This is a genomic window from Ruminococcus sp. RTP21198st1_G1_RTP21198_201120 (assembly GCF_040924265.1).
GTDB classification, from domain to species: domain Bacteria; phylum Bacillota; class Clostridia; order Oscillospirales; family Ruminococcaceae; genus Hominimerdicola; species Hominimerdicola aceti.
In genome coordinates, this window is sequence record NZ_JBCOMH010000010.1 from 1 (window position 1) to 115,343 (window position 115,343).

Sequence of the window (115,343 nt, forward strand, 5' to 3'; positions counted from 1 at the left end):
ATGACAGCTGCCACACTCGCTGTCATAGCTAAAGCCAGTACTCCGGATAGCGTTCGCTTGAGCCGTGACTTTGTTTTTGTTTTAAACATTTCTTTTACGTCCGTTATTTTATTAATGAAACTTGTTAAGTTAAAACAAACCTCTTGTTAATAATTGTATAATATTAACAACCAAAAATCAACAATATTTATAAAAAATATATTTAAATTCTAAATTTCAGAACTTACACTAATTTTAAGTTAATTAAATTAAGAATATTGTAATTTTTAAACAAATGTTCTACATTATTCGATTATTTACGACAATAAGCGACACATTTAATTTAATGTTTTGCATAATCAGTTTTATATATTTTCTAATTATTACAGAGAATTATTGTTTTATTTTCAAAAAAAGACTTCGGAATCAAAATCCCGAAGTCCAAAAGCTGATAGTCGGACTCAAACCGTAAGCGTAAAATAACCCGCGTTTATTTACAGCAGAAAAAGACCTCGCCGAAAAACACAGCGAGGTTAAGAGCGTATTAGTTTTTCCATGGCAAAAAATTGTGTCATTCGGTTTTGAGAACAACCTGGTCAAGTGTTTTTCAGTGGGCAGGTTACTCATCCATTCATCATGTGTACGCTTTGCCTTGCGCTGATGCTACACATTTCTCACGGAGCTTCCGACATGTTCTTTTCCTCCTGTGTCTAATTTGATCCTACACACTCTATAGAGTTGCTTGGACTTTATTATACGCCAAAATTCAATTGTTTGGAAGTCGTGGATTTATTTTACGCTTACTTTGCTTTTAGCCTGGGCCTTTGAGAAACTAAAAAAGTTTATGCATAATATGACAAAACCCTCCTAATGTCTAGAAGGGTTCTATGGAGCTGGAAACGTGACTTGAACACGCGACCTGCTCATTACGAATGAGCTGCTCTACCAACTGAGCTATTCCAGCATATATTAAATTTTTCTGTTAGCTTATTTGATCCGCCGCCGTGTCGCTTTATCAACAACCCACGACCTGCTCATATACGGTCAGAAATATAGTCGCCTTGCTCGGCTGTCGCTGTCGCAATTCTCCTTATTTCTTCCCTTCGCAAGCTCCCTTCATCTGCCTCTGGCAGCGGTCGCTTGCTCAGCAAATGAGCTGCTCTACCAACTGAGCCATATCAGCACATCAGACCTAAGTATTATACACCAAAACCACACATTTGTCAACATCAATTCAAGATTTTTTTCAAAGCTTTGCAAAATCCCTATCAAATAGTCATATCATATGTAGCTTGTGAGTATAATGTATGAAATAAATACGTTTTCTTTCTACATCGTTATTTTGCACAATAAAAAAACGCTGAAATATGCTTAAACGTTTCAAAATATCTTCGCAAACACCGAATATTCCAACTTTTCCGATCAAATGACTATCATATTTTCATATCAAGACAATATTTTAACTATATCATATGTCACAACACACTTTTCAACAATTATTATTCGAAAACGTTTAATGAATAAAGTTCTTTAATGGTTTTTGTAATTTCACATAACATAATTGTACACAAAAGAAATGTTTATATACATTTTTCACATACCACACAGCCTGGTTTCATATACCCCTCAGAAAACGCAGTGCATTTTCGCAGCTTTTTGATTAGCCTGTCAGTTTCTTTGTAACAAATCGATTACAATTATCCAAATGGCATTGTTAAAATGCACAAAAGTAAAGTTGAAAAATTGGCTAAACCTCCATAATTTATTACAGAGGGCATAAAAATGTGAAAAAAGACTTGAAATTATGCCGAGAATATTGTATATTTTTATTAACGGAAACGTTTGAAATAAGTTTTCACGGAAAACATCAAGCGTAAACGTTTAAAATCTACGGAAAGGCGGAAATATCATTGGTTTCCTTAAAAGACATTTCCGTTCGTTGCGGAGTATCCGTCGCAACCGTAAGCAAAGCCCTCAACGGCCATAAGGACGTAAGCGAGGCAACAAGAGAAAGACTTATGAAAGCCGCCAAAGAAATGGGCTACTTCCCAAATTCTCAGGCAAGAGCTTTAAAGACCAACAGGACCTATAATCTCGGGGTCATGTATCTCGACGAAGCAGGAAGCGGTCTTACCCATGAGTTTTTCGCAAAGGTGCTTGACAGCTTTAAGACTACGGCTGAAGCAGCAGGATATGATATAACCTTTATAAATAGAGATGTGGGCAAGCAGAAAATGTCTACATACGAACATTGCAAATACCGCAATGTTGACGGTGTTATCATTGCCTGTACGGATTTTACGTCGCAGGACGTGTACGAGGTGATAAACGGAGATATACCAGTGGTCACGATCGACCACATCTTCGATTGCAGAACAGCGATCATGTCCAATAATGAAAAAGGTATGGAAGAGCTTATCAACTATGTGACGAAGATGGGGCATAGGAAGATCGCTTTTATCCAGGGCAACAGATCGGCAGTAGCCGAAAGACGTCTGGCAGGCTTCTATAAAGCTTGTATGACAAGAGGAATTTCAGTTGATCCCGATTGGATACTTAACGGTGATTATCACAACCCTGATCTGACTTATAAGCTGACAAAAGAACTTCTTAGCAGAGAGAACAAACCGACCTGCGTTTTCATGCCCGATGATTATTCAGCAATGGGAGCTTTCAATGCAGTCAAGGAAATGGGTCTTTCAGTACCGGAGGATATCTCGATAGTGGGCTACGACGGAATAGCTTATTCACAGCTTCTCTCTCCAAAGCTTACGACTTATCTTCAGGACACAGACCTTATCGGTGTAACAGCCGCAAAACAGCTGGTATCACTGATAGAAAACCCACAGACCACCTTTAAAGAGGTGATAACAGTCGACGGAAAGCTGCTGGAAGGCGGTTCGGTAAGCGACATCAATTAATTCAAGGCATTAATTTTCCGCAGAAATGCTGCGGAGCAAATCAAATAAACTAATGCGATTTTAAGGAGGAAAATTATTATGGCAAATCTTAAGAAAGTACTTGCAGGTTCATTGAGCCTCTGTCTGGCAGCTTCAATGTTCACAGCTTGCGGCAGCACAGATTCATCTTCAACATCTGACAAGAATGGCGGCAGCACATCAAAGGCTGGCGACGGCACAGGTATCAACAAGGACGCAGACAGAGTAAACACAGCTGAACTCCACGGTGTAGACTCATCAGAGGATTCAAAGAAGACTCTTACAATTTACTGCTGGAACACAGAGTTCAAGTCAAGACTTGATAAGTACTATCCACAGGGCACATCAAACGAGCTTACATACAACGAGCTTGCTGATGGTTCTAAGGAGATCGCAACAATCAACGGCGTTAAGCTGAACTGGGTACAGGTTGAAAACGAAGGTAACGCTTACCAGACAAAGCTGGACGAGGCTCTTAAGGGTCAGCAGGACAGCACAGAGAAGGTAGATATGTTCCTTATGGAAGCTGACTACGCTCTGAAGTATGCTAACGGCGACGTTGCACTTTCTATTCAGGACCTCGGCATCACAGACGACGATATGTCACAGATGTATCAGTACACAAAGGACGTTGCAACAGATACAAAGACAGGCGAGCTGAAGGGTGTATCATGGCAGGCAACTCCAGGTCTGTTCCTCTACAACACAAAGATCGCTGAGGACGTTCTCGGCACAAGCGATCCAGAGAAGGTTCAGGAAGCTGTTAAGGATTGGGATACATTCACAGCAACAGCTCAGAAGATGGCTGACAAGGGCTACAAGATGGTATCTGGTTTCGATGATACATACAGATGCTTCTCAAACAATATGTCTAGCCCATGGGTAACAGACAACAAGATCACAATTGACCCACAGATCAAGGCTTGGGCTGACCAGACTAAGGAATACACAGACAAGGGCTACAACAACAAGACTTCCCTTTGGGACGATGCTTGGGCTGCTGGCCAGAAGATCGACGGTGGCGTATTCGGCTACTTCTTCTCAACATGGGGCATTCCTTTCACACTTCTTCCAAACACAGTTGACGAAGAGATCAAGGCTGATGGTTCAAACGCTAAGGAAGGCAACGGCGGTTATGGTCTCTGGAAGGCTTGCTCAGGCCCACAGGCTTACTACTGGGGCGGTACATGGATCTGCGGCGCTATCGACTCCGATAACCAGGATATCGTTGCTGATATCATGAAGGTTATGACTTGCAACAAGGACGTAGCTAAGGCTATCACTGAGGGCGAGCAGGACTACACAAACAACAAGGCTGCTATCAAGGAGCTTATCGACGGCGGTTATACAAACGCATTCCTCGGCGGACAGGATCACCTTGCACTTCTTACAGAAGCTGCTGATAAGATCTCCCTCGAGAACAAGCTTTCTGCTTATGACCAGGGCTGCAACGAGAAATTCCAGGGTGCTATGAAGGACTACTTCCTTGGCACAGTTGATTCATATGAGGCTGCTCTTGAGAACTTCAAGAAGAACATCACAGACCTCTATGGTAACCTTACTTGCGATTTCTAATCGTATAAAAAAACAGTATCTAATTAAATATAGGGGGTGGAGGATATCCCCCCCTATTATTTATTAATCTCACGAAAGGAATAGGTATACTTATATGAAGAGAAAAAGCATAAGCTATGCCAAGTGGGGATATATTTTCCTTATCCCATTCTTTGTAGTTTACATCATCTTCTCACTATATCCTCTGTTCCAGACTTTCTATTACAGCTTTACGGACTATGTTAAGGATCAGGGCTCTATCGGCGGTGGTTGGACAAGACAGGCTGTCGAAGTAACACCAACATTCTGCGGTTTCGATAACTATTCAACTATATTCACATCAGGAAGTGACCTTCTCCAGTCTTTCTGGAACACTATCATCATGTGGATCGTAGGATTTATCCCACAGATCGTTATCTCTCTTATCCTTGCAGTATGGTTCACTGACCTTCGTCTTAAGATAAAGGCTCAGGGATTCTTCAAGGCTGTTATCTATCTTCCAAACGTAATCATGGCATCTGCTTTTGCATTTCTGTTCTACAGCTTGTTCAGCAGAGGCGGCGCTATCTATGATCTTATCAAGGTACCGCTCCTTGAAAGCGTTTGGGGATCAAGAGGTGTAGTTGGACTCATCAACTTCATACTTTGGTATGGTAATACAACAATTCTTCTTATGGCTGCTATCATGGGTGTTGATACATCACTCTATGAGTCAGCACAGATCGACGGTGCAACTTCCAGCCAGACATTCTGGAAGATCACAATTCCGCTCATCAAGCCTATCATGTCATATGTTCTTGTAACATCACTCATCGGTGGACTTCAGATGTACGACGTACCTGCCCTCCTCACAAAGGATATGGGTAGCCCTAACGGAAAACTTAAGACCGTCGTAATGATAATCCAGGCAAATAAGCAGGGCGACATCGGTAAGGCGTCTGCACTCTGCGTAATAATCTTTATCGTTTCCGCTATTATCGGACTTGCGCTTATGTTTGCGTCTGCTGACCATGACGGAAAGAAGAAAAAGAAGAAAAGGGGGTAAGCTGAAATGCCAAGAAGTACTGAAATAGTTGGTGAAAAGACAAATAGTACTGGTCTTATCATACATAGGATAATAGCTTATGTTGTCCTTGTTCTTTTGGTCGTTGTTTCACTTTTCCCATTCTATCTTTTGATAATCAACGCAACACGAGGCAGATCACAGGCAGGTATCAGATGGTATCCTGACCACTTCCTCGCAACAAACTTCAAGAACCTTTTCAGCGGTTCAACAGCCGTAGCATACGGAAGCGTATGGCGTTCACTGGCTAACTCACTGTTCATATCAGCTTGTGCTTCATTGCTCAGCGTATACTTCTCAGCACTGACAGCATATGCAACACACGTTTACCAGTTCAAGCTGAGAAAGTTCGCAGATATGTTCATTCTCATCGTAATGATGGTTCCAACACAGGCTTCAGCTATCGGTTTCTACCAGTTCATGAACAAACTTGGCTGGACAGATACTTATATTCCGCTGATCATTCCTGCTGTCGCAGCACCAGCTACATACTACTTCATGAAGCAGTATATGGCGTCTGCACTTCCGCTTGAGATCGTAGAAGCCGCCCGTATCGACGGCTGCGGAGAGTTCAAGACCTTCAACAAGATCGTTACTCCAATCCTCAAGCCTGCATTCGCAGTTCAGATCATCTTTACATTCGTAACAAACTGGAACAACTACTTTATGCCAAGACTTATTCTTACATCAAAGAGTAAGTACACAATCCCTCTGGTACTCAACGCAATGCGTTATGCAGGACCACAGGAGAAGGACGTGGGAATGTTCAGCTTGTACATCGTACTTGCTATCCTCCCTGTAGTAATTGTTTACCTTTGTCTTTCAAAGTTCATCATTCGTGGTGTTGCTCTGGGAAGCGTAAAGGGTTAATACGAAGCTTCAAACAGCGTACAGTTTTTCTGTACGCTGTTTTTTTTTTCTATTCATTCCTTACTTCTCTTGCCTATTCACATAAAAGCTTCGTTTGCATACCTTTGCTATTGACCGTTATCTCCATTCTGCTCACTCTTTTTCCATTTACGCCATATCCATTACAAATTATTTTATCCGTGATATCCTCGCCGCAATACCCCTCATATGTGATATGCTCCACCAAATACTCCCTCTCTGCAAACTCTATCCTATCTTTAAGCCCGACAACTACATTATTGAGCCACTGCTTATCAAGACCATAATACTTCTCCCTCGTGATACCATGTGGTATAGTTTTACCGCTTGAAAAGCTATATCCATACTCCCCGTCCACGTTTTTCATATATATCTTCGACAGCAACGATCTCGTATCAAGCTGTTTGCCGTATTCAATAATACGCTGGGTACCGATATTCACCGAAAGGATACTCAGCGACACATTGACCTGCCTGTCCCCTCTGATATATGCACGCCTGCCGTAAGCCTTGACCGCGTATACGCCGATAGCCTCCCACAGTGTAGACTTCTCTTTGATGTTCACATAGTTCACAGTGTCAGTTCCACTCTCGTATGTTATCTCACTTGAGGGGCTGTAGCTCTTCATAATATCCGTCAAACTCACCTTAGACCATACCCCAGGTTCAGGCTCGTTCTGCCCCAGCATAAGTGTTATCCCACGGCTTATAAGTTCAAGAACAGTTTTTCCGCCTCTCACCCTTGTTCTGATGTAATCCGCAGGACCGTAGTGCATACGCCTGCTGCCTATATAAAGTGCCACACGCCTGATATTGTTAAGATTTATGCTGTTATTCAGAACGACAGACGCTCTAAGTTCACTGTATGGCGTATAGCGGTCTTTCACAAGCCTTGCTGAAACAATGTTTCTATAGTCCAAATTACCGCTGCCAATAATTTCGAACCTAATGTATATCTTCGCCATTATTCCGCCCCCCTAAGCTTTATCATAAGGCTTCCGATCATCCTGTCAGGCTGAAAATCCATTTCTATCTCTGAAAGTATGTATCCGCTGTATAAGACCCCGTCTGCCGTGAAATTGATCGCCTTTCCTCCGTTCTCGCTTAGTGCCGCCCAAGCGTAAGCCTTGTCCGACGGAGCGATCCTGCCGCTGAACTGAAATATCTCCGCCGCCTTGCCTGAGATATTTCGCAAAATACCATTCACAGCCTTTGTTTCCTCCTGAATGTAACCTCCGCTTCGCTTAACTCCGTCCATGTAAAATGACCGTGTGCCTATGTCAAGCTTTATCTTTCCCTTTTTACTCACTTATATCCTCCTCACTGCAAATGCCGATACTAAGCTCTGCCTGCCTTTCGAGCCTGTGAAGGGGCAAAGTTTGAACTGCGCCTCCAAGCTTTGCGCTCTTTACATTCAGAACCTCGCTTTTTGCAAGCTCCGCCATAACGCTTTCACACTTTCCCTGAAGCTCCTCCATGTCATCGTATTTTCCTGCCTTGCCCATGAGCCGCAGGTCGATATGACATATATACTCAGTGTAAAGCTTTTTGCCGCCCTGCCCAATGACTTCATCGACCACATCATAGCCTTTAAGTCCATAGAAGCCAATTGCTTCTCCACTGTGCAATAGACTGTCAGCTGAAGTGTATTCACCCATTGCAGTAAAGCCTGCTCCGTCAAGTATCTTTTTTATCTCTGCCGCCATTTCTGTCCAGACTGTCATGGCTCGTCCTCCTTCCTAATATGGGATAACGGCATTGAATACAAAGCCGTCCTTTGAGAAAAATCTTTCCGCCCTTGAAACTGCGCTGTCACGAAGCTCTCTTGCCGCCTTTATCCTGTTCTCCTCGTCAAAAGCCTCCACCGCCTTGCCCTGTGCCGTAAACATGACCTTGTATTCAGCGGCTTTCAGACAAATAAATCTGTAAAAGACCTCCGCTGCCGCCGCAAATTCGCATATAGCCGTCCCGCCCTCAGCGACCATTCGCTCCTGGTCAACAGCCTTTTCCATTTCGTCAGCACACACCGTTATAAGCCCTGCATACACCTCAGCCGACGTGCTGTCAAGTCCGCTTAGCTCCATGAAATTGCTCTTTACATTGTCTTTGCTTATTGCCATTTTCCTGCTCCTTTCAAAAAAACCCGCCCACCGTCCCTTTTTTTCATTATCCTCTCAGCTTACTTTGTAGTTTTCAGCGTCTTTACAGCACCACTCGTAAGTACAGAGAAACCTGCAAGCACTGAGCAAACGATCTCGTTGCACTGATTAGTAAGAAGCTTATCGTAGTCCACGATAACATCTCCTCCAAGCACCATTTCAACCGCACTGCTCTGGTCGATGCCCACCGCAATACCGCCTGTGAGCTGAGGGCATTTTACAAGCGTTACACCGTATGGCGTCTGAACTGTGCCGCCTGCCATATAGTCGCCAATGCAGTATTTCATCTCGTCCATAGCAAGGATCTTAGCCATAACATCAGGAGTACAGATCATGGTCGTCATGTTAAACTCGCCCATGGAAGCCCAAAAAGCCGCCAGATCAGCGTAAGTAAGCTCACTGCCAATAAGTGTCTGAGCTGTAATACCTCTTGTTATCTCAGTCATGGCAAGACTGTTCACATCTCTGCTTATGGTCGCTCCAAGGTTTCTCAGCACCACGCCGAAAGCCTCAAGCTTCTGCTTCCTTACAGACTCAAAAGAACAGTTAAGACGTCTTGCAAACTTTGTAAGAGTCTTACTGGAGGTGCTAAGTCTGACAGTTGTCATAGGCACATTTCCACCCTCTGCCACAACGTCAGTTGAACCTGACTTTGTAACGTTCAGACCTCTGAAATCCACTCCGTCAGTGTATGAAACAGCCGCCGCTACCTTGCCCATGATAGAAGCCTCGTCCATGCCCTGCTTGACAGTGCGTCTTATGTACTCAGGGAAAAGCACTGCCGACTCAGTGGAAATGAAAAATTTCTCCACCCTGTCAGAATTTGCACCCTTTACCTTGATGTCAAAACGCTTGAGCTGTCTTTCAAAAGCGTCAAGACCTTTAAGCTCGGTGTTCTCATAGTTTGCGTCAGGATCAAGCTCAGCCAGCGCCTGTGTGAATGTCTTGCCTGTGATAGAATAAAGTCCCTTTTCAAGTTTGATATTGTTGTACATATTATTTTCTCCTTTTCGATAATTAAAGTTGTCCGATTTTTTGTACTTGTTTTTTGTGTATCGCATTGTAAACTCAGCCTGCATAAAACCTTTTCAGATAACGGGCGAACACTGTTCGCCCCTACGAATGTTTACGCATTTTCGTCTGTTTGCAGGTGAGCAATATAGTCCCATTAGGCATTTAAGCCCAATATCTCCACATCGTCATCGCCCCCTTTCACATCTGTCCATTACATCTTGTAATCACCCGTGATAAAGCTCTCCCTTTCGGCTTTGTAGACCTCCTCATTCTCAGCCGCCTGCTTTTCAAGCCTGCCACGGAAGTCAATAAGCTCCGTAACTGTCATAAGCTCCGCAAGTTCTTTCACACGCTTTGCACTCATAAAAGGCTTGCAGAAATAGCTGAGCCTTAAAACGTCCTTTTCAAAAGCTTCCCTCGCAAGGGCAAGCTCATAGCTCTTGTCGGTGCTTTCCTGTTTCTCCCTTAAGGCAAAACGCTTCGTTACCCCTGCATTCACCTGTGCAGGCACTGCCACGAACGACCACTCGTAAGCGTCAAGCGGCTCGTCAAGAATGTGATAACACAGCTTACCGCCGTATTCACCGCCCTTTTCATGGTCACAGCCGCCCTTGTACATATCCGCTCCGCATACAGAGCAAAGCTTCTTTTTCATGGTGCAGCTAACGGATACCTCTTTCTTTATTCCGCCCTGGATCTCGCTTATAAGGTCGCCGTTAGAAGCAGTTCGCACCATGTAAGCCTTTGCCATAAGCCTGCGGTAGACCTCTCCGTCTGTCGTAGTTTTCTCAGGCAGAGTTTCCACCCAAGTGTCGAATATTCTGGCAGTCTGCTTTGAGCTTTTAGGGTCATGGTCGAAAATACCCGTTCTGCCCTTAAAAAGCTCCGCAAGCTTCTCCAAAGCGCCTGATGAAAACTTTTCACCATCTCTGTCAATGTCATTGTCACAAAGCGCCACCCTGAAAACAAAGACCTTGTCCTCCGTGAGCGGCTCTCTCGCATAGCCGTTTATCTTTTCAAGCTCCTCGCCTGATACTGTTTCGCTCATTGCATTTCCTCCTTTTTTCTCTCGTTCTCTACCCTTTCGTTTTCAAGCTCCGCCGCCTTAGCCTGCGCATTGTAAAGCCTTGACTTCGCCAACGCTTCCTCGTCCTGAAGATTTATGTTGTCCCACTCTATCTCCACCCCACAAGCATATCCGTTAAGCCTTAAAAACGCCTCGCATATCTCTCTGAGTATAGGTTCAAGCAGTCTGCGGTAATATTCAAGCTCGCTTGTGAGGATATCCGATTGCTGTGCAGACATTCGCTCAGTGGTTGACCAGTTCAGCCCAAGCAAAAACGGTGGTATTGAAAGCTTCGCTACAAGCTGTTCCATAAGCTGTCTGACAGGTATCTCCGTGTCTATCATCTGATTGTCAGCGCCTATGACCTTTATGTCCACATCGCCCACAGCTACAAAATCCTGCACCGAGCCGTTTCGTGAAGCCCTCATGCCTCTGCTCCATTCCTGAGCTATCTGCTCTGCACGCTCCTTGGCTCTCGCCCTGTCGCTCTCCCCCTCAGGGTGATAAGTCACCGCATATCGTACATTTCCTACCCTGTCGAAGTTCTGCCCCATGCACTCGTAAATTCGCATAAGTATCTCGCTCAGCGCAGGCAATCCACGGAGTATAGACACTCCGTCAGGGTGCTTAGGACTAGGATTGAGCGCCGTGTAAAGCAGTTTTTCAGGACTTCTTACCGGTATCTCCTCACCGCTTCCCATGTAAAAAATACGTTTTTCAAAAGCGTTCCTGCCCTCACGCACTCTGTACAAAGTCGGGTCGCCAACATATATCCCCTTGACCTTGCCTGTCCTGTGATCTGCATATATCCTGCCTATCGCCTTGCCATATGTAAGCAGTGAATCCAGATACATATCCGCAAAAGTGTAAATGGACTTTCCCGACACCCCCACGGAAACCTCTCTGCAAAACCTGTCAAGCTCCACCTGCGCCCTCTCGTCGCAAGCCGTAACCTTAAAGCCCCCTGTGAGCCTTATTATCTTGCCGAAACAAGCGTCGATAACAGGAACGTTCGCCCTGAGTGCGTCATAAAGCTCCTGCTGAAAAACCCCCTCAGGCGCAAGCCTGTAATGAAACCCCGACTCTCTGTCAGAGCCTGCCGTGTTCGGCACAAATTCACGGACCTTCTTTCTGAAAATACTCATTTTCTCTCCTTTCTTTATGTACGTTTTTTTGTACTAATGCTCAACTGTCAGTACAAAAAAGTCGTCCTTTTCACGTCCCAGACATTCTGCTGCAAAGTATCTCATATCGTCCATGGCGTGATCGTTCTCTTTCACAGGTGCGTCCTTTCCTGCCTTATCGTCCCAGCGGTAAAGATTTATCTCACGAAGCGTATCACGACACCTGCGGTTTATCCTTATCCTGCCGTCCTTTATGCAGTCCGACACAAGCCTGACACCCGAAACAACGTCGTTCTTTGCAGGCTGAACAGTGAATTTTCCATGCCTGCGTATGCACTGTATGAACGAAGCCGCCGAGGGGTCGCAAATGACCTTTTCGATGCAAAGCCCGTCGGCAAGCTCTTCAAGCCCCTTGTAATGCTCCTCGTCAGTTTTCTGCATACCTTCACGGCGAGAATCATAGTAATACTCCCTGAGTCTGTACCATACTCCGCCACTCTCGCCCCAAAGCCCGAAGCTTGAAGGATTTACAGTGCCGTAATCACAGCTTATTACATACCGCTCGCACTGTATATCCCCCTCAAAGACGTTTTTCTCCTCGTCGAACATAGGGTAAACAAGCCCCTCTGCCGCCGTCCATTTGCCAAGCACAAAACGCTCATAAAACGTCCCCGTATATATCCTGTGATAGCGTTCTATCACCGCCCGGTCAAGGGTCGGATTGTCCTCCAGCACAAAATGTCTGTAGATAAGTCGTTTTTCCTCCGCCTTGTCTATCCACTCTTTCTTGAACCAGTGGTAAGGATTGTCAGGATTGCAGTTGAACCACAGCTTGCTCCCCGCCACCGAACACCTTGCCACAGCCTGCTCTATAAAGCTTCTGGGCATAAGAGCCGCCTCGTCAAGAAGCACCCCCGCAAGGGTCACGCCCTGGATAAGAGAGGGCGAGCCTTCGTCCCTGCCGCCAAAGTAGTAAAACCTGTTTTTCCTGCCGCAGAAGCTCACGTCCATATAGTTCTTTGACGTGACCTCCACAGCCGTCATGCCCATGGCTTTCATATACTCCCTGAGCGCAGGCAGGATATTCCTTTTCAGCGACACGATAGTTTTTGAGCATAGCCCAAAAATGCACTCGTCAAAATTAGTCATCGCCCATGTCATAAAAGACGCCGACAAACAAAAGGTCTTGCCCGATCTGACCGCACCGTCACAGATTATCCCGTCGTAATCACTAAGCTCCCGTGCCGTCCACCATCTGAAAACAAACCTCTGATTTTCCGACAGCCTTGTTATTTTCACAAGCTATCACCGTCCCTGCCGTAAATGCTCTCGATAAGTCGCTTCGACTCACCGCCGCCGTCAAGCTGAGGCGCAAGCTCCCCAAGCTTTTCCAAGGCTTTCTGCCTGTCAAAAAACTTGATCTCCAAAACGTTCTTTCCGCTGATCTTTATCTCACTCACATTGAAAAGATCCATGCCCATGATGTCCCTTGCCGTCATGTTCTCAGCGTCAAAAACAAGCTTTACAGCGTCATTCACCGCCCCGAAAGCTATCCTGTTAAGCCCTCGCTTCACATAAGAAAGGGTGTCGCTGTCAGCCTCCTCCAGCTTTTTAAGCTCCGCCTCCGTTTCTGCCGAGTGCAGAAGCTCAAGCCCCCTGTCCTCAGCCTCCTCCGCCCTTGCACCGGTGTGCAAAGCCGCTTCACGAAGATTTCTCAGATAGAAGAAAAATCTCGCAAATCTTTTCTGTTCGCCTGCCATATCGTTCCTCCTTTTTTAATTTCTGCGAAAGATGTACCACCGTATCTTAACGGCTCTCAAAAAACATCTCTCACTTATCCCGAAAAACGCCCCTTTTGTTGCATAAAAAATGCAACAATTGCAGAAATGTTGTCAAATTAAATCATTTATCATTTGTTTGCATAAATCGTCCTGCCCAAAACTGTGCAAAAGCCACATACTTTCATGAACAGAAAAACTATTGGTAAAAAAGAAATACTTTTATTTTTTAGGACGTTTCGTACCCTTACTGCACCTTATTTCAGACAAATATGTAAGTCATGCGAAACTTTCAATATACCTTATGAAAAAAAGTATATATTACTTGACAAAAGCCGAAAAAATAGTACAATAGTAAGTGTATGACACAAATTTGAAGAACAACGCAGGAGGTAAAAATATGAAAATGAGAGGTATCTATTCCTCAGTAACAGATATCAGACGAAAAGTCTTTACAGAGGTGGCAAGACTTGCCTATGAAGAGGGCGATTATGCCGAAAAAATCGCAGAGCTTCCTTATAAGATAGTACCGGGAAGCAAGGCTGTTTACCGTGAGTCTATCTTCCTTGAAAGAGCTATCGTTGAAGAAAGGCTCCGTCTTGCTATCGGTCTGCCCCTAAGACCGATCGAGGAGCATAAGTCTGTGGCTGACGGCATTGAAGAAAGTGCGATCGCAGAAAAGTATTACGATCCACCGCTTGTAAACATAATCAAGTTTGCCTGCAACGGCTGTCCTGAAACTCATTATCATGTTACCGACTGCTGTCAGGGCTGTCTTGCGCACCCATGTCAGGAAGTCTGTCCAAAGGGTGCCATAACCATCAAGCATGGCAAGTCAGTAATAGATCAGTCTAAGTGTATAAAGTGCGGCAGATGTCAGAGCGTCTGTCCATACAATGCAATAAACAAAATGGAAAGACCATGCGCAAGAGCCTGCGGCATGGACGCTATCGGCTCAGACGAAGAGGGCAAGGCAAAAATAGATTATGACAAGTGCGTATCCTGCGGAATGTGTCTTGTAAACTGTCCATTCGGCGCTATCGTAGACAAGGGACAGATATTCCAGCTTATAACAGCAATGAAGAAAAAGAAGAAGGTCATCGCTATCGTAGCACCTGCATTTGTAGGTCAGTTCGGACCAAAAGCAAGCCCTGAGAAGCTCACAGCGGCAATGAATAAGCTTGGCTTTGCAGACGTGGTCGAGGTAGCAATAGGTGCAGACCTTTGTTCCATCGAGGAAGCAAAGGACTTCATGAGAGAAGTTCCTGAACATCAGCCATTCATGGCGACATCATGCTGTCCTGCATGGTCAGTAATGGCGAAGAAGCTTTTCCCTACCCTTGCCCCATACATTTCAATGGCTTTGACCCCAATGGTACTTACAGCAAGAATGCTCAAAAAGGACGATCCTGACGCTTGTATCGCATTTATCGGACCATGTGCGGCAAAGAAGCTTGAAGCTTCAAGACGTACTATCCGCAGCGACGTAGACTTTGTGCTTACCTTTGAGGAACTCATGGGAATGTTCAATGCCAAGGGTGTAACATTTGAAGACATTACAGATGAAGAAAAGGTAGATCTTTGCGAGGGTACAGGTGACGGACGTGGCTTTGCAGTAAGCGGCGGCGTAGCAAAGGCAGTAGCAGACGTTATCCACAAGCTTGACCCAGAGCGTGAGGTCAAGGTAGTATCAGCGCAGGGACTTAAAGACTGCCGCAAGCTTCTCACACTTGCGAAAGCGGGCAAATATGACGACTATCTTCTCGAGGGCATGGCTTGTCCGGGCGGCTGTGTAGCAGGTGCAGGAACGCTTCAGGCGGTAGAAAAGAGCACAGCGCTTGTAAACAAATATGTAAAGGACGCACCTTTACAGAACTCTCTCGACTCCAAATACGAGATCAATCTTGATCTTATCACCGAGTCGCATGATGACAAATAAGAGATAGAATTGAAACGGGCAGCGTTATGCTGTCCGTTTTTTTGTACTGTCACTCGCCGTGACGGGCATTTTACGCCATACATTGTGGTATAAAACACTTTTTCACCGCTTTTTGAATTCGTATAGAATACTACACATTGCAATTATCACACACCCCCTGATACCCCCACAAACGGCAGTAGGGGCGAACAGTGTTCGCCCGTCGAAGAAACAAGCCCACGATTATATCATTGTTGGATAGAACTGAAAACTATCCAATCACATCTTCAGGGTGGCGACGCAATATTCTCCACACGGCACGTCTACACAACATTGTGATAAATTCAAACCTTGCCGTTCCCCTAAACGGGACGTCGAGAGCGCCGTCCCCTACAATGCTGAATTTACAGCAATTTCTGAGCATGGGCGAACGCTGTTCGCCCCTACAAATATTCGGGCAGGTTTCTGTCACCGCAAAATCGTTTCGCTCGGTACTTTATTTTACTTCATGCTTGTAATTTTCTTTGGATTGCTATGCCAATTCCTCATTCCTCACTCCTCACTCCTCACTTAAACTCCCCTCCCCCCTTGATTTTTCCCGTAATATGTAGTATAATAAATGAAATAGTGCATAATAACAGAAAAATTCTTACAGAGAGGATCTTTATAAAATGGAAATAATCAATAAGTCCGATGAAAAACTCCTTGCAGAATATGAACAGTTCGCAAGCACCAGCAAATACGGCAATTTCATGCAATCCCTCAAATGGCCGAAGGTAAAGGACAACTGGGGCTGGGACGCTGTTATCTCCCGTGACGCTGACGGCAATATCCGTGGAACTTGCCTTATCATAATCAAAAAAGTGCCTATTTTCGGTGTTACTTTTATGTATGCCCCTCATGGCCCTGTTTGCGACTGGTCTGATAAAGAGATCATGACCGACCTTTTCGAGGGCGTAAAGGTGCTTGCAAAGAAATACAAATGCTACCAGTTTATGTGGGACCCTTGTTTCGAGGAGGGCGACGACAAGTGTACAAAGCTTATCGAGGACATGGGCTTCAAGCACATACACAAGGCGGCTGAGCTGACCACTATTCAGGCTCGTAATAACTATATGCTCAGAAATATCGAGGGCAAGACCCCTGACGAGGTCATGGCGACTTTCAAACCTGACTGGAGAAACCGTATCAGAAAAGCCCCTAGAAAGGGCGTTTACTGCAAGGCTTGCGGCACTGAGGCTCTTGACGATTTCTACCCTCTCATGCAGGCAACAGGTATCAGAGATGGCTTCTCTATCCGTTCAAAGGAGTATTTTGTAAAAATGCTCAATGGTCTTGGTCCTGAACACTGCCGACTTTTCATGTGCTATGTTGACGAGGACGGCAAGCAGATACCGTTGTCAGGTGCAGTAACAACACAGTATGCAGGCAAGACCTGCTATGTTTACGGTGCTTCCGCAAACCACCACAGAAACCTCTACCCTAACTATCTCATGCAGTGGACGATGATAAACTGGGCTTTGGAGGGCAAAAACTATATCTATGATTTTCAGGGCATACCATTCTACAACGATGAAACAAACCCTAACTACGGCGTATACAAGTTCAAAAAGGGCTTTAACGGCGAGGTCGTTACCTATGAGGGCGAATTTTTCTACATTTTCAAGCCTTTCATGAAGAAAGTCGTAGACTTCTGTGAAAAGATAGTTATGGATAGACACGAACGCAAAAGACAGAAGCTTCTCAAAAACAGAAATAAGGATATGCAGTAGACGGCAATAGATTAAATTTAAAAATTTTTGAACAGTTTATACATTTTTACCCATTCTTTACACAGACAACATTTGATTTTTACTTATATGTGATATGATTTACAAAGAGGTGAGCAAGGTGCATAAAGGCGTTATAAGGACCTTGTGGCTCATTGCCGCATTGAGCCTGGTGCTGAGTTATGCTGTGATGTGCATTGCATGGCTTTCAAAGGGCTGCCGCTATGGAGCGCAGTTTTGCATAAACGTTTTTATGAGAGCGCTTCCTCTTTGTCTTATATTCCTGTGCATCGTCGAGCTTGCAGGGCTTTTCATATGGGTCTTCAAAATAAAAAAGCTCGAAAGGCTCTACGCTAAAAAGGGCGGCTGTGACGAATATTTTGAGCTTCTTGAAAAATATCTTCTCAGACAGAACAAAGATAAGGGTCATGGACTTTTGAAGCTTGCCGCTGTTTACATTTCAGAAAAACGCTTTGAAAACTGTTTTCTCACACTTGACCGTATAGCTTTTGATAAGCTTACCCCCTCAGATCAGAACAAGTATTTTGAACTGCTTCTTTACGGCAGACTCATGTCAGGTGATATTTCTCAGGCAAACGAGATATTTGTTTCGGCAGAGCATTACTTCAAGCGAGGTCTTCTCGATAAACGCAATGGGCAAATGCTTTTCACCATTGGTCTGCTAGAATATTTCAACGAACGCTTTGAAGCAGCGGTGAAGTTTTTTGACAGCGCAGAGAAAAGCCGTGACGCTGACAAGACGCTTCGGTGCAACTGTGAGCTTTACAAGGGCGAGTGTTTTCTCGCTCAGGGTGATGTGAGATCGGCAAAGGCTTCGGCTGAAAAAAGTGCGGCGCTCGTTAGTGACGATAAGCAGGAAGCACAGCTTGGAAATCTGATGACACAGGTAGAAAAAGCTTACATCAGAACAAAAGAAAAGTCTGCTGATACAAAAGCAGACAACACCACGGAAGGAGGATATGCCTTTTAAGGCATAGAAACAAGTATGATAATAAACGCACTCAGAGGCTTTTGCATGGCTCTTGCGGACAGCGTTCCGGGAGTTTCAGGCGGAACTATAGCGTTCCTGCTGGGCTTTTATGACAGCTTCATAAATTCCCTTAACGACATAATGGGACGTGACAATGCAAAGCGTAAAAAAGCATTTTTCTTTCTTATAAAGCTTGGTGTGGGCTGGGTGATCGGTATGCTTCTTGCAGTAAGCGTTCTTGCCAACGTGTTTGAAAGCGGAATCTACAAGGTAAGCTCGCTGTTTCTGGGCTTTATCATTCTGGCGATACCGGTCATGATAATGGAAGAAAAAGAGAGCATTAAGGGCAAATATTACAACATCGTATGGGCTGTTATCGGCATTGCTATCGTTGTGGGCATTTCCCTTATAAATCCCTCCGGCAGCGGTGCTGACGTTTCTCACATGAATATAGGCACAGTGATATTCGTTGTTCTTGCAGGAATGTGCGCAATATCTGCAATGGTGCTTCCCGGCATTTCAGGCTCCACCATACTTCTCACATTCGGTCTTTATATGCCTGTTATCACAGGAATAAAAGAGTTTCTTCATCTGAATTTCGAGTATTTCGGACTTCTCTGCTCTTTGGGTATCGGCATTATCCTTGGGGTGTTCATTACCCTCAGGCTTATCAAAAAGGCTCTTGAAAAGTTCAGAAGCCAGACTATCTACTGCGTTATCGGCATGATGATAGGCTCACTGTACGCCATAGTTATAGGTCCTACAACGCTTAAAGAGCCTAAAGACCCTATGTCCTTCAGCACATTCAGCATCGTATTTTTTATCATCGGTGCGGCGATCGTGTTCGGTATTCAGGTAGCAAAGAGCGTGTATGACAAGAAACAGCTTGCAAAGGCAGAAGAAAAGATAGAAGAAGAATAGATATTATATCAAAACGAACGAATATAAAAAAGGCTCAATTTCTGAATCATAGAAATTGAGCCTTTTGCTGCAAATAACGTAAGTACACTTTTTCTGAACACATATCGTATGGCCTATATGCCCACCTAGCAAATTCATATTCTTGTGATTATATAAAAACTACCGCCCCTACTGTCCCCTTTTGCTGTTCATTCTTCCAAAATCAGCATTTTATACAATTGAACGCCTTGACAATTATGCAACTATACCATATAATAAAATTAGGCAAATGCAATATCCTGTATTATATTCCAAACATAATATGACAGCTATTGCAGAAATAGCATATCAGCGTCTATGATTTCTACAAATCATACGCCTGCCCTATGTAGAAAGTGTTTAAATTTCATGGGTGTTTGGCATTTTTTCTTGCAAAAATTGTCGGCTTGTGGTATAATTATCAGGAGCAGGGGCGTGCTATTCCCCAAAACGGGTGAAAACCATCCTTATTTCTCAAACGTTTTCGCCAATACAGTAATAAAGGTGCAGAGCGCAAAGCTCGACTTGAAAGTATATAGGAGGTAAAGATTTATGGCAAATAGTGCTGTAGAAAAAACAATTTCCACGCAGGAACTTAAAGAAAAGCTTCTTGACGTTCTTCACAACGATTTCCAGACAACACCTGAGGACGCTTCCGATCAGCAGGTATACGAGGCTCTTTCTAAGATCGTTGTAGGCATTCTTAAAGCTAAGAGAAGAAAGTTCACCGTTAAAACTCAGTCTGAGGGCAAGAAGAAGGTCTACTATCTTTCAATGGAATTTCTTATGGGAAGAAGCCTTAAGACTTCTCTTTATAACCTTGAAATGCAGAAGCAGGCTACAAAGGTCCTTAAGGACATGGGCATTTCTATAAACGGCATTTACGAGTGTGAGCCTGACGCAGGTCTTGGCAACGGTGGTCTTGGAAGACTTGCTGCCTGCTATCTTGACGCTCTTGCTGCCGACGGCTATCATGCTACAGGCTATTCTATCTGCTATGAATACGGTATCTTCAAGCAGAAGCTGGAGGACGGCTGGCAGACCGAGCTTCCTGACAACTGGCTCCCAGGCGGCTCTGTATGGCTCGTTCCTGTTCCGTCAAAGGCTGTCGAGGTTCGTTTTGACGGCGAGCTTAAGGAATACTGGGACAATCAGTATCACTGCGTAACTCACGAGAACTACACATCAGTTATGGCTGTTCCATACGATCTGTTCGTATCAGGCTACAACAGCGAGGCAGTTTCAAAGCTCAGACTTTGGAAAGCTGAAATGGCTGACTTTGATATGTCAATGTTCAATCAGGGCGACTATCAGAAGGCTCTTAGTAAGAACATCATTTCACAGGCTATCACAAAGGTGCTTTATCCTAACGACAACCACGCAGAGGGCAAGTCACTCAGACTTAGACAGCAGTATTTCCTTTGTGCTGCTTCTATCGGCGATATCGTAAACCAGCACATGAGCGTTTACGGCACACTTGACAACCTCCATGAAAAGGTAGCTATCCACATCAACGATACTCACCCGACACTTGCTATCCCAGAGCTTATGAGAGTTCTTCTTGATGATTGCGGATATTCATGGGACAAGGCTTGGCACATCGTTACGAACACATTTGCATACACAAACCACACTGTAATGCCTGAGGCTTTGGAGAAGTGGGACTGCAACCTCCTCAAGAGCGTTTGCCCTAGAATCTTCTCTATCATTATCGAGATAAACGAGCGTTACTGCAAGGATCTTTGGGAGAGATACAAGGATCAGGCTAAGGTTTCACATATGTCTATCGTTGAGGACAACAAGGTGAAAATGGCTACACTTTGCGTACACGCTTGCCACAGCGTAAACGGCGTTGCAAAGATACACTCTGAGATCATCAAGAAGGAAACATTCAAGGACGAGTATCTTGACACACCAACAAAGTTCAAGAACGTTACAAACGGTATCGCATACAGAAGATGGCTTTATCAGTCTAACGAGGGTCTGACAGATCTTCTTTGCGAGAAGATAGGCGACGGCTTCCTCAAGAATGCTGCTGAGCTTTCTAAGCTTGCTGTATTCAAGGACGACAAGGACGTTCTTGACAGACTTGCAAAGATCAAGCTTGACAACAAGAAGAGTTTTGCAAAGTATGTAAAGAATCAGTACGGCGTTGTTCTCAACACTGATTCTATCTTTGACGTTCAGGTAAAAAGACTTCACGAATACAAGAGACAGCAGCTCAACGCTTTGAACATCATAGCACAGTACAACTACCTCAAGGCTAATCCAAACGCTGATTTTGTACCAAAGACATATATCTTTGCTGCAAAGGCTGCTCCTGGCTACTACATGGCAAAGCAGATCATCAAGCTTATCTGGAACATTTCTCAGGAGCTGAAAAAGGACAAGAAGCTCAACGAGAAGCTCAACGTTATCTTCCTTGAGGACTACAACGTATCACTTTCTGAGATACTCATGCCAGCGGCAAACATCTCTGAGCAGATCTCACTTGCTGGTACAGAGGCTTCAGGTACAGGTAACATGAAGCTTATGATAAACGGTGCTATCACACTGGGTACTCTTGACGGAGCAAACGTTGAGATACACGAGCAGGTAGGCGACGACAACATCATCATCTTCGGTATGAACGTTGACGAGGTAAACGCTTGCAAGTCAGGCTACAAGCCTATGGACATCTACAACTCCAACGCAGTTGTTAAGCAGGCTATCGACACACTTCAGTACGGCATCAACGGACAGCAGTTCAACGAGATCGCTGACAGCCTGAAGAACTCTGACCCATACATGGCTCTCAAGGACTTCGATTCCTACCAGAAGGCACAGGCTTACGCTTCTGAGTGCTACAAGGATCAGACAAAGTGGCAGAAGATGAGCCTTGCAAATATTGCAGGTGCAGGCATTTTCTCCGCAGACCGTTCTGTTGAGGACTACGCTAGAGATATCTGGGGTCTTTCAAAGTAATTTATTAATACAAAAAAATTATCGGACAGTTGCTTGGTGCGACTGTCCGATTTTTTGTACATATATGCAATTCATGAAACGATAAATTTGTAAGACCACAAGATGAGCGAAAGGAACGGGACGCCGAGGGCGTCGTCCCCTACATGGTTCGAGCGATGTTTATACAATGTGAAAATCAACATAAATAGTGACGTGCGAGAAAAGCGGGCTGTCGAGGGCGCCAGCCCCTACATTTTTTTAACACACAAAAAAGGACGGCTTTTCTTCACCGTCCTTTTGATTTCTAATTTAGTCCTAGTCAGCAAGTGCAAAATCTATCTTGCCGGAATTTACATTTGCGTTTATCACCTTTACTCTGATAGGGTCGCCCACACGATATTCCATTCCGTTTGTGAGGTTTTTCAGGCTCACCATATCGTCGCAGACATATTCGCCGTCAGGCATATTGTCCGTGTGAAGAAGTCCCTCGCAGGTGTCAGGAAGTGCGATAAAAAGACCGAACTCAACAGCTGAAACCACTGTTCCCTGAAACTCCTCACCGATATGAGCGTTCATATACTCAGCCTTGTAGCAATCCTCACAGCTTCGCTCCACCTGCATTGCGGTAAGCTCCGTCTTTGTGGACTGGTCGGCGGAGGCATAAACGAACTTGTTGAACTTTGTGGCGCACTCCTCTGCACTGCTGCCACTGAGAAAAGCTGACATTATTCTATGGATAGTCAGGTCAGGGTAACGTCTGATAGGTGAAGTGAAGTGGGCGTAATCCTCCAGCGCAAGTCCGAAGTGACCCACAGGCTCGGTGGAATATCTTGCCTTTGACATACTCCTCAGAACGATATTGTTCATGATAAGGTCGATATCAGTACCCTTTGCGGCTTTGAGTATCTCAGACATATCCCCAGGGCAAGCCTTTTCGCCCAGCTTATACTGGACGTTGAGCTTGACAAGCGCTTCTCTCAGGGATTCAAGCTTCTCGTCTGACGGCTCTTCGTGGATACGATAAACGAACGGCAGGTTATTATCCATGCCAAATCTTGCGGCACACTCGTTTGCAACAAGCATAAAGTCCTCTATTATCTCCTCGCTTCTTCCACGGGTACGCCTCTCAACGCCCACGCAGATATCCTCGTCATTGATGATAAGCTTGCTCTCAGAGGTTTCAAGCTCAGGACAGCCACGGTTTTTCTTGTTTTTGTACAAAATATCCGCAAGCTCATTTATAATAGGAAGCTGACCTGAAACCTCGGCATATTTTTCTTTAAGTTCAGCATCGTCACTGCCTGCCAAAAGTGAATTTATCTCGGAATAAACGCCCTTTACACGGGAGCGGATAACAGTTTTTGCAAACTTATACTCGGTGATGTTGCCCTGCTTGTCGAGTTCACAAAGACATGAGAACGCAAGTCTGTCCTCCTGCGGATTGAGGGAGCAGATGCCGTTTGAAAGCTCCTTTGGGAGCATTGGGATAACTCGGTTTGCGTAATAAACGCTTGTGCCACGCTTGAAAGCTTCGTTATCCAGTTGTGACTTTGGCTGAACATAGTGGGAAACGTCAGCGATATGAACGCCAAGGAGATAACCTGTTTTGGTTCGTTCAACAGAAATTGCGTCGTCGATATCCTTTGTATCTGCGCCGTCAATGGTGAATATCGGCTTGTCACGGAGGTCAAGGCGGTTGGGTATCTCATCTTTTATCCTTGAATAATCAGACACTTCCCTAGCTTCATAGATGACCTCGCTTGGGAAAACAGGTGTCAGACCGTTGACCTCAAGGACGCTCATTGCGCAGGCAGAGGCTTTCATGGAGCTTCCATAGCTTGAAACTATCTCGCAGACGTGTTCAGAGTGCCTGTTTCCACGCTTTGTGACCTGCGCCACCACCTTGTCACCCTCATGTAGCTCAAGCCTCATAGGGTTTTCAAAGGTCATTGCATATTTTGACAGCATATCAGGAACGATTTTCAGCACGCCGAACTCGCTCACAAGCTCCCCTGTGAACTTAGCAAAATTCTCCTCTACGATGCTCATGACCTCGCCCTCAGTGCAAGCGCCCTCGCCCTTGAACGTTCTCACAAGGACGATATCATGTGGCATTGCGCCTTTGAGGTACTTGCCCACAACAAAAATTTCCTCGTCAGTGTCAAGATTTTTCACAAAGCCGTAGGTCTTATTGAGCCTTACCACCTCGCACTTGACGAATTTCTTAGGGTCAACGAGCCTTATGCCGAACTTATCTTCCATTATCTCGCCGTTTTTCTTCATTTTGTCAACGGTTTTTGTGAATTTTTCAAACTCAAAGCCCTTTCCTCTGCATGATCTCAGCAGTTCTTTGAAAGTCAGTGGCTTTTTGCCTGCTTTTTTTAACTTTGAGTATATTATTTTTCTGTAATCCAGTTTCATAAATTTCCTTTCTTTTACTTATATTCCAACGCTATGTATTCATCTCTGAACACAAAGCCCATTTTCTGTGCTATTGAAAGCGAGGTGAGATTTCGTGCGTCCCAGTGAGGTGTAAGCCCACGGCGTACACATTCCAGCAAAAACGCCGCCGCAGTTATCTGTGCAAGACCTTTCAGGCGGTATTCTTTACGGGTTGAAACTTCTATCTCAACGCCTTTATCGTAGTATGAAAACGCAGAAGTTCCGCTGACTATCCTGCCATTATCAGTGAGCACAAAGCCAAAGCCATGGGCTGAAAAGTCCGCAAAGTCTTTGAAATTGCACACAAAGGACTCCGACCACTGCTCTGTTAAAGCTTTCTTATAAAATTCCTCATCTATCATTGATAATCTAAACTGTCCCATATTTTGTGCTCTTGATACTGTTTCACGCAGTCTGTCAACATCAAAGCCGTTTTCAGGCGGACATGTGTGATATCTTTTCACCATTTCAAGCTGTCCGTCACAGGCACACAAAGCTTTTGCAAGCTCCTCGCTGTCAGGAACTATGACTGCGTTTTTGTTGTCGCTGCAAAATGTGAGCATATCAGCAGCACAGCTTTTATCCCCTGCGGCAAAATAAAAGTCGCCGCAGCATATGACCGCCGCCGTGGGTGCGGTTGTATCGTCGCAAAAGGCAGTGCCGAAAACGCCGTCAAAATAGGAGAACATCAGCGAGTCGTAAAACCCCGCAAAAAGCGGTCTTATCTTATTCTTTGCACCGTTTGCACATTTCATTACATTCTTTTCCCCGTTCTTACTTTCTGCAAAGAAAAAGCCCTGCACGGAGCAGGGCGGGCAATTATTTCTTGATCTGATAAATGATATTTACAGCAAGAGTTATCACGAATATCAGTATCGCACTTATCCTTGTCAGTCTGTTAAGCTTAGCGTCCTTGGTGTTTGAACCATTCTTTCCATAGAAAGAATCGTTATATCCACCGCCGATAGCAGATGTAAGACCCTGCTCTTTGGTGTCCTGCGCAAGAACTACAAGTATGATAACGAGGCTGGCTACGATCAGCAGTGCGCCTGCAACGATCTCAATTACGCTCATTTTTGTTCCTCCAAAACATAATTATACATTTTAATATATTATAGCACACATCTTCTCAGATTGCAAGGGGTTTTCAGAATTTTTTCAATTCTTTTTCTTTTTATCAGTGCTTTCAGCCTTTGAGGTGGTATCTTTCTGCTTCTCCACCTGCTGGATAACTGTGACATTTGACACGTCAAGACGTTTTTTCAGAAGCTCTGTGACAGTTTTGAGCTGTTCATCGGTAAGAGCCTTGTTCTCATATAGCACCACTGTTATGCCATTAACTGTTGTGGGTGAGCCTACTGAATGGCTGCTCATGTGACCGCCTGCCGCACCTGTTATGTTTGGATAAACGATAGCAAGTTCCTCGGCGATATCGCTCATGTCGATATCATAGCTCTGATAGCTGTCAAGCTGTGCCTTCAGATTTTCATTCTCGGCTTTAAGGTCGTCGTTTTCTTTCTGCGCAAGCACCTGTGCCACCTTGTTCTGTGTTTCCTCATCGTCGGCATTCTTTTCAAGCATCTTTTCGACCTCGTCAGCGGTAACACCGCTTTCCACCTCGGTCTGTGTTATCACAAGCTTATAATCTTCCAATCCGAAAGCTTTCAGCTCGCTTTGAAGCGCCTTTGTATCGGCAGTGCTTATCTTCTTGCCAAGAAGTGCCACTTCTATCATACGTTTATCGGTATCTATAGTTTTCTGCACTATCTGAGTGCCGTCAAAGTCAAAATTCTCGGTGATAAACTTCTCTGCACTGCTGTTATCCATTGTCTTTTTCACAATATCATAGCCAAGATAAATACTAGGCAGCATGGTAATAACTGTGATAAAAGCGATATTTCTGTGTATCTTTTTCAAAGCCTTCGGGGAAATATCGTTGCCGTGAGGCAGCCTTAAAAACTTCAGCACAACGATAGCCGCAAGGCAGATAAAAAAGCTGTTTATGAAAAAGAGATACAATGCTCCGCCGAAATAGTCAAGGCGGTGTCTTGCCAAGCCGTAGCCTGCGGTACAAAGAGGCGGCATGAGTGCTGTTGCGATAGCCACGCCGGGGATAACGTTGCTTTTCTCCTTACGGGTCTGACCTATTATGCCGGCAAGTCCGCCAAAAAGGGCAATAAGAACGTCCCACGCTGTAGGTGTGGTTCGGGCAAGAAGCTCGGAGGAGGCTGTGGTGATAGGTGAGATAGTAAAGTAAATAGTCGAGGTGATAAGGCAAATGACCACCTGTATGCCAAGTCTTATTGCCGCACCCTTTGAAAGAGTCAGGTCATTTGTGGCGATTCCATAGCCTATGGCTGTTATACCGCCCATAAGAGGCGAGATAAGCATAGCACCGATTATAACGGCGGTGGAGTTCATATTAAGACCTATGGAAGCTATAAGTATGGCAAGCATGAGGATACACATATTAGTACCCTGAAGCTTTGCGCCGGATATTATCGTATTATGTATCTCATCAGGGTCAGCCATATCCCAGCGCAGACTGAACATATTTCTAAGCCCTTGTATAAATCTGCCTTCCTGTAATTTCAAATCTCAGACCTCCCCTGCTTATTTTACTGCACCCCATGCGATGTTCTGCAAACGCCTTGCAGAATCGGTGGTGCCTGCGCCTGTCTGCTGAATAAAATAAAGTATGCAGAGCTGTTCTTTTGGGTCAAGGCTGAAATAACAGCCCATCCAGCCGTCCCAGCCGAAAGAGCCTTCTGACTGGATAAGTCCTGCAGCGGAAGGGTCGTCAAGGATACGCATGAAGTTACCGTAGCCGTGACCCTTTGTGCTGTCCCAGTTAAGGGTCTTGCGCTGTTCAGGTGTAAGACCGTTTCTTGTCATGAAATCGACCGTGTTTCTGCCGAGTATCCTCACGCCGTCAAGCTCGCCCTTGTTCATAAGCATTTTGGCAAACTTTGCATAGTCCTCTACAGTGGAAACAAGACCTGCTCCGCCCGACTCAAAGGCAGGAGGTACAGTGTAATCAGTAAGGCAAAGGTGGAAGTGAGTAAAAGGCTCGTTTCCGCCATTTTTGTATTCATAGCACTGGGCAAGTCGGCTGTACTTTTCCGCTAGGATATAGAAGCCTGTATCATTCATACCGAGGGGTTCAAAGATCTCTTTTCTAAGAAAATCTCCGAACTTCATGCCAGAAACCACTTCGATAACAGCACCCATGATGTCAGCAGACGCACCGTACATCCACTTTTCACCAGGGGAGAACATAAGAGGACGCTTGCCCATTTCCTTTGCGAAGCTCACAGTATCCAGAAGCTTTTCGCCCTTGAGATATTTTTCAGACTGCTCGCCCCAAAGCGCACCCATTTTCTGACCTGCGGGAGTGCCGTCAGGATAAGGGATACCGGAAGTCATGGTGAGCAGGTCGCCTATGGTTATATCTCTGTCAGCAGGACGTTCGCCGTTCTCGTCAAGAACCACAGGGTCGGAGAACTCAGGGATAAACCACTTGAGCGGGTGACGAGTGTCGAGCAGACCACGCTCGATAAGTATCATTGCGGCAGCGGCTGTGACAGGCTTTGACATAGAAAAGAGTCTGAAAATGCTGTCAGTTTTCATAGGGATATTTTTCTCCTTGTCAGCAAGACCAAAGCTTTTGAGATAGACAGTTTCGCCTTTATGGATAACGCTGAGAACTGAGCCTGAGAAAACACCGTTGGTTATCTCTTTTTGTGCAACAGCGTCGAGATATTTAAAATTTTCGTACATGATAGACCTCCGTGTTATGATGTTTGATATATAGGATTATAACACAGTTCGGGTGGAAATGCAAGATTTTGTGTGGCAACAAAAAAATCCGCTACCATAAATGATAGCGGATTTAGGTGCAGGGGCACGCCCCTGCTGGCGGAGATGGAGAGATTTGAACTCTCGCTACGGTTTTGCCGTACTACCGCATTTCGAGTGCGGACCCTTCAGCCACTTGGGTACATCTCCTTGTGTCAACTATACTATTATACAAGTAATCACAAAAAAAGTCAAGCCCTTTGTGCAAATTTAAGCACAAAGAGCTTGTCCATTATCTATTGCTGAGCACGCCTCTGCATATCCTTAACATATGCAAGCGTTTCAGGAGTGTAGCCTACCATTGCGTTGGGACAACATTGGGAAAGCAATTGCATAAGCCCCATGGCAGTGTCCTTGCCCTTGGCATATACGTTAAAACGCAGTACATTCTTCTTGTGCTTCGTGCAGACGATTATCTCGTTGGTGTAGCTGATGAAATTCATACTCGCTGTGTGCTGGTAAATGCCGTAGGCTTCCTCTCGCCAGCACATCTGAAATGGCACTTTCTTGTTGGCAAGCACCCTGTCGGATACGATAATATAATCGTCCTGATATTGTATGTTGGCGTAAAGCTCGTCAGCCTGCTGTAAAAGATCGGGATTGGCTTTGAATATGCCGCTCTTTTCAGGGTGCGTCCTCCGTGACGTACCAAATATAAGAAATATAACACCAGGCGTAAGCACAAAAAGTCCAAGTATCAATACGCTGTATTCACCGGCTACTACCGCCGCAAATGAGATAAATCCACCCATTAGCGTGAGTATCACACCGCCAACTATCATTGCTATCATTCTTTTTCGTATGTTGGCAAATACTACTTCTCGTCCCATTTTCGTTACCCCTCTTTACTTTTTTTATCCGTGATTCTGCTTTGCCACAAGGCTCTCGCCGCAGTATATCTTCCTGAGCTTCGGCTTCTCTATCTTGCCCGTCGGGTTTCTCGGTATGTCTGCAAAAATTATCTTGTGCGGACGCTTGTATCTCGGAAGCTTCTGGCAAAACGCCATTATCTCTTCCTCTGTGCATGGGTGGTCAGGCTTTAGCTCGATTATTGCCGCCGCTATCTCGCCCAAACGCTGGTCAGGCAGACCAATTACTGCCACGTCCCTGATAGCGTCGTGACTTCTCAAAAAGTCTTCTATCTGTACAGGGTAAAGATTTTCTCCACCACTTATAATAACGTCCTTTTTGCGGTCAACAAGGTAAATAAATCCGTCCTCGTCCTCCTGAGCCATGTCGCCAGTGAAAAGCCAGCCGTCTTTGAGAGTTTCAGCCGTCGCCTTTGGATCTCTGTAGTAGCAGGTCATAACGCCAGGACCTTTTACGCAAAGCTCGCCCACTTCGCCGCGCTTTACAGTGTTGCCCTTATCATCAACTATCTTGACCTTCCAGCCAAAGCCTGCCTTGCCTATTGCGCCTACCTTGTCAATGTTATCCATGCCAAGGTGTACACAGCCAGGACCTATAGATTCGCTAAGACCATAGTTAGTGTCATATTTGTGGTTAGGGAAAACCTTTTTCCAGCGTGCAATAAGTGACGGCGGAACAGGCTGTGCGCCTATGTGCATAAGCCTCCACTGTGAAAGCTCATACTTTGAAAGTGTCACCTCGCCGCTGTCGATAGCGTCAAGGATATCCTGTGCCCAAGGCACAAGAAGCCATACTATAGTACACTTTTCTCTTGAAACGGTATCAAGGATAAATTCAGGCTTCACGCCCTTGAGAAGCACCGCCTTGCTCCCTGAGATAAGGCTTCCGAACCAGTGCATCTTCGCACCTGTGTGATAAAGGGGAGGGATACAAAGGAAAACGTCCTCCTTTGTCTGACCGTGATGATTCTGCTCAACTCTTGCGGCGTGCATAAGGCTCTCGTGATTGTGCAGGATAGCCTTCGGGAAGCCAGTTGTGCCTGACGAGAAGTAGATAGCCGCATCATCCTCGTCAGTAAGCTCTATGTACGGAGTAGTGCTTGCGCAGTTTGCAGTGAGCCTGTCATAATGCTCTGCAAATGACGGACAGTTCTCGCCAACATAGAAAAGAAGTCTGTTCTTGCTTATCTCATCAGCTATCTCCTCAACTCTGCCGATAAATTCAGGACCAAATACAAGAATATCCACCTCGGCAAGGTCAAGACAGTATTTTATCTCCTCTGGAGTGTATCTGAAATTCAGCGGCACTGCAAGCGCACCCGTCTTGAGGATGCCAAAATAAATAGGCAGCCATTCAAGACAGTTCATAAGCAGGATACCCACCTTGTCACCCTTTTTTACCCCACGGGATAAAAGCAGATTGGCAAAGCGGTTAGCCTTTTCGTTGAAAACGCTCCAGGTTATCTCACGGCGATAATGACAGACTGGGTTAGGCTCGATAAGCTCATATTCCTTCCAAGTCACACGTCTGGTTTCTCTGATCTCAGGATTGACCTCTACCAGAGCAACATCATTTCCGAACTCTCGTGCGTTACGCTCCAGTATCTCGGTTATAGGCATACAAAAACTTCCTTTCATAATTAAAAGCTTGAAAGCTAGAAAACTTAAAAGCTTAAAAGTATTCACAAACATATATGTTATTATTTTATCATATGATGACAAAAAAGTAAAGAGATTTAAAACAGAATAAGTGACAAAGTGAAGAAGCAATAATTGTGGAGTTTTTACAGAAGAAAAGTGTTTGCCCCTACCTGAATTTGAGCGAATACCGTCAAAAAGATAACCAACAAAAAAAGACAGCCCCACATGGGAGCTGTCCCTTAACTAAAAAAGTGTACCGTTTCAGATCTTATTCTTCTGCCTTTTCTTCCTCTTTGCTCGCCTCAGCCCCCTGCTGTGCCTTGAGAAGATCCCTGATCTCTGTAAGAAGCACTATGTCCACCGGTGGCTCTGCAGGCTTTTCAGGCTCTTCATGCTTGCCAAGTGACGCAAGCTTGTTTATGACCTTCATTATTACAAAAATAACGAACGCCATGATTATGAAGTTTATCACTGCCGTCAGAAATGCGCCGTAGTTTATGTACTGATTTCCAAGCAAATGTATCTTGCCCTCTACGTCAGCACCGCCTATACAGCCTATTATCGGATTGATAAAATTCTCCGTAAATGACGTTACGATATCCTGAAACGCAGCACCTATGATAACGCCCACTGCCAAGTCCATGACGTTTCCTTTGAGAGCAAACGCCTTGAACTCATTTACAAACTTCTTGATAAATCCTTTTTTCTTCTCTTCCATAACGGTTACGACCTTTCGTTTTTTGTTCCGAGCCACGCTCTTATGGCCATTTTATCACATATTTTGACCATTTTCAATAGTTTTTCTACAAAATCGTACGGTTTTACGTCGTTTTGCACATATATGTTAATATGCTGTAAATGCTTTGTAAACAAGCATGAAAAGGTATTGCATTTCCCGAAATGGTGTGCTATAATGATTAAGCTGTTTGAGTGAGGGACATGACGATGGGATATAGCCAAGAGGTAAGGCAGCGGACTTTGACTCCGTCATTCCGATGGTTCGAATCCATCTATCCCAACCAAAAACAAGCTAAATCGAACAAACATTGGGGTGTCGCCAAGTGGTAAGGCAACGGACTCTGACTCCGTCATTCCGAAGGTTCGAATCCTTCCACCCCAGCCACAAAAGACCGTAGATTTTTTTCTGCGGTCTTTGTTTTTTTATACATTCTTTCAGCAGCCAAAAGAGAGGTTTTGCAACTGAGTATAAGTAAACATAAAAAACAAAATGTGAACAAAAATAATTCGGAATTGCGTGTTTACAAACTGGTAAAAATGTGTTATACTTAAAGTGCAAAAGAATTTCATCAAAGGAGGTCTGAAAAATGAAAAAGATAATAAACAGAAAAAATGCAGCGGCAGTGGCTTGTGCCGCTATGATGATATGTGCGGCAGGTGCTGTGCCTGACAGCATGCTAAGTGTGAGTATGCCTGTGCAGGCGGTTGAAGCTGCGGAGCAGACAAGTCTGCCTCAGGTCACAGGGCTGACATCTAAAACCCCTGATATAAGCTCCATAAGACTTAGCTGGAACGCTGTGAGCGGTGCGGACGGCTATTCTGTGGGAATGCGTTCAAAGGGTCAGTATCCTGAGATAGCAGACGTTACGGACACTACATATCTTGTTACAGGTCTGCCTGCGGCAACGAGGGAGAACTTCAAGGTAAGAGCCTATAAGATAGTGAACGGTCAAAAGGTCTATGGCGACTATTCAGTGAACTACAATTCCGCCACAAATCCACGCCCTATAAGCGGTCTTAAAGCTCAGACGGGCAATGCTTCCGTCAGCCTTTCATGGAAAAAGGTGGGCTGTTCAAACTATCGTGTCTTTATGCTGAAAAACGGCAAGTGGACGCAGATAGCGCAGACGGATACAAACAGCTACACTGTCATAGGACTTGACGCAGGAAGCTATAAATTTAAAGTAAGAGCCTGCAAGCGTGACGATAAGGGCGCAAATCACTACGGCAAATATTCTCAGGAGATAACGGCACAGGCTGTCACGGTGAACAAGGTCACTGGTCTGACATCTAAGACCCCTAACACAAGCTCTATAAAGCTTAGCTGGAACGCTGTGAGCGGTGCGGACGGCTATTCTGTGGGAATGCGTTCAAAGGGTAAATATCCTGAGATAGCTGACGTGAAAGGCACGACCTACACTGTCAAGGGTCTGCCTGCGGCAACAAGGGAGAATTTCAAGGTAAGAGCATATAAGATAGTAGACGGAGTTAAGATATACAGCGACTATTGTGAAAACTACAATTCCGCCACAAATCCAAGGAAGGTAACAGGAGTAAAAGCTTCTGACATCACCGCTTCGACCCTTGACCTTAACTGGAAGTCTGTAGGCTGCACAAGCTACAAGGTGTTTATATACACAAACGGCAAGTGGAAGAACATAGCTTCATCTACGGTAAATTCCTGCGCAATAAACGGACTTTACGCAAAGACTACATACAGATTCAAGGTAAGAGCCTGCAAGACGGACGATAAAGGTTCAAATCACTATGGAGCATATTCCGAGGAGATAACCGTCAAGACCCCAGACCACACTGTCGAGGTCATAAACGGCATGAGCTATGTTGACGGAGTTCTTTTGGCGAACAAAACATATTCCCTCCCTGCAAGCTACGACCCAAAGGGTCTGACCAAAGAAACATCAGCGGCATTCAAAAAGATGCAGACCGCTGCATATAAAGACGGCATAAGCCTGTGGGTATGCTCAGGCTACCGCTCTTATTACGATCAGAGGTACCTTTATAATATGTACTGCAACCGTGACGGCAAGGCTGCGGCAGACAAATACTCCGCAAGACCTGGCTACAGCGACCATCAGACGGGCATGGCAATAGACGTAAACAATGCCAGCGACTCATTTGACGGCACAAGAGAAGCAAAGTGGCTTGCCAACAACTGTGCGAAATATGGTTTTATAATTCGTTATCCAAAGGGCAAGGAGGCTTACACCGGTTATCAGTACGAGCCTTGGCATATAAGATATGTAGGCACGCCTTTAGCACAAAACATAACCAACAGCGGACTTTCTCTTGAAGAATACTTCGGGATAACTTCGCAATACAAGGATTGACATATGGTTCAGACCGCTGTTCACAGGTATCTGTGGGCAGCGGTTTTCTGTTATTTTCCTTGCTCACCTATCACTTGAAATCTTGCATTTCAACATGATTTGTGTTATACTATATTTAAGGCAATACCGCACAAAGATTGTGCGTCAGATGCGTAGTCAGATTTTTGTGTGATATGACGGAAAATCTGCAAGCAGATGGCGTGCAAAGCCGTCAGGCGGGCTTTGTGCGGTGTTGCCTTATATATTCACTAAGGAGGTCATCTCTATGCTTCTTTCAGGTAAGACGGTCGTTCTCGGCGTCAGCGGCAGTATTGCGGCTTACAAGATTCCAACTTTAGTAAGACTGCTCAAAAAGCAGGGCTGCAATGTTCAGGTACTCATGACACAGAACGCCACTCAATTTATAAACCCTATCACTTTTGAATCCCTCACAGGCAACAAGTGCCTTATAGATACTTTTGACAGAAATTTTCAATACAGCGTTGAGCACGTTGCTCTTGCAAAGCAGGCTGACATTGTTATGGTCGCTCCTGCTTCCGCTAATGTTATCGGAAAGATAGCATACGGCATTGCTGACGATATGCTCACCACCACTGTCATGGCTTGCCCTTGCAAGAAAATGATATCCCCTGCCATGAACCACAATATGTATCACAATCCTATTGTGCAGGACAATATCCGGAAGCTTGAACGTTTCGGCTACGAGATGATCGCTCCTGACAGAGGTATGCTTGCAAACGGTGATGACGGCGACGGCAGAATGCCTGAGCCTGAGGTGTTGTTTGAATACATTCTTCGGGAGCTTGCTTTTGAGAAGGATCTTGCAGGCAAAAATGTGCTTGTTACGGCTGGTGCGACCATGGAGGCTATCGACCCTGTGAGGTACATCACTAATCATTCAAGCGGAAAAATGGGCTGTGCGGTGGCTAAAGCGGCTATGCAAAGAGGTGCAAAGGTGACGCTGGTGGCAGGTCACATGGAGGTTTTGCCGCCTATGTTCGTGGACGTTGTGAACGTAAAGTCTGCGGCGGATATGTTTGAAGCTGTCACAAAGCTTGCTCCTGAGCAGGATATTATCGTAAAGGCGGCGGCTGTGGCTGACTACACGCCTGTTGCGGTGGCTGACAACAAGATAAAGAAGTCTGACGATGACATGAAGATAGAGCTAAAACGCACGAAGGATATCCTCGGCTATCTAGGTCAGCACAAACGTGACGGTCAGGTCATATGCGGTTTTTCTATGGAAACTCAGGACGTTATCAAGAACTCTGAGAAAAAGCTCACCAACAAAAACTGCGATATGATATGCGCAAACTCACTAAAGACCGCTGGTGCAGGCTTCAAGACGGACACTAATGTTATCACCCTTATCACTGAGGGCGGTGCTGTGGAGCTGCCTATTATGACCAAAGAGCAAGACGCTCACAGGATACTTGACGAGCTTGCGAAAATGATATAAGTGTACGATAATATGTACAGATAAACAGATCACGAAGGGAAATACGCCATATGAAACGTATTGAGATATATGAAAACGGCATTAATATAGTATTTGAGATAACAGACGACAACGAGGCGAAGCTTCTGCACTTCTCTGCTCTGCCTTTTGATGAAGCCAAGACGGCTTCATACATGGGGCTGAAAACTTTCAGACCTGTAGAGATACAGGCGAGCGGTATCGACCGCCCTGACGAGCGTCACGGAAACAAATATATCGTGACCGCACCAGGCTGGAGAATGAAGTTCAAGGACTTCCGTGATGTGAACAATGACCATGGCAGAAAGCTTGAACTTGTGACATTTGATGAGGGCACAGGTCTTGAGGCTGTGTCCCACTATCAGTTTTACACCGGCACGTCTGTTGTACGCTGTTGGACTACCCTTACAAACAAGGGCAGCGAGGTACAGACCATTGAATATATGTCCTCCTTTGCGCTGACGGGCGTAGAAAAAGAGGGGCTTAAAAAGCCTGAGGACAAGATGAAGATATGGGTATGCCACAACTCATGGCAGCGTGAATTGCAGTGGCAGGACTACACCCTTGAACAGGTGGGGCTTGCGTCCTCTGCAAAGCCTACGGAACAGCGTTCATCAAAGGTATTTGCCTGCACAAACGTTGGAAACTGGTCGGCAAAGGAATACATACCAATGGGTGTGCTTGAAAACACCGAAGCAGGCTCGGTGCTGTTTTGGCAGATAGAGCAAAACGGCTCTTGGCACTGGGAGCTTTCGGACGTGGGAGGACACTTCTATTTACAGCTTTCTGGTCCGTCGGAGATAGAGTCCCACTGGTACAAAAACCTTGTGCCTAATGAGAGCATAGAAAGCGTGAAATGTGCAGTAGGCTCGGTGACAGGAAGCTTTGACAAGGCTATGGGCGAGCTGACGAAATACCGCAGAAAAATACGTCGCCGCAACAAGGATAATCAGAGGCTTGCGGTAATATTCAACGACTACATGAACTGTCTGTGGGGCGACCCTACGGCAGAAAAGGAGTTTCCCCTTGTGGACGCTGCGGCAGAAGCAGGCTGTGAATATTTCTGCATTGACGCAGGCTGGTATGCTGACGGCTTTTGGTGGGACGAGGTCGGCGAATGGAAAGAGAGCAGAAAGCGTTTCCCTAACGGCGTAAAGGAAGTTGCCGACTATATCCGCAAAAAGGGCATGATACCTGGGCTTTGGCTTGAAATAGAGGTCATGGGAATAAAGTGTCCGCTTGTGGACAGCGTTTGCGATGACAGTTGGTTCTTCACACGTCACGGCAAGAGAGTCTATGACAGAAGCCGTTATCAGCTTGATTTCAGGAATCCGAAAGTCCGTGCTCACGCTGACGAGGTAATAGACAGGCTCGTTTCTGAATACGGCATTGGCTATATAAAAATGGATTACAACATAGAGCCAGGTATAGGCACTGAGCAGAACTGCGACAGCGTTGGCGAGGGTCTGTGGGGTCATGAAAAGGCTTACCTTGAATGGCTTGACGGTGTTTTTGCTCGTCACCCTGACCTTATTATAGAAAACTGCTCCAGCGGTGGACTCAGAATGGATTATGCGATGCTTTCAAGATACTCCATTCAGTCCACATCAGATCAGGACGATTACAAAAAATACTGCACCATTGCGGCGAACTCCCCTACTGCCCTTTGCCCTGAGCAATCGGCTATCTGGGCTTATCCTATCACATCAGGTGACAGAGAAGAAGTTGTTTTCAACATGATAAATGCAATGCTTCTGCGTATCCACCAGAGCGGTCACCTTGGCAACATCGACCCTGAGCGCAAGGCACTCGTTAAAGAAGCTATCAGCGTTTACAAGAAGATAAGGGCGGACATAAAGGAAGCAGTGCCGTTCTGGAGCTTGGGTCTGTCCAAATTTTCGGACGACTGGGTATCTCTCGGTCTGAGAAACGGCAACAAGGCTTATCTTGCCGTATGGAGGAGAGAGGGCAAAAGCGACACCTGCGTTCTGCCTGTAGGCTTCCTCAAGGGTGTTGACGCAAGGGTGAAGTGCATTTATCCTGATTTCAGCGAAACTCCGGTCGAGTTTTCTAAAGCCACGGGCTGTGTTTCTGTTAAGTTTGACAGACCTTATATGGCTAGACTTTTCGAGATAGAGTGGTAAAAAAGTTACCTGCCAATAAGGGTAACTTTTCCCCACACCGCACCTTTTGATTTGTCCGATTTTACGGACAGTTGCTTGCCTGTGGGAGATATTATCGCTGATATTCCGCAGTTTCCTGCACGGAGGACATATCTTCTGTTCTCAACGGCTCGCATTATGCAGTGGCGGTAATGCTGTTCACGGGCGGAGCTTTTGCCAAACCATGAATCGTTGGTGGAAACGCAAATTATCTGTGCGCCCTGCTCTTTCTGTCGGCTCACAAGGCTTGGGAAAATGGACTCTATGCAGATAACAGAACCTATGGTCATGCCGTCGGAAGTGAGGGGCTTGGTGTGTCTTTCGTCTGCACATTCGCTCATAGTGTCAAGGTGGAAAATGCCTGCAAAAGGTGTCTTTTCACCGAAAGGCACAAGCACTTGTTTCAGGTAGGGCGAAGACGCAATGCCATTTTTATCATAGGCGAAAAGGGCGTTGTAATCCTTGCCGTTTTCAAGATAGAACGAACCTGTCACAAGGGTACACCCATGGGTGGCGGCAAAGTCTGATATAAGGGAAAATTCTTTTAGCTGTTCGTCATAGTCTTTCGACACGGCAGTTTCAGGAAGCAGAACAAGATCAGTACCCCACCGCCAACAGCTTTCCATTATAGATAGATAGGAGCGTGCTGAGTCAAGGGCTTTACTGTGTGATTTTTCCCTGCCCTCCAGACTATCCTGTGCGCAGATAACGTCTATCTGAGGGTAGATGTTATCAAGCTTTTTGTCGAGGTTTATGGAATAAAGTCCGTAGCTTAAATTTGCCACCTGCAAAAGCAGTGCAAAGGCGGTGTAGGCAAAACGCTTTTTGCTAGTATATATCTCCCCATGCAGACCGTTGAGCATGAAAATTATAAAGCTTGTAAGACGGCAGCTTATGAGCGTGGCAGATTGCAAAAGCAGCGGCGAACTTGTTACAGCTAGCCATGCCGCAGACCACGGAAACGCCAAAATCGGAACTTTCTCTTGAAGCCACTCCCCTGCTGTCAAAAGCAGGCAGAGCAAAACTATCTCAGACAAACGGTGTTTGAGATGCGGTCGCAGGGGCAGGAAAAGGCTCAGTGGAAGATACATAAGGATACACTCCCACAAGGTCAGACCTAACCACGCTAAAGTGGCAAGAGGTATAGAGACAAAGGACGGCAGAGGACATATTTTCCATATGGTGAGCATAAAAGTGAGCTGAAAAAGATAATATGGTACAAAAAAGCACAGAAAATCAAGCCTGAAAGCCCTTTTTTCATGGCAGACTGACAGGCAGTGCACCATTGGCGCAAAGATAAAAAACGCAAGCCACGGCAAATTCAAGATAGATTGCATAAGTGCGCTCACTATACCCGTGAGGGCGAGGAACGCTCTCCGTGAGATTTTGGGGTCAATTATTTTCGAGATATTCATGTAAATATTATGACCCGAAAGTCGCACATAATTCACAAAACTATAAAGGGAGGCAGTAAATTGGAGATCTTTATTCCGCAGTTTGTCAGGACGGCTCTTGACAGGCTGAATGAGTGCGGCTACGAGGGATATATAGTCGGTGGCTGTGTAAGAGATAGTTTGCTTGGCAAAAAGCCTCATGATTACGATGTCTGCACAAACTGCACCCCTGACAAAATGCTTGAAGTTTTCGCAAATTTCCGCACTATTGAAACCGGGCTGAAGCATGGCACGCTCACTGTTTTGATAGAGAGCGAGCCGGTGGAGATAACCTGTTATCGCAGTGACGGAGAGTATATAGGGCATAGAAAGCCTGCTCAGGTGACATTTGAAAGCTCGCTGGAGGAGGACTTAAAACGTCGTGACTTTACTGTGAACGCTATGGCGTACTCACCAAAAGAGGGGCTTATTGACCTTTACGGTGGACAAGGCGACCTTGAAAAGGGCATTATAAAATGCGTTGGCGAGCCTGAAAAGCGTTTTGACGAAGACGCTTTGAGGATATTAAGAGGGCTGAGATTTTCTTCATGCCTTGGGTTTGAGATCGAGGAAAAGACCTCAAAGGCTATACTTGAACAACGTGAGCTTTTAAAAAGCATTTCTGCCGAACGCATTGCGTCGGAGCTTAAAAAGCTTCTCTGTGGAAAGGGTGCAAGGAAGATATTGCTTGACTATCGTGAGGTCATAGCGGTGTTCATACCTGAGCTTCGGGAAAGCTTTGATTTCAGGCAGAACAATCCCCACCATTTTCTTGATGTTTATGGTCACATTTGTTTGAGCGTTGAGAACGTCAGGCCACAGTGGCAGATGAGGCTTACTATGCTTCTTCACGATATCGGCAAGCCGAGAATGCACACTGTTGACGAGAACGGCATTTCGCACTTTAAAAAGCACCAGTTCGAGGGTGCTTACATGGCGGAGAAGATATTAAAAAGGCTCAGGATAGACAATGCTTCGGCGAAATATATTTATGAGCTTATATGGGAGCATGACAACAGGATAGCCGCAACGAAAAAGTCGGTGCGGAGATTTATGGCTCAGCATGATTTTGACTTTGTTATGGATTATCTGGAGGTGCGCAGGGCTGACACATATGCCCAGTCGGACTACAAACGTCAGGAAAAGCTTGCAGAACTTGACCATATCGCGGAGCTTGCAATGGAGATAAAAGAGGACAACGAGTGTATCCACATTTGCGACCTTGACATAAACGGAAAGGATCTTATACAAATGGGCTTTGGCGGAAAGGATATCGGCATTGGGCTGGAACTTGCATTGAATGGTGTTATAGACGAAAAGATGGAAAACAAAAAAGAGGAGCTGAAAGGCTACATTGAAAGCAACTTCAAAAGGCAGGATAAAGATAATACTTAAAGGGTTGGCACTTGTGCTGTGGTGCGTGGTGATATTCATGTTCTCGGCAAACAATGCTGACGAGTCCAACAAGCAATCAAATGCGGTGTTTAACACAGTGATAGAATTTGTCAACCCTGTATATGACAGCCTTGACACTACAGCGCAGGCGGAATACAAGGACACCGCCACGTTCATCATAAGAAAGCTTGCGCATTTCAGCGAATACGCCTTGCTTGGAATACTGGCGTTCATCAATTTTTCAAAGGTGAAAAAGCTTGGATACAGAGGGCTTTTTGCGGCAGTTTTTTCTTGCATCTACGCTTCAAGCGATGAGATACATCAGCTTTTCGTGCCGGGGCGTGCAGGTCAGGTGCGTGATGTCCTTATCGACACAAGCGGTGCAGTGGCAGGAATTTTACTTGCCATACTAATACGAAAAATATGGCTCAAAAGCCGTGAGAAAAAATCGTGATAACAAAAAAATATCCGTGGGGGCATTTCGCTCTCACGGATATTTTATTCTAGCAAAACCTATTGCAAATCATATCGTGACCCATTGGTATCGCCTCATTCAAAGCCTAGGCTTTACTTAAATCACTTTATCTCAAGTCTTTTGGTTTCAGGCTTTACCTCCTGCATCTTTGGCAGGTCAAGGGTCAGGATACCATTCTTGTACTCTGCGGCGATATTGTTGGTATCAATGCCTGTAAGGTCAAAGCTTCTCTGATAAGAACCGTATGTCCTCTCACGGCGGATATACTTGTCTTTCTTATCCTCTGTCTCTGCCTTATGCTCAGCGGTAAGAACAAGATCGTTGCCTGAGATGTCAAGCTTGATATCGTCCTTATCAAAGCCCGGAAGCTCTGCTTCCATTACATATTTGTCGCCCTCGTCCTTGATATCGGTCTTGAAGCTCTGGAGTGCATTTTCTCCAAAGAAATCATTCTCAAAATCATGGAATGCGTTAAACAGGTCGTAGCTCTTTCTTTCAAATGGTGTAAGTCCAAACATATAAATTCCTCCTTGATGTGTTATATCTTAAATTGTCTTGTAAGCTTTTATCATTTATTCTGCTCTTCCATTGGTATCATTTCCTTTCTTCATTGTCTTTATGATACCCCTGCTATGTGTTCATTGTGTGAAGACATTGTGAACATTAGCTGAATTTTAGCACTCTCATTATACGAATGCTAGCATATTGATTTTATGAGTGCTAAAACAATGCCATGACATGATATGATAATCAGCGGGCGAACGCTGTTCGCCCCTACTGCGTCAACGCCTATCACTGCTTATCGAAGCGGTCTTTAAGAAGCTTCAAGGCTTTCTTTTCTATCCTTGAAACATAGGAACGTGAGATACCAAGGCGTTTTGCGACTTCTCGCTGCGGCAGCTGCGGCTGACCGAAAAGACCATAGCGCAGAGTAACTATCTGTCTTTCACGCTCATCAAGAGAGCTTTCGATATAGCGGTAGAGCTGTTCACTGCGAATGGAAAGCTCTATTTTGTCGGCAACGTCCTCTCCGTCTGCGATTATGTCGATAAGGCAAAGCTGATTGCCGTCCTTATCGGAGTCAACAGGCTCGTCAAAGTGGATATCGTTGGCAGACTTTTTCTGGGATCGGAAGTGCATTAGTATCTCGTTCTCCACGCACCTGCTCCCATAGGTGGCGAAGCGACAGCCTTTCTTGTGGTCAAATGTTGACACAGCTTTTATTAGACCGATAGTGCCGATAGAGATAAGATCCTCCTGATCTGTGGAATTTGAATAATACTTTTTTATAATATGTGCCACAAGACGGAGATTGTGTTCGATAAGCTTATCCTTTGCCGCCTTGTCACCCTGCGCCATTCTCTCAAAACATTCACGCTCCTCCTTCGCTGAAAGCGGTTTTGGAAACACGCTGCGGCTGTCAAAATGCAGTGCGAAAAATAGAAAATTCCCCGTAAGCAGTTCAAACAGTGCTGAAAACATATTTGTCCCTCCTTATTTAAAGTATCGCTCATACGCTTTTTAATCATATGATTTTTATGGATTGTACTATTCTGATTTTGACATAAGGTCGCAAAATGTTTCTGATTTGTTAAATTTGCTGAAATATTGATTGTCTTGTTTGCTAAAATCACGAATATTATTAATATTTTGTAAACAGACGGCATTTTACTTTTATCGTTAATCAAAGGGTGATATAATTATATTAGATAGGTATGTTTTTTGGGGGGTGAGCGCTCATGATAAGCATAAAAGGACGATCGGTATTCGGAAGCATTGCAAGAGGAAAGCTGACCTTTTATCATCGTGACGAATTTATCATCAACAAGATAAAAGTGTCCGACCCTGAACTTGAATACAAAAAATATGTCAAAGCTAAAAACGCTGCTCTTGTGGAGCTTGGGGAACTTTATGACCGTGCAAGGTTAAGCGTTGGGGAAGGCGACGCTCAAATATTTGTGATACACCAAATGCTTATCACCGACGAGCAATACGACAGCAGTATTCGCACAAAGATACTTGACGAGCATTTCAATGCCGATTATGCAGTTGCAAGCACTTCAAGAAGCTTTGCGGAGATGCTGGCACAAATGGACAGCGAATATATGCAAAGCAGAGCGGCTGACGTCAAGGACGTTTCAAACAGACTTTTAAGACACATATTAAACTGCGCCGACAAGCTTCCCATACTTAAAGAGAACGCAATTATCTGCACCGGTGACCTTATGCCCTCAGAAACCCTGCTCATGGACAAGACGAAGATAAAGGGCTTCTGCACAAGGTCTGGTTCTGTGAACTCTCATACTGCGATACTTGCGAAAAATCTTGGCATACCTGCCATTGTGAACGTTGGAGCGGAGCTTTCTGACGAATATGAGGGCAAGGAAGCCGTTCTTGACGGCTACAGCGGAACGCTTTACATAGAGCCTGATGAGCATACTCTCAGACAGCTTGAATACAAGGAAGCCGTTGAGGGCAGGAAAAAGGAACTTCTCACAAGGCTCAAAGGAAGAAAAAACATCACTCGTGACGGACATGAGATAAAGATATATGCGAATATACTCAACTCTGAGGAGCTTGAATCGGCGGTAAAAAACGACGCAGGTGGGATAGGTCTTTTCAGAACGGAGTTTATGTGCTTTGACAGACCTGCTTTTCCTGACGAGGATTTTCAGTTTTACACCTACCGCAAGGCATTGGAGGCAATGGAGGGTAAAGAGGTCATAATAGGCACTTATGATATAGGTGCAGACAAGATACCTGATTGTGCAGACATGAGTGCTGAGAGAAATCCCTCTATGGGCTGTAGAGGCATACGATTTTGTCTTGAAAGAGAAAGCATATTCAAAACACAGCTAAGGGCGTTATACAGAGCGTCTGTTTACGGACAGCTTTCAATACTTCTGCCTATGGTCATAGACGTGAGCGAGATACTGAGGGTGAAAGAGCTTATCGTGCAGGTCAAGGCAGAGCTTATAAAAGAGGGCAAGAAATTTGCCGACAATGTTAAGCTCGGGGCAATGATAGAGACCCCTGCGGCGGTGATGACAAGCGATATCATAGCCAAAGAGGTGGACTTTTTCAACATCGGCACCAACGACCTTGAACAGTTCGCTTTCGGTCTTGACAGGCAAAATCCATGCTATGACAGGGTATCACCGAAAAATCACAGGGCACTGCTTAGAATGATAAAAATGGTGTGCGACAACGCCCATGCAAACGGCATAAAAGCAGGCATTTGCGGTGAGATAGCAGGTGACCCAACGCTCACAGAGATATTTCTGGAGCTTGATGTGGATATGCTGTCGGTAGTTCCGTCAAGGATACTGCCACTGAGAAAGGCGGTAAGGAGCATAAGTCTTAAAGACCCGAAAAAGGCAGAGAATGACCTGAAGCTGTTTTTATAAAAAGGATAATTTTCCTCATTCCATATAGACGGTGGGATACGTTATCGTGCGTGTTCCACCGCCTTTTTGCTTTGCTTGCAAATAAGCTAATAAGGAGAGCGAACTGTTCACCACTACAGATATTTAAACAAAGAATGTATTTTATCTTATGGTCTGTATGGTTGTCTTATGAAAATCTTAAGCGTTTCTTAAACCGGTTGACAGTTGGAAAGGGCTATGATAAACTTATATACGTTGACGGGAAAACCGTGAAAAAGAAAGAACACAAGGAGGATAAACTTTGAAACTAAGAAACATAAACAGAGGTCTGGTTCTTGGCGGTGTGCTTGCGCTGGGCGTCGTATGCTACACAGCGTATGATAACAACCAGTTCAAGACTTCCAAGCCTGAGATAGAACAGACCATGAGGGATTATATCGCAGACTTGACAAGTGCAAACGTTGGAAGCAGTGATAAGTTAAAAAGTCAGCTTACAGATTTTGTGAATAAGAATTATACTGACTACACTACATCTGACAATGAGTACGCTTCGTCAAAGTCAGGACTTCTGGACGAAATAAACCAGGCTGAAGTTGCAACGCAGGGGGGAGATATCACCTCGGCTGAGTATGACATAAAAGAGATGTCAATAAACAAGAGCGGAGCCGACGGAGCAAAGGTCACTATGATATACAATGTGTGCTATGACGTATCAAAGGGCGACCCAACTTTTCTCACAACCAACGGCATAAGCACCATGACAAGCGGTAACTACACAAATTCCGACAACTATGAGCCTAGCACATCTTCATACAAGGCGATTTTCAGTTATGAAAATGCTGAATTTTATCTTTTGCGTACCTCTGACGGCTGGAAGATAGCAACGTCCAGCAACTACGGATATGGCGAGGATTACAGCTTTGATGATAACAACAGTGACAGCGTGGCTGATGAAAGCAAGGCTGAGTCTGAGATAGTTCCGGACAGCAGTGCAGAAAATACCGACAGCGAGGGGGCAGACAGCGTTGAGTAATACTATTCTAAAGATAAAGGGGCTTAACAAGACCCTTGGCAAAAAGCAGATACTTCACAGCATAGATATGGAGTGTTACAGTGGCGAGGTCTACGGCTTTCTCGGTCCTAACGGTGCAGGAAAGACCACAACTATAAAGATAGCAGTGGGACTTTTACAGCTTGACGAGGGGGAGATATCCATTAACGGAAAGGATATCAGAAAAGACTTTGAGGGCGCAATGGCGAACGTTGGAGGCATTGTTGAAAACCCTGAGATGTACAAGTATCTTTCGGGCATGGAAAACCTACGTCAGTATGCAAGAATGAGAGAGGGAGTAACTGAAGAGCGTATCAAAGAGGTGGTGGAGCTTGTAAGGCTTTCAAACCGCATTAATGACAAGGTGTCGAAATACTCTCTGGGTATGCGTCAGCGTCTTGGCGTTGCGCAGGCTATCCTTCACAGACCAAAGCTTCTTATCCTTGACGAGCCTACAAACGGTCTTGACCCGCAGGGCATAAAGGAGCTTCGTGATATACTCAAAGAGCTTGCTCACAAGGAAGGCACTTGCGTTGTGGTATCGTCACATCTCATGAGCGAAATGGAAATGATGTGCGACAGAGTGGGCATTATCGCAAACGGAAAAATGATAGGCTCATACACAATGGAGGAGCTTATCTCACAGTCTGACAGCTCAATTGCTGAATATGTACTTGAAGTTGACGACCCGCAAAAGGCTATGAGTCTTATAATGCTCGCAGACGAGGGCAAGCGTATCGACAAGGAAACAGGTGCAGTTGTCCTTTCTATCCCTGCGGAGATAGAGAAGAAAAAGATAGCGTCGGTGAACAAGACGCTTATCGAGGGCGGAGTTTCACTTTACACTGTTCACCGCAGAGAGAACAAGAAGCTTGAGGACGTATTCATCGAGCTTACAGGAGGAAAGGAAGGGGGCGTACAGATTGGCTAGATTTTTCAGACTTGTGAAAAACGAGTACATAAAGGTTTTCAAAAAGCTATCAACAAAAATAATGATCGTGCTTATAATAATATGTGCGCTTGGACTTTCAGGCATTGCACTTTTTGCAAAGCACAATATGGAGAGCAATAACTATTCAAGCTATGACGCAACTGGTGATTATCAGCAAACCATAGATTGGCTAAAAAACACAAACGGCGACCCTAACGAGATCGCAATGTGGCAGTATCTTATAGACAACGATATCGACAGCGATGATTGGAGATATGATGTACTGTCAGCCGTGTTTGCAAACGGCACTGGTGATATGTCAGGGATAAAGAAGTATCTTGACGACAACGATTGGCGTGGCTTCTGTCAATACAGGCTGGATAATGACATACTCACAGAGGGCGAGAAGTGGGAATATCAATACAGATTGGACAAGGATATTTCCTTTGACAAGTCAAACGAGAAGAAAAACGATCTTATCATGACAGTTGCAAATGCAAAAAACACCATTGCGACTATGGGCGACGCAAAATCCGACGGACAGAACAGCAGAGCAAAGCTGGAGGATAATATAAAACTTGCACTCTATCAGCTTGACAATGATAAGCTCGACAACACAGCAAACCAAATGACGCTGTTTGAAACAGACGAGCCTGAGCAGATAACATTCTGGACAGTGTTCCTCACAAGCACTTCCCTTGTAACGGTAGTCGCACTGCTTGCTATCGTTATCGCAGGCGGCATTGTATCCTCTGAATTTTCACAGGGAACTGTCAAGTTCCTGCTTATAAACCCTGTTAAACGCTGGAAGATACTGATGTCAAAATACTTCACTGTCATCACAGTGGGTTACATAATGCTTTGCATACTTTTCGTGGTGATGATACCTATTACAGGGCTTATGCTCGGCTTTGACGGCTTCTCAACGCCTTATATCTATGTAAGCGGCGGCGAGGTAAAGGAAATGCCTACACTGCTTTATGCGGCAGAGCAATATCTGATGAAAAGCGTTGAAATGGTGGTAATGTCAACACTGGCGTTTGCTATCTCGTCACTTGTAAGAAGCACAGCCCTTGCTATCGGCGTCAGCGTATTCACAATGTGCATAGGCTCGACGGTCACACAGCTTCTGGGTCAGCTTGGACAGGATTGGGCAAGATTTCTTGTATTCGCAAACACAGACCTTGCTTCTATCTCAAAGGGCGGTTCGATATTCGCACAGCACAGCCTGACCTTTGCCGTGGGCGTTCTTATAGCACACATGGTGGTGTTCCTGCTCACCGCATGGGACGGCTTTACAAAGCGTTCTGTATAAAACAGAATAAAAACATCAAACGGGCGGAGAAATTTCGCTCGTTTTTTGTTGCTGAAAAGGGTAAACAAATGAACAGATTATCATATAAACATAAGATTGACAAGGGTGAATAAATATTGTATAATAGTCGAGTTGATACAGAGATCGTTTTAATAGATAATTTACAGGAGATAGATATATGTTTGAAACTTTAGTTGACGTTTTTCTTGACGCATTAATAGACAGCCTTAAGATCCTGCCTTTTCTGTTCGGTGTTTATCTGCTTATAGAGTATATAGAGCATCGTTCTGCCGACAAGCTTGGAAAGGCTCTTAGAAAAATGGGGTCTTTCGGTGCGATAGGAGGAAGCATACTTGGAGCAGTGCCTCAGTGCGGATTTTCCGTTGTGGCGTCGAACCTTTATTCAGGCAGGCTCATCACAATGGGAACTCTCATTTCGGTATACCTTGCCACAAGCGACGAGGCAATACCAATGATGATAGCAAACCCTGCGTTTGCCGGCAAGCTTTGGCAGCTTATTCTTATAAAGGTAGCTGTGGCTATAATAGCAGGTGTGCTTGTTGACCTTATCTTAAAGCTTATGGGCAAAAAGCAGGACGAAGAGCCTTTCAAGGAGATATGCGAGGACTGCGACTGCGAACACCACAGTATTTTGCACTCGGCACTTCACCACACTGTAAGCATAATACTTTTTATATTTGCGGTAAACCTTATTCTCGGTGCGGTAATGGAGTTTGCAGGAGAGGACACAGTAAAGACCCTGCTTATGTCTGACAGCATAGTTCAGCCGTTCATAGCAGGAATAATAGGCTTTATCCCGAACTGTGCGGCTTCTGTTGTTCTTACACAGCTTTATATCGAAGGTGTTGTGAGCTTCGGCTCGCTTATCGCAGGACTTTGCACAGGGGCAGGAGTAGGACTTCTGGTGCTTTTCAAGACCAACAAGCACAACATGAAAGAGAATTTCGCCATAATGGGAATACTTTATGTTTTCGGTGTGGCAGCAGGCTTTGTGGCAAGTCTGTTCTAAAATATGATAGACAGATAAAAGGAGCAATTCGCAATGAACTGCTCCTTTTTGTTTGCAAAAAAATCTTCGTATGTATAATGGGTTGCCCCTACACTACATCATATCCTCAATAAGATAAGGCAGGCTTATGCGGAAGCAAACGCCGCCTTTTTTCATATCGTTTTCTACCTCTATGCTGCCCTCGGAAAGCTCGATTATCCTTTTTACAAGTGCAAGTCCAAGACCGTTGCCCTCTGTTGCACGGGAGCGGTCGCCCTGATAGAACTTATCAAATATCTTCGCCTTTACGTCAGGGGCTATAGACGGACCGTTGTCCCATATCTCCGCCGAGATATTCTTCTCGTTGCGGAAAAGCTTCACGCTTATCTTTCCGCCCTCCGGGGTGAACTTGATAGCGTTGTTGATGATATTCTGCCATATCTGCGCCATAAGCTCCTCACTGCCCACATACATGATATCCTCAAGGTCGATATCAAGGTCGATTTTTTTCTTCGACCACTCAGGTTCAAGCACAAGAAGTATTTTTCTTATCTGCTCGTCAAGAGAAAATCTTGTCTTTTTGCCCACTGTTTTCTGATTTTCAAGCTTTGTGAGCCTCAAAATATTTGACGAAAGCTTTGAAAGCCGTGATGTTTCATCGATTATTATCTGTGTGTATTCCTCACGCTCCTGCTCGGTTATATCGTCAGATTGCAGAAGCTTTGCAAAGCCCTGTATGGAAGCCAGAGGCGTTTTGAACTCGTGGGAAACGTTTGAGATAAAGTCACCTCTCAGCGTTTCCGTACCTGCAAGCTCCTCAGCCATTTTGTTAAAGTTCTGCGCAAGTATGCTGTATTCAGGATCAGACGGCTCTCTTACTCTTACCTTAAAATTGCCCTTTGCTATCTCAGCCGCCGCCGCACTAAGATCTCGTATAGGCTGTATAATGCTTCGGCTCATGAACGCTGTTATAATGGTACCGATAACGATACAGACCATAAAAGCTATGATGACAACAAGGTTTACTACCCAGTAAACGCTGTCGCTTGAAAAGCTGTCTATGATAACGAACTTATCATAGACCTGGGAGATTATAGTTGCGTTAGGCACAACACCCTCTGAGGACACATAATATCCCTTATGCACGATATCTGCAAAATGGTCGTGTACTCTTGAATCGTTTTTATCCACCACTGACAGACTATAGGCTGAATTGTTCACAATGGAAACTATCTCGTCCACAGTGAAGCCGCCCTTTTCTTCAAGCTGATCCATTGCCATGGAAAGCTCCACCAACTGCTGTTCGGCATTGCTTTTCATTACAGGACTGCACACCATTACAAGCACTGACACCGATATAGAAGCCGACACCAGCATCACAAAGAAAAACATAAGAGTCAGCTTGAACTGCAAACTTGTTTTATTTTTGGTCTTTTTCTTATCCAAACCCCTCACCCCTCAAGCTTATCCGTCACTGCTTTTTCACAGCCTTATAGCCAAGTCCACGAACCGTGACAATATCGAATGACTCACAGCTTCCGTAACGCTCTCTCAGCCTTTTAACGTGAACGTCAACAGTACGCTCATCAACGTCCTTATCCATGCCCCAAAGCTCGTCAAGGAGCTGACGGCGTGTGAATATCTTGTCAGGGTAGCTGAGCAGTTTAAAAAGCAGTTTGAACTCCATTTGCGGTATCGTTTCCGCCGCTCCGCCGTCAACCGCCACGCTCATAGCGTCATAATCAAGCACGCAGTTTCCCACAGTAAGAGAATGTTCCGACGCCATTTTTGAACGCCTTAAAAGCGCACCCACACGGAGTATCATCTCATTTATATCAATAGGCTTTACCATATAATCGTCTGTGCCGGCAGAAAAGCCCTCCTGCTTGTCCTCGAAGGTCTCCTTTGCGGTGACCATAAGTATAGGCAAGTTGAAATCAGCCTTTCTGAGCTGTCTTGTAAGCTCATAGCCGTCCATATTCGGCATCATTATATCTGAAATTATAAGGTCTATATTCGTTTTTTCAAGAACGTCCAAAGCCTCCAGACCGTCATTTGCAAGAAAAGTCACATAGCCATGCTGTTTAAGTGCGGCAGACATGAGCTTTCTAAGGCTTGCGTCGTCCTCCACCACAAGTATCTGAAACATAAAATATCCTCCCTCGTAAAAAAAAATTCCCCAATAATGACATTATAGCTTATAATTGTGAACTGGTGATTAACATTTATTTTTTTCAAAAAACTCTCCGAAATCCCCTGAAAATTCATATTCGGTTCACACAGAACTGGTATTATATAATCACAGCAGAAGATACAAAAAAAGCTTTGGTAATTGGTAAAACTTAAAGTCAGGTTTTTGTCTTCTTTCCCTCTGCGATTCCCCAAGTCGCTGATACATTTCCTCGTCTTTAGGTTTTACCAAATACCAAAGAATCCCTTTCATAATTCTATAAAAAATTAATGCTCATTTCAGCCGATGGAAGTGGGTATTAATTTTTTTGCTCTTTTAGATGCGACAAAAAACCGCAGAAGCCACATAAAATGACCTCTGCGGATATTTTTTGCCTTTATTAGCCGTTAGCTGCAAAGCTTTTCACGAAGCTCAGCCGCCTTTCCAAGAAGCGCACAGATGTAGCTGTCCACATCAGGCTTTGCAAATCCACCAAGCGCTGAGCCTTTAAGCTTTCGCTGACCTGTTTCTCCGGGGATAACAAAGTTATCACCGTTCTTTTTCTTTTCGATAGCCGACTCCAGCATATAGATCTCACTGGTTATGGTGTCGATATATTTTAATGTATCAAGCTTATCATAGCCGCCAAAAAAACACGTTTTCAGACTATCCATTATTCTTCCCCCTGCCTTACTGCTGTTTTGCACAGCAATTGTTATCAAAGCCTACAATCTTTATTTGATTTAATTATATCACAAATACTTAGCTTTGTCAATAGGTTTGAAAATGAATGTTCACATTTAAGTAATTTTATATGAATTTTCGTGGCGTTTTATGTTGAATAATTATAGATATAAAAAACGCAGCCCTTGCAGACTGCGTTTTTACTTTATATAAGTCTTTTTATTATAGTGATGTTGTTGTATCTTGAAAAATACTCAACATTTGAAATAACGATACCAGTGTCAGTGTTCTGGGCGTGTACCATTTTGCCGTCGCCGATATAGATAGCAACGTGGTAAATGCTCGAGATCGACGCTCCGCCAAAGAAGATAACGTCACCCTTCTTCATGTTGTTATATGAAACTGTAGTGCCGTATAAAGCCTGCGAAGCCGCATAGTGCGGAAGATTTATTCCCACCTGTGCGAACGAGAGCATCACAAGACCCGAACAATCCGTTGCACCAAACTGTGAACCGCCCCATACATACGCTCCGCCCACCATGCTTTTGGCATATGAAACAACAGTGTCTATTTTAGAACTGTTTGAATTATCAGGCTTAGGTGCAGGTGCTGCTGTTGTTGTGGTAGTGGTCTTTTTGCTTGTTTCAGGCTTTGGCTTAGCTGTTTCCTGGGGAGTTGTGGTAGTCTGAGCCGTAGTTTCGTCAGGCTTTTCCGTCTGAGCCGGCTTCTTCGTGGTAGTGGTCTTTTCACCGCTGTTACCACTCTTTTTGGTGGTGGTAGTCTTTTTCTTGGTGGTGGTCGTAGTCGTGGTGGTATTCGCCTTTGAGGACACCTCCGCATACTTATTGTCCACCTGCTGTGACTTATTTTCAAGGTCGCTCTTATCGTTCTTTATCTGCTCGATAAGCTTGCCCGACTCCTGCTCCATTTTCAGAAGCTCCGCCTGCTCGCCCGCCAAAGTTTTCTGCTCCTTGGCATATTCCTCAGCCTTTGCTTTGAGCTGTTTTATCTGCTCATCAAGCTCCGCCTTGGTCTTTTCAAGCTTTTTATACTGATCCAAAAGCTCGTTAAGCTCGTCATTATCGTGCTTTGCAACTCTCGTCACAAGCTCTATCCTCATAAGAATGTCATAAAAATCAGATGAATTTATCAGCACGTTCGTGTACGAATCTGCTCCTCCTGCAACATACATTGCACGAATACGCTCCATAAAATCGTCCTTGCCCTCGTTTATTGCAGTTTCCTGCAAGTCAAGGCTGTGCTGAGTGTCAAGCTGTTTGCCGTCAAGCTCTGCCATTTGATCTTCAAGCTCAGAGGAATATTTCTCTGAATTTGCTATCTTTTTCTGTATGGACTTATATTTTTTCTTTATAGCCTCAAGGTTGTCCTGCTCGTCGGCAAGCTTTTTGTCAGCGTCAGCTATCTGCTTATCAAGCTCCTGCTGTTGCTTTTTTAGCTCTTCAAGCTGACTGCTGTATGTATCGTTATCCGCCAAAGCGATATCACTTACGCTTCCGTCAGAAAAACCAAAGGCGGCAAAAGCTATGCACAGAGCCATACAGCCTGCGGCTATTCTTTTCATGGGGTAAAAATTTTTCATAATATCAGTTCTCCAAAATATGAGCGTATTATATATTTCTCACGCTGTAACGTTTATGTAGTCCTTTTCATTATAACGCAAAACCCCGTTCTTGTCAAGAAACCAGCCGCTAAAAGCCGTATTTTCGGCATTTTAAGACAATTCGCCACACATATTTTGTGCGTTATTGCACCTATTCTCCTCCGAACATCTCACCCAAGGTCTTTCCTATAAGCTCGCCTGTATACTGTGCCTGAGTGATAGAATTGCCGTGACTTCCCACCTCTATAAGAAGCGAGCCGGTGGTCAAGTCCTGATTATAGTGGCGATAGTCAAACAGAATAGGCCGTGTAAGCCCCTGCCAATCGCTCTCCAAAGCCGACTGCAAGGCACAGGCAAAGTGAAAATTCTTCATATAGTCAGGCATACCCATAGTGCCGTCATCACACCCTGATATTATCATAAGCTGAGCCGCTTCCCTGCCCTCTATCTCCGTCACAGGTGCGAGCCTTGTGCCGTCCTCACGTTCTATGCCGTCACGGTGAACGTCAAGACATACCTTTATAGAGGGGTACTCCTCCAATATCTGCTTTACCGCCATTCGGCTTGAATCGTAAGAGCCGTCATAGCTGGGATAATCATGCACAAGTGTATCGTGGATATACGCAACGCCTGCTTTGTCAAGCTGTTCGCATATCTTGTCCCCTACCGACAGCATATTCATTTCAGGGTCGGTGGTCTTACAGGAAAAGGAGCTGTCATAGTGGTCTTTGTCTGTGGGCTCAAAGCTTTCCGTGGCGTGGGTGTGATAAATAAGTATCTGCGGCTCAGAGGAATTTCCGTCTATTTGAAAATCATATGGCTTTGAGCTTTCCTCATAAAGCTCATCATTTGAAAGGTCAGTGCAGTTCCTCACCTGACCGCCGCCGTCAAGGTCGAAATACTGCTCGCCGTCATATCTGCCGTAGGTGTATTTTTCTATAACACCGTCATTTCCCTCCATGCTTGCAGGATATGGTATCTTGTCCGTCACGTCCTGAGCAGGCAAAGGACTTGGCACTTCTGCGCTTACAGAGGGCGTTTGCTTCTCCTGTGGCGCCATATCCATATCCCATATACTGTGCTTTGACACCACCGCCGCTTCAAGTTTACTTGGATATGCGGTCTGCGCAGTTGCTTTGCTATCATCATCAGCGGAAAAATAAGGCTTGTATTCTCCCATAGCCACCCCTGCCGCCACAGCCGCCACCCTGCCAAACCTGCTTGCAGATCTTGCATAAAGCCATATCCCCGTGGGCATAACGAACGCCACAATTATAACTGCAACACAACGCAGGCAGACTTTCTTTATATCCAATGCTGTCACTCCCATATACATCTTAGTATTATAATGTATATGCAGGACGAGCCGTCATATTACCTGCCCAGCTTCACCTTAACAGGCTTGCCCACTGTCATAGAGTCATGGGTCACGTTGCAGTCATAGCATAGTATCTTCACGCCCTTTCGGGAAGCTTTCTCCAAAGCCTCTCCAAACTCAGGGTGAGTGTCATAATTTGGAGTGAAATATTTCACATCGCTCATCTGAACGAGTATCATTATATAAGACTCATACCCCTCATCGAGGCAGTGAGAAAGCTCCTCTATATGCTTCACCCCACGGAGGGTAGGAGCGTCAGGGAAAAGCACAACGCCGTCTTTCTCCAGCGTACAGCCCTTGACTTCCATGAAGATCTTCCTATCCTGCGACTCTAAGTAAAAATCAAAGCGTGAATTGCCGTATTTCTTTTCGGGATAGACCGAGAAGCCCTCGCCAAAAGGCATTTTTTCTCTCAGCCACTCCCCTACCGCCTTATTCGGGGCTTGGCTGTCCATGTTTATAAGTCTGTCACCTTTTTCCACTGCAACAAGGTCAAAAGCGGTCTTTCTCGATGCACTGTCTGAATGTTCAAGCCAAACAGTACACCCCTCGATCAAAAGTTCTTTGCATCTGCCCGTATTTTTCACATGGCAGACCTCGGCTTTGCCGTCTATCTCAACGTTGGCGATAAACCTGTTCGGTCTTGATAGAAATTTGCCTTTATGTATATTATCGTATCTCATAATTCGCTCCTTTTATTCTTACTATTCACATTATACCACAAATATGTTTGATTATAAATACCTAAATCATTCATTCTTAGCTTTGCTGATTTGTGGTTCGATACGAAAAGAGAAAAATATTTCACAAAATCTATTGACGTTATTTGTGAAATATGTTATAGTTTTGAGTATAGGTTATATAACAATAATAATTTATTAAAATTTTAGAAAGAGGTATTTATAATGAAAAAAATAACTGCACTTCTCGTTTCACTTATAATGTCATGCGCAGTAATGGCAGGCTGTTCTGACAGCAGTTCTTCAAGCTCATCAAAAGCAGACAGCACATCAAAGGCAGAAACAAGCGCAGCCGCTGACGAGTCAACTGCTTCAGAAGCAGGCACAGCCACAGATCTCGAGGATACTCTCACAGCGCAGTATACAAAGAAGATACAGGGCGAGAGCCTTGCTATCGACATGACAGTGGCAAGCGAATATGACAATTCATCAGCTGTTGTTGAGATAGCAGGCGGCAATATGCACATGAAAATGAACTTTATGGGCGTGGATATGGACATCTATAATATCGACGGAGTTATGTACACACTTGACAGCGAGTCAAAAACGTATTACACTGTTGATATGGAAGAATCTATCGACGACTTCAAGAGCGAGATAGGCTACGGCATTAACGACAGCTACAAGTTCATAAGCTCTGAAACAACTGACGACGGTCTTATCTGCGAAACTTTTGAAAGCACAGAAGATCCTGATATGGAGCTTGAATCAGGCGTAACTCTCGACACAAGCGATTCTGACGATTATTCTTTCACAACAACATTCAAGTATTACTTCAATGCTGACACAAAGGATATTGTTAAGATAGAAACTATCTCTGACGGCTCAACGACTACTGTTACAATAAACTCATTCACAACTGAAAACGTTGAAGTCAAGCTCCCTGACGATTTTGACAGTTGGACAGAACAGTCTTTCGATAAGGACACTGAAGATATCCCTTATGACGCTGAACTCGATGTTGAGTCAGGCGCTGAGTCAGCCGAGTGATTCTTGTCATTTTTCGGAGGCAAAATATTATGAACAAGAAAATGGTAACTATTATTGCAGCTTTGGCAATGTGTACAGCAATGGCAGGCTGCACTGGGAACGATACTGCAAGCTCTTCAAAGGCTGAAACAACTACTACAACAACGGCTGCCGCAGAGTCTGCCGCTCCTGCTGAAAGCACAGCAGACGAAAGCACAGCTGACAGCACTTCCGCAAACGCAGGCACAACAGATTATGACGTTGACGGTGATTTCAGAGCTTTCGAGCAGATGAAAGACAAGTATGAGGGCAACTATCTTGCGAACCTTACAGGTCAGATGTCAAACAACGGCACAAAGTATACTATCTGCATAAAGGACGGCAAGGCTTATCAGGCACTCACAGTTCAGGGCATGAAGTCATACACAGTTTGCCCTGGCGACGGAAAGCTTTACAACGTTTCAGAAGGCACGACCACCTACAGTATCGAGGACGACGACGGAAATCAGTGGAAGTCAGCCGACATACTTTTCGGTGCGACACTCGATTTTGACCACGCATATATTGACACAACAACAAACGTTGTTCACGAGTATTATAACCTCGACAGCAGTGTTTCAGGCGGTGAGGGTCAGATAGTTTACGGCTTTGACGGCGCTACATATGACCTTAAGCAGGTAGTTCTGCTCCCAGAGGGTGCTGACGAATCAAGCGCAGTTTACTTCACTGTAGATTCCATAGGCGAAGCAGACGACAGCCTGCTTACTGTTCCTGATCTTTCTGCTTATACAAAAGAATAATTTTATCTGATCTTTTTCCAACATCGGGCGGACAGACCACTGCGGTCTGCCCGCTTTTTTGCATTTTCAGCAAAGTGTTGTGCAATATGACGGAAAAGAAATTCAAATATTTTTAAAATTTGTGAGAAAAATAGTCTTAAACCCCTTGACAAAATCGTCAAAAGGGTATAAACTATACTTAGCACTCGAGAAGAAAGAGTGCTAACACTTAAATACAATAAGTGCTAACAAGAAGAACGGGTGGTGAGCAAATGGACGACCGCAAGCTGAAAATACTTTCAGCGGTAGTCAATGAATATATCGTAACTGGCGAGCCTGTAGGCTCAAAGGCGATAATGGCTCACGTCAAAGCGTCCTCAGCGACCATAAGAAATGAAATGGCAGAGCTTGAGAAGCAAGGCTATCTCGAACAGCCACACACCTCCGCAGGCAGAATACCAACATATAAAGGCTACAGGCTTTATGTTGACCAGCTCATGGAACAAAACCAGCTTACAGCAAATGAAAAGAAGATGCTGGATTCAATGATACCGCAGGAATATGTCACAGAGGAAGACCTTGTGAACAAGGCTTCAATGGCATTGGCGGATCTTACGAAATGTGCGGCGGTGGTCGCAAACGCAACGCCAAAGTTCTCGCTTATCTCAAAGGTAGAGGTAATACCTACAGGAAAGAGAATGTACGTTATTTTGATGATAACGTCCAACGGCTCTATTAAGAATAAGGTTTGCCGATTGGAGTTCGACCTCAGTCAGGATCAGCTTGAGTTTTTTGATAACTTCGTAAAGGAAAATCTCAACGGCGTGCCTATCGACAGTCTTTCGGACGCTTATCTTGAAAAGCTCACAGAAGCAATGGGAACGTACATGATGACCCTTTCACCGCTTGTTTCCGAGATAATGAAGATGACAAAGGAAATGAGCAGCGTGTCTATCAAAGGTCAGAGTAATCTTCTCACCTGCAAGGACTTCAACCAAAATGAGATAATAAGCTTTCTCGATAATCAGAAGGAGCTTAAAGGATTTATTGACGAAACGTTCTCAGGGCTTCACGTTATGTTCTCCCCTGAGCGTGACGGGTTTGTTATCCACAACTCCTCTATTATAACAGCTCCGTTCTCAAAGGACGGCAAAACAGCAGGTGCGCTGGGGCTTATAGGTCCTATGAGGCTCGACTATGCGAAGTTTATCCCATATCTCGAGTATTTCACAGGAAAGATATCGGAAATGATATCCGAAAAGCCACAAGAGCAAAACAAAGAAGATGACGAAAACGAATAAAAAGAAAGGCAGGCGGCGTAAATTGAGTAAGGAAACTGAAAAGGACACCGAGCTTGAAAAAGAGGAAAACACCTCTGCTGAAAGCGAAGAAGTGAAAGAAGCGGCGGATACCGCAGAAAATGCCACTGAGGATACAGAGAAAAAGGCGGAGGAGAGCGAAACAGAAAAGCTGAAAAAAGAGCTTGCCGAAGCAAATGACAAGTATCTCAGACTTATGGCTGAATATGATAACTTCAGAAAAAGAAGCGCAAAGGAAAGACTGGAGCTTACAGACACAGCAAAGGGAAATGTGATAAACGGCTTCCTGCCGGTGTTTGATAACTTTGAAAGAGCGTTAGGCACAGAAACTCAGGACGCAGTTTATAAACAGGGTGTTGAAATGATCTTCAATCAGTTCAGCGACGCTCTGAAAAAACTCAACGTTGAGGTCATGGAGCTTGCGGGCAAGGAATTTGACCCGAACGTTGCAACGGCGGTCAGCACAGTTGACGACCCTGACCTGGGTGAAAATATTGTGGCGCAGGTGCTTCAAAACGGCTACACCATAGGCGGCAAGGTAATAAGACACGCAATGGTAATAGTAGCAAACCCATAAACAAAGACATCGGGACTTAAGGTCTTGATATAAATTAAGTAAATTTTGAAAGGACTTGATCTTATGAGCAAAATCATCGGTATAGATTTAGGTACAACAAACTCTTGTGTAGCAGTTATGGAGGGCGGCGAAGCCGTTGTTATCCCTAACAGCGAGGGTGCAAGAACAACTCCGTCAGTAGTTGGCGTTTCAAAGAACGGCGACAGACTTATCGGTCAGGTAGCAAAAAGACAGGCTGTTACAAACTATGACAACACTGTAATTTCTATCAAGAGACATATGGGCTCTGACTACAAGGCTCACATGGGCGGCAAGGATTACACTCCACAGGAAATTTCAGCTATGATACTTCAGAAGCTGAAGGCTGACGCTGAGGCTTATCTGGGCGAAAAGGTAACAGAGGCTGTTATCACAGTTCCTGCTTACTTCACAGACGCACAAAGACAGGCTACTAAGGACGCAGGTCAGATCGCAGGTCTGACAGTTAAGAGAATCATCAATGAGCCAACAGCCGCTGCACTTTCTTACGGTATTGATAAGGAAGAGGATCAGAAGGTCATGGTTTACGACCTGGGCGGCGGTACATTCGATGTATCTATCATCGAAATGGGCGACGGTGTTACAGAAGTTCTTGCTACAGCAGGTAACAACCACCTGGGCGGCGACGACTTCGACCAGAGAATTATCGACTGGATGATTGCAGAGTTCAAGAAGACTGAGGGCGTTGACCTCTCAGGTGATAAAATGGCAATGCAGAGACTCAAGGAAGCTGCTGAAAAGGCTAAGATAGAGCTTTCTTCTACTGCTTCATCAACTATCTCTCTCCCATTCATCACAGCAGACGCTACAGGTCCAAAGCATCTTGAAATGACACTTACACAGGCTAAGTTCAACGAAATGACAGCAGACCTTGTTGAGTCAACAATGGGACCAGTTCGTCAGGCACTTTCAGACTCAGGTCTGTCAGCTAACGAGCTTCAGAAAGTCCTTATGGTCGGCGGTTCTTCAAGAATACCAGCCGTTCAGGAAGCTGTTAAGAAATTCCTTGGCAAAGAGCCATTCAAGGGCATCAACCCAGATGAGTGCGTAGCACTTGGCGCTGCATATCAGGGCGGCGTTCTCGCAGGCGACGTTAAGGACGGTCTGCTCCTCCTCGATGTAACTCCACTGTCACTTGGTCTTGAAACAATGGGCGGTATCTGCACAAAGATCATCGAGAGAAACACAACTATACCTACAAAGAAGTCACAGATATTCTCAACTGCCGCTGATAATCAGTCAGCCGTTGATATCAACGTACTTCAGGGTGAGCGTGAGTTCGCTAAGGACAACAAACAGCTCGGTATGTTCAGACTTGACGGAATCGCTCCTGCTCCAAGAGGCGTTCCACAGATCGAGGTAACATTCGATATCGACGCTAACGGTATCGTACACGTTTCCGCTAAGGATCTTGGCACAGGCAAGGAGCAGAACATCACGATCACTTCTTCAACAAATATGTCTAAGGACGATATAGATAAGGCTGTCAAGGAAGCTGAGGCATATGCAGCAGAGGACGCTAAGAAGAAAGAGGACGTTGACGCAAGAAACGCTGCTGACCAGCTTTGCTTCCAGGCTGAAAAGTCACTGGGCGAGTTCGGCGACAAGGTAGACGCTGCTGACAAGTCAGCTTGTCAGGCTAAGATAGACGCTCTTAAGGAAGCCCTCAAGGGTACTGATATCGAGGCTATCAAGGCTAAGCACAAGGAGCTTGAGGAAACATTCCAGGGCGTTGCAACTAAGGTATATCAGCAGGCTGCACAGGCACAGCAGGCAGCAGGCGGTGCCGCAGGCTTTGACCCTAACAACATGGGCGGAGCAAATGGTGGCAACAACGGCGGCGCTTCAAACAACGGTGGCGACGACGTTATAGACGCTGAATTTACTGACGCAGAATAAATTATAACGGCTGCCTCTGCTCCGATTTTTCGAGCAGGGGCTATTGCCGTATTAAAAGGCTGTGTGAAAAGCGTGAAAGGACTATACTTACAAAAAGGAGGCAAGCCCATGCCCCAAGACTTTCACGATCTGCAGCTTACAGAGCATGGGCGTTTATATGGCTGAAAAAAGAGATTACTATGAAGTGCTTGGCGTTTCTAAAACTGCCACAGACGATGAATTAAAAAAGGCATTCCGTAAGCTTGCAAAGCAGTATCACCCTGACCTTCACCCTGGCGACAAAGAGTGCGAGGAGAAGTTCAAGGAAGTAAATGAAGCTTATGAGGTGCTTTCAGATAAAGATAAAAGAGCAAGATATGACCAGTTTGGTCACGCAGGCGTAGACCCGAACTACGGTGCAGGCGGTGGAGCAGGTGCAGGAGGCTTCGGCGGATTTGGCGATATGGGCGATATTTTCGATTCCATTTTCGGTGGATTTGGCGGTGGCTTCGGTGGCGGACGTTCTGCTAACCCTAACGCACCAAGACGCGGCGAGGATATAAGAGCGAACGTTGTTCTTGACTTCATGGAAGCCTGCAAGGGCAAGACTGTGAAACTTCGCATAAACAGAGCCGAAAAATGTCCTGACTGTCACGGCACAGGCGCAGCCGCAGGTTCTTCGCCTAAGACCTGTCCTGACTGCCACGGCACTGGTACAGTAAGGATAACACAGAGAACGCCTTTCGGAAACATCGCTCAGACCACGACTTGCAGTCGCTGTGGCGGTAAGGGTCAGATAATCGACAACCCTTGCCATACCTGCAACGGTCAGGGCAGAGTAAAGAAGGTATCTGAAAAGGAGATAAACGTTCCTGCCGGCATCGACGATGGTCAGACACTTAGAGTAGGCGGTGAGGGCAACTGCGGTATAAACGGAGGTCCTAACGGCGACCTGCACATCAACATTACAGTTCGACCTGACCCTATTTTCGAGCGTGACGGCTATGACGTGTGGACAGAGATACCGCTTACTTATGCACAGGCTACTCTCGGTGACGAGATAACAGTTCCTACAGTTGATGGCAAGGTAAAATACACAGTGCCGGAGGGTACACAGACAGGCACAGTGTTCCGTCTGAGAGGCAAGGGCATAAAGAAGGTAAACAGAAACGACCACGGCGACCACTACGTTCGTGTAACAGTTGAAGTTCCACGCAATCTGACCAAAGAGCAGAAAGAAAAGCTCCGTGACTACGAAAAGTCTCTCGGTGAAAAGAACTACGCAAAGCGCAAAACATTCTTTGACAAGCTCAAAGACAAATTCAAATAACAGAAAAAGGAGAACGGCACAAAGCTGTTCTCCTTTTTGTTTGCAATAAAAAATGCCGCAGGAAGGCCCACGGCAATTATCATCTTATCAAGCCATACCTGTGTGCTTTTTGATAGCCGCAAAGGACTCCGCACTGATAACGTGTTCCATACGGCAAGCGTCCTCTACTGCAACTTTCTCGTCAACACCAAGCTTTATGAGCCACTGTGAAAGCAACGTATGACGCTCATACATTTTCTCGGCTATCTCCAAGCCCTTGTCTGTCAAACGAATATAACCGTCCTTATCGACAGTTATATAGCCGTTCTCACGGAGATTTTTCATTGCCACACTTACGCTCGGCTTTGAAAACTCAAGTTCGTTTACTATATCTATGCTTCTTACCTCGCCTTTGCCCTTGCGCTGGCTGAGAATAAGTATCGTTTCGAGATAATTTTCAGCTGATTCTCTTATCTGCATTATAACGTCCCTCCCTAGAACAAGTTTGTCATCAGGTCATTACGACTATTATATCACATTTCAAACCGCATTTCAAGTGCAAGCACGCTTTTTCAGCGATTTCGATAAACTTTACATCAATGAATTGTGTTGATATACAAAGGCACTGCTCACAAAAAGCAGTGCCTTTAAAGCTGTCTGTTATTTACTGTATACCGCACTCCTCATAGTCTTTCCACTTTTCGGCATGCTCCTTATCCTCAAAATATTTGTATACAAAAAGCGCAGTTGACGCAACAACAAGTATCATCGCACCCATTAAAGTCCAGAACGACTTTTTTCTTGAATAGTTTGACATAACAAAACTTCCTTTCTTTCGCAATAGCATACAAAAACTTGCGGCTATCGCTCATAGCTTTGTTATAATTATACTACACAATGCTCTTTCTGTCAATTATTTTCACAGGATTTTCAGATATATTTTTCCGAGTAAAAGTGCAGAAATTCCTCAAGGCAAAGCCCGCCTGCGGCAATGATACGAGCGGCTTCAACGCCCACATAACGATAATGCCACGGCTCAAAATCAATGCCGGTCATCTGCTCTTTAAGGCGAGGATAGCGAAGGATAAAGCCGAAATCTGCGGCATTTGCACAAAGCCACCGTGATTCAGGCGTCTTGTAAAAATCGTCGCTCACATCATTGTCACCCTCTCTGCCGAGATCCACAGCAAGCCCGGTGTTGTGTTCGCTTGACCCGGGGAGAGCGAGAGTTCTGCCCACCTTTTCCACAGCCTTTTCATAACTCAGACCGCCCCACATTTCGTGAGATACTTCACGCTCCCAAAGCATCTGCTGATATTCAAAAGAGCGATAGGCGGAAATAATTTTCAGCTTTATGCCGTCAGCTTCCGCCTTTTTGAGCAGAAGCCTGAGCCTGTTTCCTGCCTGAGATTCCATAAACTTGCCGTTCACCTCTGTCAACTCCACACGATCGTAAAATCCCATATCTATGGGATTGAATTTATCCACAAGCATAAGATAATCCATATACTGACCTCCTTGTCCTGATGGGGAAAAATGTTTTAACTTAGTATATGCAGATGTGTGTGGAGAGTATACACGGCGAAGCTAAATGAGGAGTGAGGAATGAGGAGTGAGGAATTGGCATAGCAGACCAAAGTTGTACACAAGCATGAGGTAAAAATAAAGCACCGAGCGTAGCGATTTTGCGGCACAACAAACCTGCCCGAATAATCTGTAGGGGCGAACATCGTTCGCCCGTTCTCAAAACTTGTAGAAATTCAGAATTGTAGGGACGTCGCATTTCTGCAAAGCAGAAATTGCATCGCTCCCCTACACATTTCAAAAAGCGGTGCAAAATTACATCATATCACAAATTGCAGCGTAAAATGCCCGTCACGGCGAGTGACCTATATCCAGCAACCGTCAACTCTGACGACCTGCCCGTGAATGTAATCTGCTCCCTCTCCACTGAGAAAACGCACAACATTCGCCACATCTCTTGGCTTGCCTATCCTGCCTGCCGGTATGTCATCAACTATCACACGAACATCTTCCTCCGTCAGCTCACCGTTCATTTTCGTGTCTATCATTCCGCAGGATACGCAGTTCACCCTTATACCGCTTATGGCAACTTCCCTCGCCAACGCCTTCGTAAATCCTATAAGCCCAGCCTTTGCCGCCGAGTATGCAACCTCGCAGGAAGCTCCCTTTTCGCCCCATACGGAGGTTATATTTATCACATTTCCACTGTGTTCCCTTATCATCTCAGGAAGCACCGCCCTGCTCATACGCATTACGCCAAGCAGATTAACGTTCATCATCTCGCATAGCTTCTCGTCAGTCATGTCAGTGAAAAGCTCTATATCCGCTGTGCCTGCGTTGTTTACAAGAAGCGTAACAAAGCCCAAACTGTCCCTGACTTCCGCCACGCATTTATCTATACTGTCCTTGTCGCCAATGTCGCAGTAAAAAACCTCTGCACATAAGCCACGCTCTTTAAGCTCAGATACCAAAGCTTCCGCCGCCGCCCTGCCATTCTTGTAGCATACAGCCACCTGCCAGCCGTCCTCAGCAAGCGCCCTGCATATCTCCGAGCCTATCCCACCAGAGCCACCTGTTACCAATGCTGTCTTTTTCATAAAAATACCCCCGCAGATCATGATATACTGTAATTATATCACACCTGCGGAGGTTTTTCAATGGCTACTTTTCGTTCTCGTCTACCCATTTTCTCGCCCAGCCTGCATTCTGCTCCTGACGATTGTATACTCTGCCGTTTGGCGCAGTGTAATTGTCCGTCACAACATATTCCTGACCTGCCGAGATAACGTCATGGGGCTTATATACCTTTGTGCCGTCTGAAGCCTGCGGGAAACGGCTCTTGTCACGCTTTTTCATGGCTATCACTCTCCTTTTTATGTTATTATCCTGCCCGAAGCTTTTGTGATTATCAGATGAAAAATCTGCATAACAGTTGAAAATATCACGATAACGTGGTATAATCATCTTATACTATTTTTATCGGGAGTATTAAAATGGAAAAATACAACAAACAAAAAGCCATACTCACCGCACTGCTGAAATGGGTGGAAACAGAGTTCTTCGGAATTTTCGTATTCCTCTTTTTTATCGCAGTTGCAAAGCCTTTCGGTGCATTGGCAAATATAATTTTCGGTCTTACAGGACTTCTCACAGTGGTCTGCCTTATGGCTGACTTTGGTCTGAAACAGGGAGAGGAAGCCAGAAATAAGGTCACCTTCCACGGTGAAAAGGATTGCCCTAACTATGGCTTCACACTTGGTCTTATTGCAAGCATACCATGCTACATAACAATGATACTGCTGATGATATCAAAATTCAGCGGTTCGTTCAACTTCATGCCTGCCTATAAGCTTCTCGACGCCTGCTTCTATCCTCTTATAGATTGGGCTGCCCATTCAGCCGACGTTAAGGATATGTCACCATTTGTTTTCATCATGACCGCCATATTCCCACTACTCTATCCATTTGCCACATGGATAGGCTTCAAAATATCCTACAAGCAGATAGACGTAAAAGAGCGTGTGGTCTACAAGCACAAATAAAATCAAGCCTGCCGTATCAGTCCGATACGACAGGCTTTTATCTTTTGCATCAAGCGAACTCAGTTCGCCCCTACACATTAAACTATTTCATTACTGAAAATCTATCTCTATATCTTTTAGCGTCACATAGTTTACTACATTGCAGTTTTTATCGCTTGCAGTGTTTGCGATAAGCGTTATCTTTGCCGTGCCTTTCACATAGTCGGCACCAATATCCGTCTTGTTGTCATACGTGTAGCTCTCTCCGGCTTTGAGCAAAGTGTTCATGGTGTTTCTGTCGCCGCTTTCGCCATAGCTCGTGGAATTGCCCTTACTGTCCTCTGTGGTGATATACTGGTCAGTCGTGAAGTCAAGCGCCATGTCCTTGTCCCAGTTGTTTGTGTAGGTAATATGGCTTATGAACTCGCCTCCGCTTACCTCATAGGAGTATTTCGCCGTGAGCCTGCCGTCCTTTGTTGTAAAGGTATTGTCCCCAACGTCCTCAAAATAGTCGATATATCCAATATCAACTTCGTCAGCCATATCAGAATCGTCCTTGGCAACAGAAGTCACAGCTTTCTCACTAGGGTCAACATCGTCAGCGACCTCAGCGTTTTTCTTTTCGTCAGTATATTCGCAGTTCTCATTGAGCCAGTTTTCAAGCTTTTCTGCCTTTTCACCGCCTATATCAAATTTTAATATATCTCCTGCAAAAAGCTGAACATACAGATCTCCGTTAGCAGTAAAATAAGCCGTACCGTTGACGTCAAGTCTTTCTACATAGAAGCTTATTGTTATTCCGCCCTCAATGTAATATTCATCATCATTTGTTACCGACAAATTAATATCAGGGTCGCTCTCATAAGCGTCTCCCTCATAGACCGCATTGTATGAACCATTATCGTCCTTTAACAGGTCAAGCAGCTTTGAGATGTCGGTATTAGTATACTTTCTGAGCCTGCCCATTCCTGCGTCATTGTAAGCATAGTCCACACGAGCCGTTTTTTCAAGACTTACGTCATTTATTATGTCATCAAGGGTCATATCGGTTTTGCAATCAGGTGAGTATTTCCAATCATCATACCACGCCACAGAGCCGTCATCAAAGACCACCGCCAGATAAACGCTTGGTGACAAGTCCTTTATTGAATAAATATCCGCTTTTGTTGTTTCCTTTTTGTTTGTCTCATAGTTTTCCGTTTCAAGAGTCATGGTGGTGAGCTTGCTGTCAAGAAAAGACTTATCAACATGTCCCATTGAAACATATTCCACATCGTTATATTCAAACGTCTCATATTTTGCATTCATTGCATATTCGTCCCAAGGAACTCTATATGACACTGTTGCTTCCTCGTCTGCCATCTGCTGGTCAGCCGAAGCCTTTGCCTTTATATCTCTGTCCGACCTGCCTGCAAACATCATAACACCCGTCGCCGCAGCGATAACACCGCAAGCCGCCACAGCCGCCCACTTTGTCCATATGGTTTTTATCTTTATGCCGCTGCCGCTCTGTCTGCATTCTTCAATGTAATGCTCGTCAGCATTTTCCAAAGCCTTGAAAATATCCTCTCCTGTTGTTTTCATAAAAGAACTCCCTCCTTTTCAAGCAAAGCCTTTAACTTATTTCTGCTTCTGAAAAGGCTCGCCTTAACTGTGTTCAGGTTCATAGCATACTTTTTTGATATCTCTTTTATAGGCGTTGCAAACCAATATCGCTGGAGAAATATATTTCTGTCTCTCTCCTGCAACTCACCAAGAAATTCGTTTATAAGCCCCTCAAGATGTCTGCCGTCGCAAAGACTCTCGGTGGTGTCCTTGTCAGGTATGCACTCGTCAAGCTCCTCCAAGACCGCCGCTATCTCACCTTTTCCACGCTTTGCGGTCTTTGACGCACGATATCTGTCAAATGCGATATTTCTTGTTATCCGCCCGAAAAATGCCGACAGCATTCTGGGTTTCTGTGGCGGAATGGAGTTCCATGCCCTGAGCCAAGTTTCGTTCACGCACTCCTCCGTGTCCTCCCTGACTCCAAGAATATTGTAGCCCACAGAATAACAGTATCCGCCGTATTTCATATCCGATTGTGAAATAGCCTGCTGATCTCTGCTTTCATAAAGCTCAATTATCCTGCTGTCCTCCATTTTTCCGCCCCCTTACATTTAAGCAACACCTCACAAGGCACGCCTAACTTCATTGAAAGTCCTTTCACCTATAATGACGAGATATCCGCCAAAAGGTTTTATGAAAACATAAAATAATTATAACATATGATAAAAAATTATGCAACACAAAAACGACGTCCCACATCACTATGGAAACGCCGTTTATATGAAAGAATGATTTTATGACATCGTTTTATGACAACTCGTTAAGAAGATCCATGTACAATTCGTTGTAATCTGTTCTGTTATCCTTCAGGAATGCGATAGCCGCACGAGGGTGGCGGTTGAGCGCACCTGTGAGCATATAAGGCACGTCATAGCCCCACTGTGAACCCTTTGCCCTCTCCTCAGCAACGTACTTTTCAACAAATTTCAGTGTAGGAGTAAGCTTGTAGTTAGGGTTTCTCAGGAAGCTGAGCATCTGCTCCATAAAGCAGTTTCCTGCACCTCTGCCCATTCCGCTCATTGTAGCGTCCGCAAAGCTTGCGCCGTGAGAAATGCTCTCGATAGTGTTTGCAAAAGCGAGCTGTTGGTTGTTGTGCATATGAACGCCCACCTTTTTGCCACTAGCCTCAGCCACCTCGCAATACTGCGCAGTAAGTCTTCTCACCTGCTCTGGGAAAAGTGAGCCGTAGCTGTCAACAAGATAAATAACGTCAACAGGGCTTTTTGCCACAAGGTCAAGAGCCTGTGCGATATCGTCCTCACGGCTTGCAGAAACAGCCATTATGTTGATAGTCGTTTCATAGCCCATATCGTGGCAGTAGTTTATCATCTCCAGCGCACCAGGCATCTGATGAGTGTATGTTGCAATCCTTATCATGTCGATAACGCTCTCGCTCTTTGGCAGGATATCTTTCTTGAAATCACATCTGCCAACATCAGCCATAACAGAAAGCTTCAGAGGGCTGTCATTCTCGCCCACGATAGCTCTGATATCCTCCTCATCACAGAACTTCCACTTACCGAACCCCTTGACGTCAAAAAGCTCCTTAGAAGCTTTGTAGCCGAACTCCATGTATTCAACGCCTGATTTTATGTTAGTTTTATAGAGTTCTTTTACAAACTCGTCTGAAAATCCAAAATTATTTACAAGACCTCCGTCACGGATAGTTGCGTCCAGAAGCTTTATATCAGGACGATATGACATAAGGTCACCTTTCTGATTTATCGTCTTTGCCTGATTTGCCATTGTGATTACTTCCTTTCCAAAAGCAGGTTCTTATCACGCCTGTATAAAATTTATCACTTTAAAGATTTTATGCTTTTAAGCTTTTATGTATTAAAGTATAACACTATTTTTCTTCCCTGTCAATAGCCCCAAAGCCCTTTAAACACATTTTTTACATTTTAATAATATTTCTCGTCATTTTACACCCAACTTTTATATACTTCTCCCTATGAAGCTTCTGCCCATTTGTAAAATTCGCCGAAAAATCATCATACGACTTGACAAAATACCCCCCTCAGAGCCACGCTCCAAGGGGGTTTTATCTTTCTGTTCTCTATTAATCCATGACCGCATTAGCAAGCATAAGCTTGATACGGTTCTCCTGATTGACCTTTGTCGCACCCGGGTCATAGTCGATAGCGACTATATTTGCGTCCGGATAAGCCTGCTTGATAGTCCTTGACATACCTTTTGCAACAATATGGTTAGGCAGACAGCCGAATGGCTGAGTGCAGATTATGTTTTTTGTGCCTGTTTCTGCAAGAGCCGCCATTTCAGCAGTGATGAGCCAGCCCTCGCCCATTTTTACGCCCTGACTAATATACTTATCAGCACACTTTCTAAGGTGTTCAAAATCATGAGGCGGCTGGAAAATGCCCTGTTCGTTGATGACCTTTATCTGTTGCTTCTGGAACTTGTAAAGCACGTCATAACCAATGCCGTACATAAGAGTGCGGCTGGTTTTCTTGTCATAAAGCTTCTCGTCATTGATAGCGTCCGACGCACAGTAAAGCACGAAGTCCAACAGTCCCGGCACGTTAGGCTCACAGCCCTCAGACAGCAGGAAATCGTTAAGGTGATTGTTCGCAAGGGGTGAATACTTAACGTATATCTCTCCCACGATACCTACCTTAGGCTTCTTCTCCTTTGTCCTAGGAAGCGCCGCAAAGTCTTTGAGCATAGCATTGTAAATGCTCTTTGTGTGCATATATCTGCTCGGGGTAGCAAACAGCTTTCCAAGCCTGTGCTGCCACCTTGCCAAAAGCTCGTCCGTAGAATTTTTCTCTATCTCGTAAGGCTTGCACTGATTGTACAAAAGCATGAGCATATCACCGTAAAGCACCGCATAAATAAGCTTCATTGCTATGGCAGGGGTGATATCTATGGAAGCGTCCTTTTCAAGTCCGCTGAAATTCAGCGACAGAACAGGCACTTCAGGGAACTGCGTTGACAGCGCCTTTCTTATAAGGTGGATATAGTTTGAAGCACGACAGCCGCCGCCCGTCTGTGACATAAGCAGAGCCGTGTGTTCAAGGTCATACTTGCCGCTTTTGAGAGCGTCCATAAACTGTCCGATAACAAGAAGTGCAGGATAGCAAGCGTCATTATGTGTGTTTTTAAGTCCCTCGTCTATAACGTTTCGTGAGCAGTTTTGCAAAAGCTCCATGTTATAGCCGTATTTTTTGTATATCGCCATGATAAGCTTGAAGTGTATAGGAAGCATATCAGGTATAAGTATAGTGTATTCCTCACGTCTTGACTTGTCAAAATAAGACCTTTTTACTCTGTCCGAGCCTGCGTGTTTTATCTCTTTTTCAGCCATTACATTGCCTCCTTGTCCATTTTCTTCTCAGCATTTGCGCTGGCTTCTTTTTCCTCCAGTGCCGCCGCCAAAGACCTGAGTCTTATCTTAGCCGCACCGAGATTCGTTATCTCGTCTATTTTAAGCTGAGTGTAAAGCTTGCCCTTTTCTTCAAGTATAGCTCTCACCTCATCAGTTGTAACAGCGTCGATGCCACAGCCGAAGGATACCAACTGAACGAGCTGCATATCATCATTCTCGCAAACATACTCTGCCGCTCTGTAAAGCCTTGAATGATAAGTCCACTGATTGAGTACGTCAAGTGCGGGTGTATCCACTTTCATCGCCACGCTGTCCTCAGTAATAACAGCAAAACCAAGAGAAGCGATAAGCTTGTGTATGCCGTGGTTTATCTCAGGGTCGATGTGGTAAGGTCTGCCTGCCAGAACGATTATTTTCTGACCCTTTGCCCTTGCCTCAGCGATTATCTCCTGCGCCTTAGCCTCGATATCCCTATGGTATCTCACCTGCTCAGAATAAGCCTTGTTAAGCACTCCAAGCACCTGCTTTGCAGTGATGTTATACTTTGAAAGCGCTCTTGCCATTGCCTTTGCAACGTGCTTTTTGATGTTTATGTCAAGATAAGGCATGATGAAATTATCATCATTCAGCTTATCATTGTTAGCCTTTAGAAGCTCAGGATAATAAGCAACAACAGGACAGTTATAGTGATTGTCCGACTGACCCTCGTCAGCATTGTAGCTCATGCAAGGATAGAAAATAAAGTCCACACCCTTGTCAAGGAGGCTCTCTATATGGCCGTGGCAAAGCTTTGCAGGATAACATACCGTATCAGACGGAATAGTTTGCTGACCCTTGTAATATGTATCTCTCGTTGACTCCTCAGACAGCACCACCTCAAAGCCAAGGCTTGTGAGCAGTGTTGAGAAAAACGGCATAAGGTCATAATAAGACAGCGCAAGTGGCAGACCTACCTTTGCAATAGGCTTTGCAGGCTTGTTGTCAGCATAAGAGAGTATCTTGTTATACTTATACTCTATCATGTTTTCCGTTCTGTCGGTTATCTTTATGCCTGCACCCTTTTCACAGCGGTTTCCGGAAGTAAATCTTCTGCCGTCATTAAATCTTATTATAGTAAGGTTACAGTGCGCACCACAGCCACCGCACTGAACGGCTCTTGAATTGTAAGCAAATTCTTCAAGCTGAGCCTTTGTAAGAACGCCTGACTTGCCGTCCCTGCCCTGAGATTTTTCTTTTGCGAAAAGCGCACAGCCGAACGCACCCATAAGTCCCGCAATGGCAGGTCTTATAACGTTTCTGCCAAGCTCCATTTCAAATGACCTGAGCACAGCGTCGTTAAGGAACGTTCCGCCCTGAACGACTATATTCTTGCCAAGCTCGTCAATAGACTTGGCTCTTATTACCTTGTAAACTGCGTTCTTGATGATAGACGAAGAAAGTCCTGCAGAGATATCCTCAACGGAAGCTCCGTCCTTTTGCGCCTGCTTTACAGATGAGTTCATGAACACTGTACATCTTGAGCCAAGCTCCACAGGTGCTTTTGCAAACAGACCGAGCCTTGCAAACTCTGCGATATCATATCCCATTGCACCTGCAAAAGTCTGAATGAACGAGCCACAGCCTGATGAACAAGCCTCGTTGAGCATAATGCTGTCGATAGCGTTGTTCTTTATCTTGAAGCACTTGATATCCTGTCCGCCGATGTCGATGATAAAATCAACGTCAGGGCAGAAATAAGCCGCCGCCTTATAGTGCGCAACAGTTTCAACTATACCATAGTCAACGCCCAGACCTGCCTTTATAAGATCCTCACCGTAGCCTGTTACCGCAGAAGCTTTTATGTTAAGCTCAGGGGTAGCAAGGCTGTAGATCTCCTCAAGCTTTGAAGCGATTATATCCAGCGGCTGACCCTTGTTTGAGCAGTAGTGCTGATAAAGAAGCTTTCCGTCAGGTGTGATAAGCACAAGCTTTGTGGTTGTCGAGCCTGCGTCTATGCCAAGATAAGCGTCGCCCTTGTAAGTTCTGATGTCTTCATATTTAAGGTCAGACTTCTTGTGTCTTTCCACGAAAGCATTATATTCCTCACGGCTTGCAAACAGTGGCTTGCCTACCACGATATTGTCAGTAGCCTTTGCGTTCACTATCTTGTCAAGAGCTTCGTCTATAGTCATTTCCTCCGCCAGCGTGTCAGCATGAAGTGCCGCACCGAAAGCCATATAGCAGGAAGAATTTTCAGGAAGAATAGCGTGTTCCTCGTCAAGGTTTAAAGTAGTTCTGAATGCCTTTCTCAGTGCACTGAGATATGTAAGCGGGCCGCCAAGGAAAAGCACCTGACCGCCGATCTTTCTGCCCTGCGCCAGACCCGAAACTGTCTGGTCAACAACAGCCTGAAAGATAGACGCAGATATGTCCTCTTTTCTTGCGCCCTGATTAAGAAGCGGCTGAATATCAGACTTTGCGAAAACACCACATCTTGAAGCGATAGGATAAGTCTTTTCAGCCTTAAGAGCAAGGTCGTTCATCTCGTCAGGGGTAACGCCCAAAAGTCCTGCCATCTGGTCGATAAAAGCACCAGTGCCACCTGCGCAAGAGCCGTTCATACGCTGTTCAACGCCCCCTGTGAGGAAGATTATCTTAGCGTCCTCACCGCCAAGCTCAACCACAACGTCAGCCTTTGGATACTTCTTGTTTACAGCGATAAAAGCAGAAAAGACCTCCTGCACGAAAGAAATACCGCTTGCCTCAGCGATGCCAAGACCTGCCGAGCCTGTTATGGCTATCCTGAATTTGTCCTCAGGATAAAGCTCTCTGATAGCACGCAGCTGCTCAGCCACCGTTTCCCTTACCTTTGAAAAGTGTCTTTCATATTTGTTATAAATAAACTCGCCCTCGTCAAGAATTACCGTCTTGACCGTGGTCGAACCTACGTCTATGCCTAAATCATAAATCTTGCCCATAGTAAAAACCTCACTGATTCTCGTTTGTACACTCTTAGTTATTATATCACACTTTTTCGCAAATTACAAGCTTTTTATATTAACAAATATGTATGCGTTCAGCTCAAAAGCCATTCAAAAACCAAAACGGGCGAACGTCCGTCACCCCCACTCTGTAGTAAAACATTGCAGAGGAGAACAGTGTTCGCCCGTGTGATATTCATTTTGTATCTATGCTTATTCCTGCTCTAAAAGACAATCAGTAAGATTAAGGTCATAGAGATTGTTGTAGGTAGGCTGCTGAACAGGCTCACCTGCAAGTCTGTAGAACTGCTCTGAGCCGTACTTCTTGATGAAGTTTGTGGTGTGGCAATTTATTTTCAGCTCCTCGATAAACTTCTTCATAACATTGCTGTCAGCGCCATAAGCATTCTCAAGGAAGTCAAAAGCATATTTCAGACCATTCATAGACTGCTGTGTAACGTTGTTTGCGCCATGGAGCAGATTGTTGAAGGAGTTCTGCAAAATAACAGTACAGCGGTTTTTGTTATCTCTTCCCTCGTTGGTACACTTATCAAGATAAGCTTCCAGATTGTGGAGTATCCAGTGCTGGATCTTCTTGTTAGACGGCGAGATGTTTCTTGCTCTTACCGCCTTGTCAAGGTTCTTGTTGCAGTCCATGATGTGTTCACTGATTATCTGACGGCACGAAAGACCATTGTTTATCTTCACAAGGATATCTTCCATTCTTGGGTGGATAAGTCTTATCATCTTCTCCATTTGGATACAGCTTCTCATTGTGTATGTGATGCCGTCCATAAGCAGATTCATAAGAGCCACAGCTTCCTCAGTGCCTGCCGCTCTTGCGTCAGCAATGTTCTGTGCAGTTATACCGCCCTCGAGGATAGCGTCAACGTCATATTTCTCACGATAGTAGTTGAATCTGTCATAATATTCCGCAAAGCCCTTTGAGAACTCTGGGTTCTGTACATACTGAGCAGCCAGAGCGTGGTCAACAAGGATACCGCTCTCCTCATAAAGCTGCATCATTTCAGAAAGGTCCTCCCAGCCACGGGCAGTAACAAAGCGGTAGTTGTTCTTATCGCTTGCGTCTACCATATAATAATGGTCAGGGTGAAGCTCAAGATATGATATGATAGCTGGGTGAACGCCTGCATAGTAAGCATATTCTTTCCAAACGTCGAAATCAGGCTGACACTCGACCCTCTTAACACGGTCGAGAGTAACGATATCGAACTCAGAAACAGACTTGTTGAACTCAGGCGGGTTACCTGCTGTAACAACTACCCAACCTGCCGGAACCTGATGAAGTCCGAAAACCTTATACTGCAAGAACTGGAGCATTGCAGGAGCAAGGGACTCGGAAACGCAGTTGATCTCATCGAGGAAGAGAATACCCTCTTTGATGCCAGTGGCTTCGATAGTGTCATAAAGAGTAGCCACGATCTCACTCATCGTGTACTCGGATATCTGCACGTCAGCACCGGTGTAGTTTCTATGTACAATAACAGGCAGACCGAGGGCAGACTCTCTTGTGTGGTGGGACATCGAGTAGGTAACAAGGTTTACGCCAGTTTCCTGAGCTATCTGCTCCATAATAGCGGTCTTACCGATACCAGGTGCGCCAAGCAGGAACACAGGTCTCTGATGTTCTATGCTAATTCGGTAATCGCCAAATTCGTCTTTAATGAGATAGGCTTGTATTGCATTAAGTATCTGTTGTTTTGCTTCTTTAATATTCATAATCATTTCTCCTCAGTGCAGTCTGAAGCTGTGAACAAAAAGCACTGCACAATTAAATAATCTTACCATTTTATTATAGACTATCTCCAAATTAAAGTCAATAGTCATCACAAGTTTTGTCAGCTTACACAAACAATTGAAAATATTTTAGTTATTCTGTATCAAAGTCATAAAATTTAACTGTTAAAATATTGATATCAAAACAGAATTTTCAACAGACTTTTAAGTTTTTTCAAACGTTTTCGCCCATACCCCAGCAGACCTCATAACCTCACTGCTCACTTGGTTTTGACATCTCCCAAACAATGTGCTATAATAATAAGGTATAAAATTTATCCCTCGGAGGTCTGATCTATGCTTTATGAAATAAAAAATGATAAACTCTCTATCTCAGCCGACACTTTCGGTGCTGAGCTTCACTCTATCAAACTGGACGGCAAAGAATATCTCTGGCAATGCGGTGACGCTTGGAAACGCTACGCTCCTATCCTCTTCCCGTTCATATGCTCCCCTAAAGACCGCACCTACAAGGCTGGCGGTCAGGAATATCACATGGCTGCAAACCATGGTTTCGCTCGTGACAGCGAATTTGCTTTCTCAGGCAGCACAAAAAATTCCCTGAGCTTTATCCTCAAAGACAATGACGTTACCCTTGCTCAATACCCATATCACTTTGAGCTTGAAGTCACCTACTCCATAAAAGGTTCAAAAGTCACCGTCACAAACACAGTAAAAAACACTGATGAAAAGGCTATGTACTTCTATCTCGGCGGTCACCCTGCTTTTATCTGCGATATCCAAGGTGGCAAATGCACAGTTGAGTACGAGAAAAACGAGCATATCGTTCAGCCTATCCCAAACGGCGAGAGGACTATCCTTGACGGTGAAAAGACTATCACTCTCACAAGAGAGCTTTTCGACTATGACGTTATCATGAAAGACCACCCTGCTTCAAAGGCTGTCACCCTGAAAAAGTCTGACGGCGGTTTCGTAAAGCTGTCATTCCCACACTCTGACTGCATTGCAGTATGGACTTCCACAGGCAACCCTGACGCTCAGTTTATCTGCCTTGAGCCTTGGACTAGCGTGCCTGTTTACGAGGACGACGCTTTTGAGGATATTGAAAACAAGCCTCACGCTATCAAGCTTGCACCTGAAGCTGTTTACACCTACAGCTACACCGTGGAGGTGGGCTGATGAGAGCGGTAATACAGAGGGTCACAAGTGCAAAAGTTGAGGTCGAGGGCAAGGTCACAGGCGAGATAGGAAAGGGCTTTCTGATACTTTTCGGAGTAGGTCAGGAGGACACTGAGGCTGACTGCGACAAGCTTGCAGACAAGATATCAAAGCTTCGCATTTTCGCTGACGAGAACGACAAGACAAATCTTTCTATAAACGATGTTGGCGGAGATATTCTTTGCGTTTCACAGTTCACCCTTTATGCAGATTGTCACCACGGCAACCGCCCGTCATTTATCTATGCAGGCAAACCTGATGAAGCCAACAGACTTTATAAATACTTCTGCAAGGTCTGCGGTGAGAAAATTTCAGGCAAGGTAGAAAAGGGCGTTTTCGGTGCAGACATGAAAGTTTCACTGCTCAATGACGGTCCTTTTACTATCATTCTTGAATGCAGAAACGGAGAGATAATTCCATGAACATACAGATATTCGGCAAGTCAAAATCCTTTGACACAAAAAAGGCCGAGCGTTATTTCAAAGAGCGTGGAATAAAGTTCCAATCTGTTGACCTGCCTACAAAGGGGCTTAGCAAGGGCGAGCTTAACTCAGTGCTTGCGGCTGTTGGCGATATTGACAAGCTTATCGACCCAAAGGCAAAGGGAGAGCAGGCAATGCTCATAAAATATCTTGGAAGCACCGAGGAAAAGATAGAAAAGCTTCTTGACTATCCCGAGCTTTTTGCCGCACCTATCGTAAGAAACGGCAAGAAAGCTACAGTAGGCTTCTGCCCCGAGGTGTGGAAAAGCTGGGAATAGCCCTAGATGAAAATACTGTGAAAATTGCCGATATTCGTTGAAAGAAGCTTGAAAGTGTGGTATAATACCATATGGAAAAGTATTTTCAGAAAGAGATGTTTTAAATGGTAATTGATTTTCACGTTCATGCCTTTAATCCAAAGGTAGCGGAAAAGGCTGTTGAAAAGCTTCAGGCTTGCAGTGGAATAACTCCTTTCACAAGAGGCACTGCAGAGGAAACCATACAGCGTTTTGACGAATGGGGCATTGACAAGGGCATGCTGTTATCAGTGGCAACAAAACCTACTCAGCAGAGAGTTATAAACGATTGGTGTGCCCAACAGGACGGCGGAAGATTTATAAGCTTCGGTGGAATACACCCTGACGCTGAGGACTATGAGCAGGAGATAGCCCACATAAAGGAGCTTGGACTTCACGGCATAAAGCTTCACCCTGATTATCAGGGCTTTATGATAGATGATGAGCGCATGGACAAGATATATGACGCCATTGAAAGAGCCGACCTGCCTGTTATATTCCATTCGGGCTATGACTGCGTTTCCCCTGACCTTATCCACTCCACACCTGAGAGGGCGCTGAACATGATAAAAAAGCACCCTAAACTCAAGGTCATTCTTGCACATCTTGGTGCAAACATGATGTGGGAGCAGGTGCGTGACGTTTTGGCAGGAGTTGACGGTGAAGTTTATTTTGACACCGCTTTCACAAGTATGTGTCCTGACGAGCTTATGCAGGCTATCGTTGAAAAGCATGGGGCTGACAGGATACTTTTTGCAAGCGACTGCCCTTGGGACAGTTCCTACCTTATAAAAGAAAAGATACTGCGCTTGAACATTTCCGAGGATAACAAAGATAAAATTCTCGGCGGCAACGCAGAAAGACTTCTTGGCTTAAAATAAAATTGTGTAAATTCTGAAAAGAGGATATAAAAAATGAGATCAAAACTGCTTGCGGCTGTGCTGGCTTGTTCTGCGGTTTTCGGGCTTGCGTCATGTGGGGCAATGCTTCCAGAAAGCTCCTCCGAAATGGAGACCACCACGGGTACTGCCGCCCAGAGAGTTATAGAGACCACAAAGACCGCCACAATGGGCGACGATTATGATGAGGACGATGAGGATTACGAGGGCTACACCACCACCACTTCTGTGACGGCAGGCACACTCGAAAACCCTGACGTAAGCATTGACGAGGGCTACGACCCTGACATAATTGCAACGGCAACAAAGAGGACGACCACCACTACAACCACCACTGCCGCTGAAACAAAGGCGACTAAAAAGACCACCACCACAAAGTTCAAAAAGGACGCACTTTTCCCTTTGGGTGATGATGTGAAATACCCTGATTCTATCCCATTTCTTGTAAAGTCAGATACCTCTTATCTTAATCTAAGATACGGTCCGTCAAAGAAATATGACGTGATAGAAAAGATACCTGACGGCAAGACCATAAACGGCTACGGCGAGAGAACAGATGGTGACGGAGACATATGGGTATATGTAAAATACAACGATAAAAGCGGCTGGGTAATGAAAGAGCTTCTCAGCGGCACTGAATAAACGGAGGACAAATAATGGACAGCTTCAAGGAACAGATAGTTCGCAAGATTCCCACAAAGAACGATAAGATACAGAAAATTTTCATCATGATAGCAAGCGTGGCACTTGCCGCACTGTGCTTTATCTTCCCTTTCGGCACGCAGTTTTCTGTAATAGGCATTTTTCTTGCCGCCGCCGCACTTTATGGCGGTTATTATCTTACAACAAAACTCGATGTGGAGTATGAATACATTTTCACAAACGGAGAAATAGACGTTGACAAGATAACGGCTCAGCGTTCAAGAAAGCGCCTTATAACATTCCGTTGCGGCAGTGCGACAGATTTCGGCATTGCTGACGAGAATTTCTCTGTACCTGAGGGCGCAACACAGGTCCTTGCCTGCGCTTGTGACGATAGCCTTACAGACTACTACATAACATTCAACCACAAAAATCTCGGGCTTACAACTGTTGTCTTCACACCAGATGATGATATGCTGGCACTTATGAAGCCTGCGCTTCCGAGAACACTGAGGAAATAAAAATGAAAATATTTGTCGGAACTGATCTTATTGAGATCGAACGCATAAAAAAAAGCTGTCAGAGCCGACGTTTCTGTGAAAGGGTTTACTCCGAAAAGGAGCTGACCCTTTTTTCGCAGAAGAAAAACCCATACGAATCCATGGCGGGGAATTGGGCGGCTAAGGAAAGCTTCGCAAAGGCTTTAGGCACAGGGGTCGAGGGCTTCGCCTTGAACGAGGTGTCATGCTTGCGTGACGAGCTTGGCTGTCCTTATCTGGAGCTTACAGGGAATGCGCTTTTGGCGGCTGAAAATAGGGGGCTGACCTTTGCGGTGTCACTTTCCCACATCAAGGATATCGCTTCGGCAGTGGTGATAGCTTATGAAAAGGAGGATAAAAATGGATAGGATATTAACAGTGGAGCAAATGACATTTTGCGAGCATGAGGCTGAAAAATATGGCGTGAGCCTTGCTCAGCTCATGGACAATGCGGCAGCACAGCTTTCGGAGGTCATTGCAAGCAACTCGTCTTCGTCCTCAAAGATAGTGCTTCTTATTGGCAAGGGAAACAATGGCGGTGACGGACTTGTGGCGGCAAATTTGCTTGCGGAACAAGGCCTCAAGCCTGCGGTGGTCCTATGCTGTGGTGAGCCTGACACTGACCTCTCCTCGGCAGCGTATGCTAGGCTCGATAAGAGCGTAGAGGTGCTGAAAGCTGAAAATGCGCTGGATTTTATCGAGGGTGCAGACGTGCTTGTGGACTGCATTTTCGGAACGGGTTTTCACGGAAGCCTGCGTGAAAATATCCTGCCAGTGTTCAGAGCTTGTGAAAAATGTGAAGGCATGAAGATAGCCTGCGACCTGCCGTCGGGAGTCAATGCACGGAATGGTCAGGCTGACAAGCTGTCGTTCAAGGCTGACGTGACAGTGACCTTTCATCGTGGCAAGCTGGGTCTTTATTTACAGCCTGCGGTGGACTTTTGTGGTGAAATTCTTGTAAAAGATATCGGCATTGACGAGCGTTGCGAGAATACCCTATACCCTGTCATAACGCCTTTTGACGTAACAAAGGCAAGGGCTGCACTGCCTTTTAGACCTGCTGACGGACACAAGGGCACTTTCGGCAAGGTGGTGAGCGTGGCAGGCTCGGAGAGCTATATAGGTGCGGCAGGGCTTTCAGCAATGGCGGCAATGCGGACAGGCGTGGGGCTTTTTGAGCTTTGCACTGCAAAAAGCGTAGTCAACTCCCTGTCGGCGAGTATGTATGAATGTACATACTCGGCAATGAAAACCGACAAGGACGGCTTTATGGTGGCTGAAAATGCGGAGAATATACTGAAAAAGTGCGAAAAGGCAAGCTGTTTGCTGATAGGCTGTGGGCTTGGTCACACGGCTCAGACTGAGAAGCTTGTGGCGGAGCTTATAGAAAATGCGGAGATACCCATAGTTTTGGACGCTGACGGAATAAATTCACTTTGTCCGAATATAGATGTACTGTTGAAGAAGAAAAGTACAGTTATCCTTACCCCTCACCCTGCGGAGCTTGCAAGGCTTTGTGGCGTGACGGTGGGCGAGGTCATGTCGGACAGACTTGGGTTTGCATATAGGCTGTCAGAAAAATATGGTGTGACAGTGCTTGCGAAGTCGGCTGACACCTTTGCTGTGGACGGTGGAAAAGTTTATCTTTGCACCGAAGGCACAACTGCGCTTGCAAAGGGTGGCTCAGGGGATATGCTTGCAGGCATTGTTTCCTCCTATGTGGCTCAGGGGTGCGATGCTCTTGATGCGGCGGCACTTGGGTCGTTCACACTTGGCTCGACGGCTCTACTTGCAGGATACAAAAGATCTGAGCGTGGAATCATTGCAAGAGATGTTATTGACGCTTTGCCACGATTTTTGTATGACCTTGAAAACGCCGACTAGGCTGTACTAAAAACAAAGACCTTCTTCTTATGAAGAGGGTCTTTTTTTATGGAGGGCAAAATGAAAAGAACAAAGGCATTTTTTCTCACGATTTTGGCGGTAATGGGCTTATGCTCATGCGGTGAAAGCACCGAAGTCAAACCCGTAAAGCTGGCAGAGGACTACAAGACCCCGGCTGAGTTCACCATTGACGGCACGGAATACGTCGCAAGCTTCACCCGTGAGGGCGCAGATATGTGGGAGTGTGAGATAACTGCGCCGGAAACTGTAAGCGGCATGGTGATAACCTGCTCAGGAGAAAGCGCACGAATTGAATACAAGGGTTTGACCTACGAAACTGACCGAGGGAACATACCCGAAAGCTCCGCTGTCACAATGACTGCCGCTGTGCTTGACAAGCTTATTTCGCAGAAAGGCGTGACGTATCTCAAAAATGACAAGGGAGACATCACCGCCACGGGACAGATAAAAGGGCAGGATTTTTCGGCTAAAATCAAAGGCGGAAAGGTAAAAAGCTTGAAGATATCAGGGGAGGTAAGCGTAAAATTCACATAAAAAAAGGTGCAGAGAAAATCTGCACCTTTCTTATGTATGGAAATGAATTATTTACCAAAGTTTGCGCAAGCGATAACGTTACCGTCCTCGTCCTCAAATCTGAGGTCAGCAATGTAGAAATCAGCCTGGTTTGGAATGCCCCATCTCATAAGTGAAACATACTGTGGTTCAGTTGAGTTTACAAATGTAGCACCGTCCTTGATACCAGGTCTCATTGTAAGCTCATAGGAACCCCACTCAGAAGTCCACTCAGCCTCGCCGAAGTCATAGAGGTCGTTCCAACTGTTTTCGCCTTCACCTGTTGTAGGCTGTGTAACGAATGCACCCATGAAGTTACCAGGAACGAGTGATTTTGTGCCGTCGTCACCTGTGAACTCGCCAACTGCCTTTGTAACTACATCAGCCTTGATAGTGAAGATCTTCTCAAGATCAGCCTCGTGACCCTCAAAGAACTTCTCCATGTGGAACTTGATCTTAGGGATCTTGTAGTTGCCATTATCCTGATCGAGAGTCTCGACCTTGAGCATTGGAATACCTGCAAGCTCCTCAATAGAGAGATTTACATGAGACTCATCGTTCTCGTAATCCTTCTCAGCGAAAGGTTCAACGATAGAAGCAACGTCCATATCCTTCTTGAAATATACAGAAGCCTCCTCATAGTTCTTCAGAGTAGCTGGCATTTCGGAAATATCCTTTGCAGCCTCACCCTCAGACTCTGTGCCGGAAGCGGCTGTTGAATCAGCTGTTGACTCAGGAGCAGCTGTTGTTGTAGTAGCCTCTGTTGTTGTAGCAGCTGTAGTTGTTGTTGTAGTAGTTTTTGCCTCAGCCTTTGATGAAGAATCATCAGAGCTGCCGCAAGAAGCGAACATAGCACTTGTAAGTGTAAGTGCAAGAGCGCAAGCTAAAAACTTTTTCATTTTAATAACCTCCGTTTAATCGTCATGCTATACACATAGCCTGACCTATATTTACTTTTGTATTATAACACAATTGTCACATATTTTCAATATACTATTTGCACAATTTAAGCACATGATTTCATATGTTTTGCACAGAAATCGTTTACAAGTTAGTGCAGGTTACACAAACGAAAAAAAACAGAGCTTCCCGAATGACAGAAAGCTCTGTATAAATTCACTTATTCAAGTGTGTTATCTGAGAGAGATTACTTTCTCTTAGAAATAACGATAGCTGCACCAGCAAGTGCTACGCCAGCAAGTGCAAGACCAGCTGTTGCGCCTGTAGCTGCTGTGTTGTCAGAAGCTGCTGCGGAAGATGTAGCTGTTGTAGTTGTTGTGCCAGCCTTTGAAGATGTTGTGCCAGCTGCTGTTGAAGATGTAGCTGCTGCAGAAGACTTGTCGTCCTTCTTAGAATCGTCCTTCTTAGAATCTGTGCCTGAAGGTGTTGAATCAGCTCCAGAGCTTGACTCCTCAGCTACTGGCTTCTTCTGAACTTCCTTCTTGTCCTTGTTAGAACCAGCCTCGAAGAGAACGTTGCCGTCAGCGCCAAGAACCTTCATACCTACAACGTCGATACCCTTAAGGTCTGCTGCCCAGTTGTTGATACCAACTGCTGCGTAATTATCAGCATCGCCGTCTGTTGTTGCGAAAACAGGAGCGTCGCCGAGGTATTCAAGAACGTATGTGCCTTCCTCTTCTGTTGTGTAGCAGAGAGTATCCTTTGGCTTATCGTCCTCAACCCATGAGCCGCCAGCCCAGTCCTTAGCGTTCCAGCCACCAGACTTTGAGTTGAAGTTGATTGATCCGCCACCGCCGATCGTGTTCCAATCGTTGTTGTCAACCTTGATTGTGAATGAAGCACCGTAAACAGCTCCAAGGTCAGAGATAGCATCCTTGTTTACAGCACCCTCTGACTCATCGCCATTGAAGAATACAGCAAAAAGGTCATCCTGAGTCTGTCTGCCGATCTTAGCGAGGTCATCGCTTACGTTGAGCTTTGTGCCTGCTGCTGATGCTGGGATCATTGCCATAGAAGCTACGATAGCTGCTGCTGACATACCAGCGAGAATCTTAGAAATTTTCATCGTTAATCTCCTCCATATGAATATAGTTTTATGAATTGTCATTCAATTCTAGTCTTATTATAGCAGACTTTCTCCCTAAAATCAAGGGGTTTTCACTTTTTTTATTCCAAAAAGTGTTGAAATTTCTAACAATATTGTCACACTTCTTTTGTGCATTAATCACAGAAAACGTTATCATTTTTTGCTTTTTACAACAATTGTCAGTCCTATCTGTCATTGAATCTCTGCAAGAACTGCTTTGTTCTTTCGTTCTGGGTCTGACCGAAAACTTCCTCCGGAGTACCCTCCTCCACGATATAGCCGTCGTCCATAAAGATAACATGGTTTGCCACATCACGGGCAAATGCCATTTCATGGGTAACGATGACCATAGTCATTTTCTCTTTGGCAAGCTCTTTTATTACCTTTAATATCTCCCCTGTAAGCTCAGGGTCAAGTGCGGAGGTCGGCTCGTCAAAGAAAAGTATCTGCGGCTTCAAAGCCAATGCTCTTGCGATAGAAACACGCTGCTGCTGACCGCCTGAAAGCTCGCATGGATAAGACTTGCCTTTAGTTTCGAGTCCCATTTTTTTCAAAAGCTCCTCACAGTTGGCTTTGGCTTCCGCTTTTGGCTGTTTAAGGACATGGAGAGGTGCTTCCATTATATTCTGATTTACAGAAAAGTGCGGAAAAAGGTTGAAATTCTGGAACACAAGACCTATTTTCAGGCGGATATCCCTGAGGGTCTTAGAGGGTGCATACACTGCCTTGCCGTTTTCCGTGTGGAACATATTCACGCCGTCAACGTTTATCTCTCCGCCGTCTGCTTTTTCAAGCTGGTTTATACAGCGCAGAAGCGTTGATTTACCGCTGCCTGACGGACCTATTATTGCGACTACCTCGCCCACCTCAACGTTAAAAGAAATATCTTTGAGCACCCTAAGGCTGTCAAAGCTTTTAGAAATATTTTTCACTTCAAGAATAGCCATATGAGTTCTCCTTATTTATAATAGTCGAATTTCTTTTCGATAACGGCAAACGCCACCGTCACGATAGCGTTGAGTACGAAATAGAATGCGCCTGCGATAAAAAGCGGTGTTATTGAGCTATACAGGTTCATCTGCTGTTTTGCCTTCATTGTTATCTCAGCGAATGCGATAACGTTTGCGAGAGAGGTATCCTTTACAAGGACGATAACCTCATTCGATGTGGCAGGGATAACACGCTTTGTGACCTGCGGCAGGATTATTCTAAAAAATGTCTGCATTTTCGTCATGCCGAGCATTGAAGCCGCTTCGTACTGTCCCTTTGGGATAGCCTCGATACCGCCTCTGAATATCTCTGCGAAATACGCCGCATAGTTAAGGACAAATGCCGTAACAAGGGCGATAAACATATAGTTCTCATTGTTTTTTATATTGGTAAGCACGTCATAGATACCGCCTGTTTTGCCCTGCTTTGCAGCACTTGCGATAATAAGCGGTACTGCATAGTAGATAGCGATTATCTGAAGCATGAGCGGTGTGCCACGCATGACAAGTATATAGAGATTTGTCAGCCACGAGATAGGCTTGAAGCGGCATTTTTTCAGCATTGTCACAAGCACTCCCACAGGTATTGAAAGCACGATGGTCCATGCAAAAAGTTTCAGTGTATTAGGCAGGAACTCCAGCAGGATCTCCGTGACCTTTTTTACTTCCTCAAAAGTCATAAATATTCATTCCTTAACAAAATATTACGATAACACGTCACCGTATCAGCGTATTAATACATTATACTACATATTTTGCGACTTGTCAAACGGAAAGAGTGAGGAATGAGGAATGAGGAATGAAGGTATCGCCTGCGGCGATGATTTTTTTCATTGCGAACTGCGTTCGCACAATTAACTCACCAACGTTCTTATTAATTTACCTCTTGGAGTATCTCAAACCACAGCTATGCTAATTCCTCATTCCTAATTTCTCATTCCTCATTTGTCATTCCTCACTCCTCATTAGAGCGTTCCGCTCAGTTCTCTTCGTTCTTCAAAGCCAAAACCGCTTCACGGACTTTCGCCATAAGCTCTTCGGGGGTTTCGCCATTAGGATAAATAGGCTCACCATAAACGACTTTTACTTTATATTTGCTAAGACGCTTCCAGTTGAAAAGCCTTGGGAGCTTTCTGTCTGGCGGGAATATCTCGTGTCCGCCTTTGATGTAGGCTGGTACTATAGGCACATTGGCTTCGATAGCAAGGACGGCTGCACCGCTTTTGAACTTGCCCATTTCACCAGTTTTGCTTCTTGTACCCTCCGGGTGAACTAGCACACCCCATTTCTGACCAAGCTTTTTACGCAGAGCCGCCATTGTTTCGTCTACTCTGCCGCCCCTGTCAACAGGCACCATACCGCCTATTCTTACTATAAGTCGGCTGGCTAAACTGCCGTTGAAAAGCTCCTTTTTCGCCATACAGCAGAATTTTGCAAAACGCTCGTATCTGAAATTCAGGGTGAGGAAGATAAAATCAAAGTTTGAAACGTGATTTGCACAGATTATATAACCGTCCTTATCAGGTAGATTTTCCTCGTTGGTGACCTTGACTTCATAGAACGCTGTCACAAGATTTCTGTAAAAGCGGTAAATACGATAGTCTATCTTTTTCTTGTCCAGAGGATAGAGCATTGATTTCACTGTTTGCGGCTTTATGCGGTTTGGGTTTTGAACGAGGGCGATAAGCTTGCCCACTGTCATATCTTTATCCATACAGCCGTCAACACGCACACCACTGAACTCCTCTATCTCCAATGCAAGCTCGATAGCTGAGAGGGAGTCTATGGTGAACTCCTGCAAAAATTTTGTATTGAGCTTGACTTCATTCGGCTGAACGTGTGCTATTTTTGCCACGGAGTTTCTCACCATTGACGGGATATCCGACGGGTCGATACTATTTTTCGCCTGCTTTGTAAGGCTGTCAAGGTTATCCTCCATGACCATTTTCTTCAGCAGATAACGCTTTGGCTTGCCGATAGCTGTCCTTGGTATAGAATCCACAAAATGTATGCCGCTTAGTTTCATTGCCTGACCCGCGGAGGAGCTTATCTCTTTGAGTTTTTCTTCCGTCTGCTCACGCTTATCCTCAGCACAGACCACAAAGGCGTGCACCTCGTCATAGCTTCCCTCTTTCGCAGGCACTCCGCAGACCACAAGCTCGTCAACGTTCTCAATGCCCCTATAGACCTGTTCGATATCGTCAGGGGCGGCTTTTTTGCCTGTGGATAGGACGATATTTTCTTTACATCTGCCGAGAATGACGATATTTTTATGCTTATCGAACTTTGCAAGGTCGCCTGACTTGAACCAGCCGTCAGGATTGAAAGCTTCATCTGTGGACTTTTTGTCGCCATAGTAGCCTATCATCATATAAGGTGACTTTATGAGAAGCTCACCGCTGCGGTCGATTTTAACTTTTATATCAGGATAGGCCTTGCCGCAGGTGTCGGCATAGACGTGCTTGCCATATGTGCCGATAGTTGGTATGCTCGTTTCGGTCGCACCGTAGTTGTTCACAATATTAAAGCCTGTGCCGTAGAAGAAATCAAATGTATCCTTTGACATTGGCGAGCCTGCGGAGCAGAGAAATCTAAGCTCACCGCCCAAGGCTTTGTGTATCTTTGCAAAGATTTTTTTGCCGCTGTTTATGCCGTAGATCTTACGCTGATGAAGTGCCACGGGGAACATTTTCTTGAAAAGTGCTGAAGATACTTTGCTTGCGTTGATCTGCTGCATTATCTGGGTTTTCAAAAGCTCATAGACCTTTGGCACGCCCGGGAAAACTGTCGGCTTGAAGTTTTGAAAGCCTGCGGAAAGACCCTTTGCGGAGAGAGACTCAATAAAGCACACTGTTCCGCCTGTGAGGAGAGGGGCTAAGACCTGTGCAAAAAGTCCGTAGATATGGCTGTTTGGCAGGATTCCGAGATAGCGTTCGTTATCGGTTATGCCGTTGCACCGGCAGACCATTTTGCAGGAATTTATCTGAGAATCGTGGGTGTGCATGATGCCTGAGGCTGTCCTTGTCGTGCCGCTTGAAAAGATTATCACTGCGATATCAGGGTCGCCTACTTCACCTTGGCGGAGTATATTTTCCCCTGAACCGTCAAGTCTGTCAAGCTGGTTTTGAATATCGAGAACAGGTATATTTTTCACGCTTGTAAGCTTCTTTGCCGCCTTTTGAGAAGCGACAACGCACACAGGCTGTGACTTTTTCACCAGTGCGACAAGCTCTGCCGCAGGAAGCGAATAATCCAAAAGGACGGCTGTGGCATTTAGCTTTGCACAGGCGAGAAATGCGATATTCCACTCAGGTCTGCCCTCGGAAGCTATGCAGACCCTATCCCCTGCCACAACGCCCATGGCTTTAAGGCGGCTGCAAAAAACATCAGCCTGCTGTAAAGTCTGTCCGAATGTATATTCCTTTGTTTCACCCTCGTCATTCATCATCACGAGAGCGGTCTTGCTATAGCGGTTTATTGCCGTTTTTCTAAATTCATTATAAATGTTCATGGCAGTTTCCTTTCCGCACCTCAGACTTTCTGAGAGTTGCCTTTCATTGTATGTTCAAGTGCCTCGACAGCTTTTTCGGAGCTGTCAAGGAGGTTTTTGAGATTTTCCTCACCCAGTGCGTCAACGAACACGCTGAAATATTTTTCAAGACGCCGCTGCTTTTCTTCAATGGACTTTTCACCTTTTGGGAGGAGTTTCACCTGCACACGGCGTTTATCCTCAGGGTCACGCACAAGGCTAACAAAGCCTTTTTTCTCCATTGTGCTGAGAACAGATGTCACACGCTGACGTGATATCATAAGGTCACGGCTTATATCTGAGGGGTAGACTATGCCCTCGGCTGTGCTAAGATAGACTATCACTTTGCTTTCGCCCTGAAAAAGCTCTGCAAGGTCGTCCATATATCCTGTTTCAAAAAATCGTCTGAAAACTTCTCCAAAACGCTGGGCTGTTTTATCGTTCATTGTTATTCCTCCAAATGTCAAGGCGGTTGATTGTCAACACTGTTGATTATACACCATGTTGATGAATTTGTCAAGTGCTATGGGCGGTATGGTACAAATGCCCTTGACAAAATGTCTATATCATACTATAATAATATGGTATAAATCTTTCGGCAAACGCCGAAACACCGAAAGGAGGATATGCTTTTCAAAGGTCGAAAGGCATGATCTGGATATGATAAAGGACGTACAGGAAAAAATTCTTCAGTTAAAGAAAGAAAACGATATTTGTATACTTGCGCACAGCTATCAGGCTAAGGAGATAGTAGAGGTAGCAGATATTACAGGTGATTCATACAAGCTAAGCGTTGAGGCGCAGAAGGTCTCAAACAAAAACATACTTATGTGCGGAGTGCATTTTATGGCTGAGGCGGCAAAAATGCTCAACCCTGACAAGAACGTTTATCTTGCAAATCCATCGGCAGGCTGTCCAATGGCAGAGCAAATGGAACCTGAGATGATAGAAATGATAAAGGCGCAGGAGCCTGACAGAAAGGTAGTATGCTACATAAACACCACAGCCGCACTCAAGAGGGTTTGCGACGTTTGCGTTACTTCCTCGTCTGCGGTGAAGATAGTAAAGAACATGGACGCTGACAAGATACTGTTCATTCCTGACTGCAATCTTGGTGCATTCGTAAAAAAAGCCTGTCCTGAAAAGGATATAATGCTTTTGCAGGGCGGATGTCCTGTTCATGCGTCGGTAACAAAGGCTGACATGATAGCGGCTAAGACGGCTCACCCTGATGCACTGGTGCTTTGTCACCCTGAGTGTATCCCTGCTGTAAGCGAAATGGCTGATTATGTTGGTTCAACTTCCGGCATAATGAATTTTGCGGCTGAGTCTGACGCAAAGGAGTTCATCATAGGCACTGAGATATCCATTGCGGAGCATTTGCAGTACAAATTCCCTGAGAAGGAGTTTTACATACTCTCAAAGAAGATACTTTGTCCTAACATGAAGCTCACCACTCTTATGGACGTTTACAAGACTTGCGAGGGCATCGGCAACGGCGGCGGTTTTGAGATAAAAATGACAGACGAGGAGATAACCTCTGCAAGAAAATGTATCGACGAAATGATACGTCTTGGGGGCTGATATAATGGATAATTACACCATAAAGATCGCAAAAGGGCTTGCAAACAACGCAGACGCCAGACTCATAAGACAGCAGGTATTCGTTGAGGAGCAGGGCTTTGTGAACGAATTTGACGATATCGACCATGAGGCTTATCATGCTGTTATTTACACGGGCGGATATCCCATTGCAACAGGCAGGCTGTTTGACGAAAATGGCGAAGCGCACATTGGACGCATCTGCGTGAGAAAGGCATATCGTGGCAGAGATCTTGGCAGAATGATAGTGGAAGCCCTTGAAAAGCAGGCTGAAAAAGCGGGCTACAAGGAAGTCAGCTTATCGGCGCAAACGAGAGTACAGCAATTTTACGAGAAGCTTGGCTACAGGGCATATGGTGATGTTTACAAGGACGAATACTGTCCGCACATTGCAATGAAAAAGACCCTTTCAGGGGAATAGATATGAAAAAGGACGACTTGGGGTCGTCCTTTTTTTTGTGGCGTTTAATGAACAAAACAGTTTGTGATTGAAACGAACGAGAGTGGCGGGACGTCGAGGGCGCCGTCCCCTACACAAAAAAATTGCGCCGCTCCCCTACATAAATGTATTGATAAAAAACGATAATAATATAAATTTTTGTAGGGGCGAACAGCGTCCGCCCGTTTACCGCAAGATTGCCCACCGCTCGCAAGATATCAATTCGCCCCACAAAAATTGCACATAATTTGCGCACACAAAAAAAGGACGGAATCGCTTCCGTCCTTGATTTTTTAGCTATTTACTGTTTCCATGATAGCGTCGATTATTTCAGGGAAATACCAGCCACCCTCGGATCTGTTGAGAAGTCCGAAGTTCTCACCGTTTCCTATTCTTGTGCCGTTATCCCACCAACAGCATGGTACGCCGTACTGCTTTGCGGTGCTGAGATAATCCTTTACACACTGAACTCTCGCTTCTGTATTAACCTTATTTACAGAGCCGAACTCACCGATTATTACAGGTATTCCCTTGCTGAGGAACACTTCATTGATATCGGTAAAGAGTGTTGTGATAGAAGAGTCGATACTTGTATACTGGTCTGTGCCTGCGGTATCAAGTGCAAATGAATATGGCAGATAAGCGTGGATAGAAACTATTATCTTATCGTCGCCCTGCGGAACTTCCAAAGCTTCCATGTTCTGCTTTGATGATGAAGCGGCATATGGTGTTACCATTATACACCTGTTAGGGTTGTTTCCGCCTGAGGCACGAACTGTTTCGACGAACGCCTTTGCGTACTGATTTACGACTTCTCTTGACTCGGCGTCGCCTATCCACTCGTTGCCCTCGCCTCTAAGTCTAGGCTCGTTCACGCCCTCGAAAATGAGGTGCTCGTCATAGCCCTGAAATCTGTCGCATATCTGCTTCCAGAGGGCTTTGAGCTGCTCTATATCCTTATCGGCACGGTCTTTCTTAGGCATATACCACTCCTCGTGGTGGGTGTTGAGGATAACGAACATTCCGTTGTCGATACCGTAATCGACAATTTCCTGAACTCTGTTCATCCATGCTTCGTCAACTGTATAGTTCTCGTCCATGTGAGTACCCCATGAAACAGGAAGTCTGAACACGTTGAAGCCTGCGTCCTTGACCTGGTCTATCATCAATTTTGTGGTTTCCACATTTCCCCATGAGGTTTCAGCGTCAAGACCTGAGCCGCCTGTGGCGTCCATGGTATTGCCAAGATTCCAGCCCACTTTCATCTGAGCCACAAGGTCTTTTGCAGTGGTCACTGTCATAGGGTCATTGGTATGCTTCTGAGTATTTTCTGTAGCTGAAGAATCGTTTTCAGCCTTTGAGGAGCTGTCCGAACTGCCGCAGGCTGTCATCATTGATACGCCCATTGCAAGGGAAAGCACTGCTGCAAGTAGTCTTTTGATTTTCATATTTTGGTTTTCCTTTCTCACCATATAAAATAATAATATTTATATTTTAGCTCATTAATGTGGATTTGTCAATAGGAATAATAAAATTAGATAAACGCACAAAGTTCTGTTGAAATGTGACTATATATACAAAATATGTTTTTTGTTATTCATTTTGCCAATTGACAATTATAATCATAAACTGTATAATTTAAACATAGAGTATTTAATTTGAAAATTATATGGGGGTACAACTATGAAAGCTAAACACGTTGGCATAATAATATGGGTAGTTATTGCCGTCGCTTTTATATTTTGCTTTTGGTATTTTGGCATAAGACATATTTTTGCTGATAAGGATACATCAGAGGAAGAAGATCTCATAGTGGGCAGCATGGCTGAATGTTCTCACGGAGATGATTTTGTTGAGCCGGTTTTACAAGCTGGCGATTATTACATTGACGGAAACACTGACAATAACGTATTCTATATTCACATCGGAGATGATGAAACATACAATGTTTGCGGAGATGTTGAAAAATATATTGATTCTTTTGCAACATTTTTTGATGACAATTTGAAAGCTGAATCCATTGAACAGTACAGCAAACCGATGCGATATAGGATCATGACCTATCATGAAGCCGGGGACAGAACACTTATACAGCTTGAACAAAAAACTGAAAATGGTATAGGCTTTTCTACAGGTCCAAGTTACATAAGCGAAACTTCCTTTAAAGACGGCGACAACATCTACAAACTTGTGTCGGAAAGCACAAGTTCAAATTTGGATAATTAAACACAAACAGGCAGATTCTGCACTATGTGCATAGTGCGGTAAAAGAAAGCAGAAAATTATATATATTGCCAATTGACTTGCCTTTTATTGTATGGTACAATATATTTACAGTTAAAAGCTGTGATAAAAATATATAATTTACAGGAGGACAAAATTATGAAAAAAATTATCAGTTTATTCATGGCAACAATTGTTGCGGCGGTGTTACCGTTCACTTGCTCGGCGGCAAATATTCAAAACCCCAAGTATAAAGGTGTATATTGGGATACTAAAAATGATTTGGCGTATATCGATATACAAACAGCCAAATGTTATGCAATAATTGTATATTCGCCTGTTAATAACAAATTCATTAAAGGTTCTACAACTGATTTCAGTATAACGGACAAAAGTTTTACCGCTGATTTTTCAAAAGTAGTTTTTGTAAACCGTTCAGGAACGGTCACTGGCAAAAGTTCCGTACCATTTGTAATACAAGGCGCTGTAGACGTTCATAGTGAGAAAATAAGAATTAAAATAGGTAATTACACATATGCAAAATAGTAACCGCAAATCCGAATGGGTCAAGATTTCCGTTTGGCTTGTGTTAGCCGGATTATTTGTATTGTTTTTCTGGATCACTTGCTTAAAGAACATAGTTTCTTCTGATGAACCTGAAGATGATGAAAGCGGAATAAATACCTTTAACTACAGCTGTCCCCATGACGATACCTATCAGGAACCAACGCTGAATATGGGAAAATATTATCCAAACGGAGATACAAGCAAAGATTATTTTATAATAGGAGAAAACAACACTCTGAAATACAGCGGAGATTCGGAATATCTTTGCAATAAGCTGTTTACGTTTTATGACGAGACCGCAAAGCAGGATACGATAAAAATGTGGTCTGAAACCAGAACATATACTATTAAAACCTATCACGAAGCAAGAGATCAGATACTAATTGAATTTGACTATGGAAAACATGAAAATGCTTTCGCTTTAGCATTTAATTATGTTGATGAAAACACATTCGTCGCCGTAGATACTTACATTCGTGTTCCCGACGATTCTGCCGCTGAATCGGAATCTTATTCCGACGATGTTTCGGTAAATGAAAGCAAAATTTCATAGTAAAAAAACTTCAATGGCAAAAAATGTCATTGAAGTTTTTATTTATGTTTTATGTTTCAGCCGGCTTTTCCGGAATTATCGGGGTAAGCTTTCCGTCACGGAGAAATTCTATGTAATCTTCTATGGAATTGATCGGCTCGTCAGTTGCAACACCGCTGATACGGCTGTCCTCCACCCACAGGTGGTGATTGTCCGTACCGCCCGTCTGTGCAAAGCCGAACTGCTCGGCATACCATTTTGCACGCTGATTATAGACCTCTTTGCCGTTGCCGCTGTTATAGACCTCAACGCCGTCTATCCACTTTGGCAGGAGCTTTATTTCATGAATATACCAATCTGCCTCACGAAAAGGGTGGGCATGGACTAACACGCCACCTGCTTTATGCACTCTGTCAGCAAACTGATAAAAGCTTATATCACTTATGTTATCATTGGCAAGAAGAAAGTCCTTGTCGATACCATAGGTCAAAAGGTCTGCACCGAAGTAGGAATACTCCAGACCGAAAAACACTTTCAGACCTATCTTGTCACCCTCCTCTTTGGCATTCTCATAACCCTTGCAGAACTTGTTCACTCTGTCCTCCCAACTGTCAAAGTTGGTGACAGCACAGTTGCCGTTGAAAAAGTGGTCGGTGACGATGATCCCGTCATAGCCAAGGGCTTTATAACGCCTTGCCTGCTCTGCTCCGCTTGCAGAGGCACAGGCGCTTCCCTCGGCGGTATGCAGGTGTGTTTCATACCTGAACATCAGAAGTCCACGCCTCTGTTGATGACTTCCATGCACATTCTGCCGTTATGATAAGGGCATTTCCATGGACCTACTATCTCTTTCCAATCGTGGGGTTTATGGTCATAGGAAACCTCGGCATACCACTCTGAGCCTTCTCTCTTGTCGATTATCTCAGCCTTGATATATTCCCACACACTTCTTGCACTTTCAAGGAACTTCTTTTCTCCGCTGTGCTGATAAGCGTTGATGAAGCCAACAACAGACTCGGCCTCTACCCACCATACACGCTTCTTGTCTATCTTATCGTTCTCACGCTCGTTGTTCAGTGCGCCGTTATCAAGAGCGATATTCTGGATATTATGAGAGATCTTAAGATCCATTTCAGCAAACTGCTTTTTAAGCTCCTCGTCGCCAAGAGTATCGCAGGCAAGATCCATAAGCCATGTTGCTTCGATATCGTGACCAAATGAATGTATATCTCCCACAAGGTCGAACTTTGTGACAAAGAAAACTTTCAGAGCGTTAGTTTCAGGAGTATAAACAATATCTCTCATCTGACCAAGCTGGAATTTAAGCCTTTTAGCAACTTCCTCGTTGTGGTCTGCCTTATAAAGCTCGGTATAAGCTTCGATAAGGTGGAGGATAGCGTTCATGGTCTTATCAGCATGCAAGCCATTCTCAGAAAGAGCGTCATTTGATACCAAATTCCACTGTCTGTCAAAAGCTTCTCTGTAGCCGTACTCATCGAGAGTGTTGTTCTCGATATCGTGGAAAAGCTTATAGGCAAGCTCCAGAGCTTCCTTATCTCCGCTTGCGTTATAGTAGCATGACAATGCATAGATAGCAAATGCGATGTTGTATGTATGCTTCATAGTGTCGGCAGGCTCGCCCTTATAGTTCATCATCCAATAAACTCCGCCGTACTCATAGTCAATACAGTGGTTTTTGATAAACTCGTAAGCGTGGCGTGCGTTGTCAAGAAGTGTCTTATCGCCCAGAGTGATATACGCTTTTGAATAGAACCAAAGTATTCTTGCGTGGAGGATAACGCCCTTATCAGCCTGCTTATCCAGCTTGAGGTCATAGCTCATAAAACCGTAAAATCCACCGTTCTCATCATCTCTCAGCTTGTTCCAGAAGGGAATGATATGTCCTGTAAGTTCCTTTTTGACTTCTTCAATTATCATCGTAAAAACTCCTTTTAAAATATATTGTCTACGATTTTTCTATTTCAGTATTTCTTTAATGTTTCTATTTCAATATTTTCCTTGCCTCAACATAAAATCTCTTATCCTCGGCATGACCCATGGAGAACGTTTTTCTTGGCAGTGCGCCGTCAACGATAACTGTAGGGAAAAGCTCTTCCTTGCCCATGTCAGGGAGCATAAAGCCTATGGAATTTTCCTTTGCGGAAAGCTCTCTTATGACCTCTGCACCGTGGATATAGTCCACCTTGCCGCCTTTTTCCTTGATATAGCTGTCAAGGAAATTCTGCAATGAGCCGACAGTGAGCTTTGAAGTTGGCTTATGTATATAGAGAGTCTTTTCCGTGCCATTGTCGCAGACAACTATTGCCTGCTCTGACCTTTCCTCAGAAAGCTCAAGAGCCGCTGTCATTTCGCTCATAAGAGCCTTTGTGTCAACGTCTGTAACTATCCTATGGATAGCTTCAAATTCAAGTGCATGTGAATGAAGATTCACTATCTCCACAAGGGCATATCTGCAAAGAGCATTGCTCATGTCCTTATCAGGGTTCTCTCTCTTCTGCTCCTCGTAAAATTCCTTTGCAGTAGCGAGAGAATGGTTGCCGTCACCCATTGCGTAGACAAGAGGTGAAGTTTCCTTAAGACCATACTTTGTATTGAAAGCGTCGATATCACCAAGCTTTTCAAGTGCGGCTATTATCTTTTCCTGCATAGGCTTTTCAATAAGATAGCCTGCGATATGACCACCCTTTTTCATAAGGTCAAAGTCATAGAGCTTTTTCATTTCTCCCTTGTGAGCTTCAAGCGGCTCAACAACGCTTTTTTCTGTATCGTCAACGAGTATCATGATATGCGGCAGCTCAACAGGTGCGCCACGTCTTACCTTTATTCTAGGCGGTATTCTCTCCACAACTGTGGCTTCTGTTGCTCTTACGGCAGACTTCGAGCCTTTGCGGTAGTCATACTCTTCAAGGTCGATAGCGCCAACAATGCCCGCTCTGACCTTTCCGTCAGACTGTGTTCTTTCAACGTATATCATAGCGTCCTTATACTCTTCAAAAACGCCCTCGCTGATATAGCTGTCCATATTCTTATGTATGTCGGCTATTCTTTCATCAACGTTATCGTCCTCCAGATAGACCTCAGGCAGGATAAGGTTAAGTGCGCTTTTTGCACCCTCTGTTATCTTTTCCACGTCAGCCCAATACTCAGGCTCAGAGGTATACTGGTCGCAGGCAACCACTGCCCATTTTGACATATCGGCGTTCTTAGGCAGAAGTATATCTGCACTTTTAAATGCTGTTGACATTTCACTACACTCCTATTATTCTTATATCCAAAACAGGACGGCTGTTTTCACCGTCCTGCATATTGTTTTTATTTCTCAGAGCTGTCAGAGCTATTCTCTGCCTGCTCGGCTTCGTCAGCCTGTACACCGTTTCCGGCACCGCAGCAGTTCTTATACTTCTTGCCGCTTCCGCATGGGCAAAGATCGTTTCTGCCCGGCTTCTTAGCCTTTCTTACGGTCATGTTATGATGCTCGCCCGGCTTGAGAACGTCCTCTCTCTTTGGAGCGGCGCTGTTCTTTCTTACCTGAATGGTGAACAACATTCTTACAGTGTCCTCACGGATAGATGCGACCATATCGTCGAACATATCCATACCTTCCATACGATACTCAACTACTGGGTTCTTCTGACCGTATGAACGCAGACCGATACCCTTTTTCAGCTCGTCCATATCGTCGATATGTGCCATCCACTTTGTATCCACAACTTTAAGCAAAACGACTCTTTCTATCTCATGGAGAAGTTCCTGACCAAGGTCTTCCTCACGCTTTGCGTATATCTTCAAAGCTCTGTCTTCAAGGAGGTCGATTATATCCTTCTTTGTTATCTCGTCAAGCTCCTGTGGGGTATAGTTGAAGTCGTCCTCAACTGTGATTATGCCCATAAGTCTGTCCTTAAGACCCTGCAGGTTCCAGTTATCCTGAACGTCCTCGTCAGTGATATACATATTTACAGAATCCTCAACAAACTCCTTTATCATGCCGAGAATGTTGTCATGGAGATCCTCTCCGTCAAGCACCTGCTGTCTTTGCTTATAGATTATCTCACGCTGTGTGTTCATAACGTCATCGTAGTTAAGGACGTTCTTTCTGATGTTGAAGTTTCTGCCCTCTATCTTCTTCTGTGAGGACTCGATAACACCTGTGAGCATTTTTGACTGTATTGGAGTATTCTCGTCAACTTTGAGAGTATCCATCATAGCTGTTATTCTCTCGCCGCCGAAAATTCTCATAAGGTCGTCTTCAAGTGAGAGGAAGAATGTGCTTTCGCCCGGGTCGCCCTGACGGCCTGAACGTCCTCTGAGCTGATTGTCGATACGTCTTGACTCGTGTCTTTCTGTACCGATGATATAAAGTCCGCCTGCTTCTCTAACCTTTTCTGCAAGCTCCTTTACCTCTTCTGAATACTTTGCATAGAGTTTCTTATACTCTGCTCTTGCAGCCAGAACTTCCTCGTCCTGAGTATTTGAGAAGCCTGCTGCCTCGACAGCCACTTCCTCAGAATAGCCACTTTTCTGGAGGTCTGCAAGGGACTTATACTCAGCATTACCGCCGAGCATGATATCAGTACCACGTCCTGCCATGTTGGTAGCGATAGTAACAGCACCGTATTTACCTGCCTGTGCAACTATCATAGCCTCACGGTCATGGTGCTTGGCGTTGAGCACTTCATGCTTGATGCCCTTATTTTTCAGCAGTCTTGAAAGATACTCTGACTTCTCAACGGAAACAGTACCAACAAGGACAGGCTGTCCCTTTTTATGGCACTCTATTACCTGCTCGATAACAGCGTTGAACTTGCCCTTTTCTGTTTTGAAAACAACGTCAGGATGGTCAACTCTGATAACAGGTTTATTTGTCGGTATCTCGATAACGTCGAGCTTATAGATCTCTCTGAACTCGTCCTCCTCAGTAAGGGCAGTACCTGTCATACCTGACAGCTTGCCATAAAGACGGAAGTAGTTCTGATATGTGATAGTAGCGATAGTCTTTGACTCTCTTGCTATCTCAACGCCCTCTTTAGCCTCGATAGCCTGATGCAGACCGTCATTGAAACGTCTGCCCTGCATGATACGGCCTGTGAACTCGTCTACGATAAGAACTTCTCCGTCCTTAACAACGTAGTCGATATCCTTTTTCATAACGCCGTTTGCCTTGATAGCCTGATTGATGTGGTGGGCAAGGGTCATATTATCAGCGTCCATAAGGTTTATAACGTTGAACGCCTTTTCTGCTTTCTTAACACCGCTCTTTGTAAGAGTTGCGGTCTTAGCCTTTTCGTCGATGATATAGTCGCCGTCCAGAAGGTCGTTATCTGCCTTATCGTCCATTTCAACAACTGTAACAGGCTTCAGGGTCTTTGCAAATCTGTCAGCAAGTGAATAAAGCTTTGTTGACTTGTCGCCCTGACCTGAAATGATAAGCGGAGTTCTTGCTTCGTCTATGAGGATAGAGTCCACCTCGTCCACGATAGCGAAAGCGTGCTCTCTCTGAACCTTATCTTTCTTATAGATAACCATGTTGTCACGGAGGTAATCAAATCCGAACTCGTTATTTGTACCATATGTAATATCAGCGTTATAAGCTTCCCTCTTCTGCTCCTTGTTCATGCCCGTAAGCACAACGCCGATAGAAGTGTTCAGGAAGTGGAACACCTTGCCCATTTCCTCAGACTGGAACTTAGCAAGATAGTCGTTTACTGTTACAACGTGAACGCCCTTTCCCGTAAGGGAGTTAGCATAAGCCGCCAGACAGGCAACGAGAGTTTTACCTTCACCTGTTTTCATTTCGGCGATACGTCCCTGATGAAGAACGATAGCACCGATTATCTGAACAGGATAAGGCTTTTTGCCAAGCACTCTGAACGCAGCTTCACGGCAAACCGCAAGAGCGTCAGGAAGAACGTCATCAAGAGTTGAAAGCTCGTCCAGCTTGCCTCTAAGAATGGCAGTCTGTCCGCCCAGCTCCTCGTCAGACATATCGGCATACTTACTTTCAAGCTCGAGTACCTTATTCTTTATAGGCTCGATCTTGGCAAGCTCTTTTTTAGAATAGTTGCCGAATATTTTATCAAATAATCCCATGTTTCAATCCACCTTTATTTATTCTCCTGCCAGAATTTATGACAGGAAAAAGTTAAAAAATATACTATGCTATAAATACACTATTATATTATACAATATCCCCTTTTAAAAGTCAAGCAATTTATGTAACGTTTTACAAACAAAAAACGACGGACAGTGTTTTCTCACTGCCGCCGCACCAATGGACTATTTCTGCATTAGCCTGTATTCGCTGATACCTGTCAGCACTGTAAACGCCACCTGACGCTGATAGTCCTCATTCTCCAATTTCTGAGCCTCCTCAGGGTTTGAAAGAAAACCGCACTCTATCATCACCGCAGGGTTTTTGGTATTATTAAGCAGATAAAGCTCGTCGCCTACCGGCTTAGTTTCTCTGGTATTGTCAGGCTGTAAAAGGGAAACGAACTGCTTTTGCATCACTCCCGCAAGCTTTTCACCCTCGGCATTGTCTTTAGAATAGAACATCTGCGCACCGCTGTAGCGGCTGTCGGTAAACTGATTTTGGTGTATGGAAACTGATATGCCCTCGGAATATTTTGAGAATATGGCAAGGCGGTTTTTCATATCGGACTTTTTCTGCTCCCCAAGCCCCTCTGTGCCTTTGTCATAGATAGATATATCGCTTTCACGGGTGCAAACAACATCATAGCCGAGAAGCTTCAGACCGTCACGGAGGCTTTCCGCCACCGCAAGGTTTATCCCCTTTTCAGGTGTGCCGTCAACAGAAACACAGCCTCCGTCCATACCACCGTGACCTGGGTCGATGACCACCACAGGCTTATCCATGGTCGTTTTCACCGTCCCACCTGTCATGACGGCTTCGCCGTTGTTTTTGCCATACCAGCACACTGCCGCAAAGCCTGCTATCACCACACAGCACAAAATATTCTGCAATCTTCTGAACATATATCCGCCCTCCTAGTTTTTGTCCTTTGTACAAGTTATGCGGACAAAGGACGGCTTATGCAAAAAAATCACCGCACCACGAGAGGGTACGGTGATAAAATATTCAGCACGCAGATAATATGCCAATATACGGGTGAACGCTGTTCACCTCTGCATATGTTAGGCTGAAAAGACTACTTCTTTTTACGCTTTGCACATATCGCCAAACCTGCTCCAGCGGCTATTATTGCGGCTGTAACGCCTGCCGCCGCACCTGTTGACGGATTTGTTGACGAATCGGTATTATAATTCTTTGAAGCCTGAGAGCCTGCTGTTTTGTCAGGGTTAGAAATATCATTTGAAGTGTTCTTCTTTTCTACATATGTAAAGTTTGCTCCGCCCACAACGTCCCCAAGCTTATAATCGTCATATGACTCTGCAAGGGTGCCTTCATCATTAGGGACTTTGTTTTCGCCCATGGTGCTTATTGTTACAGAAAGCTCATCATAGTCGCTGTTAAGCTTTGCAAGATACGCCTGAAACTCCTCTGATGTGGCTTCCTTTCCCTCGATAGTGTATGAAGTCACGCCTTTTTTGCTGTCATATTCTGCGGTGCAGATATCAGCGGTGAGACATTCACCAAGACAGCTAAAAAGCTTTCTCACTGCGTAATGCTCCTTGCCGTCCTCTGTATATCTATCCTCTGAAAGGTATGTTTTTTCGCCAGTCTGCTTGTTTACATAAGGCTTGAAGCCGAAGCCGTTCTCACCGTCGCCATGGTCGTTCGACACATTGGTATCCGCCAAAAAGCCTGCATTGCCCATACCGATAACGTCATAAAGCCTTAAAGCAGTACCTTCATCTAAGAGGTCTGCAATACCGCCGATAACAAAGTCAGGAACACCGTCAAAGTTTAAATCCTCAAACCAACTGTTATAGCTCCAATCAACATCACTAGCAATTTCATAAGGAGCGTCAGCCATTATCTCTTTAAGAAGATCGCACATCTCGACTATTACGCTTGTCATATCGTCCTTTTTGTTCTCCGCCGTCATGACAACGCAGTTATAATCGTTATACATTTCCAGAAGCTTATCAGCGTCAGCCTTTGCAGTTTCATCTGATGTCAGCTCTGTATTTTCCACTTCAAGAGGGATAAATCTGCTGAGGGTGGATTTATAGTTATAATACTCGCTCTCGCTGACCTCTTTGCCGTCTGTTTTGTAAACAGTGCTGTCAGTTTCCAAATCGTATTCTTCCGAGCAAAGCTCCTTTTCAGTAACGCCTTTTTCAGGGTCAAAGGTCATAGTTTTTATCTTATCGTTACTTGAAAAATATGATACCTCCCCTGTATAAAGATCTCTGTAAGGCATATAATCAAAGCCCATAAATCCCGGAAAATACTGTCCGTTTGCAACAGTGTCATCTATCTTTATCTCCTTGCCGTCCTTGGTAAGAATAGAATAATGTCTGTCGCCGTCAGCCATTTCGCCGCCTATTATAAACTCAGGCACACCGTCAAAATCCAGATCCATGAACCATGAGCCATAGTCGAAGTAGATCTTATCGCCGTCTGCAACACTGTCCATACTCTTTAAAATATCAGGCAGCTTGCCGTCTATGAAATTGACGAAGTCTTCTCCTGCGTCCTTATCAAGAACATAGGAAGCGTCTGCCGAAACTGTAGTGAACATCATGCTCGCTGACATAATGACCGCAATTGCCGCCGCACTTATCTTTTTTATCATACATATCACCCCACAAAAATAGTTTTCATACATATACCTACTTAATATTTCATACATATATCTACTTAATATATAACATATATCAAATAAAAAGTCAAGAAAAAAACTGACCAAAGCACACACTTTGGTCAGTTTATCACTTTTTAGGGAAGGGTATTTAGCAATATTGTATTATTGCAGGTCGCCTCTGTTAAATTCTGAAAGCTCAAGGCCCTCGTTTCTTTCAAGCGCCCAGCGGATATTCCACTCGCTTGTGAAAAGAAGCAGATAGTTGTCACGGAAGTCCTTGACAAGCTTTGTGTCACTTGAAAGCTTCAATGTCTTAGGGTCGATATCCTTGTTATCTATCCAGCGGATATAAGAATAAGGCAGACCCTCTTTGAAGAGGTCAACGTTGTACTCATTTTTCATTCTGTATTCAAAAACTTCAAGCTGAAGAACGCCCACAACGCCCACGATAACTTCTTCCATACCGCTGTCAGGCTCATGGAATATCTGTATCGCACCCTCTTGTGCGATCTGTGTTGTACCCTTTACGAACTGCTTTCTCTTGAGGGTATCCTTCTGACGGACTCTCATAAAATGCTCAGGTGCAAAGGTCGGGATAGACTCGAACTCGAACTTTTTCTTTGGCGAGCAGATCGTATCGCCAATAGCGAAGATACCTGGGTCAAACACACCGATTATATCTCCTGCATAGGCTTCGTCGATTATCTCTCTTTCCTGAGCCATTATCTGCTGAGGCTGAGAAAGTCTGAGCTTTTTATTGCCCTGAACGTGGAGAACTTCCATATCCTTATCGAACTTGCCCGAACAGATACGCAGGAAAGTGATACGGTCACGGTGAGCCTTGTTCATATTAGCTTGTATCTTGAATACGAAAGCCGAGAACTCAGGGTCGAACGGATCTATGATACCGGCAGAAGAATTTCTCGGAGTAGGAGAAGTTGTCATTTCGAGGAAGTTTTCCAAAAACGGCTCGACGCCGAAGTTTGTAAGAGCAGAGCCAAAGAACACAGGCGAAAGCTCACCCTTTCTCACCTTTTCGATATCAAACTCATAGCTTGCGCCATCGAGAAGCTCGATATCATCGCAGAGAGTTGAGTGGAGATCCTCGCCGATAAGGCTGTCAAGTGACGGGTCGGAGAGGTCGACTTCTGTAGCTGCCACCTGATGCTGTCCACCGCTTGCCTCAAAAGAGATTATATGCTTTTTATCTCTGTCATAAACGCCCTTAAACTCTTTGCCTGAACCGATAGGCCAGTTCACAGGATAGGTCTGGATACCAAGCTCAGACTCTATCTGCTCCATAAGATCAAAAGGATTTCTGGACTCACGATCCATTTTATTTACGAAAGTAAATATAGGGATATGGCGCATAACGCAGACCTTGAAAAGCTTTCTGGTCTGATTTTCCACACCCTTTGAAGCGTCTATTACCATTACGGCTGAGTCTGCAGCCATAAGAGTACGGTAGGTATCCTCAGAGAAGTCCTGATGTCCAGGAGTATCCAAGATATTTATACAATAATTTTTATACTGGAACTGCATAACAGAAGAAGTAACAGAGATACCTCTTTGTTTTTCTATTTCCATCCAGTCTGAAACAGCATGGCGGGAGTTCTTTTTACCTTTTACAGCACCTGCCTGAGCTATCGCACCACCATAGAGCAGAAATTTTTCCGTAAGAGTTGTTTTACCTGCGTCAGGGTGGGAAATTATCGCAAAAGTACGGCGGCGTTTGATCTCATCTTCAAGCTTACCCAAAATTATTCCTCCATATTTCATTGCATTTTTAAACATACCTTGTTAGTATAGCACAGTATCGCTTAAATTGCAAGAGATTTTTTATGAAGAAAGCGGCGTTTGTAGAATGAGGAGTGAGGAATGAGAAATGAGGAATTATGGTATCGCCTGTCGGCGATAAATTTTTTGTAGAGGCGACCGCTGGTCGCCTGTTTCTTGTTTGCCCATACATTCCTGCGATATCCACACATTATTTATGTTTTCACAAACCATGTAGGGGACGCTACTTTGCCGTGCCGCAAAATCGCTTCGCTCTTTGCGGATTTTACGTTGTGCAGGAAACAACAAAAGCGGTGCAGGTCTTATTCTTCGATACTTATTTGTTTAGTGATTTAGTTTGTATTTCTTCTTTTCACCTCTGCACCGCTTAATCGGCTTGCGCCGAATGAGGCTCTGCCTCAAACTCCGCTAGGGACTCTGTCCCTAGACCCTGCAATGGGTTTCACCCCTTGACCCTGACCAGGGGCGTGCCCCTGGACCTTTTGCTCGCTTCGCTCGGTGTTGGCTACCCCACTCTGTGCGGCTATGTCATTCCTCACTCCTCACTTAAACCGCTCCTCACTTAACTTCGTTTCTCACTTAAACAGCCGTTGACATTCTCCACAAACTATGCTAAAATCAAATTATAAGCAATCAACTATCAAACCTACAAAGGAGGCTGTTTTATGAAAGATCTGCTCGAACTTATGAAAACCAGAAGAAGTGTACGAAAATACAAGCCTGACATGATACCTCAGGACGTTCTCGACCGCATCATAATAGCAGGAACTTATTCCGCCACAGGAAGAAACTTGCAGTCACCTATTATAATTGCTGTCACCAACAAGGAAATGCGCGACAAAATTTCTGAGATGAACAGAAAGATAGGCGGCTGGGATGAGGGCTTCGATCCGTTCTATGGTGCACCTGTTATTCTTATTGTACTAGCTGACAAATCCTGCCCTACTTACATTTATGACGGAAGTCTTGTTATGGGAAATCTTATGCTTGCCGCTCACAACGAGGGCGTTGGAAGCTGCTGGATACATCGTGCAAAGGAAGAATTTGAGTCTGAAGAAGGCAAGGAGATCCTCCGCAGCCTTGGCATCGAGGGCGAATACGAGGGCATCGGTCACTGCGCACTCGGCTACACTGAGGGTGAATATCCCGAGGGTCACGAGAGAAAAGACAATTGGGTATACTATATCAAATAATCCTGACAAACTATCTAACAAAAAACGGAGCATTTCAATCTTCCTTATCTCGCTTAATGAAAAGTATGCACCTATCAAGGTTAGTGAAAATGACCGCTTAGACATATTTGGAAAAGTTCTTGGAAAATCTGATGCTTCTGCTATTACAGGACATTACCGATAAAATTGCAAGTCCTTTTTATCGGACACATCATTTTGCATAATTGACAATAAGAAAATTCTATAGAACTGAAAGAAGGGATTTTTATGGCGGTTACCAATAATATCCGAGAAATCCGAGAACAGCGTGGCATTTACCAAGATGACCTTGCCGTTGCTATCGGATTCAGCACCAAAACTGTCGGCAGGATAGAACGTGGGGACAGCACCCCATCTGCCGAGTTTATGCTACGGATTTCTAAATACTTTAATTTATTGGTGGAAGATGTCTTCCATGTAGAAGATTGAGCTGGGTAGATGCCACCCAGCTCTTTTTATGTTTGAATCGTCAACCTTCAATTCGATTATGTTTTCATCTCCAAACACATTTTTTCATCCAATGCAATGTTATATTAAATGAAAAAATCATTTGATATCATAACAAAAGTTATATTATTCTCTTCTTATATGTGCATATAATCCCAACTATAATGATAGTTATGTAATAAAGAATAGTACGAGCATTTTTAATTTTATCAGCTATCATAATTCTGTATGCCTCCTTCTTCCATGAGATTACAGCAAACGTAGTAGTAATGTCTATCAAAAGGCTTTTACATATTAGATAAAAGCATGTAAAATTTCTTTTACATAGCTTAATTGCGGTCTATTTAGCTTGTTTCTTGACTACTCATGAAAAATATTTCTACCCTCGCCCCACCTGTATTTTCAGAATTTGAAAGTTTAATACCTCCACCATATTTTTCAGCCACAGTTTTTGCAAAAAATAGTCCCATCCCATAATGGGCTTCGCCATTTCTACTTGTGTCATCCATAAAAAACTGCTCTGTGCCATGCAATAATGCTTCTTTTGTAAATCCTGATCCGCTATCCTCCACAATGAATGTCAGCCGGCCATCCTGCTCCTTTGCGTCAATATAAATGATTCCATTTTCTTTTGTATGCTCCACTGCATTCTGAATCATATTCATTACGGCCCGGAACATTGGATCATAAGCAATCGTTACCTTTTTATCACTTTGTCCCGCCTTCCAATCTATTTTCTGGTGATAGATTTCTACCAGTCCGAGTGCCTGTTCCTTTATATCTGCGAAAAAATCTTCTAACCTCACCGTTGTATAGGTAACATCACTGCAATTCCATGATTTTGTGACATCTATCAACTGTTTTACATAACTTTGTATCTGTGTTGTGCCGTTCAAAACATAAGTGATATTATTCTTCTGTTCTGTGGTCAGTTCAGTCTCTGAAAGTAGTTCTGCATTTCCCCGTACAATCGTAAGAGGTGTTTTAATATCATGCGCCAAAGCAGACATCTGTTGTTTCTTTTCCTGCTCTGTTTTCCACTGCTTTTCTAAAGATTCTCGCAATGCATCTCGCATATCATCGATTGCCGATAAACAGTCATCAAACTCTTTGATACCGGAACAGGATGTCTCATATTCCAGATTTTGATCCTTTATTTGTCTGATTGCGTCTAATACAGGCTGCATCTGCTTTTTGATTCTTTTTCCAAAACGTATGGACGGAATGATGATAATCGCTACCGCTCCAATCACTGACATAATACTCATCGCATTCTGTGGTCCTATAAAATGCTCCCTCAAAAAAGCTGAATGATATTGAGGTGTCAGGCGATATTGCAATACAACATATTCATTTTCCCTTACAATTACTTTATAAAAATATTTCCCGGATGCGTTTCCGTACTTTGCAACATTCCATGCTATCTGTTCGTATTGTTCTGACAGATCTCCACCTATTTTCTCTCCATTCTCTGAAAAGATTACATAATCACAAAGTGCAGGAATCATCTCAGCAGTTACTTTATCCGCACGTAAAATCGTATCATATGCTTCATTAATCTTTTGCTCTGCATAATTCGCCGGATAGATACAGCCCACACTAATCAAAAGGTACAGCAGCAGCCAAGCAACAATCACCAAACCTACTAATGATCCAAGCATGACCAGTACATATCTCATAAAAATCCAGCTGAGTGCATTGCTTCTCTTTACTCTTCCCATTTATATCCAATCCCCCAGACTGTTTTTATCGGTGTATAATCATAATCCGCAAATTTTGCTCTTATATTTTTGATATGCGTGATAATGGTACTGTCATTACTCTCACTGTCAAAACCAAAGACCTCTTCTAAAATCTGTTCTTTCGAGAAAACCTGTCCCCTGTTTTTAGCCAGGAATTCACAAATTTCGTACTCCGCTTTCGTAAGAGGAAGTTCCTTATCATCAACCAATAGTTTCTTTTGAGATATTTGAATACAGACCCTCCCCAAAACCATCCGGACAGAATGTTCCCTGTGCTCTCTTCTAAGATGTGCATGAATCCTTGCCCGAAGTTCCATCACTCCAAATGGCTTTGAAATATAATCATCTGCTCCCAACGAAAGTCCGTTCACCAGACTTTTTTCCTCCGTTTTTGCGGTAAGAAACAAAATCGGACAATCCACAAGTGCCCTGATTCTTTTGCATAATTCAAAGCCGTCCATTCCAGGCATCATAATGTCAAGTAAAATCAGGTCATAACGATGTAATTCTTCCATATTAAGTTTCAGCGGATTACTTACTTTGGTAACCAGATGTCCATCCTTATTCAAAATGCTTTCTATCATTTCCAGAATTGCCGGTTCATCATCAACTGCCAGTATTTTTGCCATAGTTTCCCTCGATTCTATTCCGATATTCTGTTTCCTTCCCAGTGGTTTACCCACCAAAAATAGTATACCATACTAATCCCTGTAAATATTAAGCAACCTGGTATGAATGACAACCATTCACCTACACTAGTTTCTCCCAATACAGATTGCAGATAAGTATATGGTACTCTACCCGTCCAGCAGACAAATACATATTTCCACACATAATCTCCAAGTCCGGTAAGCATCAATGCACTAATTAGTCCTGATATAATCCCTGCTCCAATGGATACCCCTTTTCCAAACTGAAAAGCCAGAATCAGCTGCCACAGATAAAGTGGAACACTGCTTCCCCACAGCAGCAATGCTGCAAATATACATCCTTTCATGATTTCGATATCGCTTGATGCGATTCTTCCAAATCCAATTCCGAATATGATTGCTGTCAATAGGATAGAGCACAGACACAAAACCAGTAGCATCAACAGTTTCGATAAAAATGCTGCAGGTTTATCCGGTAAAGACAACAGATTTTGAAAATCACCTGCATTTTGTTCCTGTTCCATCACACTTGCTGTAAAAATTCCAATAAGTACCGGAAGTCCTGCTCCTATTGCCTGATAAAATGCAATCACTTTCATATTTTCATTCCATGGTGAAAAAAAGTAATATATTAAAAATATAACGCTGGTTATAATCGGAATCAGTAAGTGTGCCAGAATCACAGATGTTCCTTTCATCTTTCGCAAGTCTGCATTAAGAGATCTTCCAATCATCTTATTTCACCTCTCTTCTCTCAAACCATTTCAAAAACAGAACCGTTACAAAAACAAACCAGATGATTGAGAGACACATTCCCGGAACAATGACTCCCGTATCCAAAAGAGGATTCCCTGCTTCTGCGGCAAGTCCATTTGGTAAAACATGAAGCAACGGGCACATCATTCGCATAGGGATTGCAGAAACAAGCGCATACCAGATTCTGGTTTGTGATATTATCACACCGCTGACGGTAATAAATAGGCAGACGAACAGGTTTACAATCATTCCAAATCGTTCACTTAAAAATAAAGCTACCGGAATCTCCCATAACTCAGAAACCGTCAGAAACAATACTGCAATCAACGCTCCTCCAACTGGAACATGTGTCGTTAGAAGAAAGCCTCCAAGCGTTGCTCCTGCAAACACAATCACATTAGAAAACAAAATCATGTACCCAATATAAATAATTTTTCCCAGCAACAATTTTCTTCTGTCTGTGGGAATAGTCATTAAATGATAGTATTTTATCTTTTTCTCCTGCGCCACAGAAAGATAACAAAATAGAGCAATCATCCCCGGCAGCAAAAGTGTATACCACCAGTTCCAAACACTTTCTGCATAAGCATTTGTCATCCCAAGAGTAAATATAAATGCCATGACAAATGTAAGAAGAGGAAATCCCCAGATAAACTTTTTTCGCATGGTTCTTTTGGCTTTTTGATGTTCTGCTTTTATAATATTAACCATGGATTTCACCTGCTTTCTGGTTTTTTCTTACCACATTCATAAACAAATCTTCAAGATTATCTCCCTGCTTTAATGCTCCTTCGTATCCTAAGATTCCACCTGAAATAATCCCGACTTTATCTGCAAGTAACTGTACCTCTGAGAGAATATGACTGGAGAGAATTACAGTGATTTCCTGTTCCGGAAAAGACCGGATCAGCTCTCGTAATTCCTCGATGCCTATTGGATCTAATCCATTTGTAGGTTCATCCAATATCAAAAGTTCCGGTTCTCCAAGCAATGCCATTGCAATGCCTAGTCTTTGCTTCATTCCCAAAGAAAACTGTCCTGCTTTCTTCTTTCCGGTGTTTGTAAGTGATACAATCTGCAAGACCTCATCAATTCTGTTTTCATCTGTACCAAGCAATAATTGTCTTACCTTCAAATTCTCTCTGGCGGAAAGATTTTCATAAATAGGCGGATTTTCAATTAACGCTCCTATTTTTGATAAATCTTTCCTATCCAAAAGTTTTCCATCAAAGTAAATCTTTCCTGCAGTTGGTTTCATCATACCGGTCAGCATTTTCAATGTGGTAGATTTACCAGCGCCATTCGGTCCAAGCAGTCCATAAATCTGTCCCTTTTCGATATTAAGTGAAACATTATTTACCGCTTTCTGCTTTCTAAAATATTTACACAAATTTTGTGTCTGCAACATCATTTCCATCTTTATTATCCTTCCTTCCATATTTCATTTCTTACTGAAATATAACCTAACAGAAAAAAATAAAGATTTGATGAAGATTGCTAAATAATTCGTCTACTCTATTTTTATTCTCGTATGGAATAAACCATCAATTGAATATCATTATCAGAACTCGGCTTTCCACTGAAATCAGCAAAGCTGTTACAAATACGAAGTCCTAATTTACAGAATATCTCCTTCAAAAATCTGTCCCGGAAGTTTTTTCTTCTCCATATACGGGAACTCTCTATCAAATGCCTCTGCTTCCTTTTCATTTACCAGATACCCTGCCGAAGGTGCATACTCTCCTGTAATTCCATTAAGATATCCCGGTATCAGTTCTTTGCACAGAAAGAAAGATGCATCCTCGCCTTCCGGCAATCCATGATAGCGGATGCCAAACTCGCTTGCCTGTTTAAATCCGCTTTTCCATAAAAATCAATATTTCCTTCAAAGCATACTGCTCCGCATCCAAGCTCTTTTGCTTTTTCCAGAGAATAATCCAGTGAAATCTTTCCTTACCCCTTCCTTTTAAGCTCCGGTGCAATACAGATTGTTCCCATGCTGCTACTCTATCATGATAGCATATGTCAAATTGACGTGCAGTTTCACGATAGCTTAACTTTTCTCTGTGCATTGTTTCCACTACTTTGATTTTGAATTCCGGTGTGTATCTTTTGTTCGGCTTTCCTTTTGGCATAAAAATGCCCCCTTTCGTTAGATTTTTTATTGGTATATTTCTATTATACCACATTGTCTAACAAAAGGGGAGCATTTCAAAAGCCGTTCCGTTTTTTGTTCTTATTAATGAGCTGTCACGTCAGAAAATTCTATGCCGACCTGCTTGCCCTCATATGTTGCAGAATACTCGAACGTTGTGCCAACAACTGTCGCCTTGCCATTGCTGTCTATCTTGAGCTTGCACTTCGGAAGCTTCTGGATATAAAGCTGTTTTGTTTCCCCAGGATAGTTGTTGTCATATATCTGAAGGATATATTTTCTGTGGCAATCAGAATCCTGAATAAGTCCGATAGCGTTCACTGTATGAGTATCGTCTATAGTTGTAACAACCGGTATGCCAAGGCTGAGCTGGTCTTCAAGCTTTTCAAAGCCCTTACTGTCGTTGTTAAGGTTATACTCTGACGAAGAATCGTCCCACTGGAGGGCGTTAAGTCTGTAGAGTGCCTTTGCGAACTCTGCGTCATTTGAGGAATAGCCACCCTTTATTTTTTCAATGCCGTTTGCTATATCCATATCAAGCAGCTCTACCTTTTTCCAGCGGAGATTGCCGCCTGATATTTTCGTAACGTCCTTTACCCAGCCCTTGTTCTTGCTGTCATACTTATAGTCATCATTAAGGGTGAGAATATCCCCTGTGCAGGAATAGTCGAGATACTTTGTAACGTCTGAATATGTGCCCGCAAAAAGGTCTGAGGTTATCTTGCTAAGCGGCACTCTTTCGTCATACTGTTTACCAAAGTCTGTTCCGCTTATGTCATAGCCTGCGGCATTGACCTTTATGTCGCTCTTATCTGACGGAGTGATATCCCCAAGAGAAGTCTTTACATTTCCGAGATACCAATCTCTTGCCATAACAGCCATGCCGAAGTCAACACTTGCGGTAGTTGTTGTTCTGAAATTCTTGAATGAGAAGCCGTTCACCTTTGGGTCAAAGCCTGTGTTGTAGAGTGAATAACCTCTTACGTTATCATCAGCGTTCGTGTATGTAACGATATCGTAGTTCAGTGTAGTAACTATCTGCTTGTAAACGTCATTAAGGGCGTTTGCGTCGGAAGCTGAGTAATACTTTCCGCCTGTGGAATAAGCAAGCTCCTGAAGCCAATCTCTGTCAACATCTCTGCCAAGACCAACTGTGAGAACGATTATGTCCTTATCCTTTGCAGTATTTGCAAGGCTTGAAACGCTTGCAGGATTAAACTCGTCAGACTCGCCGTCTGTGAGCATCACGATGATATTTCTGTATTTTCCACCGGAAGTTGCCTTGAACTCGTCCATGCACTTTTTAAGAGCCGTCTGGCTGTGAGTGCCGTTAAATATCTCTTTTTCAGACTTTATCTTATCGAGAGCTTCCGTAAGCTTCGTCTTATCATCAGTGAAGTCTACCATCTTTTTGTAGCTTCCTGTGAACTTGCAAATGCCGACCTGATAGTGGCTCTCAAACTTGTCGATAAGATTCTTTGCAAATTCAAGACGCTTGAAGTCAACATCATTCTCAGAAGAAGTTACACACTGCTCCTTTGGATACATAGAGCCGGAGTTATCAACGAGGAAGCAGATCCTTGTTGTGGCTTCATCGTTTACAGTTTTCTCAACTCCTACCACATAAGTGCCAAGCTCTGTAAGAGAAGCAGAAACTGTCTTTTTGCTCTTGTCTGCCTTTGAATCCACCTTTGTGTAAAGGGTCGAGCGTGAATCAAATCTCAGCACTGTAAGGTCATCAAATGAATATCCCATTTTGCTCAACTTTGCAGAGTCGATATCAAAAGTTATCTTTGCCGAGTTGAACTTATAGTCAGAATAAGCGTCATAAGCCTTTGTGACGATACTTGCATTTGAAGAGATACCAAAGAGGTCAAGCTCAACGAGGGTCGCACTGGCAGCGTTTGCATCGCCCTTTATTTCAAGGCGGCAGTCCCCTGCATTTTTTTCCACTGTAAGCTCTCTTTCAGCGTCATTGGTCTTTCCGTCAGACTTTGACTCTCTCGGATTTGTGCCTGCCATAAGCTCATAGCCGTCAAGAAGACCGTCACCGTCAGTATCGGCTTCAATAGGGTTCGTGCCTAGCTTTATCTCATCGCCGTCGCTTATTCCGTCATTGTCAGTATCCTCGCTTTGAAGATTAGTGCCATGACGTACCTCATCGGCATTCTTTATGCCGTCACCGTCCCAGTCCTGATCGTCAGAAAACTCCGACTCCTTGAAGGTAGTGCTTATATCAAGCTTTGTTATGACCGATTTCGCCATGGCGATACGGTTATTTTCCCTTATTTTCAGACCCACGACAACACAGGCAGCCACAAGGAACGCAAGCACTATACACAGCACCAGCAATGCTATCTTCTTTTTGCGCTTTCCTCTGTTCATGCTCTGAACAAAATCATTCGTATCAGAAAAATTTGCTTTCATAAATATTAATTCCCCTTATCAGATCACATATTTCACGATATTAATATTTTAGCATATATGTATCTCATTTGCAAGCAAAATAGCCTAGAATAATTCACAAAATAAACTGTTCTTTTTTGTTTACAAACAGTATATCTTACCAAAACATTAACAAGATAATTCTTTTATTATTAACCTAAAATAAATTAAAACCTTCTTTTTCCACAAAAAAGGGCAGCTCCTCTCGGAACTGCCCTTTGGCATAATACTATCACTCTTCTGTAACAGTATTATAAATAACGTTCACAACGAAGTCCTTGTCATAATCTACCTGCAAGATAGAATCAGGCTCAAGCTCGTCTGCAATGATCTTCTTTGCAATAAGAGTTTCGATACGTCTTTGGATAAACCTCTTGAGAGGTCTTGCACCGAAGTTCTGATCGTAGCCCTGATTTACGATAGCTTCCTTAGCGGCGTCTGTTACCTCTATGCTGAGCCTCTTGTCTTCAAGACGCTTGCCAAGCTCTGCAAGCATAAGGTCAACTATCTTGTATATCTCCGTCTTCATAAGAGGCTTGTAGTAGATTATATCGTCAAGTCTGTTAAGAAACTCAGGTCTGAACTGCTGTTTCAGCAGAGCGTCCACCTTGTCCCTTGCTTCCTGAGATATCTCGCCCTCAGGTGTGATACCCTCAAGGATATAAGGAGAACCAAGGTTTGAAGTGAGGATTATGATAGTGTTCTTGAAGTCAACCGTTCTGCCCTGTGAGTCTGTGATACGTCCGTCGTCAAGCACCTGCAAAAGGATATTGAAAACGTCAGGGTGAGCCTTTTCAATCTCGTCAAGAAGAACTACTGAATAAGGCTTTCTTCTTACAGCCTCGGTGAGCTGACCGCCCTCCTCATAGCCTACATATCCCGGAGGCGCTCCGATAAGACGGCTTACGCTGAATTTCTCCATGTACTCCGACATATCTATACGAACGATATTGTTCTCGTCGTCAAACAATGCCTGCGCAAGAGTTTTTGCAAGCTCTGTTTTACCAACGCCTGTAGGACCAAGGAACAGGAACGAACCTATCGGCTGATTTGGATTTGCGATACCGGCACGAGATCTCATGATAGCCTCAGACACACGCTCAACGGCTTCGTCCTGACCGATAACTCTCTCGTGGAGGATATCAGGCAGGTGGAGAAGCTTCTCACGCTCGCCCTCCATAAGCTTTGCAACAGGGATACCTGTCCAGCGGCAGATTATCCTTGCGATCTCTTCCTCTGTTACCTTATCTCTTAGCAGAGTGTTCTTTGTCTTTGACTTCTCTGCCTTTTCTTCTTCCTCGGCAAGCTGCTTCTGCAAGTCAGCCATTCTGCCGTATTTCAGCTCTGCAAGCTTGTTAAGGTCATATTCACGCTCTGCTCTCTCGATATCCTTTGAGCATTGCTCGATATCCTCACGGAGCTTCTGCACCTTAGAGATAGCAGACTTCTCATTCTCCCATTTAGCTTTCATTTCATTGAACTGCTCACGCATTTCTGAAAGCTCTTTCTGCACCTCATGGAGATGTTCAACTGCAAGCTTATCAGTTTCCTTTTTAAGGACAGTTTCCTCTATCTCGTGCTGGAGTATCTTAC

102 protein-coding genes and 4 tRNA genes (1 of these 106 running past the window's edge) are annotated in these 115,343 nt (G+C 44.4%); 44 read left to right on the plus strand and 62 right to left on the minus strand.

The genetic code is table 11. The features are described 5' to 3' along the window. Positions 1 to 867: 867 nt before the first annotated feature. A tRNA-Thr gene (locus AB5627_RS07720) sits at positions 868 to 943 on the minus strand. Between the two features lie 946 nt (positions 944 to 1,889). On the opposite strand from AB5627_RS07720, the gene AB5627_RS07725 reads away from it, so the two are divergent. The 4 genes from AB5627_RS07725 to AB5627_RS07740 all read left to right on the plus strand — a co-directional run bounded on the left by AB5627_RS07725 (position 1,890) and on the right by AB5627_RS07740 (position 6,405). Beyond that, positions 1,890 to 2,900 (plus strand): LacI family DNA-binding transcriptional regulator, encoded by a 1,011-nt coding sequence (locus tag AB5627_RS07725; RefSeq protein WP_022287525.1) that lies wholly within the window; start codon positions 1,890 to 1,892, stop codon positions 2,898 to 2,900. A 78-nt stretch (positions 2,901 to 2,978) separates the two neighbouring features. Next, on the plus strand, positions 2,979 to 4,493 hold the full coding sequence (locus AB5627_RS07730; protein ID WP_287209856.1) for a carbohydrate ABC transporter substrate-binding protein: 1,515 nt from the start codon (positions 2,979 to 2,981) through the stop codon (positions 4,491 to 4,493). 94 nt (positions 4,494 to 4,587) lie between these two features. Beyond that, complete coding sequence (locus AB5627_RS07735) at positions 4,588 to 5,517, plus strand: carbohydrate ABC transporter permease (protein ID WP_041337430.1); 930 nt, start codon at positions 4,588 to 4,590, stop codon at positions 5,515 to 5,517. Positions 5,518 to 5,523: 6 nt separating this feature from the next. Further along, positions 5,524 to 6,405, plus strand: coding sequence for a carbohydrate ABC transporter permease (locus tag AB5627_RS07740; protein ID WP_022287528.1), 882 nt, complete (start codon positions 5,524 to 5,526; stop codon positions 6,403 to 6,405). A 73-nt stretch (positions 6,406 to 6,478) separates the two neighbouring features. Here the strand turns inward: AB5627_RS07740 and AB5627_RS07745 are convergent, their stop codons facing one another. The 9 genes from AB5627_RS07745 to AB5627_RS07785 all read right to left on the minus strand — a co-directional run bounded on the left by AB5627_RS07745 (position 6,479) and on the right by AB5627_RS07785 (position 13,545). Continuing rightward, positions 6,479 to 7,387 carry a hypothetical protein gene (locus AB5627_RS07745; RefSeq protein WP_368369770.1) on the minus strand — a complete coding sequence of 303 codons (909 nt, stop codon included), beginning with the start codon at positions 7,385 to 7,387 and terminating at the stop codon, positions 6,479 to 6,481. Then, positions 7,387 to 7,731 (minus strand): hypothetical protein, encoded by a 345-nt coding sequence (locus AB5627_RS07750; protein WP_041337428.1) that lies wholly within the window; start codon positions 7,729 to 7,731, stop codon positions 7,387 to 7,389. The genes AB5627_RS07745 and AB5627_RS07750 overlap by 1 nt, the downstream gene beginning before the upstream one ends. Then, positions 7,724 to 8,146 (minus strand): hypothetical protein, encoded by a 423-nt coding sequence (locus AB5627_RS07755; RefSeq protein WP_256322516.1) that lies wholly within the window; start codon positions 8,144 to 8,146, stop codon positions 7,724 to 7,726. The genes AB5627_RS07750 and AB5627_RS07755 overlap by 8 nt, the downstream gene beginning before the upstream one ends. A 15-nt stretch (positions 8,147 to 8,161) precedes the next feature. After that, positions 8,162 to 8,542: a hypothetical protein gene (locus AB5627_RS07760; RefSeq protein WP_287209850.1), complete on the minus strand. Its 381-nt coding sequence runs from the start codon at positions 8,540 to 8,542 to the stop codon at positions 8,162 to 8,164. 59 nt (positions 8,543 to 8,601) lie between these two features. Then, the gene (locus AB5627_RS07765) at positions 8,602 to 9,576 is read right to left on the minus strand and encodes a hypothetical protein (protein WP_368369771.1); all 975 of its coding nucleotides are present in this window, start codon (positions 9,574 to 9,576) and stop codon (positions 8,602 to 8,604) included. 230 nt (positions 9,577 to 9,806) lie between these two features. Beyond that, positions 9,807 to 10,643: a hypothetical protein gene (locus AB5627_RS07770; RefSeq protein ID WP_368369772.1), complete on the minus strand. Its 837-nt coding sequence runs from the start codon at positions 10,641 to 10,643 to the stop codon at positions 9,807 to 9,809. Continuing rightward, the gene (locus AB5627_RS07775) at positions 10,640 to 11,806 is read right to left on the minus strand and encodes a phage portal protein (RefSeq protein WP_022287535.1); all 1,167 of its coding nucleotides are present in this window, start codon (positions 11,804 to 11,806) and stop codon (positions 10,640 to 10,642) included. The genes AB5627_RS07770 and AB5627_RS07775 overlap by 4 nt, the downstream gene beginning before the upstream one ends. A 33-nt stretch (positions 11,807 to 11,839) precedes the next feature. Beyond that, positions 11,840 to 13,084, minus strand: a complete 1,245-nt coding sequence (locus tag AB5627_RS07780; RefSeq protein ID WP_022287536.1) for a PBSX family phage terminase large subunit — start codon at positions 13,082 to 13,084, stop codon at positions 11,840 to 11,842. Next, positions 13,081 to 13,545, minus strand: a complete 465-nt coding sequence (locus AB5627_RS07785; RefSeq protein ID WP_022287537.1) for a terminase small subunit — start codon at positions 13,543 to 13,545, stop codon at positions 13,081 to 13,083. Before AB5627_RS07785 ends, AB5627_RS07780 begins: the two co-directional genes overlap by 4 nt. A 424-nt stretch (positions 13,546 to 13,969) precedes the next feature. On the opposite strand from AB5627_RS07785, the gene AB5627_RS07790 reads away from it, so the two are divergent. The 5 genes from AB5627_RS07790 to AB5627_RS07810 all read left to right on the plus strand — a co-directional run bounded on the left by AB5627_RS07790 (position 13,970) and on the right by AB5627_RS07810 (position 22,144). Beyond that, complete coding sequence (locus tag AB5627_RS07790; RefSeq protein WP_368369791.1) at positions 13,970 to 15,502, plus strand: 4Fe-4S dicluster domain-containing protein; 1,533 nt, start codon at positions 13,970 to 13,972, stop codon at positions 15,500 to 15,502. A 650-nt stretch (positions 15,503 to 16,152) separates the two neighbouring features. Beyond that, positions 16,153 to 17,253, plus strand: a complete 1,101-nt coding sequence (locus tag AB5627_RS07795) for a peptidoglycan bridge formation glycyltransferase FemA/FemB family protein (RefSeq protein WP_022287539.1) — start codon at positions 16,153 to 16,155, stop codon at positions 17,251 to 17,253. A gap of 94 nt (positions 17,254 to 17,347) precedes the next feature. Further along, complete coding sequence (locus tag AB5627_RS07800; RefSeq protein ID WP_288177805.1) at positions 17,348 to 18,241, plus strand: hypothetical protein; 894 nt, start codon at positions 17,348 to 17,350, stop codon at positions 18,239 to 18,241. A gap of 15 nt (positions 18,242 to 18,256) precedes the next feature. Next, positions 18,257 to 19,162 carry a DUF368 domain-containing protein gene (locus AB5627_RS07805; protein ID WP_325213458.1) on the plus strand — a complete coding sequence of 302 codons (906 nt, stop codon included), beginning with the start codon at positions 18,257 to 18,259 and terminating at the stop codon, positions 19,160 to 19,162. A 570-nt stretch (positions 19,163 to 19,732) separates the two neighbouring features. Beyond that, positions 19,733 to 22,144 carry a glycogen/starch/alpha-glucan phosphorylase gene (locus tag AB5627_RS07810; RefSeq protein ID WP_022287542.1) on the plus strand — a complete coding sequence of 804 codons (2,412 nt, stop codon included), beginning with the start codon at positions 19,733 to 19,735 and terminating at the stop codon, positions 22,142 to 22,144. A gap of 294 nt (positions 22,145 to 22,438) precedes the next feature. Here the strand turns inward: AB5627_RS07810 and rnr are convergent, their stop codons facing one another. The 9 genes from rnr to mscL form a co-directional block, all read right to left on the minus strand. Then, the gene (gene rnr / locus AB5627_RS07815) at positions 22,439 to 24,544 is read right to left on the minus strand and encodes a ribonuclease R (protein WP_368369773.1); all 2,106 of its coding nucleotides are present in this window, start codon (positions 24,542 to 24,544) and stop codon (positions 22,439 to 22,441) included. 14 nt (positions 24,545 to 24,558) lie between these two features. Continuing rightward, positions 24,559 to 25,320: a GNAT family N-acetyltransferase gene (locus AB5627_RS07820; RefSeq protein WP_022287544.1), complete on the minus strand. Its 762-nt coding sequence runs from the start codon at positions 25,318 to 25,320 to the stop codon at positions 24,559 to 24,561. A gap of 64 nt (positions 25,321 to 25,384) precedes the next feature. Further along, positions 25,385 to 25,639, minus strand: a complete 255-nt coding sequence (gene secG, locus AB5627_RS07825; protein WP_022287545.1) for a preprotein translocase subunit SecG — start codon at positions 25,637 to 25,639, stop codon at positions 25,385 to 25,387. Between the two features lie 84 nt (positions 25,640 to 25,723). Continuing rightward, the gene (locus AB5627_RS07830) at positions 25,724 to 27,160 is read right to left on the minus strand and encodes a DUF389 domain-containing protein (protein ID WP_195247614.1); all 1,437 of its coding nucleotides are present in this window, start codon (positions 27,158 to 27,160) and stop codon (positions 25,724 to 25,726) included. A gap of 18 nt (positions 27,161 to 27,178) precedes the next feature. Continuing rightward, a complete protein-coding gene (locus AB5627_RS07835) occupies positions 27,179 to 28,345 on the minus strand; it encodes a serine hydrolase (protein ID WP_046441799.1) in 1,167 nt (388 codons plus the stop codon). A gap of 136 nt (positions 28,346 to 28,481) precedes the next feature. Further along, positions 28,482 to 28,573, minus strand: a tRNA-Ser gene (locus AB5627_RS07840). A gap of 86 nt (positions 28,574 to 28,659) precedes the next feature. Beyond that, entirely contained in the window at positions 28,660 to 29,253 is a 594-nt protein-coding gene (locus AB5627_RS07845) for a hypothetical protein (RefSeq protein ID WP_368369774.1), read from the minus strand. Between the two features lie 24 nt (positions 29,254 to 29,277). Then, the gene (locus AB5627_RS07850) at positions 29,278 to 30,912 is read right to left on the minus strand and encodes a class I adenylate-forming enzyme family protein (RefSeq protein ID WP_195247341.1); all 1,635 of its coding nucleotides are present in this window, start codon (positions 30,910 to 30,912) and stop codon (positions 29,278 to 29,280) included. Positions 30,913 to 31,201: 289 nt separating this feature from the next. Next, positions 31,202 to 31,651: a large conductance mechanosensitive channel protein MscL gene (gene mscL / locus AB5627_RS07855; RefSeq protein WP_289148567.1), complete on the minus strand. Its 450-nt coding sequence runs from the start codon at positions 31,649 to 31,651 to the stop codon at positions 31,202 to 31,204. Between the two features lie 228 nt (positions 31,652 to 31,879). Between mscL and AB5627_RS07860 the strand changes: the two genes are divergently transcribed. The 5 genes from AB5627_RS07860 (at position 31,880) to AB5627_RS07880 (ending at position 37,640) form a co-directional block, all read left to right on the plus strand. Further along, positions 31,880 to 31,955 (plus strand) — tRNA-Gln (locus tag AB5627_RS07860). Between the two features lie 25 nt (positions 31,956 to 31,980). Next, positions 31,981 to 32,056 (plus strand) — tRNA-Gln (locus AB5627_RS07865). Positions 32,057 to 32,258: 202 nt separating this feature from the next. Then, positions 32,259 to 34,019: a D-alanyl-D-alanine carboxypeptidase family protein gene (locus tag AB5627_RS07870; protein WP_333635056.1), complete on the plus strand. Its 1,761-nt coding sequence runs from the start codon at positions 32,259 to 32,261 to the stop codon at positions 34,017 to 34,019. 265 nt (positions 34,020 to 34,284) lie between these two features. Beyond that, complete coding sequence (coaBC, locus tag AB5627_RS07875) at positions 34,285 to 35,478, plus strand: bifunctional phosphopantothenoylcysteine decarboxylase/phosphopantothenate--cysteine ligase CoaBC (RefSeq protein ID WP_265290637.1); 1,194 nt, start codon at positions 34,285 to 34,287, stop codon at positions 35,476 to 35,478. 50 nt (positions 35,479 to 35,528) lie between these two features. Further along, positions 35,529 to 37,640: a glycoside hydrolase family 36 protein gene (locus AB5627_RS07880; protein ID WP_368369775.1), complete on the plus strand. Its 2,112-nt coding sequence runs from the start codon at positions 35,529 to 35,531 to the stop codon at positions 37,638 to 37,640. 5 nt (positions 37,641 to 37,645) lie between these two features. Here AB5627_RS07880 and lnt read toward each other — a convergent pair whose 3' ends face one another. Beyond that, positions 37,646 to 39,073: an apolipoprotein N-acyltransferase gene (gene lnt / locus AB5627_RS07885; protein WP_195220944.1), complete on the minus strand. Its 1,428-nt coding sequence runs from the start codon at positions 39,071 to 39,073 to the stop codon at positions 37,646 to 37,648. 60 nt (positions 39,074 to 39,133) lie between these two features. Here lnt and AB5627_RS07890 point away from each other — a divergent pair, with 60 nt between their 5' ends. Continuing rightward, positions 39,134 to 40,486 carry a CCA tRNA nucleotidyltransferase gene (locus AB5627_RS07890; protein WP_368369776.1) on the plus strand — a complete coding sequence of 451 codons (1,353 nt, stop codon included), beginning with the start codon at positions 39,134 to 39,136 and terminating at the stop codon, positions 40,484 to 40,486. After that, positions 40,446 to 40,940, plus strand: a complete 495-nt coding sequence (locus tag AB5627_RS07895; protein ID WP_278340326.1) for a VanZ family protein — start codon at positions 40,446 to 40,448, stop codon at positions 40,938 to 40,940. The genes AB5627_RS07890 and AB5627_RS07895 overlap by 41 nt, the downstream gene beginning before the upstream one ends. A 122-nt stretch (positions 40,941 to 41,062) precedes the next feature. On the opposite strand, the gene AB5627_RS07900 is transcribed toward AB5627_RS07895, so the two are convergent. Then, complete coding sequence (locus tag AB5627_RS07900) at positions 41,063 to 41,479, minus strand: Hsp20/alpha crystallin family protein (protein ID WP_046439395.1); 417 nt, start codon at positions 41,477 to 41,479, stop codon at positions 41,063 to 41,065. Positions 41,480 to 41,753: 274 nt separating this feature from the next. Continuing rightward, entirely contained in the window at positions 41,754 to 42,443 is a 690-nt protein-coding gene (gene sigK, locus AB5627_RS07905) for an RNA polymerase sporulation sigma factor SigK (RefSeq protein ID WP_041337407.1), read from the minus strand. Positions 42,444 to 42,700: 257 nt separating this feature from the next. On the opposite strand from sigK, the gene ptsP reads away from it, so the two are divergent. From ptsP to AB5627_RS07930, 5 genes are all read left to right on the plus strand, one after another. Continuing rightward, positions 42,701 to 44,368 carry a phosphoenolpyruvate--protein phosphotransferase gene (gene ptsP, locus AB5627_RS07910; protein ID WP_368369777.1) on the plus strand — a complete coding sequence of 556 codons (1,668 nt, stop codon included), beginning with the start codon at positions 42,701 to 42,703 and terminating at the stop codon, positions 44,366 to 44,368. A 280-nt stretch (positions 44,369 to 44,648) separates the two neighbouring features. Further along, complete coding sequence (locus AB5627_RS07915) at positions 44,649 to 45,380, plus strand: hypothetical protein (protein WP_368369778.1); 732 nt, start codon at positions 44,649 to 44,651, stop codon at positions 45,378 to 45,380. Then, on the plus strand, positions 45,373 to 46,329 hold the full coding sequence (locus tag AB5627_RS07920) for an ABC transporter ATP-binding protein (RefSeq protein ID WP_368369779.1): 957 nt from the start codon (positions 45,373 to 45,375) through the stop codon (positions 46,327 to 46,329). Before AB5627_RS07915 ends, AB5627_RS07920 begins: the two co-directional genes overlap by 8 nt. Beyond that, positions 46,322 to 47,644 carry an ABC transporter permease gene (locus AB5627_RS07925; RefSeq protein WP_368369780.1) on the plus strand — a complete coding sequence of 441 codons (1,323 nt, stop codon included), beginning with the start codon at positions 46,322 to 46,324 and terminating at the stop codon, positions 47,642 to 47,644. Before AB5627_RS07920 ends, AB5627_RS07925 begins: the two co-directional genes overlap by 8 nt. Before the next feature lie 178 nt (positions 47,645 to 47,822). Continuing rightward, on the plus strand, positions 47,823 to 48,674 hold the full coding sequence (locus AB5627_RS07930) for a putative manganese transporter (RefSeq protein ID WP_265290642.1): 852 nt from the start codon (positions 47,823 to 47,825) through the stop codon (positions 48,672 to 48,674). Positions 48,675 to 48,767: 93 nt separating this feature from the next. Here the strand turns inward: AB5627_RS07930 and AB5627_RS07935 are convergent, their stop codons facing one another. The 6 genes from AB5627_RS07935 to sfsA form a co-directional block, all read right to left on the minus strand. After that, the gene (locus AB5627_RS07935; RefSeq protein WP_022287706.1) at positions 48,768 to 50,099 is read right to left on the minus strand and encodes a sensor histidine kinase; all 1,332 of its coding nucleotides are present in this window, start codon (positions 50,097 to 50,099) and stop codon (positions 48,768 to 48,770) included. Positions 50,100 to 50,124: 25 nt separating this feature from the next. Then, entirely contained in the window at positions 50,125 to 50,802 is a 678-nt protein-coding gene (locus tag AB5627_RS07940; RefSeq protein ID WP_022287707.1) for a response regulator transcription factor, read from the minus strand. 428 nt (positions 50,803 to 51,230) lie between these two features. Continuing rightward, the gene (locus AB5627_RS07945) at positions 51,231 to 51,497 is read right to left on the minus strand and encodes a hypothetical protein (protein ID WP_022287708.1); all 267 of its coding nucleotides are present in this window, start codon (positions 51,495 to 51,497) and stop codon (positions 51,231 to 51,233) included. Between the two features lie 215 nt (positions 51,498 to 51,712). Continuing rightward, positions 51,713 to 53,107, minus strand: coding sequence for an NlpC/P60 family protein (locus AB5627_RS07950; protein ID WP_368369781.1), 1,395 nt, complete (start codon positions 53,105 to 53,107; stop codon positions 51,713 to 51,715). Between the two features lie 172 nt (positions 53,108 to 53,279). Continuing rightward, entirely contained in the window at positions 53,280 to 54,443 is a 1,164-nt protein-coding gene (gene spoIIP, locus AB5627_RS07955) for a stage II sporulation protein P (RefSeq protein ID WP_368369782.1), read from the minus strand. Between the two features lie 59 nt (positions 54,444 to 54,502). Continuing rightward, positions 54,503 to 55,189, minus strand: coding sequence for a DNA/RNA nuclease SfsA (sfsA, locus tag AB5627_RS07960; protein WP_046439411.1), 687 nt, complete (start codon positions 55,187 to 55,189; stop codon positions 54,503 to 54,505). A 222-nt stretch (positions 55,190 to 55,411) separates the two neighbouring features. Between sfsA and AB5627_RS07965 the strand changes: the two genes are divergently transcribed. The 6 genes from AB5627_RS07965 (at position 55,412) to dnaJ (ending at position 62,137) form a co-directional block, all read left to right on the plus strand. Continuing rightward, complete coding sequence (locus tag AB5627_RS07965; protein ID WP_195551905.1) at positions 55,412 to 56,236, plus strand: hypothetical protein; 825 nt, start codon at positions 55,412 to 55,414, stop codon at positions 56,234 to 56,236. A 29-nt stretch (positions 56,237 to 56,265) separates the two neighbouring features. After that, entirely contained in the window at positions 56,266 to 57,015 is a 750-nt protein-coding gene (locus AB5627_RS07970) for a hypothetical protein (RefSeq protein ID WP_368369783.1), read from the plus strand. Positions 57,016 to 57,266: 251 nt separating this feature from the next. Continuing rightward, positions 57,267 to 58,295 (plus strand): heat-inducible transcriptional repressor HrcA, encoded by a 1,029-nt coding sequence (hrcA, locus tag AB5627_RS07975; RefSeq protein WP_022287714.1) that lies wholly within the window; start codon positions 57,267 to 57,269, stop codon positions 58,293 to 58,295. Between the two features lie 22 nt (positions 58,296 to 58,317). After that, positions 58,318 to 58,890, plus strand: coding sequence for a nucleotide exchange factor GrpE (gene grpE, locus AB5627_RS07980; protein ID WP_022287715.1), 573 nt, complete (start codon positions 58,318 to 58,320; stop codon positions 58,888 to 58,890). Positions 58,891 to 58,953: 63 nt separating this feature from the next. Beyond that, entirely contained in the window at positions 58,954 to 60,828 is a 1,875-nt protein-coding gene (gene dnaK / locus AB5627_RS07985; protein WP_022287716.1) for a molecular chaperone DnaK, read from the plus strand. Positions 60,829 to 60,985: 157 nt separating this feature from the next. Next, entirely contained in the window at positions 60,986 to 62,137 is a 1,152-nt protein-coding gene (gene dnaJ, locus AB5627_RS07990) for a molecular chaperone DnaJ (protein WP_022287717.1), read from the plus strand. Between the two features lie 87 nt (positions 62,138 to 62,224). Here the strand turns inward: dnaJ and AB5627_RS07995 are convergent, their stop codons facing one another. From AB5627_RS07995 to AB5627_RS08015, 5 genes are all read right to left on the minus strand, one after another. Further along, a complete protein-coding gene (locus AB5627_RS07995) occupies positions 62,225 to 62,596 on the minus strand; it encodes a metal-dependent transcriptional regulator (protein WP_022287718.1) in 372 nt (123 codons plus the stop codon). 184 nt (positions 62,597 to 62,780) lie between these two features. Beyond that, positions 62,781 to 62,933: a hypothetical protein gene (locus AB5627_RS08000; RefSeq protein ID WP_022287719.1), complete on the minus strand. Its 153-nt coding sequence runs from the start codon at positions 62,931 to 62,933 to the stop codon at positions 62,781 to 62,783. Positions 62,934 to 63,046: 113 nt separating this feature from the next. Further along, positions 63,047 to 63,622, minus strand: coding sequence for a M15 family metallopeptidase (locus AB5627_RS08005; RefSeq protein ID WP_022287720.1), 576 nt, complete (start codon positions 63,620 to 63,622; stop codon positions 63,047 to 63,049). Between the two features lie 383 nt (positions 63,623 to 64,005). Further along, entirely contained in the window at positions 64,006 to 64,737 is a 732-nt protein-coding gene (fabG, locus tag AB5627_RS08010) for a 3-oxoacyl-ACP reductase FabG (RefSeq protein ID WP_256320326.1), read from the minus strand. Between the two features lie 64 nt (positions 64,738 to 64,801). After that, complete coding sequence (locus AB5627_RS08015; RefSeq protein WP_022287722.1) at positions 64,802 to 64,996, minus strand: hypothetical protein; 195 nt, start codon at positions 64,994 to 64,996, stop codon at positions 64,802 to 64,804. Positions 64,997 to 65,133: 137 nt separating this feature from the next. Here AB5627_RS08015 and AB5627_RS08020 point away from each other — a divergent pair, with 137 nt between their 5' ends. Next, a complete protein-coding gene (locus AB5627_RS08020; protein ID WP_041337392.1) occupies positions 65,134 to 65,682 on the plus strand; it encodes a hypothetical protein in 549 nt (182 codons plus the stop codon). A 90-nt stretch (positions 65,683 to 65,772) separates the two neighbouring features. On the opposite strand, the gene AB5627_RS08025 is transcribed toward AB5627_RS08020, so the two are convergent. From AB5627_RS08025 to AB5627_RS08050, 6 genes are all read right to left on the minus strand, one after another. Then, positions 65,773 to 67,245, minus strand: coding sequence for a hypothetical protein (locus tag AB5627_RS08025; RefSeq protein WP_302837518.1), 1,473 nt, complete (start codon positions 67,243 to 67,245; stop codon positions 65,773 to 65,775). Continuing rightward, positions 67,242 to 67,802 (minus strand): RNA polymerase sigma factor, encoded by a 561-nt coding sequence (locus AB5627_RS08030; protein WP_265290649.1) that lies wholly within the window; start codon positions 67,800 to 67,802, stop codon positions 67,242 to 67,244. Before AB5627_RS08030 ends, AB5627_RS08025 begins: the two co-directional genes overlap by 4 nt. 214 nt (positions 67,803 to 68,016) lie before the next feature. Next, positions 68,017 to 69,015: an aldolase catalytic domain-containing protein gene (locus tag AB5627_RS08035; protein ID WP_022287726.1), complete on the minus strand. Its 999-nt coding sequence runs from the start codon at positions 69,013 to 69,015 to the stop codon at positions 68,017 to 68,019. A 316-nt stretch (positions 69,016 to 69,331) separates the two neighbouring features. Beyond that, positions 69,332 to 70,597 carry a 2-hydroxyacyl-CoA dehydratase gene (locus AB5627_RS08040; protein ID WP_022287727.1) on the minus strand — a complete coding sequence of 422 codons (1,266 nt, stop codon included), beginning with the start codon at positions 70,595 to 70,597 and terminating at the stop codon, positions 69,332 to 69,334. Next, positions 70,597 to 73,575, minus strand: a complete 2,979-nt coding sequence (locus AB5627_RS08045) for an acyl-CoA dehydratase activase-related protein (RefSeq protein ID WP_278642795.1) — start codon at positions 73,573 to 73,575, stop codon at positions 70,597 to 70,599. Before AB5627_RS08045 ends, AB5627_RS08040 begins: the two co-directional genes overlap by 1 nt. A gap of 216 nt (positions 73,576 to 73,791) precedes the next feature. Next, positions 73,792 to 75,318 (minus strand): AAA family ATPase, encoded by a 1,527-nt coding sequence (locus tag AB5627_RS08050; protein WP_046439440.1) that lies wholly within the window; start codon positions 75,316 to 75,318, stop codon positions 73,792 to 73,794. 354 nt (positions 75,319 to 75,672) lie between these two features. Here AB5627_RS08050 and AB5627_RS08055 point away from each other — a divergent pair, with 354 nt between their 5' ends. The 9 genes from AB5627_RS08055 (at position 75,673) to AB5627_RS08095 (ending at position 81,851) form a co-directional block, all read left to right on the plus strand. Then, on the plus strand, positions 75,673 to 76,515 hold the full coding sequence (locus tag AB5627_RS08055; protein WP_022287730.1) for an aldose 1-epimerase family protein: 843 nt from the start codon (positions 75,673 to 75,675) through the stop codon (positions 76,513 to 76,515). Further along, a complete protein-coding gene (gene dtd / locus AB5627_RS08060; protein ID WP_022287731.1) occupies positions 76,515 to 76,976 on the plus strand; it encodes a D-aminoacyl-tRNA deacylase in 462 nt (153 codons plus the stop codon). The genes AB5627_RS08055 and dtd overlap by 1 nt, the downstream gene beginning before the upstream one ends. Further along, the gene (locus AB5627_RS08065) at positions 76,973 to 77,314 is read left to right on the plus strand and encodes an arsenate reductase family protein (protein ID WP_022287732.1); all 342 of its coding nucleotides are present in this window, start codon (positions 76,973 to 76,975) and stop codon (positions 77,312 to 77,314) included. The genes dtd and AB5627_RS08065 overlap by 4 nt, the downstream gene beginning before the upstream one ends. Before the next feature lie 104 nt (positions 77,315 to 77,418). After that, the gene (locus AB5627_RS08070) at positions 77,419 to 78,213 is read left to right on the plus strand and encodes an amidohydrolase family protein (RefSeq protein WP_333635065.1); all 795 of its coding nucleotides are present in this window, start codon (positions 77,419 to 77,421) and stop codon (positions 78,211 to 78,213) included. Between the two features lie 33 nt (positions 78,214 to 78,246). Further along, positions 78,247 to 78,873 (plus strand): SH3 domain-containing protein, encoded by a 627-nt coding sequence (locus AB5627_RS08075; RefSeq protein ID WP_117956750.1) that lies wholly within the window; start codon positions 78,247 to 78,249, stop codon positions 78,871 to 78,873. 14 nt (positions 78,874 to 78,887) lie between these two features. Then, complete coding sequence (locus AB5627_RS08080; protein WP_117956752.1) at positions 78,888 to 79,394, plus strand: DUF6106 family protein; 507 nt, start codon at positions 78,888 to 78,890, stop codon at positions 79,392 to 79,394. 2 nt (positions 79,395 to 79,396) lie between these two features. After that, positions 79,397 to 79,780: a holo-ACP synthase gene (acpS, locus tag AB5627_RS08085; protein ID WP_117956753.1), complete on the plus strand. Its 384-nt coding sequence runs from the start codon at positions 79,397 to 79,399 to the stop codon at positions 79,778 to 79,780. After that, complete coding sequence (locus AB5627_RS08090; protein ID WP_368369784.1) at positions 79,773 to 81,296, plus strand: NAD(P)H-hydrate dehydratase; 1,524 nt, start codon at positions 79,773 to 79,775, stop codon at positions 81,294 to 81,296. Before acpS ends, AB5627_RS08090 begins: the two co-directional genes overlap by 8 nt. A gap of 60 nt (positions 81,297 to 81,356) precedes the next feature. Continuing rightward, on the plus strand, positions 81,357 to 81,851 hold the full coding sequence (locus AB5627_RS08095; RefSeq protein ID WP_147337877.1) for a hypothetical protein: 495 nt from the start codon (positions 81,357 to 81,359) through the stop codon (positions 81,849 to 81,851). A 47-nt stretch (positions 81,852 to 81,898) separates the two neighbouring features. Here AB5627_RS08095 and AB5627_RS08100 read toward each other — a convergent pair whose 3' ends face one another. The 6 genes from AB5627_RS08100 to AB5627_RS08125 form a co-directional block, all read right to left on the minus strand. After that, positions 81,899 to 82,768 (minus strand): hypothetical protein, encoded by an 870-nt coding sequence (locus tag AB5627_RS08100; protein ID WP_041337376.1) that lies wholly within the window; start codon positions 82,766 to 82,768, stop codon positions 81,899 to 81,901. A 248-nt stretch (positions 82,769 to 83,016) separates the two neighbouring features. After that, positions 83,017 to 83,895 carry an NPXTG-anchored protein gene (locus AB5627_RS08105; RefSeq protein WP_041337374.1) on the minus strand — a complete coding sequence of 293 codons (879 nt, stop codon included), beginning with the start codon at positions 83,893 to 83,895 and terminating at the stop codon, positions 83,017 to 83,019. 206 nt (positions 83,896 to 84,101) lie between these two features. Then, positions 84,102 to 84,863 carry an amino acid ABC transporter ATP-binding protein gene (locus AB5627_RS08110; protein WP_046439464.1) on the minus strand — a complete coding sequence of 254 codons (762 nt, stop codon included), beginning with the start codon at positions 84,861 to 84,863 and terminating at the stop codon, positions 84,102 to 84,104. An 11-nt stretch (positions 84,864 to 84,874) separates the two neighbouring features. Then, a complete protein-coding gene (locus AB5627_RS08115) occupies positions 84,875 to 85,585 on the minus strand; it encodes an amino acid ABC transporter permease (protein WP_022287742.1) in 711 nt (236 codons plus the stop codon). Between the two features lie 299 nt (positions 85,586 to 85,884). Then, a complete protein-coding gene (locus AB5627_RS08120; RefSeq protein WP_265290651.1) occupies positions 85,885 to 88,416 on the minus strand; it encodes an AMP-binding protein in 2,532 nt (843 codons plus the stop codon). A gap of 20 nt (positions 88,417 to 88,436) precedes the next feature. Next, positions 88,437 to 88,880, minus strand: a complete 444-nt coding sequence (locus tag AB5627_RS08125; protein WP_022287743.1) for a MarR family winged helix-turn-helix transcriptional regulator — start codon at positions 88,878 to 88,880, stop codon at positions 88,437 to 88,439. Positions 88,881 to 89,094: 214 nt separating this feature from the next. On the opposite strand from AB5627_RS08125, the gene nadA reads away from it, so the two are divergent. Then, positions 89,095 to 90,018: a quinolinate synthase NadA gene (nadA, locus tag AB5627_RS08130; protein ID WP_022287744.1), complete on the plus strand. Its 924-nt coding sequence runs from the start codon at positions 89,095 to 89,097 to the stop codon at positions 90,016 to 90,018. A gap of 4 nt (positions 90,019 to 90,022) precedes the next feature. After that, entirely contained in the window at positions 90,023 to 90,457 is a 435-nt protein-coding gene (locus AB5627_RS08135; RefSeq protein WP_022287745.1) for a GNAT family N-acetyltransferase, read from the plus strand. Between the two features lie 311 nt (positions 90,458 to 90,768). Here the strand turns inward: AB5627_RS08135 and AB5627_RS08140 are convergent, their stop codons facing one another. Continuing rightward, on the minus strand, positions 90,769 to 91,923 hold the full coding sequence (locus AB5627_RS08140) for a glycoside hydrolase family 5 protein (RefSeq protein ID WP_265290652.1): 1,155 nt from the start codon (positions 91,921 to 91,923) through the stop codon (positions 90,769 to 90,771). Positions 91,924 to 92,158: 235 nt separating this feature from the next. Between AB5627_RS08140 and AB5627_RS08145 the strand changes: the two genes are divergently transcribed. The 3 genes from AB5627_RS08145 to AB5627_RS08155 all read left to right on the plus strand — a co-directional run bounded on the left by AB5627_RS08145 (position 92,159) and on the right by AB5627_RS08155 (position 93,818). Beyond that, positions 92,159 to 92,701, plus strand: coding sequence for a hypothetical protein (locus tag AB5627_RS08145; protein ID WP_022287747.1), 543 nt, complete (start codon positions 92,159 to 92,161; stop codon positions 92,699 to 92,701). Positions 92,702 to 92,857: 156 nt separating this feature from the next. Continuing rightward, the gene (locus AB5627_RS08150) at positions 92,858 to 93,244 is read left to right on the plus strand and encodes a hypothetical protein (RefSeq protein ID WP_265290653.1); all 387 of its coding nucleotides are present in this window, start codon (positions 92,858 to 92,860) and stop codon (positions 93,242 to 93,244) included. A gap of 61 nt (positions 93,245 to 93,305) precedes the next feature. Then, positions 93,306 to 93,818 (plus strand): hypothetical protein, encoded by a 513-nt coding sequence (locus tag AB5627_RS08155; RefSeq protein WP_022287657.1) that lies wholly within the window; start codon positions 93,306 to 93,308, stop codon positions 93,816 to 93,818. A 49-nt stretch (positions 93,819 to 93,867) separates the two neighbouring features. Here AB5627_RS08155 and AB5627_RS08160 read toward each other — a convergent pair whose 3' ends face one another. From AB5627_RS08160 to AB5627_RS08190, 7 genes are all read right to left on the minus strand, one after another. After that, a complete protein-coding gene (locus AB5627_RS08160; RefSeq protein ID WP_022287656.1) occupies positions 93,868 to 94,566 on the minus strand; it encodes a PHP domain-containing protein in 699 nt (232 codons plus the stop codon). Further along, positions 94,566 to 95,735 (minus strand): AGE family epimerase/isomerase, encoded by a 1,170-nt coding sequence (locus AB5627_RS08165; protein ID WP_022287655.1) that lies wholly within the window; start codon positions 95,733 to 95,735, stop codon positions 94,566 to 94,568. The genes AB5627_RS08160 and AB5627_RS08165 overlap by 1 nt, the downstream gene beginning before the upstream one ends. Before the next feature lie 64 nt (positions 95,736 to 95,799). Further along, entirely contained in the window at positions 95,800 to 97,062 is a 1,263-nt protein-coding gene (locus AB5627_RS08170) for a DUF1015 domain-containing protein (protein ID WP_022287654.1), read from the minus strand. Positions 97,063 to 97,130: 68 nt separating this feature from the next. After that, entirely contained in the window at positions 97,131 to 99,905 is a 2,775-nt protein-coding gene (secA, locus tag AB5627_RS08175) for a preprotein translocase subunit SecA (RefSeq protein WP_368369785.1), read from the minus strand. A gap of 186 nt (positions 99,906 to 100,091) precedes the next feature. Then, positions 100,092 to 100,811 carry an N-acetylmuramoyl-L-alanine amidase gene (locus AB5627_RS08180; protein ID WP_118125388.1) on the minus strand — a complete coding sequence of 240 codons (720 nt, stop codon included), beginning with the start codon at positions 100,809 to 100,811 and terminating at the stop codon, positions 100,092 to 100,094. A gap of 173 nt (positions 100,812 to 100,984) precedes the next feature. Beyond that, the gene (locus AB5627_RS08185; RefSeq protein ID WP_265290658.1) at positions 100,985 to 102,538 is read right to left on the minus strand and encodes an NPXTG-anchored protein; all 1,554 of its coding nucleotides are present in this window, start codon (positions 102,536 to 102,538) and stop codon (positions 100,985 to 100,987) included. Between the two features lie 171 nt (positions 102,539 to 102,709). Continuing rightward, positions 102,710 to 104,305 (minus strand): peptide chain release factor 3, encoded by a 1,596-nt coding sequence (locus AB5627_RS08190; RefSeq protein WP_022287650.1) that lies wholly within the window; start codon positions 104,303 to 104,305, stop codon positions 102,710 to 102,712. 704 nt (positions 104,306 to 105,009) lie between these two features. On the opposite strand from AB5627_RS08190, the gene AB5627_RS08195 reads away from it, so the two are divergent. Together AB5627_RS08195 and AB5627_RS08200 are read left to right on the plus strand one after the other, a co-directional pair. Further along, positions 105,010 to 105,537, plus strand: a complete 528-nt coding sequence (locus AB5627_RS08195; protein WP_022287331.1) for a nitroreductase — start codon at positions 105,010 to 105,012, stop codon at positions 105,535 to 105,537. A gap of 246 nt (positions 105,538 to 105,783) precedes the next feature. Then, positions 105,784 to 105,984, plus strand: coding sequence for a helix-turn-helix transcriptional regulator (locus AB5627_RS08200; RefSeq protein WP_265290659.1), 201 nt, complete (start codon positions 105,784 to 105,786; stop codon positions 105,982 to 105,984). A 362-nt stretch (positions 105,985 to 106,346) separates the two neighbouring features. Here AB5627_RS08200 and AB5627_RS08205 read toward each other — a convergent pair whose 3' ends face one another. The 9 genes from AB5627_RS08205 to clpB form a co-directional block, all read right to left on the minus strand. Beyond that, a complete protein-coding gene (locus AB5627_RS08205; RefSeq protein ID WP_368369786.1) occupies positions 106,347 to 107,723 on the minus strand; it encodes a sensor histidine kinase in 1,377 nt (458 codons plus the stop codon). Next, positions 107,711 to 108,373 (minus strand): response regulator transcription factor, encoded by a 663-nt coding sequence (locus AB5627_RS08210; protein WP_072521435.1) that lies wholly within the window; start codon positions 108,371 to 108,373, stop codon positions 107,711 to 107,713. Before AB5627_RS08210 ends, AB5627_RS08205 begins: the two co-directional genes overlap by 13 nt. 14 nt (positions 108,374 to 108,387) lie before the next feature. Beyond that, positions 108,388 to 109,128 carry a lantibiotic immunity ABC transporter MutG family permease subunit gene (locus tag AB5627_RS08215; protein WP_005330844.1) on the minus strand — a complete coding sequence of 247 codons (741 nt, stop codon included), beginning with the start codon at positions 109,126 to 109,128 and terminating at the stop codon, positions 108,388 to 108,390. Between the two features lies 1 nt (position 109,129). Beyond that, the gene (locus AB5627_RS08220; RefSeq protein WP_117891565.1) at positions 109,130 to 109,861 is read right to left on the minus strand and encodes a lantibiotic immunity ABC transporter MutE/EpiE family permease subunit; all 732 of its coding nucleotides are present in this window, start codon (positions 109,859 to 109,861) and stop codon (positions 109,130 to 109,132) included. Continuing rightward, positions 109,854 to 110,567, minus strand: a complete 714-nt coding sequence (locus AB5627_RS08225; protein WP_117891566.1) for a lantibiotic protection ABC transporter ATP-binding protein — start codon at positions 110,565 to 110,567, stop codon at positions 109,854 to 109,856. Before AB5627_RS08225 ends, AB5627_RS08220 begins: the two co-directional genes overlap by 8 nt. Before the next feature lie 201 nt (positions 110,568 to 110,768). Next, positions 110,769 to 110,966 carry a hypothetical protein gene (locus AB5627_RS08230; RefSeq protein ID WP_265290660.1) on the minus strand — a complete coding sequence of 66 codons (198 nt, stop codon included), beginning with the start codon at positions 110,964 to 110,966 and terminating at the stop codon, positions 110,769 to 110,771. Positions 110,967 to 111,000: 34 nt separating this feature from the next. Beyond that, positions 111,001 to 111,285: a transposase gene (locus AB5627_RS08235; protein ID WP_022288266.1), complete on the minus strand. Its 285-nt coding sequence runs from the start codon at positions 111,283 to 111,285 to the stop codon at positions 111,001 to 111,003. Positions 111,286 to 111,389: 104 nt separating this feature from the next. After that, complete coding sequence (locus AB5627_RS08240) at positions 111,390 to 113,732, minus strand: VWA domain-containing protein (RefSeq protein WP_337670540.1); 2,343 nt, start codon at positions 113,730 to 113,732, stop codon at positions 111,390 to 111,392. Between the two features lie 250 nt (positions 113,733 to 113,982). Beyond that, positions 113,983 to 115,343, minus strand: the 3' portion of a protein-coding gene (gene clpB, locus AB5627_RS08245) for an ATP-dependent chaperone ClpB (RefSeq protein ID WP_368369787.1). The gene runs 1,261 nt beyond the window's last position; 1,361 of the gene's 2,622 nt are visible here — the last part of the coding sequence; its start codon lies beyond the right edge, outside the window; the stop codon is at positions 113,983 to 113,985.

Excerpts from the sequence above, each read along its gene's own strand:
- AB5627_RS07730 (WP_287209856.1), top strand. The coding sequence starts at position 2,979 with ATGGCAAATCTTAAGAAAGTACTTGCAGGTTCATTGAGCCTCTGTCTG.
- AB5627_RS07735 (WP_041337430.1), top strand. The coding sequence starts at position 4,588 with ATGAAGAGAAAAAGCATAAGCTATGCCAAGTGGGGATATATTTTCCTT.
- AB5627_RS07740 (WP_022287528.1), top strand. The coding sequence starts at position 5,524 with ATGCCAAGAAGTACTGAAATAGTTGGTGAAAAGACAAATAGTACTGGT.
- AB5627_RS07745 (WP_368369770.1), bottom strand. The coding sequence starts at position 7,387 with ATGGCGAAGATATACATTAGGTTCGAAATTATTGGCAGCGGTAATTTG.
- AB5627_RS07755 (WP_256322516.1), bottom strand. The coding sequence starts at position 8,146 with ATGACAGTCTGGACAGAAATGGCGGCAGAGATAAAAAAGATACTTGAC.
- AB5627_RS07760 (WP_287209850.1), bottom strand. The coding sequence starts at position 8,542 with ATGGCAATAAGCAAAGACAATGTAAAGAGCAATTTCATGGAGCTAAGC.
- AB5627_RS07765 (WP_368369771.1), bottom strand. The coding sequence starts at position 9,576 with ATGTACAACAATATCAAACTTGAAAAGGGACTTTATTCTATCACAGGC.
- AB5627_RS07770 (WP_368369772.1), bottom strand. The coding sequence starts at position 10,643 with ATGAGCGAAACAGTATCAGGCGAGGAGCTTGAAAAGATAAACGGCTAT.
- AB5627_RS07775 (WP_022287535.1), bottom strand. The coding sequence starts at position 11,806 with ATGAGTATTTTCAGAAAGAAGGTCCGTGAATTTGTGCCGAACACGGCA.
- AB5627_RS07785 (WP_022287537.1), bottom strand. The coding sequence starts at position 13,545 with ATGGCAGGCGAACAGAAAAGATTTGCGAGATTTTTCTTCTATCTGAGA.
- AB5627_RS07790 (WP_368369791.1), top strand. The coding sequence starts at position 13,970 with ATGAGAGGTATCTATTCCTCAGTAACAGATATCAGACGAAAAGTCTTT.
- AB5627_RS07795 (WP_022287539.1), top strand. The coding sequence starts at position 16,153 with ATGGAAATAATCAATAAGTCCGATGAAAAACTCCTTGCAGAATATGAA.
- AB5627_RS07800 (WP_288177805.1), top strand. The coding sequence starts at position 17,348 with ATGATTTACAAAGAGGTGAGCAAGGTGCATAAAGGCGTTATAAGGACC.
- AB5627_RS07805 (WP_325213458.1), top strand. The coding sequence starts at position 18,257 with ATGATAATAAACGCACTCAGAGGCTTTTGCATGGCTCTTGCGGACAGC.
- AB5627_RS07810 (WP_022287542.1), top strand. The coding sequence starts at position 19,733 with ATGGCAAATAGTGCTGTAGAAAAAACAATTTCCACGCAGGAACTTAAA.
- rnr (WP_368369773.1), bottom strand. The coding sequence starts at position 24,544 with ATGAAACTGGATTACAGAAAAATAATATACTCAAAGTTAAAAAAAGCA.
- AB5627_RS07820 (WP_022287544.1), bottom strand. The coding sequence starts at position 25,320 with ATGAAATGTGCAAACGGTGCAAAGAATAAGATAAGACCGCTTTTTGCG.
- secG (WP_022287545.1), bottom strand. The coding sequence starts at position 25,639 with ATGAGCGTAATTGAGATCGTTGCAGGCGCACTGCTGATCGTAGCCAGC.
- AB5627_RS07835 (WP_046441799.1), bottom strand. The coding sequence starts at position 28,345 with ATGTACGAAAATTTTAAATATCTCGACGCTGTTGCACAAAAAGAGATA.
- AB5627_RS07845 (WP_368369774.1), bottom strand. The coding sequence starts at position 29,253 with ATGGGACGAGAAGTAGTATTTGCCAACATACGAAAAAGAATGATAGCA.
- AB5627_RS07850 (WP_195247341.1), bottom strand. The coding sequence starts at position 30,912 with ATGCCTATAACCGAGATACTGGAGCGTAACGCACGAGAGTTCGGAAAT.
- mscL (WP_289148567.1), bottom strand. The coding sequence starts at position 31,651 with ATGGAAGAGAAGAAAAAAGGATTTATCAAGAAGTTTGTAAATGAGTTC.
- AB5627_RS07870 (WP_333635056.1), top strand. The coding sequence starts at position 32,259 with ATGAAAAAGATAATAAACAGAAAAAATGCAGCGGCAGTGGCTTGTGCC.
- coaBC (WP_265290637.1), top strand. The coding sequence starts at position 34,285 with ATGCTTCTTTCAGGTAAGACGGTCGTTCTCGGCGTCAGCGGCAGTATT.
- AB5627_RS07880 (WP_368369775.1), top strand. The coding sequence starts at position 35,529 with ATGAAACGTATTGAGATATATGAAAACGGCATTAATATAGTATTTGAG.
- lnt (WP_195220944.1), bottom strand. The coding sequence starts at position 39,073 with ATGAATATCTCGAAAATAATTGACCCCAAAATCTCACGGAGAGCGTTC.
- AB5627_RS07900 (WP_046439395.1), bottom strand. The coding sequence starts at position 41,479 with ATGTTTGGACTTACACCATTTGAAAGAAAGAGCTACGACCTGTTTAAC.
- sigK (WP_041337407.1), bottom strand. The coding sequence starts at position 42,443 with ATGTTTTCAGCACTGTTTGAACTGCTTACGGGGAATTTTCTATTTTTC.
- ptsP (WP_368369777.1), top strand. The coding sequence starts at position 42,701 with ATGATAAGCATAAAAGGACGATCGGTATTCGGAAGCATTGCAAGAGGA.
- AB5627_RS07930 (WP_265290642.1), top strand. The coding sequence starts at position 47,823 with ATGTTTGAAACTTTAGTTGACGTTTTTCTTGACGCATTAATAGACAGC.
- AB5627_RS07940 (WP_022287707.1), bottom strand. The coding sequence starts at position 50,802 with ATGTTTCAGATACTTGTGGTGGAGGACGACGCAAGCCTTAGAAAGCTC.
- AB5627_RS07945 (WP_022287708.1), bottom strand. The coding sequence starts at position 51,497 with ATGGATAGTCTGAAAACGTGTTTTTTTGGCGGCTATGATAAGCTTGAT.
- AB5627_RS07950 (WP_368369781.1), bottom strand. The coding sequence starts at position 53,107 with ATGAAAAATTTTTACCCCATGAAAAGAATAGCCGCAGGCTGTATGGCT.
- sfsA (WP_046439411.1), bottom strand. The coding sequence starts at position 55,189 with ATGAGATACGATAATATACATAAAGGCAAATTTCTATCAAGACCGAAC.
- AB5627_RS07965 (WP_195551905.1), top strand. The coding sequence starts at position 55,412 with ATGAAAAAAATAACTGCACTTCTCGTTTCACTTATAATGTCATGCGCA.
- AB5627_RS07970 (WP_368369783.1), top strand. The coding sequence starts at position 56,266 with ATGAACAAGAAAATGGTAACTATTATTGCAGCTTTGGCAATGTGTACA.
- hrcA (WP_022287714.1), top strand. The coding sequence starts at position 57,267 with ATGGACGACCGCAAGCTGAAAATACTTTCAGCGGTAGTCAATGAATAT.
- dnaK (WP_022287716.1), top strand. The coding sequence starts at position 58,954 with ATGAGCAAAATCATCGGTATAGATTTAGGTACAACAAACTCTTGTGTA.
- dnaJ (WP_022287717.1), top strand. The coding sequence starts at position 60,986 with ATGGCTGAAAAAAGAGATTACTATGAAGTGCTTGGCGTTTCTAAAACT.
- AB5627_RS07995 (WP_022287718.1), bottom strand. The coding sequence starts at position 62,596 with ATGCAGATAAGAGAATCAGCTGAAAATTATCTCGAAACGATACTTATT.
- AB5627_RS08000 (WP_022287719.1), bottom strand. The coding sequence starts at position 62,933 with ATGTCAAACTATTCAAGAAAAAAGTCGTTCTGGACTTTAATGGGTGCG.
- AB5627_RS08005 (WP_022287720.1), bottom strand. The coding sequence starts at position 63,622 with ATGGATTATCTTATGCTTGTGGATAAATTCAATCCCATAGATATGGGA.
- fabG (WP_256320326.1), bottom strand. The coding sequence starts at position 64,737 with ATGAAAAAGACAGCATTGGTAACAGGTGGCTCTGGTGGGATAGGCTCG.
- AB5627_RS08015 (WP_022287722.1), bottom strand. The coding sequence starts at position 64,996 with ATGAAAAAGCGTGACAAGAGCCGTTTCCCGCAGGCTTCAGACGGCACA.
- AB5627_RS08020 (WP_041337392.1), top strand. The coding sequence starts at position 65,134 with ATGGAAAAATACAACAAACAAAAAGCCATACTCACCGCACTGCTGAAA.
- AB5627_RS08025 (WP_302837518.1), bottom strand. The coding sequence starts at position 67,245 with ATGAAAACAACAGGAGAGGATATTTTCAAGGCTTTGGAAAATGCTGAC.
- AB5627_RS08030 (WP_265290649.1), bottom strand. The coding sequence starts at position 67,802 with ATGGAGGACAGCAGGATAATTGAGCTTTATGAAAGCAGAGATCAGCAG.
- AB5627_RS08035 (WP_022287726.1), bottom strand. The coding sequence starts at position 69,015 with ATGGCAAATCAGGCAAAGACGATAAATCAGAAAGGTGACCTTATGTCA.
- AB5627_RS08040 (WP_022287727.1), bottom strand. The coding sequence starts at position 70,597 with ATGGCTGAAAAAGAGATAAAACACGCAGGCTCGGACAGAGTAAAAAGG.
- AB5627_RS08045 (WP_278642795.1), bottom strand. The coding sequence starts at position 73,575 with ATGGGCAAGATTTATGATTTAGGCATAGACGTAGGTTCGACCACGGTC.
- AB5627_RS08050 (WP_046439440.1), bottom strand. The coding sequence starts at position 75,318 with ATGAATATTAAAGAAGCAAAACAACAGATACTTAATGCAATACAAGCC.
- AB5627_RS08055 (WP_022287730.1), top strand. The coding sequence starts at position 75,673 with ATGCTTTATGAAATAAAAAATGATAAACTCTCTATCTCAGCCGACACT.
- dtd (WP_022287731.1), top strand. The coding sequence starts at position 76,515 with ATGAGAGCGGTAATACAGAGGGTCACAAGTGCAAAAGTTGAGGTCGAG.
- AB5627_RS08065 (WP_022287732.1), top strand. The coding sequence starts at position 76,973 with ATGAACATACAGATATTCGGCAAGTCAAAATCCTTTGACACAAAAAAG.
- AB5627_RS08070 (WP_333635065.1), top strand. The coding sequence starts at position 77,419 with ATGGTAATTGATTTTCACGTTCATGCCTTTAATCCAAAGGTAGCGGAA.
- AB5627_RS08075 (WP_117956750.1), top strand. The coding sequence starts at position 78,247 with ATGAGATCAAAACTGCTTGCGGCTGTGCTGGCTTGTTCTGCGGTTTTC.
- AB5627_RS08080 (WP_117956752.1), top strand. The coding sequence starts at position 78,888 with ATGGACAGCTTCAAGGAACAGATAGTTCGCAAGATTCCCACAAAGAAC.
- acpS (WP_117956753.1), top strand. The coding sequence starts at position 79,397 with ATGAAAATATTTGTCGGAACTGATCTTATTGAGATCGAACGCATAAAA.
- AB5627_RS08090 (WP_368369784.1), top strand. The coding sequence starts at position 79,773 with ATGGATAGGATATTAACAGTGGAGCAAATGACATTTTGCGAGCATGAG.
- AB5627_RS08095 (WP_147337877.1), top strand. The coding sequence starts at position 81,357 with ATGAAAAGAACAAAGGCATTTTTTCTCACGATTTTGGCGGTAATGGGC.
- AB5627_RS08100 (WP_041337376.1), bottom strand. The coding sequence starts at position 82,768 with ATGAAAAAGTTTTTAGCTTGCGCTCTTGCACTTACACTTACAAGTGCT.
- AB5627_RS08105 (WP_041337374.1), bottom strand. The coding sequence starts at position 83,895 with ATGAAAATTTCTAAGATTCTCGCTGGTATGTCAGCAGCAGCTATCGTA.
- AB5627_RS08110 (WP_046439464.1), bottom strand. The coding sequence starts at position 84,863 with ATGGCTATTCTTGAAGTGAAAAATATTTCTAAAAGCTTTGACAGCCTT.
- AB5627_RS08115 (WP_022287742.1), bottom strand. The coding sequence starts at position 85,585 with ATGACTTTTGAGGAAGTAAAAAAGGTCACGGAGATCCTGCTGGAGTTC.
- AB5627_RS08120 (WP_265290651.1), bottom strand. The coding sequence starts at position 88,416 with ATGAACATTTATAATGAATTTAGAAAAACGGCAATAAACCGCTATAGC.
- AB5627_RS08125 (WP_022287743.1), bottom strand. The coding sequence starts at position 88,880 with ATGAACGATAAAACAGCCCAGCGTTTTGGAGAAGTTTTCAGACGATTT.
- nadA (WP_022287744.1), top strand. The coding sequence starts at position 89,095 with ATGATAAAGGACGTACAGGAAAAAATTCTTCAGTTAAAGAAAGAAAAC.
- AB5627_RS08135 (WP_022287745.1), top strand. The coding sequence starts at position 90,023 with ATGGATAATTACACCATAAAGATCGCAAAAGGGCTTGCAAACAACGCA.
- AB5627_RS08140 (WP_265290652.1), bottom strand. The coding sequence starts at position 91,923 with ATGAAAATCAAAAGACTACTTGCAGCAGTGCTTTCCCTTGCAATGGGC.
- AB5627_RS08145 (WP_022287747.1), top strand. The coding sequence starts at position 92,159 with ATGAAAGCTAAACACGTTGGCATAATAATATGGGTAGTTATTGCCGTC.
- AB5627_RS08150 (WP_265290653.1), top strand. The coding sequence starts at position 92,858 with ATGAAAAAAATTATCAGTTTATTCATGGCAACAATTGTTGCGGCGGTG.
- AB5627_RS08160 (WP_022287656.1), bottom strand. The coding sequence starts at position 94,566 with ATGTTCAGGTATGAAACACACCTGCATACCGCCGAGGGAAGCGCCTGT.
- AB5627_RS08165 (WP_022287655.1), bottom strand. The coding sequence starts at position 95,735 with ATGATAATTGAAGAAGTCAAAAAGGAACTTACAGGACATATCATTCCC.
- AB5627_RS08170 (WP_022287654.1), bottom strand. The coding sequence starts at position 97,062 with ATGTCAACAGCATTTAAAAGTGCAGATATACTTCTGCCTAAGAACGCC.
- secA (WP_368369785.1), bottom strand. The coding sequence starts at position 99,905 with ATGGGATTATTTGATAAAATATTCGGCAACTATTCTAAAAAAGAGCTT.
- AB5627_RS08180 (WP_118125388.1), bottom strand. The coding sequence starts at position 100,811 with ATGTTCAGAAGATTGCAGAATATTTTGTGCTGTGTGGTGATAGCAGGC.
- AB5627_RS08185 (WP_265290658.1), bottom strand. The coding sequence starts at position 102,538 with ATGATAAAAAAGATAAGTGCGGCGGCAATTGCGGTCATTATGTCAGCG.
- AB5627_RS08195 (WP_022287331.1), top strand. The coding sequence starts at position 105,010 with ATGAAAGATCTGCTCGAACTTATGAAAACCAGAAGAAGTGTACGAAAA.
- AB5627_RS08200 (WP_265290659.1), top strand. The coding sequence starts at position 105,784 with ATGGCGGTTACCAATAATATCCGAGAAATCCGAGAACAGCGTGGCATT.
- AB5627_RS08205 (WP_368369786.1), bottom strand. The coding sequence starts at position 107,723 with ATGGGAAGAGTAAAGAGAAGCAATGCACTCAGCTGGATTTTTATGAGA.
- AB5627_RS08210 (WP_072521435.1), bottom strand. The coding sequence starts at position 108,373 with ATGGCAAAAATACTGGCAGTTGATGATGAACCGGCAATTCTGGAAATG.
- AB5627_RS08215 (WP_005330844.1), bottom strand. The coding sequence starts at position 109,128 with ATGATTGGAAGATCTCTTAATGCAGACTTGCGAAAGATGAAAGGAACA.
- AB5627_RS08220 (WP_117891565.1), bottom strand. The coding sequence starts at position 109,861 with ATGGTTAATATTATAAAAGCAGAACATCAAAAAGCCAAAAGAACCATG.
- AB5627_RS08225 (WP_117891566.1), bottom strand. The coding sequence starts at position 110,567 with ATGGAAATGATGTTGCAGACACAAAATTTGTGTAAATATTTTAGAAAG.
- AB5627_RS08235 (WP_022288266.1), bottom strand. The coding sequence starts at position 111,285 with ATGCCAAAAGGAAAGCCGAACAAAAGATACACACCGGAATTCAAAATC.
- AB5627_RS08240 (WP_337670540.1), bottom strand. The coding sequence starts at position 113,732 with ATGAAAGCAAATTTTTCTGATACGAATGATTTTGTTCAGAGCATGAAC.